This window comes from Bacillus sp. ISL-18, from assembly GCF_018613415.1.
In the GTDB taxonomy this organism is placed as follows: Bacteria; Bacillota; Bacilli; order Bacillales; family Cytobacillaceae; genus Neobacillus.
The window spans coordinates 173,015-261,142 of record NZ_JAGGQG010000019.1 but is presented as its reverse complement, the minus strand read 5'-3'; the positions used below and the strand labels follow the sequence as shown (position 1 = coordinate 261,142).

The following is an 88,128-nucleotide window of genomic DNA, read 5'->3' as shown; positions in this document are numbered from 1 at the left end:
TGAGCCTTTGAAAAAGGCTCACAACTCCAACAGGTCAGCAAGCGAAGCGCGGTAGGGTTTTTAATAAAAAAAGTTTCAATTTATTTTGTCCGTTTTCTTGACGTAGTACCAAGGAGTTCCAAGTTCGGACAAGAAGACCATGGAATTCATTAAAGCTGCCCGAATGAGGACCAGGTTCGAGTAAAAAGCCATGAAATCCACCAATAGTGTGCGATTAAGCATCAGATTCTTACAGTAAGGCTATTAAACCATTCGAAATTTGTCCCAATGGCGACTAAGTGAGTGAAATAGGTATAAAAATGAACAAATATTACGAGAAGCCAATAATAAAATAAGTTGGAGTGATTTAAAAATGTCAAAACAGTTAATAAATCCAATTTTACCAGGATTCTATCCAGACCCATCCATCTGTCGGGTGGATGATGATTTTTATATGATTACCTCAAGCTTTTCTCTATTTCCAGGCGTCCCAATCTTTCACTCTACCGATTTAATTAATTGGGAGCAGATTGGTCATATCCTTGACAGAAAATCTCAACTGCATGTGACGGCTGATCATATGACAGCAGGAATCATGGCACCGACATTAAGATTTCACAACGGTACCTACTACATGATTACGACAAATGTTAGCGATAAGTGGAATTTTATTGTGACGGCTAAAGACCCTCGTGGACCGTGGTCTGATCCCTACTGGCTCGAGGGTTGTCCTGGGATTGATTCATCTTTATTTTTCGATGATGATGGGAAAGCATATCTTACAGGTACAAGAGAGGATAAGAATCCAGATGGTACAAGGTCTCAGGGGATCTGGGTTAGTGAAATTGATTTAGAACGGATGTGTCTTGTTGGAGAGGCAAAGACAATTTGGGGAGGAGCCTTAAAAAATTGCGCTTCACCAGAAGCTCCGCATCTATACAAAAAGGATGACTATTATTATTTAGTGATAGCTGAGGGAGGTACTGAGCATTTCCATGCCGTAACGGTAGCCCGCAGTAGAACGATTTTTAATGAATTTGAGGGCTATGCGGGCAATCCCATTTTAACCCATCGTCATCTAGGGAAACATTACCCGATTTGCAATGTGGGCCATGCAGATTTGGTTGAACTGAAAAATGGTGAGTGGTATACCGTCATACTCGGCTCTCGCCTAATTGAAGGCTATCATAAGAACCTTGGACGAGAAACCTTTATTGCACCAGTCGTTTGGGAAGAAGGCTGGCCCGTTATCAGTCCTGGAACAGGGAAAGTCGAATGGAGTTATCCAGCGCCAGATCTGCCTGCAGCTATCGAAAGAGTACTAGCAACGAGGGATGACTTCGATAAAGAGAAACTTGGAATGGATTGGGTATTTTTGGGGACCCCTTATGAGAATTTTTACTCACTTTCAGACAGTAAGCTGACAATGAATCTACTTCCTCGTTCCATCAGCCAGGAGGTACGCAAAATCGACATAACCGCGACAGAAGTGGATAAAAATGTCCCAACCCTTGGGTTTATTGGCCGCAGACAACTTCATGCAAATTTCAGTATGGCAACAAAGATAAACTTCCTAGCTTTCGAGGAGAATGAGACTGCTGGACTAGCAATCATGCAGGCTTGTAATCATCAGTTCAGGTTGGAGCGATCGATGGAAAAAGGAAAGCAAATATTGAGGCTTATCCAGTCTACAAGCGAGATAAACGGATATCCTCATCAGCCGCACTTTCAATGTATGACTACAGAAAAGGAGATTGCTAAAACGGAAATAGAAGGTGAAGAAATCATCCTCAAGGTTTCAGCAGAGGGTCAATCGTATAACTTCTATTTTGGTAAAGAGGAAGAAAATCTCCATCTGCTTTTTGAGAACGCAGATGGCAGGGAATTAAATCCCGAATCAGTGGGTGGTATGGTTGGAACCATGCTTTGCATGTTTGCCAGTTCCAATGGAAAGGGAAGTAAAAATAGGGCAGAGTTCGAGTGGTTTGATTATACTGAAACTGAATTAAGTCTGAAGGGTAAAACAGTTCTTCATGTCTGAAATGATTGATCATAAATTATAGTAATTTAAGAGATTAAAAATCAGCATAAGATTTTTAATCTCTTTATTTATTTTTGAAATCATTAATAAGTTAGGTTAAAAATTGCTTCTCTAATAGATTAAATAAATGAAATTAAATAAGTGATCAGGAGGTGTAAAATTAAATTACAAGGTTTTAATTTTTAGAATAGGAGAAATTTGATGCAACGGTTTACGTTTTTTAGAAAGATCAATGTGCCATTATTTATTCTAATGGTGAATATTTTTATCGCCCTGCTTGGGGTAGGGTTAGCTATTCCTGTTCTTCCGAAGTTTATTCTAGAATTCGGTGCGACGGGGAAGGATCAAGGATACCTTGTAGCTGCAACAGGCCTGACCCAATTTCTATTTTCCCCTTTAGGTGGGAAGCTATCAGATAAATACGGAAGAAAAATCATTACCATCGCTGGTTTAGGAATTATCATGCTGTCACAATTTATGTTTAGTATCGGCTCTGATTTATGGCTTCTTTATTTATCCCGCTTAATTGGGGGGATCGGAATTGGAATACTAGTACCTGCGAATATGGCGTACGTAGCGGATGTTACAACAATTGAAAATCGTGGAAAAGGGATGGGGTTACTTGGGGCAGCCATTTCACTCGGCTTTGTTATTGGCCCAGGGATTGGCGGATTTTTAGCAGAGTTTGGGTTGCGCGTACCATTTTATGCATCAGCAATTGCAGCAGGGATTGCTATGATCGTTTCCATCTTGTTCTTACCAGAGTCGTTATCAAAAGAACAGCAACAAGTCTATAGAAATTCAACATCGGAAAAAGATGGTATGATTCATGAAATCAAACGATCATTTAAAGTGCCTTATTTTGTCTTGCTATTACTCGTTTTTACGATGACATTTGGATTAGCCAATTTTGAAGCCATCTATGGGTTATATGTAAGTGAAAAGTACGAATATACCCCTAAAGATATCTCTATTATTCTAACTGTTGGTGCACTTGTTGGGGTTATCATTCAGGCTGTGATGGTAGATTGGCTGCTTCGCCGCTTCGATGAAATTAAAGTGATCAATACTTGTTTCTTTCTTTCGGCCGTTTCAATGATTTTCGTGTTGTTCTCTGGGAATTTTATTTATATGTTAATCATGAATATATTATTTTTCTTGCTAACTTCGATTCTACGTCCAGCGATTAATACCATGTTATCGAAAATGGCAGGAAATGAACAAGGTTTTGCGGCAGGTATGAATAATGCTTATAGCAGTTTGGGTAATATTATTGGGCCTTCATTAGCAGGAATATTCTATGATGTTTCCTACAATATTCCGTTTATCTTTGGAGCATTCATTTTAATAGGAAGCCTTTTTATGTGTACAGCTTGGAACCAAAGGGCTAGAAGGAATAATGATTTGGTGGCCGTTATAAGCGAACCCAAATAATTTTCCTGATAATAAATAAAAATTAATAAAAGGAGCAGTAAAAAAATCAGCCGCTGGGCTGATTTTTTTACCTTCAATCATGCTATCTCCACAGTTCTAACCTTTCTTCCCGCTAATGGTACTGGAATATAGGCCGTACGGACGATTACATCTAAAGCCACTTCATGTGTCCCCTTGGATAAACCGCCATCCTGTCGAACTCGAACCGATAATGGCTCGCCATATTCCCATTTATAGCTTGTTACGGTTTCCATTTCATCTAACGTAAACCAGTCCACCTCGTCTACTGAACATAAAAGATTCTCACGTGGAACCTTTTCGCCGTCCACCTCCACACGAATATCATTTACCATGGACAGTGGAATGCCTCGATAGTAGGTAATGTTGGTTTTTAATTCAAATCCAGTGATTTTACTTGCTTCTTCAATATTTTTACAAGTATTTTCTAGGAACACATTATTATCAAACATCTTAATAGACCTCCTGTCCTTCTAACTCTTTTATAACATTGCGAATCAGTGCCTGATGAGCTAAGACTTGTTCTTTTTCCACCATTGGATGTCCAGGAAGGACCCAGCGGTTTCCTTCAAATTCTGTAGAAACATAACCGTCATATCCTTTTTCGTGCAAGTACTGGAGAATCCCTGTGTAATCCATAGAATACTCTTCGCCTGTTTCGGTCATTTCAAATAATTTAAAGTGGAAATGTTTAATATATGGTATATATTCATCTAAAATATTGTAGGCTTCATTTTCATATCCATCTGCGAAATGGGCAAAAAAGTGATCCGCTTCGGATTTTAATAGTTTTTTTAGTTCATCTGGAAAGCCGCCATTTTCCAAATATACTTTCCTAGGGTCTTTACCTTGGGCAAATATGTTGTTGATATAATCAATCACTTCTTGGTTTGTACCTAAATGTTGTTTACAATAATCAGCCATTACTCTTGGCAGCCTGCGGCAGAAAATCCCGGTATCAATGACTAGTCCTACATAAGGAGAATTTAATCGTTTCATTTCTTTAATAAATTCTTGGGTTTTTGGAACATCAAAGCTTAAGCCTGCATGTATTTCGAGAGCCAAGGTAACATTATATTTTTCAGCATATGGCAATAATGGCTCGATAACAAAAGCCGGTACCATCGATACTAACCGGATTAAATTAATTCCTAACCGGTTGGCAAGCTTAATCTCTTCAATTAATAAATCAACACATTCTTTTTTGGTTAATTCTCTATTCTTGTATAAGTTTGTATTCAAGAAAACATCGGCAATGACTGGTTTCATCTTATAGGTGCTTACTAATTTATCCCATTCTACTAATGTTTCCTCTGAGGGATGGGGGGTGTTATGCAGCATCTGATCGGGAATGATTTCAATTCCTTCTACTTTATTCTCAGCCAAAAATTTAAAAATATCTTCTAAGCTCATACGTTTATTTAAATATTCATCTTGCAAACTATATAAGCTTACGCATGTTTTGATGTTGCTCATTTAACTATCTCCCTTCATCTTGTTTTTTGATTGATTTCGCCTACATAATCATCATAACCTTTAAATGTCATTGTTCCTTTTTATTAATTATCTTAAGAGTGATAGATTTTCATCTTATTTTTTACTTCCTTATTTATAAAATAAAAGAGGTTAAAAATGACATTGTCATTTTTAACCTCAAAAAATCTTATAGACAGTGATTGACATTAAGGCTCTCCTATTTTAAAGTATAATTTTCACATAATGTAATTAATAAATTAGTACTTGTTTGCTATATGTTTTTGATAATAATAGGATTAAAGACTCAATTAGGAAGAGGGGATTTTATGCAGTTCAGGGTATCAGCGGTTCAATATCATCTCCATACGATTCATTCCTTTGAAGAATTTGCCAATCAAGTGGAACACTATATAAAAACAGCTGAGGAATTTGGATCGGATTTTATTATATTTCCTGAATTCTTCACTACTCAGCTACTATCTATTGGGAAAGCTTATGGGAAAGCGTTAACTATTCAAGACTTACCTGATTTTACCGAACAATATCGTTCATTATTTATTCTGTTAGCCCAACAGTACAAAATGCATATTATTGGCGGAACTCATGTTATACGCAAGGATGACCGGCTATACAATGTAGCACATTTGTTTTACCCAGATGGCCGGGTTGCTGAGCAAGCCAAACTTCATATTACCCCAACGGAAGTAAACGAGTGGAATATGAGTGCCGGAGATTCATTTGAGGTCTTTGAAACCGATAAAGGTACAATCGCTATGTTAACCTGCTATGACATTGAATTTCCAGAAATTGTGCGAATGGCAAAAGCGAAGGGAGCGGATGTCATTTTTTGCCCATCTTGTACAGACGACCGCCATGGGTTCCACCGAGTTCGATTTACTAGCCATGCAAGAGCAATCGAAAATCAAGTATATGTTGTAACGACAGGTACAGTCGGTTCGCTGCCAACTGTTGATTTCATGCGGGCCAATTTTGGGCAGGCGGCTGTTATTACACCAAATGACATTCCCTTCCCTCCACAAGGTATCATGGTAGAAGGGGAATTTAACCAGGATATGATTGTGACGGCAGATCTCAATTTAGAATTACTTTACAAAGTTCGTGAAAAAGGATCTGTTACAACTTGGCGGGACCGTCGTACTGATCTCTATCCCGATTGGGAAACAGAAAGACAGCTCGTTCACAGTTAACTATTGGAGGTTCAACATGTATCGAAAGGAATTTTATGTTTTCGACGGAGAAAGAACCGTTCCAGCAGTGATCCGTAACTATGGGGAAAGGGACTTTCCAGATTTGATTCGTATTCAGCAGGAAAGTTTTCCTCCACCATTTCCATCTGAATTATGGTGGAATAAGGAGCAACTAATAAGTCACGTAACACTTTTTCCACATGGTGCATTGTGTATAGAAGTAAATGGAGAAGTCGCAGGTTCGATGACTTGGGATGCTTGTTGTTTTTGATCCACAACATCCAGAACACTCTTGGGAAAAATGACAGATAATGGATATATCCGAAACCACGATTCTGATGGGAACACCTTGTACGTTGTTGATATTGGTGTGCGGCCAGCCTATCGAAAATGGGGATTGGGTAAGTGGTTAATGTTTTCGATGTACGATGTCGTGGTTCATTTACGCTTGGAAAGATTACTTGGCGGGGGCAGGATGCCAGGATATCATAAATATAAGAATAATATGTCACCGGAACAATATATTGATGCATGTGTCAAAGGAGAAATAAACGATCCAGTGATTTCTTTTCTCCTTCATTGCGGTCGCTCTCCTGTAAAGGTAGTCATGAATTATTTGGATGATGAAGAATCATGCAACTACGGTACGCTCATGGAGTGGAAGAATCCATTTAATAAACTAGTTAAATAAAGACTATAAGCTTTGGACATAAAAAAAGCTTGTCGTTTGGAATCTTACCTAAACAACAAGCTTTTTTATTTAGCTAGTTACATACCTAATTAAGGAAGAACTCTTCCAAAAGTTGTTCGAGCTTATCCATTTCTTGCTTAAAGGTGGCACTTGGTGATAAATCATTTAAGGATGCCAGTGCACTTTTAATAAGAAATCTTCGCGGTGTTTTTGAATGGAGCATTTCTTCTTGGATGAAGTCCAATAGTTCATTGTTTTTGAATTGAACTTCTCCTACACCCACACACTTTTTTAATCGCAAAATGGTATGGAGTAACTTTTTCTCCATTTCATGTGAAGATGGATTACAATTAGGCAGCCATTTTTCTAATATTTCGGGTTCTAATAATTGCTCACCGCTATTTTCTACCTCTTCTACCATTTTTTCGATCCGATTTACCGAATACCGAATGACTTGTTTAATATTGGCATCAGATTCTTTTGCTAAAAAATGAAAATGAATATTATGATGCATCAATCCCATAAACATAATGGCACAATCCAATAAGAAAGGGTGCTTATTTTTTCCGAATATATCTACAAAACGATTAAAAATCCAATCAAGATACATTATTTGCATCCGTTTTAAAAATTCCTTTAAGGTAGGATCATTGGAAACAAATACCTCTTCAAAAAGAGTAAAAAGTTTATTCCTCCGATTAAACGCCATTTGGAGTTCAATTTGACGGGTAAATATTTCAATATCAGAAATATCCTGTCCAATTAAAAGCTCATTTCGTTCATGCTCGATCCTCTGACTCAAGTAAGTAAAGATTGCCATAAGTAATTCATTTTTTGAGGAAAAATAATTGTAGAAAGTACCCTTCGAAATCCCGCTATAATCAATAATTTCTTGAATCGAGGTAGCTTGAAAACCTTTATCGATAAACAATTGATGTGCTTTATTGATAACATGTTGTTTTCTTTCGTTCATTGTATTCACCTTGAATTCCATTAGACTGCTAGTATAAAAATAATTGTACCTTAATTATTGGTAGAAGACAAATCAGTAATTTATTTGAGATTTTTTGATTGCAAAAAATGAACTATCGGTATATGATATTGTCTATGCGAAACAAGGGTACAAAAAAATGAACTATTAGTTTACTAGGGGGAATTAAGGTGGAAAGTACCATTAAATATGATCGCCCGCCATATGGAATTATCGCTATATTGATGATCGGGGCATTTATTTCAATGTTAAATGAAACACTACTAAACGTGGCATTGCCATCCATCATGAAGGATTTAGATGTAAATGCATCTACCGTACAGTGGCTGGCAACTGCGTATATGCTTGTAAATGGGGTCATGATACCAGCTACCGCGTTTTTAATTCAAAAGTATACAGTAAGAAGATTATTCCTAACAGCCATGGCTTTATTTACGGCTGGGACGATTATTGCTGGCTTCGCGCATGCTTTTCCACTTTTATTAGCAGCTAGGATGATTCAAGCTGCAGGTTCAGCGATTATGATGCCGTTATTAATGAATGTGATGCTAACAAGCTTCCCGCCTGAAAAAAGGGGAGGAGCAATGGGACTATTTGGATTGGTGTTTATTTTTGCACCAGCAGTGGGACCAACACTATCAGGTTACTTAATAGAACATAATAGCTGGAGAATTTTGTTCCATATTGTATCGCCAATTGCCGCTTTGATTCTTATTATTGCTATTTTCCTATTAAAGGATAAAAAAGGCAAAGTGGATCTTCGTCTTGATAAGTTATCATTATTATTATCTAGTGTCGGATTTGGTGGATTACTCTATGGCTTCAGTTCTGCCGGTGATAAGGGCTGGGACAGCCCGGAAGTCTATGCAACGATTATCATTGGGGCAATAAGCTTGGTGTCGTTTGTACTTCGTCAAAACAAACTTGAAAAGCCAATGTTAAATTTCAAAGTTTATAAATATCCGATGTTCGCTCTATCCTCTGTCATTTCCATCGTAATTGCCATGGCGATGTTTTCAGCAATGCTGCTTTTACCTATCTATGTACAAAGCATTCGTGGCATTACACCGTTAAAATCAGGATTATTGATGCTTCCTGGTTCGATCTTAATGGGAATTATGAGTCCAATTACAGGGAAATTATTTGATAAATTCGGCGGCAGAGTTCTTGCTGTTATCGGATTAACGATTACCATCTTTACAAGCTATATGTTTAGTACATTAACATTAGATACTACCTATACGGAATTAATGCTTATTTACTCAGCACGTATGTTTGGTATGTCGATGGTCATGATGCCGGTCATGACAAACGGATTGAATCAGCTTCCTGCCCGTTATTATCCGCATGGTACCGCGATGAATAACACGTTACAACAGGTATCTGGTGCGATTGGTTCGGCTCTTTTGATTACGATCATGTCGAACCGCACGAAAACACATGCTACTGAACTGGCTGATTCGGCGATGAAACATGTTACAGGAAAACCGACGGCGGAAATGGTAGCCCAAATGAAGCAGCAAATAGGCATGAAGGCTATGTTAGAAGGAATTAACGATGCATTCCTTGTTTCTGTTGGAATTGCTCTTATCGCTCTAGTACTTGCTTTCTTTATTAAGCGGGCAAAGCAAGCTGAAGATCCTGAAGAATTTAAGGCTCCAGACAAAAAAGTTGTCAATAAGCTTGCAGAGAATTAACAAAATGAAGGGTGTCCCTTAGCGGATATCCTCTTTTCTTGCTTTAATGTATTGTGAATATTCTGTGAACAAAAATTTCCAAGTACTCTCACCTGCTTCTGTTACAAGCATATGATGTAGCAAGGTGGTGATGAAAAAATGATACTAGCAGATTGGATGCTTTATACAATGTGGGCTGTTTTTGGACTAATGATTCTTGATCTTTTATTAGGATTCTTAAAGTCATTCTGGAAAGGCACACTTACTTCAGATTTTATATTAGGATATTTGAAGGATTTATTATATTACGTTATTCCATTAAACTTCCTCATTTCTATGTTCCCAATCGACCCTTCTGGGTGGATTTTAATTGCATTCTTTTTCGTTGGCGGTTTAGCAGTTGCCATTAAGTATTTATTAGACATTATAAAAAAATTTAAATAATCCCGTTAGAAACCCTCCCATCCTTTTTGGAGGGTTTTTTAAATAATTCAGTCGGTCGGCAGAATTTGAAAATCAACGGATAAATTTACCTTTTTCGATAGGTATGACTAGCCGGAAATAAGAATAAATATCAGTATTCTAGATTAAATAATTTGGAGGCCTAACAGTTTTACGGTCTATTATCACAGAAAATATTCTAAATATTCAGAAAGGATTGTGGGGCCATGAGGAAATATCGATGGGTAAAATGGCGTAAAATCATCCTCTGGGTTGCCGCTGTGGTCATTTTAAGTATTTATCTGCTTAATAGTGGGCCGACAGTTTGGGGTGTCGTGATAAGTATTGTTAGTTTGTTACTACAGCTGCTCTTTGCCATGCTATTCATGATAATCCAGTTTGTTGCCCTTTTTTGGTTCCTTGCCCGCGGCAGAACCTATTGGATCCTGCCAGGGGAAACAGGCTCCACTTGGGACGATTATCGGGGTAACCCCGAGATTGTCGAAAATGCCAAGCGGATTGTAACCCTCCTAAAGGGGGTAAAAGAATTTAAGGAGATGGGTGGGGAGGCCATTCGCGGCTTACTGTTATGTGGACCGCCAGGAACTGGGAAATCCTATCTTGCCCAGGTTATTGCAAATGAAGCCCAAGTACCTTTTGCTTATGCCTCGGCCCCAAGCTTTCAAAATATGTTTTTTGGTGTGGGGAATCTTAAAGTAATGGGGCTATATAAGAAAGCCCGAAAGCTTGCCAAAGTGTATGGTGCATGTATTATATTTATAGATGAAATTGATGCGATTGGTATGAGCCGACAGGCAGGAGGCGGCGCTGGGGGAATGCTCGGTGGAATGATGGGGATGGGTGGTTCTGGTTTGCTAAATGAACTGCTCTTGCAAATGGACCCGCCAAACATTGATAATGGCTGGTTCTCTAAGCTGCTGCGAATGGTTGGACTTCGAAAGAAAAGGGCAGACCGTCCTGCTGTTTTAACGGTTGCTGCAACCAACCTTCCCGATGTACTTGACCAAGCACTGCTTCGTCCTGGCCGTTTTGATCGGAAACTCTGGGTTGATTCTCCCGATTATGATGGCCGTATTGATGTTTTCCAATACTACCTAGAAAAAGTGAAACGAGACTCTTCGATTACTCCTGAGCGTGCGGCACTTGATACAATTGGATACTCTCCGGCACAAATCAAGCATATTGTAAATGAAGCGGTCGTTATCGCTCATCAACGCGGAGCCCAAGTTGCAAGTTATGAGGATTTCCGCGCCGCAATGGAGACCTATGAATGGGGGCTTAAACAGCCGTTAAGGTCGATGAGTGAGGACGAAAAAAGAAATGTTGCTTATCATGAAGCTGGCCATGCGGTCGCCCAGTTCCTGCTTAAACCCCATGAACGAGTATGGAAAGTAACCATTATCCGCAGGGGCGGGGCGCTTGGTCTCGCAGCTACGAAGCCAACCCATGAACGATATAATCGGACCGACAAAGAAATATTAGCGGAAATCCAAGTATGTTTGGCAGCACGGGCGGTGGAGGAGGAGTTTTTAAATAAAAAATTAAACGGAGTTACTTCCGACTTAAATCAGGCAACACAGCTGGCTGGTGCCTATCTAGGGATTGTCGGAATGGGTGAAGAGTTATTCAGCTGGCTCGCTGTCGGTTCGCGCACAGATGGTCTTAGAGCGCTGCGTGGCAAAATCAATGAATTGCTAAAGAGTGAAATGACGAAAGTAAAGAAACTTGTAAATGATAACGCTGATTTTGTTCACAAAATTGCGGAGGAGCTTCTAAAGCGAGGAGATCTAACAGGCGAGGAGATCGAGCAAATCTATGTCGGTCTATATGGTCAAAGCCGAGCTGAAGTTCTAGAATCCCAGAATCAAAATTTGGTAGATGCCCCCGCTGAGGACAAAAATGAGTAGAGGCTAGAATTAACCAAGACGATCGTAGAAAGGATCGACAATCAGAAGAATAGCGAAAATAGGTGGTGTCATTCACCATCTATTTTTGTGTGCAAAGTTGGTCCACTTAGTCAGAGTTGATCAGCTGATCATTTTATATGTTGACAATTAGATAAGATACTACTATAATTATAAATTATTCAGCGATAGTTTGAAATTGATGTATATTTCAAACTTACTAATTAAATATTTAGCAAGCTATGATTGCTATGGATCACACTATAGCAGGAGCAGCTTCTGGAGAGACCGCAAATACTTGCGGCGCCGAAGGGTTCACAATCTCAGGCAAAAGGACAGAAGAGTACGAAGACTATTTATTATTCTACTACAAATAGAGTAATAGATATTATTTGTTATTCTTTCGCCCTTAAGAGATTGGAGATATTCCAGTCTCTTTTTTATTGGTTGCTTCTTGTTCATTGTTTCACAAGTCCAAGAAGAAATATTACTACCATTAGGGGGAGTTTTAAGTGGCACAACAAGAATTAAAAAGGGATTTAAAAAACAGGCACGTACAATTGATTGCGATTGGCGGAACGATTGGAACAGGGTTATTTTTGGGTTCAGGCAGAGCCATACAGTTAGCAGGCCCATCAATTATGTTTGCCTATGTCATTGTCGGCATCGCCTGTTTCTTTGTCATGAGGGCTTTAGGAGAACTTCTTTTATCAAAAGCAGGTTATAAATCTTTTACAGATATTGCAGAAGACTACATCGGACCTTGGGCAGGATTTGTAACTGGATGGACGTATTGGTTTTGTTGGATTATGACTGCCATGGCTGATATTATTGCCGTTGGTGTATATGTACAATATTGGTTTAATATACCGCAATGGGTTCCAGCCATTGTCTGCCTCGTACTATTATTAGGTCTGAATTTATTAACTGTGAAACTATTTGGCGAATTAGAATTTTGGTTTGCTTTAATCAAAGTCATCACGATACTTGCTTTAATCGGAATAGGAGTTATTTTATTAGTAATTGGATTCAAAACAGATGTGGCAACCGTTTCAGTTAAAAATATTTGGGAGTATGGCGGATTATTTCCACATGGTGTGTCAGGTTTCTTATTATCTTTTCAGATGGTAGTCTTTGCCTATGTGGGTGTTGAATTAGTGGGTGTATCAGCAGCAGAAACAGCTAATCCCCAAAAAAATATCCCATCAGCGATTAATAAAATTCCGTTAAGAATTCTATTTTTCTATGTGGGAGCCTTGTTTATCCTATTATGTATCAATCCATGGACCCAGTTGAATGCCGAAAACAGCCCTTTTGTAAAAACATTTAGTTTAGTCGGTATTCCGATTGCGGCCGGAATTATTAATTTTGTTGTTTTAACCTCTGCAGCATCGGCCTGCAACAGTGGTTTGTTTTCAACCAGCCGAATCTTATTTAATTTAAGCTCTAATAAGCAGGGTCCATCCCAATTTGGAAAATTAAATAAAAATCATGTACCAAGTAATGCTTTATTAATTTCAGCACTTGTTCTTTCTGGCGGAGCCCTTTTAAGTAAGTTAATTCCAGGACAAGCCTTTGGTATCGTGACAACGATTAGTGCGATTTGTTTTATTTGGGTCTGGGGGATTATCTTAGTTTGCCATATAAGATATCGGAAATTACGCCCGGATCTCCGGAAAAAATCGACCTTTAAAGCTCCATTTACACCGTTTATTAATTATGCGGTCTTAACGTTATTTGCTTTCATTCTCATTGTCATGTTATTTGCTGAGGCAACTCGTACTGCTTTATTATTGACACCAATATGGTTTATTCTTTTATTTATCTTGTATTCGTTTAACATAAAAAAGGATAACAATATTAGAGCTTCGGCATAACGATTATGAAATAACCTGAAAAAACTAATCCATACATAGTGGGTTAGTTTTTTTGTGGTTATCTTTCTAAATTAGGCTATTTTTATTTTTGTTCGTTATAAAGGAAAAAGGAAATATATGTAGAAATATTAATATTATGGAAATGCTAGCGTAACACAGAATACTAGATTGTTATATTGCTAACAAATTTGTAATGTGGATATGCTAGCAAACATAAAATACACGGATTAGTCAATTTAATGGGTGTTGGGGGGATCTATTTGCAAAGAAAATGGTTAATCTTTATTAGTTTGGCTTTTCTTTTGTTGTTTAGCTTATGTTTCGATGTACCTTCTAGTTCGGCGGCTACTGTTAACAAATTTATTATCATTAACAAAGCAAACAACCGCCTCGCTTACTATGAAAACGGCGTCTTGAAAAAACAATTCAAAGTAGGAACAGGGAGAAGTAGTTCACTAACTCCGGAAGGAAAATTCAAAATTGTTAATAAAATTGTTAACCGTCCATACTACAAAGGGCATATTCCAGGAGGTGACCCACGTAATCCGCTAGGTAACCGCTGGATGGGTTTAAATGCCCGCGGAACTTGGGGAACAACCTACGGGATTCATGGGAACAATAACCCTAGTTCGATTGGAGGGTATGTGAGCAGCGGCTGTGTTCGAATGTATGATAATGAAGTAGAATGGTTATTCAATCAAGTGCCAGTGAATACACCGGTTGTTATTACAACGTCCAAAAATACCTTCGACGCAATTGCAGTGGCCAACGGATTGAAAAGTGGAAAAGGTTCGCCTTCTGTTCCTGTAAGCACGAGCAATGAAATCCTTAAAAAAGGAAGTCGTGGGCCAGCTGTTGTAACGCTTCAAAAAAAGCTTACAGCTTTAGGCTACAACACCAAAGGGTATGATGGCATCTTTGGAACAAATACAGATACAGCTGTTCGTAATTTCCAGAGAGCCCATCACCTGCAAGTGGATGGTGTAGTGGGACCTTTAACGAAAAAAGCACTAGGAATTTGATAGTAAAGTGTAAAAAGAGGCATTCCTAAAAGTTTAGCTTTTGGGAATGCCTCTTTCGATCTAACCTGTTATTAATTTTTTATCTGTGCCCGTTTTACAAAGAATACTAAAACCAAGGCTACAAAAGCAATCAGGGTTGCCACAATAAATGCGTCATTAATCCCGTCTATGGTCGTTTGTTTCATTACTTGACCATAAAGTAAATAGGTGGTAAGTGGTTTACCCGCAGCCGGCATGTGTGTTAAAGCTCCAAGACTTTGAGTAAGTTGTGAAAATTGACCCGCAATGAAAGGATTTGCGCTCGTCATGGTACTGATATATTCACCATAATGTACCCCTGACCTAGTTGTCATAACGGTAACAAGGAATGCCGTACCAATACTTCCAGCAACTTGTCTTGCCGTATTAGAAGCTGCCGTACCGTGTGCCCCGAGGTGACGAGGCAATTGGTTTAGACCTTCCGTCATGATTGTCATCATAATGAAGGACATTCCAAACATCCTAAATACATATAGGAGGAGGAGATGAGTATAGCTGGTTGTCATACTTAATTTAGTAAATTGCCAGGTTGTAATAACCGTTATGGTTAACCCGATAACACCAAGCCATCTTGCACCGATTTTATCAAAAAGGGCACCGGAAATCGGCGACATAATCCCCATCACAATCGCACCTGGGAGCATCAATAAACCAGAGTCTAATGCAGAGAACCCTCGAATATTTTGCAAATAAATTGGCAGTAAGATCATGGCACCAAACATAGCCATATTAACAATCATACTAATAATCGTGGTTAAGGCGAAAATATCATATTTAAAAACCCGCAAATCCAGCATTGGCTTGTCAGTCGTTAACTCACGCAAGATAAAGGCCAGTAAAAACAAAACTCCAATCGTTAATGAAAGGACAACCGTTGCACTGCTCCAGCCGTCGCTTCCAGCTTCACTAAACCCATATAACAAGAAACCAAACCCTAAGGTTGAAAATAATAATCCTGGGAAATCAAATTTAGGATTCGTCGTTTTCGTTACGTCTTTCATCCACATGAAGCTTAAAATTAAATCTAATACTCCAATAGGAATGACAATATCAAACAATAATCTCCATGAATAATGTCCAATCAGCCAACCGGATAATGTCGGGCCAATAGCAGGAGCAAAGATCATGACAACCCCCATGAGACCCATGGCTTTCCCTCGTTTTTCCGGAGGGAAAAGGGCAAAAAAGACTGTCATCAAGAGTGGCATAATAATTCCTGCACCACTAGCTTGGATAACACGCCCAATCATTAACATAGAAAAGTTAAATGAGAGGGAACAAACCAGTGAACCGATCGTGAAGAGAAAGATGGCAGCAAGGAAAAGCTTTCTCGTTCCAAACTTTTCAATCAAATAGGCTGTAACCGGAATGAGAATACCATTCACTAGCATATAACCAGTTGATAGCCATTGCACCGTACTTGCTGAAACACCTAAATCATTCATAATATGTGGAATCGCAACATTCAATAAAGTTTGATTTAAAATGGCGACAAATGCACCAAGCATTAAGGCAGTAAGAATTTTTCCAGTTCCTGAAGATTTTTCGGATTCCTTTTCTGCTTGTTTGGATAGTGTTATCATTTCTTCTTTCGGCTGGACTTCCGCTTGAACATACTCTAAAGCGGGCTCGGCTATCGCGTTATCTTCCAGCATTTCTTCTACTTGACTTGTTAGATCTGGATCTTGCTGAAGATCCTTCTTATCAAGGATTGGCGATTGAGGAATAGCTTCTACCTCTTGATTTTTAACTTCACTTTGATCGATTTTCGATTTTTTTTGTTTTAACACACCAAAATTGATCAAAAGTAGTACCAAAATACATATTATGGCATAAACCGTGATATATATTGACATTTTATCACCTACTTATGAATTCGCACGGTCACGTTCATACCAGGAACAATTCCTACACCTTTATTATCATCAATGGATACTTTCACAGGAACCACTTGCGTCACTTTCGTGTAGTTAGCTGTGTTATTTGAACTAGGTAACAATGAAAAGGTACCTGCAGTTGCTAAACCAATTTGTTGAATTTTTCCTTTTAATGTTGAATTAGGGAAAGCATCCACATAAATGTCAACATCCTGGCCAACGGCAATTTCGTCAATCTTTGTTTCATCAATATTAGCTGTTACCCATAAATTGTTTAAATCATAAACTTGTGCAAGCGGAGTTCCTGCTGCTACAAATGAATTTGGGACTGCATTAGTTTGGACAACTGTTCCGTCAGTTGGCAGAGTTACTTTCATTTCAGTTGGCTCGCCATTTGCTCCAGTGGTAAGTATGGTTCCAATTGGATTATTTTTTGAAAAATGATCTCCTACTTTACCAGCCCAATCTGTTAACTTTCCGTTTGCAGGGGCAGCAATTGTTACTTGTTGTCCTGCGACTTGCGCGTTATCTGTTGTTAAATAATTGACGGTTTTATTGTAGTAGGCATATCCTGCAAAACCTCCACCTACTAAGACAATTAAAATAATAATGTTGACCAAAAGTAAACGTTTCGTACTCATTCAATTATTCCTCCTCAATTGTTAGCCTTTTTAAAACGAGTTGGTGAAGTCGCAACAGATGAGAGATTTCCTCCTCCGGCAGTTCAAGGACTTCTTGGACCTTCTTCATTAGCATCGATTCAGACGAATTAAATTTTGCTAATGTTTTTTTTCCATTGCTTGTTAAATGTATAGAAATGGTCCTTCTATTGCCAGGAGGTACTACTCTTTCGACGAGTCCGCTATGAACAAGGCGATCAATCACGCCACTAACGGTACTGTTCGTTAGTCTTAATTTTTCAGCGAGTTCTCCCAAACTAATATCAGGGTTGTTGTTAATCTTAAATAGTGCTTTTAATTGGACAGGGGTTATCCCTAATTTTTCTGCATCAAATTTAACAAGCCTATTGTAGGCTTTATTTATTTCCAAAAAGCTTACCAAAACTTCATTATTTAATATGTCCAGTTTTAATTCCTCCTTTCTTTCTAAAATCTAAAATTACCTATAAGAACATTTCGTGTGCGAAATAAATTATAAACAGGGACATGAAGTAATGTCAACCATAAAACACTAAAGTGTCAGATGATCGAAAGAAATCATACAATTTTCCTAGAGGAAGCATTTTAACAAATTAGGGGGCTGGGGATATGAAGTTTGAAAGGCAAAAAGCCATTATGTTAGCAGAAACGATCCATGAATTTATAAAATATGTCCGAAAAAACCATGAGAATAAAAATAGCTTTAGATTTAATATTGATAAATTGTATCAAGTCAAACTCCTCGTTGAAGAATATAAGTTCGAGATGATTGCAGACGAATTATTGCGAATCAACCAGTACTCATGGGATGGAAAGTATACTTATTATTTAGTTGATGGTTTTAAAAAGGGAATCGATGTTATCGATGATTACGTAAAAAACAACTACGAAGAACTTTATCTTTTAACAGCTAGACTTTATCCATTAAAGGACCTACTTCAACTATTTAACAGAATCGAAACGGAAACTTATGCTTAGGATATTCAGAAAGCCTGCTTCAATATAGATGGAACAGGTTTTTTGGGGTACCGCCTATCTTTAAGGATTAATTCAAATCTTATTTGTTCTTGTAGATAATTTAATCGAATAAAATAAGATACCTGCCACCATTAATTATTTGTGAAAAAAATTAAACCTTTTTATACTTTAAGGTATACATGTATTGATTGTTTAATAAAATCTGTTTGGCAGGTAGAACAAGGAACTTGGGGCAGGGGATAACTATTTATGAATGAAAAATTAGTACAAAATGCGGATAAAATATATCAGTTAGCTGAGCAAAAGGCTGCCCAGTATTTTCAATCACTTTATCTCCAAGTCATCGAAAAGTCTTATGTCCCTGCTTTAACAAAAGATATTAACGTATGGAAACAAAACCATATTCATCATCATCCTCCATTATTATCCATTTTTTCGAGAAGAAAGAATAAAACGGAGCTAAAAGGATATTCAAATCATATCCGTTGGCTCAATTATACAGGAAAACTGGATAACTACCTCGATCGCAGCATTTCCTACCTATTTATGCGTGATCTGGGCAAAGCGTTGGATGCTTCTGATACCCAGATGAAAATTCGCCAGGTCGTTGATCATTTAAAAAATAGCCTGACAAAGGGTAGAGAAGAGGAAAAAGAATCGTTTAGCATGGCCGCTTTATTCCGATGGGCTCAGCGTGAAGGAATTGAAACCACGATGATCTGGGTCTTGGACAAATTAAAGACAGTGACCCGAAATATTCCAGATGGTATGGATGCAGAACATGCCCAGCGAAAACTGATCAAAATTATTGCAGGTGTGATCATGCACGTGGTTGTAGAGATGGAAGAAGGAATTTCGCCTCTTGATCGTAGACAGAGATTAGAAAAAGCCATTAGGCTTGGTTACTCCTATGGTCTGACCTATCCCTTCATAGATGATCTGCTCGATTCCCATGTTTTATCAGATGTGGAGAAAAACCGTTACACCCAGTTAATTCGGACGACACTTATTACAGGAACTGTCCCCGAGTTGGGGGGATGGGATGGAAAGAACTGTTCACTCATTCACTATATCCATTCTGAGCTTCGTGAGGCCTATGAATACATTAAGGCTAATCAGCAGGCTGAGACATTAAAGGCCTTTTTTGATCAATCCTACGTGTTTTTTAACTCCCAGGAAGTAGACCGGAAAAAAGATCTTTCAAATAGCAACTACACCAATGAAGAGATTTATGTACCGGTTATTTTAAAATCGGCTTCATCGAGACTAATTGTCCGTTCTGTCATCAGTGCACCTGAAGATGAAGGTTTTGATAACAGGACCTTCTATTATGGCATTTACAATCAGCTGGCGGATGATTTTGCTGATATGTTTGATGATCGGAAGGAGGGGGCTGTTACTCCCTATACGTATTATTTAACCTATCATGATAAGCGGCCCGATCTGATCAATCCCTTTGAATTATACTGGGCGGTTATCGCCCATTTAATTCATCAAGTCTATCAATCTGATCTAAAAACCTGTGAGGTTATTCTCGACCGTGCCATCAATGGTCTGAAACGGTTCAAGGAGCGCATGGGAACTCCAAAATACAATGAAGTGATGGAGCTGTTTGCTTCAGGAAACCCACTTTTTAATCGACTGATCCAAAAAATGGTTGATAAAGCAGATGATGTAGATTTCTTCGATAAACTGCTTCGTGATCATATCATGACGATTTTAAAAACGGAACGACAAGAGCAAGATGACTTTTTACAAGAAATCGACACGATCCGCAATCAACTCAATAACAGTCTTAAAATCTACCCGGGAGAAAATGTTCCTCTAATCGATGACTTGATCACGGACGCCTCCAACTATAGTCTTTTTGGTGATGGAAAAAGATTAAGACCAATTGTTGCTTGGCAAATAGCAGTAAAGGGATATGGATTAAACCCAACTGCCATTATGCCGCTGTTAAAATCGTTGGAATATATGCATACTGCCTCCCTTATATTCGATGATCTTCCGTCACAGGATAATGCCCCCATCCGCAGGGGCCGTCCGACTCTGCATACGGTATATAACGCAGCAATTGCGGAATTAGCTGGCTTGTTTCTAACCCAGAAAGCAATGGAAGAGCAAGCATCCCTCCATGAATTTAATGCGAAAACAGTCCTGAACATGATCCAGTACTCAGCCCGGATGACCGAGAAAATGTGTAAGGGGCAAGCAATGGATCTGGGCTCAAAAGGAAAGGCATTAACATTGGAACAATTAATCATCATGAGTTTTTATAAAACTGGAATTGCTTTCGAAGCGTCCATTCTTATGCCTGCTATCCTTGCCCAAGCAAAGGAGTCCGAATTGGAGGCATTGAAAAAATTTGCCCGCCATGCCGGCATTGCTTTTCAAATCAAGGATGACCTGCTGGATGTCGAAGGGAATCAAAATAAGCTTGGTAAACCAGTGGGAATAGATAAAGAAAATAATAACTCCACATTTGTATCCATCCTAGGTCCTGAAAGGGCAAGAATAGAGATGTGGGAACATTACTGTCTTGCCGTGGAAGCACTTCATGAAGTTCCTCGTAATATCACTTTCTTAAAGCAATTATTAAATTATATGGTAAATCGTGATCATTAAATGGACAGATGAGAAACTATCAAAATGATAGTTTTTTTTCGTTTTTCAAAAGAAATTTATAGCAACTAAAGTTATAATAAAATCATGTTTTACGGCGGAGGTTCAAAAAGGAGGAATGTGGCCTGAAAACTAAACATCTATCGTTGCAGACAAAAATCTTTGGGCTGGCCCTATTATTGGGATTATTATTAATCCTGCTGATGACCGCATTTTATAGCTATATGGAAAGTAAGCAAATAGAGGAAAACAAGGGGAAATTGGCACTCGAAATTTCAAAAACAGTCTCCTTTATGCCAACAATTATTGAAAGTTTCGAATCTAGTAATCCATCAAAAACCATTCAGCCCTTAGCAGAAAAAATCCGAAAAGAAACGGGTGCTGAATTTGTGGTAGTAGGAAACCTGGATGGGACAAGGTATTCACACCCATTAAAATCGATGATCGGAAAAAAAATGAAGGGCGGAGACAATGATAAGGCGATTAAAAAAGGGGAGTATTATGTTTCCAAAGCAAAGGGTTCACTAGGTCCTTCGATTAGAGGGAAATCACCGATCCTAAATAAAAGTGGGGAAGTGATAGGGGTCGTATCAGTGGGATTTCTATTAGAAGATGTAAACCAGCAAATCACCAAAAATATCAAAAAAGTACTCTTAGTCTCGATTGTTGCTCTATTCATTTCTTTTTTCGGAAGTATGCTGCTAGGCAGGGATATTCGTAAAGATACACTAGGTCTCGAACCATATGAAATCGCCGCACTCTATAAAGAAAAAAACGCAGTTCTCCACGGTGTAAAAGAAGGAATATTAGCCATTAATAAAGATGGATTCATTACCATGATGAATCAGCCTGCAAAAAAACTATTACATATTAAAGGCTCGGTCCGCCATATAAAGGTCGAGGGTCTCTTTCCTTCAGACTATTTATATGAAGTGTTAAATGCGGGAAATCCGGTCGTTGATAAAGAATTAATTTGGAAAGATAAAACGGTCATCGTCAATTGCACGCCTCTTTTTGATGAAAACGGAATCAGCGGGGTGGTGGCTTCTTTTCGTGATAAAACGGAAATTGAGCAAATGGTCAACACGATATCAGAAGTAAAGAGCTATTCGGAGGATCTTCGTGCTCAAACCCACGAGTATACGAACAAATTGTATGTGTTATCAGGCTTGCTTCAACTCGGTGAATTTGAACAGGCGATTGCGATGATCCAAGCGGAAACACAGATTTTACAAGTTCAAAATACGATTTTATTTAACCAGATTAAAGATTCTAAAGTCCAAGCAATTTTATTGGGGAAATTAGGAAAAGCTTCAGAAAAAAAGATAAAGTTTGAGATTGTTACTGAAAGTTATTTAGACCATTTGCCAACCCATATGAAGCTATCTAATTTGATTGTGATCTTGGGTAATTTAATTGATAATGCCTTTGAGGCTGTCACTGAGAGTAATCCTCCTATTGTTAAATTTTTTGCCACAGATATTGGCAGTGATATCATTTTTGAAGTTTCAGATAATGGGAGAGGGATTAGTGAAAATGATATTCCCCAATTATTTGAGCGGGGATTTACTTTGAAAAATGGGGATAAGCCGAGGGGCTTTGGACTATCCAATGCGGAAGAAGCAGTGGTCGAGATGAATGGAATGATTGAGGTCCAAACTAACCCGGACAGTGGAACGATCTTTACCGTGTATCTTCCTAAGCAAGATGAGAGGAGTCAAGGACGTGCATAAGATAAAAGCAGCGATAGCCGAAGATGATTTTCGAGTTGCCGAGATCCATGAAAAATTTTTAAAAAAGTTTAAGGATATTGAAGTAATTGGAAAAGCATTAAACGGGGTTGAGACATTGAAATTGCTGACAGAGGAATCCCTAGATTTATTGCTTCTAGATGTGTATATGCCTGATATGCTTGGAACAGAGCTGCTTCCGATTATAAGAGAACGGTTTCCCAAAGTAAGTATTATTATGATAACCGCTGCAACTGATAAGCTTTTTGTTGAAAAAGCATTAAGCTATGGGGTAGAGAATTATTTAATTAAGCCAGTGAACAGGGAACGATTTGATGAAGTTATTTTAGAATATGTAAAAAAATACACACTATTAATTTCTGAACAGGAAATAAATCAGCACTATGTTGACCTATTGTTTGGCAAAAAAGAGACCGAAAATGTGGGAAAAGGGAATGGTTTACCTAAAGGGATTGATGAGATTACCTTAAGTAAGGTGGAAAACGTCCTTCTGAATAAAAACCATGGACTATCCGCTGAAGAAGTGGGGAAGGAAATTGGTGCCTCCCGGATTACTGCTCGCCGTTATTTAGAGTATCTGTCCTCGATTAATGAAGCTAAAGCGGAAGTGGTCTATGGAATTGTAGGAAGACCAGAAAGAAAGTATTATCCAAAGTAGTGAAGGTGCCAAAGGGCATCTTCTTATTTTTTGTTCAAATGCAGGGGAACCGTGAACAATATGTACAAAATACACTTTAAATTACTTAAAAAACTTAATTTTGTAATCGTTTTCAACCTCCAATAATTAGACTATTATAAATTTACAAACAAAAGGGGTGGGAAAATGTTAGCAATTCTGGGTTTTTTAATGATACTTATTTTTATGATTTTGATTATGACCAAACGTCTATCTGCCATGATTGCATTAATGGTAGTGCCTGTTGTCTTTGCCTTAATTGGGGGATTCGGCAAAGAACTGGGACCAATGGCACTTGAAGGAATCAAAAGTGTCGCACCAACGGGAATCATGATTTTATTTGCAATACTCTTTTTCGGAATTATGATTGATGCTGGGGTTTTTGATCCAATTATTTCAACAATCTTAAAACTTGTAAAAGGGGACCCTGTAAAAATAGCCATCGGAACAGCCGTCCTTGCCTTATTAATCTCTCTTGATGGAGATGGAACTACTACCTATATGATTACGATTTCAGCCATGCTTCCATTGTATAAACGGATTGGTATGAAACCCTTAGTCCTTGCTGGAATAGCGGTCTCTGCTTCTGGTGTAATGAATCTCCTTCCATGGGGAGGACCTACTGCTAGAGCCATGACAGCACTTCATCTGGAAATGGGTGATATCTTTACCCCAGTTATTCCGAGTATGGCAGGCGGTGTGCTGTTTGTATTGTTCATGGCGTTTTGTCTAGGAAGAAAAGAACGACAGCGCATTGGTGTTTTAGAAATCGATTATAGTACTCTTTCGATGATGGCAGCAACAACAGAGGATGCTTACCTTAAACGTCCAAAGCTAATTATTGTAAACTACCTTCTTACCATCCTCCTGTTAGTGGCGCTTATTGAGGAATTACTTCCGAGTACCGTCTTATTTATGATTGGATTCGCGATTGCTATTACGATTAATTATCCAAATATCCATGAACAAAAAGAACGGATCATGCACTATGCAGATAATGCTTTGTCGGTAGTATCAATGGTTTTTGCAGCTGGTATCTTTACAGGAATTCTTGCTGGAACCAAAATGGTGGATGCGATGGCGAATTCGATGATTACGCATATTCCAGCAGACTTGGGCTCTCATTTTGCTCTGATTACAGCGATTATTAGTGCCCCCTTTACATTCTTTATGTCAAATGATGCTTTTTACTACGGGGTGCTACCACTACTTGCAAAAGCGGCTAATGGCTATGGTATTGATCCGGCCATGATTGGCCGGGCGTCATTATTAGGATTACCAGTCCATTTATTAAGTCCGTTAGTCCCTTCTACTTATCTACTCGTCGGTATGGTTGGAGCAGATTTCGGAGATTTGCAGCGCTCCTTTTTAAAATGGGCTTGCGGTTCGACAGCAGTGATGATTCTAGTCGCACTGGTACTATCTATCATACCAATCTAAACATCTAGTTAAAATCCAGAAGCTCCTTGATGGGGGCTTTTGGATTTTGTCTTAATAAATAGGAGAGTCATATGGAAGTCTTTTTTCTCATTTTATTAAATGTGGTTTTACCAGTATTTCTTTTAATTGCAGCAGGTGTAATGCTGCATCGGAAATTTAAGTTTGATATGAGCACATTATCCAAATTAAATACGTATTTTCTAATGCCTTCCGTTGGTTTTGTAAATATTTATCAAAATAATGTTGGCGGAAAAACGCTTGTACATATTATTGGTTTTTTAGTTATCCAATGTACATGTTTAATGATCATAAGTGCAGTGATATCAAAGGCAGCCAAGTTTGAAAACGGACTAGCCGCTACCTTTAAAAATAGTATCGTTCTAAATAATGCCGGTAACTTTGGCTTGCCAGTAAGTCAGTTGGTTTTTCAACATAACCCATTAGGGGCCTCCATTCAGATTGTCGTGATGATTTTCCAAAATTTATTAACTTATACCTATGGGTTGTTTAATTCGGTTTCAGTTGATCAAAGAGGATTTGGTGCATTAAAGGAATTTCTAAAGAATCCTGTTATTTATGCATTTCTATTAGGTTTGATTCTTCATTCCTGCCATGTTAAAATTCCGAATTTTATTTGGACACCGATCCATAATACGTCCAATGCGTTCTTAGCAGTGGCGTTAGTTACTCTTGGTGCACAAAGTGCTTATATAAAGATAAGGCGATTGTCTTTACCGCTATTTTTAAGTCTGTTGGGCCGTTTAATTCTCTCGCCGTTGATCGCGATGGCTATTATTACAACATTGAAATTGGAGGGAACCACGGCACAGGCGTTGTTTATTGCAAGCTCTTTTCCTACCTCGAGGAATAGTGCTCTATTTGCATTGGAGTATGGAAATCATCCTGAATTTGCAGCTCAAGTCGTTTTGATGTCCACTATACTTAGCATGATTACGGTGACAACTACTGTGTATTTGTCAGGAATCTTATTTTAAAACTTGTTAGTTGTCTCTGGGGTAGAACCTTTGGGGACAACCATTCGAATAAGCGGTTGCCACTTATAGACGCAAAAAAAGACCAAAAAAAGAGACTGCCCAAAGCAAGTTGCTGGACAACTTCTTTGAGGCAGCTTTTTTTGGATAAATGTGAGGAATGACTTGCTATAGAATATTGCATGGTTAAACCGTCGCCTTTTGTACGGTTCTCGATTCTTTTAAGAAAATAAAGATAAATACCAAAAAGGTAAGGAAAGCAACCATTGCATTGTATAAAAATACTTCCCGCATCCCGATATATTCACTGGCAATCCCGCCTGCCATGCTGCCTATAATTCTAGCCAAACCTAAACTTAGCAAACCGTTCAGCGTTTGCCCAGAGGCCTTTAGTTCTTTGGGAACTTCTTGATTGATGTAGATCGCAAGGGTTACGGATAATACGATAAAAATTAATCCATGCAGCATTTGAATCGGCAGGACCAGATACGGATTGTGAACAAAATAAAAGAACAGCCAGCGCAGTCCAGCGAAAAAAGCAGTTGCAACCAAGACAACAGGAATACCAAATCTCTCGATGATTTTATGGCCATAAAGTAAGAAAGGCAGTTCGCTTATCGATGAAAAAAGCATCGACCAGCCAAGCAAACGATTATCTGCTCCTAGCTGATTAAAATAAATAGGGAAAAAAGAGTAATAATACCCAAGGGTAATTTGAACGATAAAATTTAATAAGGTAAACAACATAAGTTTTCTGTTTTTTAATAAAACTGAGAGAGAAACCTTGTTTTTACTAGACTGATGACCTTTTATTTTAGGCAATTGCGTACAGATGATCAGCGTAAATAGCATCACTAGTGAATAAACGATCGAGATACTATTAATATTCTTTTTTGCGACGATCCCAAAAGCAACAGACATAATAGCAAAACCGATGGTACCAGCCAATCGGATCGGTCCGAAGTTCCATTTTGTCCGGGCTAGATGTTCTAATGTAATGGCGTCACTTAAGGGATTGATCGACGTTTGAAAAAAGGTGACCACACAAATAATCGTCAATAAATAAAGGTACTGATTAGATATCGGGAGGAACAGGATGGAAACCGAACTTCCTAATGACAAGACCTGAAGAACACGGTTTTTGCTTTCTGCCCGGTCGCCGATACTTCCCCAAAGTGGCTGCGCCAGAACCGCAATCAATGGGCCGAAGCTTAATAGGGTAGCAATGGATGTCTGACTTAAGCCAATACTTTTTAAGTAGACAGGCATAAATGTACCGTAAACGGCATTACCCATATAGGAGACGGCGTATAAACAAAGAAATAATAGATAGATTCGAGTGGATTTTTCCCCCAAGAAGTTCACCTCAAAAATTCATATATCTAATTTGGCTCATTAAACAGCAACTAAGTAGCTGAATAAGGTAATCTTAAGCATGTTCGGTATGAATTTTCTCCAGTAAGGCCATGCATCCTTCGGAAACTAATTGGTAGGTTTCTTCAAAATCGCCAGTGTAATAGGGATCTGGCACATCCTTTTTATGCTCCGTTAAATCAAGCAAGCGAAGAATTTTGGGATGCTTAGGCTTTCCGGTAATTTCGAAGATGTTCATTACATTACTCTCATCCATTCCAACAATATAATCGAACTTTTCAAAATCCTTTTTTGTTAATTGTCGTCCAACCAGACCATTGGCGGAGATGTTATATTTCTTTAAAATTGCAAGGGTTCCTTTATGGGGTGCTGATCCAATGTGCCAAGAACTGGTAGCAGCGGAATCGACTTTTATTTGGTCAGATAAATCTTCTTTTTTTACTAAGTCACGAAATAAGGCTTCCGCCATTGGTGAACGGCAAATGTTCCCCAGGCAGACAAATAAAACATTAATCATATTCACTAGCTCCTTTTTAATTCTTCGATGCTCTATAACCTATTATAATAGTAGATAAAATAAAAGGAAAAGAGTTGCTTTTCAGATTAATTATTGTCACTATTTATAATGTAATAAAATTATTATTAAAGGAAGTTACGATGGATACAAAACATAGAGTACCATGGATCGTTTTTGAATTTGCTAATAGAGACGGTAAAATTGAACCCCTTATATTTAAAGAGCCAAAAAAAGTGATAGCCGCATTAACCATAGAGGAAGTATTACCTTGTTTTCAGCTTGTTCAGGAAGAAGTAAATAATGGCTACTACGCCGCAGGATTTTTATCATACGAAAGCGCGGCGGCATTTGACGCTGCATTTAGTACAAATTCAGACAGCAAAATGCCGTTATTATGGTTTGGAATCTTTACGGAACCCGGCGGCGAAATCATTAGCAGTCAAGGATCTTATACACTAACAGAGTGGGAGCCATCCGTTAGTTTAGAAGAATATACTCAATCCATTCATGCGATAAAGCATGGGATTGAGAGAGGGGATACCTATCAAACAAACTATACAATCCGGCTGCATAGTCAATTTCAAGGGGATGATTATGCCTTTTTTGAGAGATTGAAAAAAGCACAGACTTCGGATTATTGTGCGTATATTAATACGGGGGTGCATAGTATTTTATCGGCATCACCTGAATTGTTTTTTCGTTTGGAGGGTAACAAGATTACTACTCGGCCAATGAAAGGGACCATTAAACGAGGGAAGTCCTTTGAAGAGGACGAGGCGAATGCCCGAGGACTCTACCTTTCCGAAAAAGACCGAGCTGAAAATGTCATGATTGTCGATATGCTGCGAAATGATTTATCTGTTATCGCGGAATTAGGGACCGTTAAAGTCTCAAAACTGTATGACATCGAACCCTATCCAACTGTATATCAAATGACTTCGACTATAACAGCAACCGTTGCTGAAAAGACGGAGTTTGTTGATATTTTTAAGGCACTCTTTCCATGTGCATCGATAACCGGTGCACCTAAGGTCAGCACGATGAAAATAATTGCGGACTTGGAACCGGAGCCGCGTGAGGTGTATTGTGGAGCCATCGGTTATCTATCTCCAAATAAAGAAGCAGTATTTAATGTTCCAATTAGAACCGTCTTGATTGATCAGCAATCCGGTCGAGCAGCTTATGGGGTAGGAGGAGGGATTACTTGGGATTCTACATCTGAAGGGGAATATGAAGAAGTTCTTGCAAAAGCGAGTTTACTGGAGGAAGATAGACCTGAGTTTGACCTATTAGAAAGCTTACTCCTAGATAACGGTCAGTATTTCTTATTAAATGAACATATGGAGCGGTTGAAAAAGTCAGCCAAATACTTTGGGTTTTCTATTCAAATGGAGGAAATCCAGAGGGAATTGGATGTATTCTCCCGGTTAAACTGTATCGGTAAGTTAAAAGTGCGGCTCTTGGTAAATAAGGAAAGTGAAGTAACACTAGATGGACAACCGGTCTTACCTATGCCAGCCCCAATAAAGGTTATACTTGCCGATAAATCAATTGATATGGATAATCCGTTTTACTATCACAAAACAACCAATCGATCGGTTTATACTAATTTTCAGGTAACGAAGCCTGCGGACGTTTTTGATGTATTACTTAGGAATAGAAATGAGGAGTTAACGGAGTTTACGAATGGAAACCTTGTCTTGGAGATAGAGGGGGAATTATGGACACCGCCTGTGAACTGCGGCTTGCTGGCCGGTACCTTCCGAGAGAAATTAATCAAAGATGGAAAGATCCATGAGAAAGTCTTAACAATGGAGGACTTGCGGCAAAGCTCAAAGATTTGGTTTATTAACAGTGTACGGAAATGGCTAGAGGTGGAATTAGTGGACTAGAGTGAACTATAATTTACTTCGGCCAGTTCCGCGTGATTACAGGGGTGAGTTGTCCGAACATAGCTAATCTCCGGACAACTCCGGGGGATAAGTGGCTAGAGGTGTCCGAACATGGCAAGACTTTGGACAGCTCCGCATGATTAGTGGTCAGAGGTGTCCAACATGGCAAGACTTCGGACAGCACGGCGGGATTAGAGGCTAGAGTTGTCCGAACTTGGTGTGACTTCGGACAGCCCCGAGAGATTACTGGGTTGAGTTGTCCGAACTTGGTGTGACTTCGGACAGCTCCGAGAGATTACTGGCTAGAGTTGTCCGAACATGGCAAGACTTTGGACAGCTCCGCATGAATAGTGGCTTGAGTTGTCCGAACATGGCAAGACTTCGGACAGCTCCGCGTGTTTAGTGGCTAGAGATGTCCGAACATGGCTAAAACTTCTGCCAGTCCCGCGTGATTACTGCCTTGAGCTGTCCAAACATGGCATGAAAAAACCAATTGGATTGTCAATCAAGGGTATAGACGCCCTAAGTGTCAGCTTTAAAAGAAAAAAGGACCATGTAGAACCTTGTTTGTCTACATGGCCTTTATATTCATCATAAATAGCGCCAGCCGCCAGTATATGAAATATCCTCGGCATTTTCGGCAGCAATGGCTTCACATACAAATCCGAGTACTTCAGTCCCATCTTCCAGTTCAACCCTTCCAAGTCCTAGAGGCGAAGGGATTAGAGCAGCAAAGGATCCAAGCTCTGACAAAGGCATTTCCCATAACTCCACTTCAATCGAAGCCCCTGGATCATTTGTACGGATTAATCCTGGTTTTGGAGGAAGAGTGGCTAATTTAACCATTTTGTATTTAAGAGCGGTTTTAGCTGCTCGAACAAATAACGCCCCATGATCCTTCATTTGTTTTTCAAGCGCAAATCCTCTCATATGAAGGCCGCAAACTGCTACTAGTGTAGTAGTTTTATTAACTGTGGAACCTACACCATTTAAAAATAAATCCGATAGGCCAGCAATCAAGTGTTCATTCATATGACTAGAAAACATCGAGACTCCAAAAGGAAGATTTTCCGCAGCATCATCACAAGGTACAGCAATCGCACACAGGTCCAATAAATTACAATGATTCGTATAAAGTCCCATTTTACTGTTTGTTTCAATTGGATTTTCCCGTACTTGTTCACGTGTCCAGGTACCACCGGAAGTAGGCATAATCAAAACGGCATTTTTAAGATGTTGATGTGCTTTTTGTTTAAATGCTTGCAGTTTGTGAATGGCTTTAAAAACAGAGGCGGCATCATAATCGGGATTGGCTCCATTACGTAGCACCTTTTCTGTTACTGGAAATACAGCTCCTTCATTCGACTGAATGAAGGATCCTAAATCGGACCAGCGCTCCGCCACCCATGGTCCATCATAAAGGATCGCAGCCGCCTCAGCAAAAAAGCTTCCATCGATGAATTCAATTGGGATAGAAAGACTCTTAATCCGGTTAACAGTCTGCTCCCAAGCTTGCCGATACTCGTCTGCAAACGGGCCAAAGAATTCAGGTTCTTCTTTTAAAAGCAGAACTTTTTCCGGCAATGCATTTGTGCTGCGTTTTAGCTCACGAGACCAAGGGTCAGTTTCCTCAAACCCGCGGACTACTTCATCAACAAGGAATGCATCCGCGAGGCTATTAGCAAAGACGGTTACGCAATCAAGGCTTGCGCAAGCAGGAACCACTCCCTTCACCGGCCAAGCGCCAAGACTTGGCTTAAAGCCTACAAGCCTATTTAATGCTGCAGGTACACGGCCCGAACCTGCGGTATCTGTACCCAGGGAAAAAGCCGCAAGTCCCCGAGCAACGGAAACCGAAGAACCAGAGCTTGAGCCGCCGCTGATTAGGTCGGGGGAGAGGGCGTTTTTCGTTTCTCCAAAAGGGCTGCGTGTACCTACAAGTCCTGTTGCAAATTGGTCGAGATTTGTTTTGCCGATGGGAATTGCTCCTGCTTCAATCAAGCGTTTCACTGCGGTCGCATGCTCAGTAGGGGTGTGAGAATAGTCAGGGCAGCCAGCAGTGGTAGGTACATCTGCCAAATCAATATTATCTTTAATCGCAAAAGGGATTCCCCAGAGCGGTGTTTGCTCTGGGTCCATGTGTTTCAAACCATCAAGATAGGGCTGGATCATCTCCATCGAAGGAGGAGTAATCCAAATATTAAACGCTTTGTCTGCTTCAGCACGTTTAACAATTTCCTTGCAAACAGCCTCAGGGGTAAGTTTTTTAGAATAATAGTTTTTCTTCAAATCATGAAAGAACAGTGTTTGTAACATGTTGATGGTTTGCATCGTGCGCACCTCGCTTTTCTTTAGTTATAGAGACAATCAACTGACCTGAATGAACTTCATCTCCAGGTGAGACATGGACAGAATGAACATATCCGTCACATGGGGCCAGCTGTGGAAACTCCATTTTCATACTTTCTTCTATTATTAATGTGTCACCTTTTTTCACTTCATCACCTGGAACAATTAGAACTTTCCAAATGCTTCCTGGCAGGGCGGTGCGAACCCCTTCAGCACCCTCAGGCAGAACTTCTTCGACCGTCTCTACTACTTCATGTTCGGAAACAAATTCAGCAACACCGTTTTTCCGCCAGCTTTCACGCTCCGCACGGAAGGCAGCTTGCTGGGTTTCGCGGAAGCCGTCAGTACTTTCTTTAATGGAATCAAGGAAGGTTAAATAGTCGCCTAGTTTAAAGAATGTTTCCGTAATATCCACTTCGAAACGGCCACGTAAAAAGTCCTCGCGCATTTCAAGCAATTCCTCGGCACTGACTGGATAAAATTGAATTTGGTCAAAGAAGCGAAGCAGCCATGGTTTGTCAGCCTGAAAGCTCTTTGTTTCACGAAGTCGATTCCATACTTGGACCGTACGGCCAACAAATTGATAACCTCCTGGCCCTTCCATTCCGTATACGCACATATAGGCGCCGCCAATTCCTACGGCATTTTCCGGTGTCCATGTCCGCGCCGGATTGTACTTCGTTGTCACTAAACGGTGACGGGGATCAATTGGTGTAGCAACAGGAGCCCCTAAATAAACGTCACCAAGACCGAGCACAAGGTAGTTGGCATCAAAAACTATTCTCTTCACATCTTCAATATCATCGAGACCATTCACACGGCGGATAAATTCTAGATTGCTAGGGCACCATGGAGCATCTGGGCGAACATTTTGTTGATAGCGATCAATTGCCAGTCTTGTAGCCGGATCATCCCATGATAGGGGCAGACGAACAATCCGCGAAGGAACTTCCATTTCCTCTAAGCGAGGCAGTTTTTCATTAATAGATTCGATCATTTCACAGACTGATAGGATTGACATTTTGTTTGAATCTAAATGAACCTGTAGTGAACGAATGCCCGGTGTCAAATCAAGAACTGGAATTTCTGTTTGCGCCTTGATGGCTTCCATTAAAGCGTGAACCTGAAACCGAAGGAGAAGATCAAGCTCTAAATCTCCATATTCAATCAGAATGTTTGCATCACCAGCTGCGCGAATAGACATTGGGAAGTTACCTTTTGCTGTTCTTTTTAAAATTGGGTAATCAGGTGTAAACTGTCTAATTTCTTTAGGCAAGGAAGGAACTGCAGAAACACTTGGATTATCTATACAAATTTCTTCCAGGAACTCCTCCTGTTGTTTACGTAATTCATCTGCTTCTTCAAGAGTTAGTAACTGGAACTGGATATGGTCGCCCGCATGAAGCTGACCGATCTTCCAGAATTCAGCTGATGCGGTCGTGACAGGACATACAAACCCACCCAAACTAGGGCCATCGGGTCCAAGTAAAATTGGCATATCACCCGTTAAATCCAGTGTTCCAATCGCATAGGCATTATCGTGTATATTCGATGGATGGAGACCTGCTTCGCCGCCATCTTCTCGTGCCCAAAGCGGGGCAGGGCCAATTAAGCGGACACCAGTCCGCGAACTATTAAAATGAACTTCCCAGCTTGTATTCGTTAACTGATCTAGGTAATCAGGCAGTAAGAATTCCTCCGTACAATGTGGACCGGGAATTACCCCAATGGTCCAGTTTCGTTTAATAGGAGGCTGTTTTATGGAAGGAAGCACACTTACTGTAAAAGTCTTACTGTTATTTACACGTAATACATCTCCGGTGCGAAGGGCCCGGCCGCCATGACCACCAAACCCGCCGAGTGTGAATGTTGATGCACTGCCGAGATGAAGCGGGATATCCAATCCGCCTGCTACTAATATATAGGTTCGCATACCGGATGCCGCTTCACCAAAGGACAACACTTGGCCGCGTTTAACAGATAGCACCTGATACATGGGAACATCCTTTTCATCGAGCTTGGCATTCATATCAGCACCTGTAAGAGCGATCCTCATATCACTGCGGAAGCTATAGGAACCGCCGCGAAGTGTTAATTCAAGGCCTGCAGCATGATCCTCATTCCCAAGTAATTTATTCCCTATCCTAAAAGAAAAGGGATCCATAGGTCCGCAAGGGGGTACACCTACATCCCAGTGACCGATCCGGCCCGGCCAATCCTGGACAGTTGATTGGATGCCGCCATCTAGTACTTCTATCGCACGTTCATCCGGGAAGAATTCCTTTAACATTTGCGTATGGACATTACCAGTTCGGCAATCTTCTTCTTCTAAAAGCGCCTGTATATATTGAAGATTTGTAGTCACACCATAAAGTCGGGTTTGCCCGAGGGCTAAACTTAATTGATTCAGCGCTTCTTCACGTGTCTCTGCATGGACAATGATTTTCGCAAGCATGGGATCATAAAGAGGAGTGACAACCAAACCATCTCGAACCCATGTTTCAATACGGGCAGTATCTGAAAATTGAACCTTATCAAGTTGACCGCCGCTCGGCCGGAAATCATTTAAGCAATCTTCAGCATAAATGCGAGCTTGGATACTGTGACCTGTTGGTGTTGAATACAGTGAATCTAAAGAACGTAAGTCACCGGCTGCTTCACGGACCATCCATTCAACTAAATCAATCTTCAAAACTTCTTCTGTCACACCGTGCTCCACTTGAAGACGTGTATTCACTTCGAGGAAGTAGAAGCGCTCTTCATCTGGATTATATAAAAATTCGACCGTGCCGGCACTCCGATAGCCGACTTCCGCGGCTAATCGTTTCGCAGAAGCCAGCATATCATTTCTTACGGAAGCAGGGAGGCACGGGGCTGGACTTTCTTCAACGACTTTTTGATTGCGGCGTTGAATTGAGCAATCACGTTCACCGAGAGCAGCCACTTCACCAAACTCGTTTCCAAAAATTTGAACCTCAACATGACGTGCCTTTTGGATATATTTTTCTAAGAATACACCACCATTATTAAAGTTGGCCTCTGCCAGCCTCGAGACGGATTCGAACGCATCACGAAGGGAATTTTGATCTAGACATACACGCATTCCAATCCCGCCGCCGCCGGCAGTACTTTTTAACATCACTGGATAGCCAATCCGCTCTGCCTCTACTAAGGCAGTGCTTAACTCAGTAATAAGTGATGTTCCAGGAAGGAGCGGAACATTAGCCTTTACAGCAATTTCACGTGCGGAATGCTTTAAACCAAACACTTCCATCTGTTCGGGAGTAGGCCCAATAAAGGTAATCCCTTTTTCACGACAAGCACGGGCGAAATCAGCATTTTCGCTTAAAAAACCATACCCTGGATGAATGGCATCTACATTATGGTCTAAAGCAGTCTTTAAGATTAATTCCATATTTAAGTAGCTGTCTTTAGCAGCTCCATCTCCGATTAAAATGGCGTGATCGGCGAGTTCGACATGCAGAGAGTCTTGATCTGCTTTCGTATAGACTGCGAAAGACTGGATGCCCATCTTTCGCAATGTTCTTTCAATTCGAACGGCGATTGCACCGCGGTTAGCAATTAATACATTCTTAAACATGGATGAGCACTCCTTTTGTTGTGGTTATTTATCCCAAAGCAAAACTTGAATAGGTGTAGGGTTATAGGCGTTACAAGGGTTATTAAGCTGCGGGCAGTTACTGATTAAGACAAGCGTTCTGCTAATGGCCTGCAGTTCAACATATTTGCCTGGTGCTGAGACACCATCTTCAAATGTCAATCCTCCTTCTGGCGTAACAGGGACGTTCATAAAGAAATTAACATTTGGAGCCAAATCGCGTTTTGAAAACCGGCTGTCATACTTGGCTAACTGGAGCATGAAGGTATCGCGGCAATTATGCATTGACAGGGTATCATGCGAATACCTAACGGTGTTACTTTGCGCTGAACAGGCACCCCCAAGTGTATCGTGACGGCCGCATGTATCTGCGACAATTTTTACTAGCTCTTTACCGGATTCGGAGACAAGCACGGATCCTGTTGATAAATAAACGTTACCTTGCCTTTGAATGGTATTGACGGCACTGTAATGATCAGAAGGTTGATCAGCGTCATAAAAAAGTGTATCTGCCGCTTGATTTCCTTCTAGGTCGACGATTCGAAGAACCTGACCTGGCTCAAGGGTGTAGATCCAACCTTCCCCAGCAGGGATGGTTTTGTGAAAAAATACATTTTCAATTTTTTTGTCACTAACTGCATGATTTAAAACGGCCATTATTGAATTCCTCCTTTGGAAAGTGAAAGGTATTCCCATGTATTTTCAAATGCACGCTGGTTTTCTGGACGATGGTTGAAACAACAATCATTCTCTTGAATGGGTTCAGCTTCGGTAATGATCACTTGAACAGGTACGGATGGGTAAGTGGCCGCTGGATTTAGCGGGTTCGGTGTATTGGAAAAAACTAAAATAACGTCCATCTCTATTCTCAGCGTGATGGTGTCACCTTTTTTGCTGTGATCTGAAACATAATGCAAATTTCCATCATTATCACAATAAACTTTAGAAAATAAATTAACGACTGGCATAAGATCTCGAGGAGTTAAACCATTTCGGAATAGCTCCACTGCAAAGTTTTCTTCGCCGCTTCTGTAATAATCATTCCGTTCGTTTTGATAAGTTGATATTCCATATTTTTGATTGGTAAATACCCGTGAAGTGTAGCCTGAAAGGGGATCATGCCAGCCGAGTGAATCTTCAATGATGCTCGCAAGGACCCTGCCGTTGTCGCTCATGAGGACATGTCCTTTTGTTAAATGGGCAGTGTGCTGGGCTTTCAGGGTATCCGGCATATTGTAACGTTCGGACAGATCATTTGCGTTATATAGCAGCAGGGAAATATTCGCACCCTCCTCGAGAGCAGTAAAGGTGATTTGCTTTCCACGTCTGATCAGATTAGACCATTTTCCGCCCGCTGGAATCATTTTTGGAATTTTTGATGGTGCTAGAGTCTTCATGTTTTTTTCCTCCTATTCAGTAATAAAAAAAGGATAAAAACCATGGGGAGATGAATCTCCCAGGCTTTTATCCTTCCGTGTATACAGCTTAACTGTACGCTCTCTCTCGGACCAGTCTTTAAAGTTAACTTTAAACGGAACCCTAGACAGCTTTTTGTTTCCAACTTTTTGTGGAAACCTTTATTTAAGATGAATTTAGTATATCGTTTGGCTGTGGGATTCAACAACATTCATGTTACATTTTCTAACATGGTTTTTTATTAGTCAGCTATTTGTTTAACCTTTGAAATGGAGTATTTTCTTTCCTTAGCCACTTCCCATTTTGATTTAACAATTAGGTAAACAAACCCAACAGCTACCCAAATCAATCCAATCATAAGGGTGGTTTTATCAAGCAACGTAAGCAGCCAACCGATAAAACCAGCACCAATGAGAGGGAAGACTAAGTACAAAAATGTTTCTTTTGGTGACCTTCTTTTCTGCTTGATATAGTAATGAAAGATAACTGAGAGATTAACGAAGGTAAACGCAGTTAGTGCGCCAAAACTTACAAATAACACAGCTGAATCAAGGTTAATAAACACAGCTGAAAGGGAAATGATCGAAACAAACACTATGTTGGAAACAGGTGTTTTATATTTTGGATGAATCGTCGTAAATAATTTTTTTGGTAAAATCGATTCACGGCCTAGAGCAAAAAGGAAGCGGCTGACACTTGTTACGGAAGAGACACCCTGTGTAAAAGTCGCTACGATTAGTACCATGATAAAGAGCGAGCTTAACAAGTTGCCGCCAACGAGCTGAACAAGGCTGTATGCGGCATTATCTGGATTGGTAAACGTGAAATTTGGAAAGGCAATTTGTGATAAATAAGATATGGCTAGATACATAATGACGGCAATGACGACAATCAGGTAAATCGCTTTAGGTATCGTTTTCTTTGCATTAATTGTCTCTTCTGCCATTGTTGTCACAGCGTCAAAGCCGAGGAAACAAAAACAGATGAGCGCAGCGCCCGATAGAACTCCGCCAACAGAAATATGATCGTTAAAAAATGGGGCTAAAGAGAGGATAGAGTTAGAATCAGTCTGGCCAGTAAGAATATCTTTCGCTACTAAAATACAAAAGAGAATGATAAAGGCAATTTGGAAAAGGACCGACAAGCCGCTAACACGTGCAGCTGATTTAATACCAACAATGTTAACAATGGCTAGGACAACGTTCATCACGATAATCCATACAAAAACAGGAATAGAAGGGAATTCCGTATTCATAAAAATCCCGAAAGTCAGAATCGCAATAATTGGTGAGAAAATATAATCTAATAAAAGGGCCCATCCAACCAAATATCCAGCAATGGGGTGGACTGCTTTTTTCGTATAGATATAAGCAGAACCAGAAATGGGATAGGCCTTGACCATTTGACTATAGCTATAGGCAGTAAAGAAAATTGCAATAAATGCTGTTACATAGGCAGCAGCGAGCATTCCTCCGGCAGCCTCGAAGGCAACTCCATAGACAGTGAAATAGATCATTGGTGTCATCCAGGCCAGCCCCATAAAGACAACTTGGTGAAGTTTCAGCGATTTTACAAGTGTTGGTTTTCCATTCATTTTCATCCATCCTTTTCCGTTGTGGTTGGAAAAGAAAAAGCCCGGGAGAATTTTATAAATAAAATTCTCCCGGGCTTTTATCCCTCCGTGTATACAGATAACTGTACGCTCCCTCTCGGACCAGTCCTTAAAGGAGTCTTTCAAGACCTCTTTAAACGGAACCCTAGAGAGCAATTTTTGTTCCTCTTTTAAAAGTAGAGAAACCTTTATTTGGTTGTACGTTGAAGTATATAGGAGAAAAATAAGGATTTCATTGAATGTGTTAGGTTTCCTTACACAAAAAGTAAAAAACTTTGGGGGTGATAAGATATTCCTCCCGTTCTCGAAATGGAGAGTCATCAATAGGTTTTTAAAAAAGTAAAAGGGATGAGCTTAAAAAAGCCCATCCCTTGTATCATTATTTTTATTTATTCCCGCCTGCGTTTACTGGCAATGAATAATCTGGGATTGCATCATAAACTGCCGGATCTACGTTCTCAATTGAACCATCTGCTAAACTATTAAGAACAGCCATAACCGGTACTTTTGCTGTTTCCTTTAACATCCCATTTTGCTTTTGACCCAATGTTTGGGTTTGTCCCTTTATTTCAATCAACATGGTGGCAGTTCCATTTAATTGAATGGCGCCTAATCCTGATCCTGGATAGTTAACCTGAGGATATTTTTGAATCGCCCCGTAAGAGGAATTTCCCCGCTGTAAGGATTCATAGGCAACTGCATTTACCTTTTTGCTAAATGTTTCTACATCTCTATCCACTTTATACGTCCTTCCACTGAAAGGATCTACGTATGGTTTAGTTGTAAATAGAGCTAAAAGCTGAATAGAGACGGAACGATTGTCTTCTTCTGATAATTGGTTAAAACCGCGGTGGTGAAGGTCAATCGCCACATCCGGATTAAATTGTTTTACTAATGATGTTAAGGCACGTGTTTCAGGCGAAAAGACAAATGATGCTTGTGAACCATTGTTCGTGCTAGTGCTATTTAAGAGATTGGCAACTTTTTGTGGATCCTTTTTAATTTCGTCGTTTATATTAAAGTCGTAATTTGGATTGAAATCACGATTCAGGTCAAAACCAGGGATTCCGTATACGACTTTTCCCTCATTATTTTGCGCCCGTTCACTGCCTTCAGCATTGTAATACCAAGGAGCGGTAGTGCCGGCTGGCAGTCCTAATTCTTCTGGATTCCAAGTTTGGTGCGAGTATCTAACAGGGAATGGCTTGCCTTCGTATTGATTTGCTGTACCGTCCGGATTGACTCGAGGGACGAACCAAACATTTACCTTGTCCAATATATTAGCAGCCTCTTTGCCTCCAGCTGATAGTTTTTGGATTAACTCGACAGCAGCTTCAGTACCAAGCGGTTCGTTGCCATGAATTTGCGTATACACTAGTACACGTTTTTTGTTTGGATTATTATCGCCTAGTTTCGCAACATAAAGGGGATAGCCATCATTGGATGTGCCAAATTGTTCCAACTTCATTTTTCCATTAGAGGCTTGTTCCAATTGTTTCAATTTTGCTTCTAATTGTTCATTCGACATAAAACTTTCAAAGGAAAGGTTCTGTTGGTCCTGTACCCATGGTCCATTTGGCGTTGTGGATGGCTCTGCAAAAACTGCCGTGGTGCCACATCCAAGTGTAGCAGCTAGAATGCCGGTTGATAGTATGTATCCGAATACTTTTTTCTTTTTCATCACTTATTCCCTCCAAGTGTTATTTAATCAAAGAAATACTAACATACTTCGTTTACCTAATAAACTATCAATTAAAAAAATTTCGAAAATTAGTAATATACTACTAATGTTAAGTAAAATAATTGATTTAACTAGAACCAAATAACTAGATGAAATATTTGTAGAATTTTCAAATAAATTGGTGATGAAAAGAAGGTTAGACTCATTGGAGATACGGGAAGAACATAAATATGAATAATTGTTATATCAAACCATTGGATTGATTAAATAAATGTTGAACTATTATCTGAAGGGGGAGTTTCAGTTGAAAATTAATAAACCTGAATGGCTTTCACTTAGTAAGGATATAAAGGTGAAACTTATCCGCTTAGCAATCTTAGAAAATACATCTAAATATCTCTTAAAACAGGGACGATAGAATATAGCAAGATTGACAAAAAGTAAACAATAAAAAGAGGACCACTAGAGACAAAACTAGTGGTATTCTTTTTGGTTTCATGAAGTTTATGAACAAAATGGTGATTAAGTTTTTAATGTGACTTAAATATACAATATTTAAAACACTCGTAAATTTTGTAAAATTAAGAAAACGTTTACAAGGGGGAAGTAAAATGTTTTCTTTTAAAAAAATCTCAACAGTGATGTGTGCAGGTGCTTTGGCATTAAGTTTGGGGGCTTGCAGCAGTAGTAAGGAATCAGCAGGAACGAATTCAGGTAAAAAAGAGGAAAGTACAGGCTATCCTACAAAAGCGATTACCGTAGTGGCTCCATCTGGGGCAGGGGGAGGATGGGATTTAACGGCCCGTTCATTTACAAAGGTTTTAGGTGAGACAAAACTAGTCAACCAGCCAATGACGGTAGAGAATAAGCCAGGCGGCGGAGGCGCTGTCTTTATGGCCGAATACGCAACAGAGCAAGCTGAAAATAATGACATGCTGTTTGTGAGTTCACCTCCCATTATTATCAACAATCTAAAAAAGGAAGGGAACAGTCCATATGGTTACAAAAATACAACTCCACTCGCACAGCTAACCAAAGATTATGGGGCAATCGTGGTCAAAAAGGATTCCAAATTTAAGGATTTAAAATCAGTGTTAGAAGAAGTAAAGAAAAATCCAACAAAATTAACGTTTGCTGGCGGTTCTGCTCCAGGTTCGATGGACCATTTAATTTCTATCCTTCCTGCTTATAAATTTGGAGTAGATCCAACCAAAATAAAGTATGTCTCTTACGATGGCGGCGGGGAAGCGATTACGGCCCTGCTTGGTGGTAATGCCGATGTTATTGGTACCGATGCGTCGAGTGTAAAGGAGTTTTTAAAAGCAGGAAAAGTAAGGGTTCTGGCCATTACAGCTTCAGAACGATTAGCTGGCGATTTTAAGGATGTTCCAACCGCAAAAGAACAAGGAGTTGATGCCGAGTTTACCATTTGGCGCGGGATTTTTGGTCCTGAAAAAATGTCTAAGGAAGCTTTCGGCTATTGGGAAAAAACCATTGATAAATTAGTTCAATCTCCTGAATGGAAAAAAGAAGTTGAGACACAGGGCTGGGAATTAGAATACAAAAACGGTTCAGACTTCAAAAAATTCTTAGGAGAACAAGATCAGCAGGTCCAACAATTATTAACTGCCTTGGGGATGCAGAAGTAAGCAGAAAGGGGAGGGGGTAAATCTCCTCCTTATTTTTATAGGGGGTGACTCATGTGGAGATAAAATTTGATCGCTTTGCATCTATCTTATTTTTAACTGTCGGTGTTCTGTTTATAATTGGGAGCAAACATATTTCGAGCTCTTCCTATGGAAGTGTCGTCGGCCCTGATATTTTTCCATTTGTCCTCGGAATTATTCTAGTTTTACTTAGTATCCGATTATTCTATGAAACATTCATTAACAAGTATGGCCATAGCAAGAAAGAGGAATTGCAGTACAAGCCTTTCGTCATTATTATTATTGCTACGTTGGTTTATATCTTAACCCTTGAATCGGTCGGATATGTCATTACCACCTTTCTCTTTCTAGTGGTTTGTTTCCAAGCCATGGAGAGAAAAAAACTACTTTCTTCTATTATAATTGCGGCTGCTTTCTCAGGAATCGTCTATTTCTTATTTGTAGATGTTTTAAAGGGAACGCTTCCAGGCTGGCCAATTTGGTTTTAGATAAGACTTGAATCATTAGAAGGGGTGCAAAGATGAGTACACTCGATTATTTATTGCAAGGATTTGGAACAGCACTTGTTTGGTATAATATCCTATTTGCTTTTGTTGGTGTGTTAATTGGTACCGCTGTTGGGGTGCTCCCAGGAATTGGACCGATGAGCGGGGTAGCATTACTTATTCCCGTCACAGCCTCCATCACAGGTGGTCTCCCGCCGGAACAGGCAGCTACCAGTGCAATTATTCTATTAGCAGGCGTCTATTATGGGGCGATGTATGGCGGTTCAACCACTTCTATTCTCTTAAATACCCCCGGTGAGTCTTCCTCAGTGGTTACTACTCTCGATGGGTATCAAATGGCTAAGAAAGGAAGAGCAGGAAGCGCCCTATCGATTGCAGCTATCGGCTCGTTTGTGGCAGGGATAGTTACATTAGTTGCTTTGATTGCGTTGGCAAAACCGTTATCCGCAGTGGCCCTCAAATTCGGTCCTGCCGAATATTTTTCATTAATGCTCTTGGGCCTTGGCGCAGTAAGCGGTCTTGCTGGAAAATCAGTTACCAAGGCATTAATCATGACAGTATGCGGCTTATTGCTTGGGACAATCGGAATTGATACAGTTTCTGGAATTTCCCGATTTACCTTTGACATTCCCTGGCTCTTTCAAGGGATTGAATTCCTAACCATTGCCGTAGGATTGTTTGCACTTGGCGAGGTATTTAAGACCATTTTAGAAAAAGAAGACGAAGATGGCGAGGTTGCTAGAATAACTAATTTACTTCCATCCAAAGAAGAATTTAAGGAGTCAGCAGGTCCGATTGCCCGCGGTTCAATCTTAGGTTTCTTTGTTGGTATTTTACCAGGCGCCGGTGCAACACTTGCCTCGTTTTTCTCTTATTTACTAGAGAAAAAAATTTCGAAAAACCCTTCCAAATTTGGTACGGGTGCGATTGCCGGGGTAGCTGCACCGGAATCAGCCAATAACGCAGCCTCTGGCGGTGCAATGATTCCGTTACTGACGCTTGGGATCCCTGGTTCCGGTACAACAGCCATTTTAATGGGTGCATTAATGATGTATAATGTTCAGCCAGGTCCATTATTATTTGAAGACCATCCACAGGTAGCTTGGGGATTAATTGCCAGTATGTTTATTGGAAATATCATGCTCCTCATCCTCAATTTGCCGCTTGTGAAAGTATTTGCGAAAATCATTGAAACACCTAAGAAATATTTAATTCCAATGATTATCGCCGTGTCTATTTTTGGTGTGTATGCAGTTCAAGTTTCAACCAATGATCTGTTGCTTTTACTCGGGTGCGGGATTTTTGGATATTTCCTCAGTAAACATGATTACCCGATTGCACCGCTTGTTCTTGGTCTCGTCTTGGGACCAATGGTGGAGAATAATTTACGAAGAGCCTTAACGATCTCAAACGGGGATTATGGTGTCTTCTTTACTCGTCCAATTTCGCTTGTCTTTCTACTAATTACCGCTCTTTGGTTAGTAATACCGTTTATAATGAAGCGGAGAGGAAAGGAAGTTATTATTAATGTGGAAGGGTAAATTTTTTAAATAGTTTAAAAACTCCTTTTAATAAGGAGTTTTTTTTATATAATGGAGTTAGAGGTGTATGCATGCGTTTACATACGAAATTAATGCTTGGAATATCTATATTAATTATTATCATGGGGACGATTATCGAATTTTCCTTTAAAAATATTATGGAGTCCAATCTTAAGCATGAGATTGGCACGAAGGCCTTATCCGTTGCGCAAACCATCGCAAATATGCCGGATATCCAGACTGCATTTCAAACGAATGATCCTTCGGCACTCATCCAGCCGATCGCTGAAAAAATTCGAAAACAGGTTGGAGCCGAGTTTATCGTGGTTGGGAACCGCAACGAAATCCGGTATTCCCACCCCAATCCAAACAGAATCGGCCAAAAAATGGTTGGCGGTGATAATGGCCGTGTCTTTAAAGGGAAATCGGTAATCTCAGAATCGACCGGTACACTGGGACCTTCACTAAGAGGCAAAGCGCCTATTATTAGTGGAGGAACGGTAATTGGAGTAGTTTCAGTTGGATATCTTCAGACAGAAATTCAAAAAGAAGTAGCAAAAATACAGCGAAAAATCTTTGTTACCACCTTAATCATCTTAATTGGGAGTCTGATTGCAGCCATACTAATCTCGTTAAATATCAAAAGGGCGATTTTTGGGTTAGAACCGAGAGAGATTGCCTGGATGTACCAGGAAAAACATGCCATCCTCGAGTCTATTCATGAAGGAATCATTGCCATCGATACGGTTGGGCGAATTACGGTGGTAAATGAAACGGCTCATACCATTTTAGGTGTACCGAATGAAGTCCTTTTACGTGGCAAACGAATTGAAACAGTCCTTGAAAATACCCAACTGTATGAAGTGGTTCAATCTGGACAGGCGGAATATGACCAAGAAATTCTCATTAACGGTGATGTATATTTCGCCAACCGCATTCCCATTTTTGATAAAAAACGAGAGGTAATCGGTGCGGTTGCAAGCTTCCGTAATAAGTCAGAGCTGGCTAATTTATTAAAGGAATTATCTCATATTAAAGCATATGCAGAGGGATTGCGGGCCCAAACGCATGAATACTCGAACAGACTTTACACATTGCTGGGCCTCATTCAGCTTGGCTCTTATAAAGAAGCAATTGATTTTATCTCAAAAGAAGTAGATGTAGCGCAAGGTTTTATCCAATTTTTAATGAAAGAGATACCTGATCCGATTATCGCGGGATTTATTTTAGGGAAGGTTAGTCTCGCCAGCGAATTGAAAATTGGCCTTTCCATTGATCGCGGCAGCAGTTTTAAAGATGTACCTGTTGAAATTAGTCGAGATAGGTTAGTAACGATTATCGGCAATTTAATCAACAATGCTTTTGAGGCAGTAAGGGAGAGCCAAAAAGATCAAAAAAAAGTCACACTCTTTTTAACGGATCTTGGCAAGGAATTAATTATTGAGGTGGAAGATAATGGAGTTGGCATAGACCCTAAAGTTCAGGATTACATCTTTAAACCGGGTTTTTCTACCAAAAAGACAAACAGTAATTCCGGTATCGGTCTCAGCTTGGCACAAACGGCCATTCATGACTTAGGCGGCTATCTGACATTTTCATCAACGAAAGGGGAAGGGACCATTTTCACGGCAGCCATACCAAAGTGCAGGGGGATGTTACATGAAGGGGAACAAAGATATCGAAGTGTTAATAGTTGAAGATGACTTGAGAATTGCAGAAATCCAGAAACGATTTCTTGATCTGATAGAGGGCTTTCAACCCGTTGGAATTGCGGTTAGCTATGAAGAGGCTAAAACGTTAATAGAAGTTCTGCAGCCAGATTTAATCCTCCTTGATGTGTATTTTCCTGATATGAACGGATTAGACTTATTAAAAGAAACAAAGCTCCAAATGAAACAAATGGATGTTATCATGATTACAGCGGCTAAAGAGATTGATAAGGTCCAATCGGCCATTCGGTTAGGTGTGTTTGATTACATTATTAAACCGGTGATTTTTGAACGATTTAAACAGTCTTTGCAACGATATCAGGAATATCACGCCAAATTTTTAAAACTAACCAAGGAGAATTCCTATATCTCACAGCAGGAGGTTGACAAACTGTTTTGGAAAGAGAATGATAACACCACAAATGAAAGGGCTTACCTTCCTAAGGGAATCGATCCTCTAACACTTGAAAAAGTTATCGAAGTCCTTGGAAAAGTAACCACCGGACTTACAGCAGAAACTGTTGCAAAAGAGGTAGGCGTTAGTCGAACTACCGCAAGAAGGTATCTCGAACATTTAGTATCAATTGAAAAAATTGAAGCTGATTTGTCCTATGGAACAGTTGGCAGACCCGAACGGGTTTATTTATTACAATAAAACGCATGAGTTTTTGGTGTAATTTCATAGGTAAAACGTTCATTCCGACACTGGGATGGACTTTTTATTTTACCTATACCATCCAGAAGGAATAAATCTACAAATAGTTAGAAAAGTTAAAGTTAATTAAAAATAATGATTACCTATATCTTAATATTTTGTTAGTATATTATTATTATTATTATTTATTATGGACGATTCATAACTTCTAATGATGAAAGCACTAAAGTAGATGGAGAGAGGACCAATCCAGTATGAGCAAGGATAAAATTTATATCATCATCTTATTTTTAGTATCACTGTTAGGCTCATTACTCCCAAAGAGTCACTTCTTCGGTGAAACGTTTTTTTTCAAAGCACTACTCATCTACTGGTTCTTTACGGTCCTTTCTTTCCATTTACGAACAATTAGTAAAAAAGGGAATGTTACGATTGATTATGGGCTCAATTACAGTCTATCGTTTATTTTAATATTCGGTCCAGCAGGTTTATTAGTATATGAATCCCTTTTTCGGATTGCAGCCTATTTTTATAAAAAAGTAACAAAAACGGATGACCCTGAGGAGTTTCTCCACATCTTTTATAACATCGGTTCTTTTGTCCTGCAAAATACGATCACCTTTTTTGATAATTTTAAAAGAATAAATGATAACTTTAATCATGCCGTTGGGGACCAAGTCATTATCCATTTTGCCAAAAAACTTCAAACCTATCTTGGGAAGAATGATTTCTTATTTAGGAGTGGCGGCGAAGAGTTCACTATGTTTATTCGAAATAAAGATTATGAGGAAACAACCTTATTGTTAGACCAAATTCTTACGCACATTGAAAATTGCACTTTAAACTTAGAGTACAAAGGTGAAACGATACAGGTTCAATATACTTCTTCTATGGGTCTTTATTTTTTTAAATTAAATGAGAGACTATCAATAGAAAAAGGATATATCCAGGCTGACCAATTAATGCTTGAATCTAAAATGACTGGCCGAAATAGATTAACAGCACAGAAAGCACCAATCTAAACATAAAGGGACAGTAACATAATACTGTCCTTTTATGTTTAATAAAGGCTCTTTCTTGTAAACTTTGTTGCTTTTGATTACATATTTGTATTGTCGGTTTGATTTTTTAATTCGTCTTTAGCGATTTGCTCCATACTGTTTCCACCATAATCTGGAACATTCCCTGCGTGCTCACGGTGATATTCAGAACCAGATCCTTGGGGACTTTCTATTGCATTATTATTTGGCTGCTTAGAGTCCTGTGTAGACATTAAAATCCCTCCAATGTGGATGATGAAAAGAGCTTGAAATGCGCTCTCTTAACAGTCGTGATGTTTAGTAAGATGAAGCGGTGGTGGGATCAGCCAGCCTTTTTCTTTATTTAGGCGTAAAATCTTTGCACCTAGTACTGCTTTTTGAGTATGGAATTGTCCATACATCATGGCAACATCTTCCCTTATGGACATTCCAATGACTTGACTGCAAGCGACTAAACCGGCAGCCGTGTCTGCTGCAAGGGTAGCTGCAATCGCTGGATCCGGAATTCTGGCACCAATTGGAATGTCTTCTAAACAAGCCTCCGGCGGGTCAGGCATAACTGGTGGCAAACCAACTCCATTTTCTTTCAAAAGTTCTTCAATCTGTTTCTTTTGCTGTTCGCCTGTTTCGATTGCTTCAAGAAGTACCTTTTTTAAATCCTCATCACCAGCATGATTTAACATTGTTTTATAACCAGAAATCATATTGTTTCCAGCTAATTGTGAAGCCCAAATATCAAAAACCTCGCCATAATGTAAGGGCTCGTCTTTTGGATTCCCACTTAATATTCCCATCGTTACCCTCCTTAAAGTGTTAGAAAAGTTGTTCAGGACTAGTGCCTCCTTCCTTGAAGTGCACAGAGATAGTTTTCCTACGCACTTCCGAATTCATTCTCTTACCCAGTAGTTTCTTCTGTCCATACCGAAACATTTTTAACTTTTGTTCATGAATTGTTCATATTTACCTGTTAAGATATATGTTAGTGAATTTGGGTACAAACTTCTATTTTATTGTCCAATCTTTTTTGTCATAATATTGCACTATGAGGTGATGTGAAACATGAATAAGTTACTAATTAAGGGTCAAAGTATTTTAAATAAATATGTTGGCTTTTTATTTTTGTCTGTTCTTTTACTATGGTTGAAAACTTATTTAGTCCAGTTAACACAATTTCAATTGGGCATAGAAAATACATTGCAAAAATTTCTTTTGTTTTTTAATCCATTAGGTTCTTCCTTGATTTTTTTAGGAATATCCGCCTTTTTTAAAGGAAGAAAGAAATATATTTCGATGATGGTTATTTATTTCTTATTATCTTTTCTATTATTTGCGAATGTGGTTTTTTACCGATTCTTTAACGACTTTATCACACTGCCTACCCTGACACAGACTCAAAACTTTGGGGACGTGAGTGGAAGTGTGCTTACCTTATTAAAACCATATGACATACTATTCTTTCTGGACTTTATCGTTTTAGTTGCTTTACTTGCATTCAGGCTTGTTAAGATAGAGATGATCGATATTAAGCGTAAAAAGATTTCTGTATTATACTCTTTAGCGCTGATGGTTTCCTGCGTAAACTTATCGCTGGCGGAAATGGATCGCCCACAGTTATTAACTAGAGGATTTGACCGAAATTATATTGTCAAATATCTAGGAATGTATAATTACACGATCTATGATGCAGTGAAGAGCACACATGCATCCGCACAAAGAGTAATGGCTAGCAGTGATGATATTACCGACGTTATTAACTACACAAAGTCTAACTATGCCGAACCAAACCCGGCTTACTTTGCTAAAGGTAAGGGTATGAATGTGATTTACTTACACCTCGAGTCCTTCCAAAACTTTTTGATCAATTATAAGTTAAATGGGGAAGAGGTTACACCGTTTTTAAACTCATTGATCAAAGAGCAAAATACCATGTATTTTGATAACTTTTTTCATCAAACAGGGCAGGGAAAAACATCTGATGCAGAATTTATGCTCGAGAATTCTTTGTTTGGCTTACCAGAGGGATCTGTTTTTACAACAAAAGGGTTAAACACATTCCAAGCTGCACCTGCTATTTTAGGGCAGAATGGCTATACTTCCGCTGTTTTTCATGGTAATTCCGGAAGTTTCTGGAATCGCAATGAAATCTATAAATCGTTTGGTTTTGACAAGTTTTATGATGCCAACTATTATCAGATTAATTCATCCGATGAGGCAGAATATGGTTTAATGGATAAACCATTCTATCAGCAATCCATCCCGTTATTGGAATCATTGCCACAGCCGTTTTATACTAAATTTATTACGGTTGCCAATCACTATCCGTATGCGATGAATCAAAAAGATGCAACGATCGCACCGGGCACAACAGGTGATAAGTCTGTGGATGGATATTTCCAAACGGCTCGATACGCTGACGAGGCATTAAGGCAATTTTTTGATTATCTTAAGAAGTCTGGGCTATATAACAAGTCCATTATTATTATGTATGGTGACCATTATGGAATTTCTGAAAATCATAATAAAGCGATGGCACAAGTACTTGGCAAAGAAGAAATTACACCTTTTGATAGTGCTGGATTACAGCGTGTACCGTTGTTTATCCGTGTTCCTGGCGTGCAGGGCGGGGTAAACCATGAGTATGGCGGTCAAGTTGACCTTCTGCCAACTGTTCTTCATCTTTTAGGTATCGATACAAAAGATAATGTTCAATTTGGTACGGACTTACTGTCTAAACAGCATGATAGTTTAGTGGCATTCCGAAACGGTGATTATGTGAGCCCAACAATATCATCGATTGATGGTAAATATTTTGATTCAGCGACTGGGCTTAAGTTAGAATCGGACAAACTGGTTGAAGCAAAAAAATACAAAGAGATGGTCCAGGAAAAACTTACTTTTTCAGATAAAGTAGTAAATGGCGATTTATTACGTTTCTATACGCCAAAAAACTTTACACCTGTTGACCGTTCAAAATATAATTATAATCTTTCACAAAATGAGGAAACGACTAAATAATAAAAGGCTGCCGATGGGCAGCCTTTTTTGTTTTTGTTTAAACCGTTTAATTAAAGAACATCTAATTTTGCAACAATCGCAACTAGAACTTGAAGTAACGCTTGGATATTCACAGAGACTTGAGTATCTGTTGTCGTCACTTCTACACATTTACTTCCATGAATGATCGTTTTTTGAGAATTACGTTGTTTGGATTTGAAGAATTGTTTGAAATCTTGTGCAACTGCACTGCCTTTTTCTGAATCTCCAATCGTGATACTAATGACAACGGCAATGGCAACCTGAATGGCAGCTTGTAGGGAAACTGCTGCTTGAGTATCGGTTGTGTGAACAGTGACGCCTTCAGAATCTTTTACCACAATCCATTCAAAGGATTCTTGTGTTGTTGAAGTCACTTGGTCTCCTTCTTGTGAAACGTTTGCTTCATTTTCTTTACAATTATCATCGCAGTGATCCAATGCTTTCCATTTATTTTCGCTCATGTTATTTTTTCACCTCTTATTGTTTTTTTATAGAACGTCTAACTTAACCACTAATGAAACAAGTACTTGTAATAGGGCTTGAATATTGACAGATAAGTCTGTATCAGTAGTTGTAATACAGATATCTTTTGAATTTTCGACAATAACTTTTTGCTTGTTTGTCTGTTCTGAATCAAAAACCTGCATTAGATCTTGCAAAACACTTTGCCCTGTTGGAGAATCTCCAATTGTAATTCTAACGACAATCGCAATAGCTAGCTGCAGTCCTACTTGTAAGGAAACAGCTGCTTGTGTATCAGTTGAGTGAACCTTGACGTTGCAAGAATCTTTAATAAAGATTAGCTCATCAGATTCTTGGTCGACAAAAGAGAATTGGCCTGCTTCCTGTGTTACTTCTGCATTACGATGTTTCCTTTCTTGGTCGTCATGCTTGGAGCTGGATTTATACTCTTTTTTCTCGTAGTCACGAGAGCTCTTCTCGCTACGGCTGCTTTTGTGTCTATCCCTGCTGGATGATCCCATTTATAAAACACTCCTTTTGTTAGTTTCGATTTAATATATGAGGTTGTCTCCTGTTATGATTGGACGAGTCCCTAAAAACAGCCTATTTTAAAAAATGGCCTAAAAAAAACGCCATACAGGCGTCTTAATTGGTTCGCTTATTCATCTATTTTCTTTTCGTTTGAGGGGTTTTTAACAAACGAATCCACTTGCTGAGATAAATCTTTGATTAAATCTTTTAACATTTGTTTTTGTTCCTCAGATAAGTTTCCTTTCGCTTTGTCTAAACTGATCCCATTTTTTCGAAAAATATCACTTACAAGTAAATCAATCACCGAATTAGGTATGATTGAATTGTCCGATGAATTACTCACAGAAATGCCCCTTTCATCAAGTATTTTATATCAGCATATGCAGTCACACTCTTTATCACCTGAACGAAATGCCTAAATAGCTCACACAAAAAATATGATTATTCATTTCCCTGAATCTAGTTAAGTAATTAGTGGAAAGCTAAGTGGAGAAAATCTTACTAAAGGCGGGGGACTATGGGGAAAATATGGAGCATCTATAGGACTGATTGGAAAAATATAAGCAAAGTGCCTATTGCGATCCTGTTATTGGGGGCACTTACAATACTGCCTTCCGCCTATGCTTGGATTAATATTAAAGCAATGTGGGACCCATACAGCAATACCTCTGGAATTAAGGTGGCTGTTGCCAATGAAGATGAAGGAGCGGAAATCCAAGGAAAGAAGATTAATGTAGGAAAAGAAATTGTCGAAAATCTAAAAGACAACAAGAAACTTGGCTGGGTATTTGTTCATTACACTACCGCCAAAAAAGGAGTCGAAAAAGGGGATTATTATGCTTATCTCTATATCCCAACCGATTTTTCAAAAAAAATGACCAGCATTCTTGAAATAAATCCGAAAAAGCCACAGATCTTGTTTGGGGTAAATGAAAAAATTAATGCCGTTGCTCCAAAAATTGCGAGTTCTGGAGCATCAAGTATAACCAACCAAATTAGTCAGGCCTTTGTCAAAACAGTAGGGGATGCCATTTTTTCCGGTTTTTATAAAGCAGGAATTGAGTTAGAGAAGGCCTTGCCATCGATTCACAACATGGAGGACCAAATCTTCAAACTAGAACAGGCATTACCGGAAATCGATGCAATGGGAAAGAAAGCGATTGAGTTAGAAGGAAAATTGCCTGAAATTAGAGAAAAAGGGCAAAAAATCATCGAACTGGAGCAAAGAATCCCTGAAATTACCCAAGCAGGCAACAGTATTCTAAAAGTTGAAGCAAATCTTCCGCTCGTCAATGAAGCAAGCGATAAAATATTGGCACTTCAAGACAAATTGACTGATTTGAATCGTGTAAATGGAATTATAACTCAAGTCGAAGCCAATTTATCCGAAATCGAGACAAATATTAATCAAGCAATTGAGCGTACTGCACAAGCTGCCACACAGGCTGAAACTAGTGCTAATACGTCAAAGTTAGCAACTCTTCATGATGATTTAGTAAGCCTTCACACTACCGTGATGCAAGCTCGTGTTGATCTCCAGCAGAAAGTTTCAGAAGGGGAACAAATAATAAACAGCTCCGCCAATTTCATGAAAAATGATCTTCCCACTATTGAAAAAAGGATTCATCAAGCGGCTGATTTTGTACGAAATGATCTGCCTGCTGTGATAAGCGATATTCGGAAGGCCGCAAATCTGATTCGAACAAAGCTCCCGGGGTTGGAAGCGGCTGTCCATAAAGCTGCCGACCTTGCAAGAAATGATTTACCAGGTTTTGAAGCACAGATAAGAAGTACAGCTGATAAACTGCGAAGATTAAAGGGCAGTGTTAATGTGAATGATTTAATTCAATTTTTGAAACATGACCCACATGCAGAAAGTAGCTTTTTGTCGAGCCCTGTTCTGTTAAAAACAAAAAGAATTTTTCCTATTCCAAATTATGGATCGGCGATGACCCCTTTTTATACGATGCTGGCCCTTTGGGTGGGGGCTACCTTTCTCATTGCCTCACTTCGAGTAGATGTAGAAGATGTTCAAAAGTATAAAAGTTATCAGGTTTACTTTGGAAGGCTGCTTACCTTTCAAACAATCGGAATCCTACAAGCTGTTATTGTTTCACTCGGTGATTTATATTTCATTCATACGTATGCAGTTGATAAAGTTTGGTTTGTTCTTCTTAGTGTCTTGATTGGGATTGTGTTTGTTATTATCACGTTTACGTTATGCTCTGTCTTTGGCACGATTGGAAAAGGGTTAGCTATTATCCTTTTGGTGCTGCAAATTTCAAGTTCCGGGGCGACCTTTCCTGTTAGTACCACCTCTGCTTTTTTCCAAATGATTTATCCCTTTATGCCGTTTACGTATGCAGTAAGTATGCTCCGCGAAACAGTCGGAGGAATGGTAGTGGATGTAGTAATAAGGGATATTTCTTATTTGCTTGTCTTTGTCGCAGTCAGTTTTCTGTTAGCATTAGTCTTGAAAAAACCTTTGAGCCAGCGCATTGAAAAGACAGCAGCACGGGCCAGGAGTTCAAAAATTATTCAATAACGGATGTTGAAGTTTAATTTCTTTCCTTTAATTTCGGTTCGACCCAGCATCCATTAGGATGCTATTTTTTATCTTGACAACAAAATAGAAAATATGTTATTAAAATAATGGTTAGCACTCACGAGTTAAGAGTGCTAAAATAGACTATAGATTGTTGATAAAGGAGAGGTCTTGATGGAAACGAAGCAGTTTAAAGCAGAGTCCAAACGATTATTAGACATGATGATCAATTCTATCTACACACACAGGGAGATTTTCTTAAGAGAGTTATTGTCTAATGCAAGCGATGCAATTGATAAAATCTACTATAAGGCCTTAACAGATGATACGTTGACGTTTGACCAAGATAGCTATTACATAAAAGTCACTGCTGATAAGGACAATAGATTATTGAAAATTACTGATACCGGGATAGGGATGACTAAGGAGGAATTCGAAAATAACCTTGGTACAATTGCTAAAAGCGGTTCGTTAGCTTTCAAAAAGGAAAATGAAATTAAAGACGGTTACGATATCATTGGCCAGTTCGGGGTTGGTTTTTATTCAGCTTTTATGGTGGCAGATGAAGTATCAGTGCTAAGTAAGGCATTAGGCAGTGATGAAGCGTACAAGTGGGAATCCAAAGGAGCAGACGGATATACCATCGCACCATGTGAGAAGGATTCAATTGGTACCGAGATTACGTTGAAAATTAAAGAAAATACCGAAGATGAGAATTATGATGAGTATCTTGAAGAGTACCGGTTAAAGTCAATCATCAAAAAGTACTCGGATTTTATCCGCTACCCAATCAAAATGGATGTAACAGAACGCAAGCTTAAAGAGGGCAGTGAAAATGAATTTGAAGAAGTAGTGGAAGAACAAACGATTAACAGCATGGTTCCTATTTGGAAAAAGAATAAGAAGGATTTAACAACAGAAGACTATGAACTTTTTTACACGGAGAAACGATACGGTTTTGATAAGCCGCTTAAACATATTCATATCAGCGTTGATGGTGCGGTAAGATATAACGCTATTTTATATATCCCGGAAAACATTCCATTTGATTATTACACACAGGAATTTGAGAAAGGGTTAGAGTTATATTCCAATGGTGTGTTAATCATGAATAAATGTGCTGATTTACTTCCAGACTATTTTAGTTTCGTGAAGGGTATGGTGGACTCTGAAGATCTATCTTTAAATATCTCCAGAGAAATGCTTCAACATGACCGTCAATTAAAGCTAATTGCCAAAAATATTAATAAGAAAATCAAAAGCGAATTATTGTCGATCTTAAAAAATGAACGTGAAAAGTACGAAGCATTCTTTAAATCATTTGGCAGACAACTAAAATATGGTGTTTACAGTGATTATGGAAGCCATAAAGAAGAACTCCAGGATTTATTAATGTTCTATTCCTCTAAGGAGAAAAAATTGGTCACTATTGACGAATACCTATCTAGAATGCCAGAGGACCAAAAATATATCTATTATGCAACCGGTGAATCGAATGAGCGTATTGATAAACTGCCACAAACGGAATTAGTTGCGGATAAGGGCTATGAAATTCTTTATTTCACGGATGAGATTGATGAGTTTGCGATACGAATGATAATGTCCTATAAAGAAAAAGAGTTTAAATCAGTTTCCAGCGGTGATTTAGGCTTTGAAGCAGATGAAAATCAAGATACGTCTGCAGAGGAACAAGACAACAAAGAGCTATTTGATTTTATGAAAAATGTTCTACATGATAAGGTTAAAGATGTAAAAGTATCGAAACGACTTAAAACTCATCCAGTATGTTTAGCTACTGATGGGGAAGTTTCGATTGAAATGGAAAAAATCTTAAATGCAATGCCTAACAGCCAAAATATTAAAGCAGATAAGATTTTGGAAATTAATGTCCATCACGAGGTGTTTGCATCATTAAAGGATGCCTATGAACAGGATAAGGATAAGGTTACCTTATTTACAAACTTACTATATAATCAAGCATTGCTTATTGAAGGCTTACCGATTGAAGATCCAGTCGAATTTACAAATAATATATGTAAGGTAATGGTATAAGAAAAGGGGGTTGCAGAGGCTGCAATCCCTTTTTCTTTTATGAAAAATATGAACTACGGTTCAAATTTTGTTGAAAATATGATATAATCATATAAAGAACATATTATGGGTTTTCCTACTAGATAAGATGTTCATATGGAAAATTACAATGATTAAGGAGAGGTTTAATGACAGAATTGATAAAGGAAAATTTTCAGCATCGTAAGCTGCCTCTGAGCAGGGTTATTTTTCGAATCATCGCTATTACCATTGGAGCAATTTTAATGGCAACAGGACTAGAAATATTTTTAGTGCCGAACCACGTAATTGATGGGGGGATCACCGGTATCTCCATCATGCTAGCACATCTAACCGGATGGAAATTAGGAATCTTTCTATTTATTTTGAACCTGCCTTTTGTATATCTAGGTTACAAACAAATGGGAAAAACCTTTGCATTTTCAACTGTTTATGGAATTATCGTATTATCCATTTTCACTTCGTTTTTTCATCCCATTCCCCCTTTTACAGAAGATATCCTCTTGGCCACCCTTTTTGGCGGAATGATTTTAGGAATAGGAGTGGGACTTGTCATTCGTAATGGCGGGGCATTAGATGGCACAGAAATCCTAGCTCTTGTTATTAGCAAAAAGGTTCCTTTTTCAGTTGGTCAAATCATCATGTTTATGAATATTTTTATCTTAGGCGCAGCAGGTTTTGTCTTTACCTGGGATCGTGCCATGTATTCGTTATTAGCGTATGTTATTGCTTCGAAAGCAATCGATACGGTTGTACAAGGGCTCGAAGAAACTAAATCGGTCTGGATTATTAGTGACAATGCCGATGAAATCGGAAATGCCGTGAATGACCGGTTAGGACGTGGAGTAACCTACTTAAATGGTGAAGGTGCCTATACAGGAGATGATAAGAAAGTTATTTTCAGTATCATTTCTCGTTTAGAAGAATCAAAACTTACGACCATTGTTGAAGATATTGATCCAACCGCATTTTTAGCGATTGCTGACATTGCGGAAGTTCGCGGGGGCCGTTTTAAGAAGCGGGATATTCATTGACTAATGACAGATTGGAAAAAGAAAAAGGGACTGTCAGAAAGACAGATCCCTTTACGCACGTTTAATGACCTAATTCAACATCATCAACATGGTTAATGTGCTTTTTGTTTAGTAATATGAACAGCACAGAGATGATGACAAAACCTCCGCCAACAATAAAAGGAACAGACGGATTATAAATTTCTGCAAGCTTACCTGCCATAAAGGGGGCAATTGCACCGCCGATAAAGCGGAGGAAGCTGTACGCGGCTGACGCTGTTGAGCGTTGTACAGGAGCGGCATTCATTACTGCAGTAGTAATGAGTGTATTATTATTACCTAATAATGCACCAGCGGCAATAACACAAGTAATTATAACTGCTTGTGAAGATGTCCATGTACCCATCACAAAAAGTAGAATACCGAACATCACTAACATCGCACACATTGATTTAATGGTTCCAAACCTGGCTTGTAATTCGGGAGCCATAAAAACAGAGGTAATCGCAAGTAAGATCCCCCATCCTAGGAATACAAAGCCCAGTCCATGTTCATCCAATCCCATGACAAACGGAGCATAGGCGAGCAGCGTGAAAAAGCCAAAATTATAAAGGGCTGCCGCAATTCCAAAGACTAGTAATGAACGGTGTTTGAGGGCGCGGAATGGGTCAAGAATAGATGTTTTTGCCTGGTTAGATTGTTGATTTTGTTGTGACTTTGGCATTAATATGATTAATCCAATAAATGCTACGACCATTAGGACGGCAACACCGAGAAACGGTCCTCTCCAGGACATTGCCCCTAACCAGCCGCCAAGCAGCGGCCCTACAGAAATACCCAGACCAATTGCCGCTTCATACAAAATAATGGCCTTGGCTGTTCCGCTATTGGATAGCGAGACAATGGCTGCAAGTGCAGTTGCAACGAACAAAGCATTTCCTAATCCCCAACCGCCGCGAAGACTTACGAGGGACCATATTCCGTTTGAAAATCCTCCAAGTGCGGAAAAGACAGCAATGATGACAATGCCGGAAAGCAGGGTCCACTTAATGCCGAGCCTTGAAGAAATCATCCCGGTGATGAGCATAGCGACTGCCATAACCGCATTGTAGCTAGTGAACAGTAAGGTCACTTGACTATGTGTGGCGTGCAATTGTTCTGCAATAGCAGGTAAGATGGGATCGACTAAGCCTAAACCCATGAAAGCAATGATACAGGCGAAAAACACGGCCCATACTGATTTTGGCTGTGTTAATAATGATGGTTGTACCTCTTGTTTTGACGTTGACGCAATCGAGTGCGGTGTGGATGACATTCACATCTCTCCTTTTTAATTGTTTGATATAGTTGTATGATGAAAGTATATGATTGTATTATACAACTATTTTCCTCTACGTCAATGATGTTTTCTGTTGCTGACGAGAAAATAAAATTGAATTATGATTATGATATGATAATGTGTAGGAATATTGAATATTGTGAGGTTATAAAATGAATGAAAATGCCCTAGAAATGATCGAACTTGAATTAGCGATCTTGCTCCGACGAACGACTTCTGATAATAACCATAAGAAAGTTGGGAGTCTTGACCGATCTGCTTACCTGTTACTTCGTCGTATCGTCATGAAAGGGGCAGTCGGCGTAAAGGTGTTATCGGGTGAATTTCAACTGGATATATCAACGGTAAGCAGACAAGCCGCTGCTTTAGAGCAGAAAGGTTATTTATATAAGATACCTGACCCGTTAGATGGAAGAGCATATACGTTTGAAATTACTGAGTTAGGAAAAAAAGTACTTAATGAACATATGCAGGCACGTTTCGAACGCATCACAGAGTTACTTCAAGATTGGCCGGAAGAGGAGTGCCGGGTTTTTGGAGAGCTGCTAAGAAAATTTAACTATTCTTTTTTAGAACGGTAAATTTGTCACCACTGATAGAAAAAGAGGCAACCGATGAGTTGGTTACCTCTTTTTAATTGTGATCGTCGTTAGCTGGAATTCGCCAGTAAGCGTGTGCTATGCGCCAGAGAAATGAGTGAATCGCCAGTAACCGTGTGCTATGCGCCAGAGAAATGAGTGAATCGCCAGTAACCGTGTGCTATGCGCCAGAGAAATGAGTGAACCGCCAATAACCAGGTGCCAAACGCCAGTAAATTGGAGTGATTCGCCAACAACCGGAGAAGCGTCAGTAATTTACCCTTTTAAAGGTGACAACATTTGGATAAACCGTTCAAAAGGAAGTTCGCAGGCCGGGTACTTCTCTAGTAAATCCAGCATGGTCATCCCTTTTTGAGCAATCATTTCTTCACTTTTTTCAAGCTGCTCCAATTCTTTTTTGTGAGGAGGGCAGACTGTCCATTCAATCAATTCGCGAAGCTGGAGCTGCGTAACTCTTTCTTCCAGATTCACACTATATGTTAAGAGATCCCAAGTCCGTATAGGGAAATCAAGTGGAAGATGGAACATTTTTTCCTTGTCTCCGGATAGGATTAGTTGTTCGTTGCTCTCCAAAGCATATCGTTTCAATACACGTTCAACTAGTTCAGATGAATTCTGAGGCAGTGGAGCGGTTTGAAGAGTGTCCATAGGCGCAGCCATTTGCTGAAAATCTTGGTTCTTCTGCAAGCTGATAAATTGAATCGAAAGTGAGTTCTCTGCTCTTTTTTCGCTATCCTCGATTTCCAACGCATTAAAAACAGCGGGCCACAATTGCTCGTGCCATGTTTCGAATTGGTTTTCAAAATCCGCATTCGCATCTCCCTGACCTTTCTGAACGATACGGCTCGCTCCTTTTTCAGCAAGCTTTTCATCAATGAGGGTAGGAATACTTTGATAAGTACTTGCCCAATTTGTATCACCGCAGCCAAACACGGCAAACCTGATGGATGATAGTGATTCACTCTCCGCTTCTTTTAACCATTTCACAAATTTACGAGCATTTTTTGGCGGGTTACCATTATAAGAAGAACAGATAATGAAAACTGTCCCTTGTCTTGGAAGTTTGCCAACAAACTCATCGAGAGGGGCAACCTCACTTTGGAATCCTTTGAAACGCGCTGTTACAGATAAATCATGGGCAAGCCCTTCCGCCGTTCCCATATTTGATCCATACAACACTAACAGTGGTGTAGCATGGGAGAAAGCAGGCAGTTGACTATTCTTCTCTGTTTGAAATCTGTTTTCTACCCCCATAATAGGTGAACGTGGTGTTTCCTGCAAAAAAGGAACAGGGGACTCATAATTACGCGGTTGAACTTTTATGTATAATTCATCCGGTTTAAATGTTAACGTCTCTTTAATTTTCAATTGATAGTTCGTATGATCAATTAACTCAAACTGTTTTAAAATCATCCCGATTAACAGGGTAGCCTCATGTAAGGCAAATTGCTGTCCGATACAAGCGCGTTGTCCATTACCAAATGGTTTGAAAGCGTGGTGTGGTATCTTTTTAGGATCGGCAAACCGTTCGGGAATAAATTTTTCAGCATCATCACCCCAGGCTTTGGGGTCGCGATGCAGTACTGGCAATAAAATATTGACTACATCTCTTCGCTTAAGCGGATAGGTTCCTGCTAACAATGTATCCTCCTTGGCGTACAAAGAGAAAAGCGGAGCGGTTGGCCAGAGTCTTAAAGATTCATTTAAAATCATTCGAATATACTTTAATTGGCGGATTTGCTGATAGGTTGGGATCGGGCTTGTCAGAACATGGTCCACTTCTTCATAAGCTTTGGCCAGAACTTCTGGGTGTTTCATTAAGAAATAAAGGGCAAAGGATAGCAACCCGCTTGTGGTTTCGTGTCCTGCAATTAAAAACGTAATAATTTGATAACGAATATTTTCATCGCTTAGTTTTTCACCTGTGACCGAGTCTGCACAATCTAGCATACGGGATAGTAAATCTTCTGCATCATGGCTTTCACTTTGTTTTCTCTCTTCGATAATTCGATCCACTAGAGAAAACATGTACTCGATATCACGGTTAAACTGGCGCTTTTTTTTGATTAGCAGCTTGTCTTGAACGCCGAGACGGTTACTTTGATTCATTGCTTCGTCTAGGGCACGTCCCATACTTTTAATAAAGCGGTGTGGCTTTTCACGATAGAAACTATTAAAGCGATAATTGAAACCGCATAAGCCAATGGTATCTAGTGTAAGCCTTGTCATATCTTCAGGAACATTAATACTCTCATCCGAATTAAGCCGCGACCATTTTTGTACGAGCTGCAAGGCAATGTCAACCATCATGGAATGATAACCCTTCATGGCACTTTGGCTAAAGCTGGGAAGAAGAATGTTATGGGCCTTGCGCCAATTATCCTCTTTGGTCCAGCTTGTAAACAAGCCATCCCCAGAAAATGCCCGTACCTTCTGTAATGGGGCATTGACCAGCTTATCAAAACGGGACTCATCGGATGCATCTTCCACTAAGTCAGCAGAGGATATAAAAATACCTGTGCCGGTAGGGAATTTCAGTTTAAAAATGGGACCATATTCATAGGAAACTTTCATAATGGATTGAGATGGCTGATGTAAATCTAGTTGTGGGAGATTGCCAAGCGGGCCGTACGTTTTGGGTTGTGGAATAATTCCAAGAGTAGTTGTTACCATTTCAACTAGTAAACCTCACTTTCGAATTGCCTTCATATTTTTAAATTTTACAATATTGAAATAATATTGTGATGATTATAACATGAATAACTTAGTAATATAAGATATTAGTAAAACAAAGATTATGACAAAATTCTACATTGTTATTAAAAACCGACATGAAACCTTCATTCCTTCTGTTAGATTTTATGACAAAATGATGGATTATTTGGCAAGATTAAATTTAAGTTTATAACGTATCTCGAAATGTTATTATTTTAACAGAACAATTTTGGATTTGTCCGAGAATTATGACCAAAAGTAGAGACAGAGTCAATTTTTATTGTTATTATTTTTTTGTGAGGATAGTTGGTTTATAAAAAGGAGATAGAAAGCTATGATTACAAACAGAACCGAACAAGACTTCTTAGGGAAAAAAGAAATCCCACTGGACGCTTATTATGGAATCCAAACACTTAGGGCGGTTGAGAATTTCCCGATTACTGGGTACTCCATTCACGAAGAATTAATCAAAGCATTGGCAATGGTAAAAAAAGCGGCTGCAAAAGCCAATATGAATACCAAAAGGTTATATTCAGGGCTTGGTGAGGTTATTTGTCAAGCAGCTGATGAGGTGATTGCTGGTAAGTGGAATGACCAATTTATTGTCGATCCGATTCAAGGTGGCGCGGGGACATCGATGAACATGAACGCAAATGAAGTGATCGCCAATCGTGCACTTGAATTACTGGGTCATGCCAAAGGTGCTTATATTCACTTAAGTCCAAATACGCATGTCAATATGTCACAATCTACGAATGATGTATTCCCGACAGCCATTCATATCTCTTCTCTAATATTACTGGAGAAATTACTTGATACGATGAATGATATGCTTACGGTTTTTAGGGAGAAGGCGAAACAATTTGAAAACGTTATCAAAATGGGACGAACCCACCTGCAGGATGCCGTTCCGATCCGCCTTGGACAAGAATTTGAAGCATACTCACGTGTTGTTGAACGAGATATAAAGCGGATTTCAAATTCGAAAAAACATTTATATGAGGTCAATATGGGTGCTACAGCAGTTGGGACAGGTTTAAATGCCGATCCCCAATATATTAAAGATGTGGTAAAAGAGTTAGCCGATATAAGCGGACTCCCATTAGTCAATGCTGAACATCTCGTCGATGCGACTCAAAATACGGATGCCTATACCGAGGTTTCGGCTGCATTAAAAGTTTGTATGATGAATATGTCGAAAATAGCCAATGACCTGCGTTTAATGGCTTCTGGTCCGCGAGCTGGACTTGGGGAAATTCATTTGCCAGCGCGCCAGCCAGGTTCATCCATCATGCCAGGAAAAGTAAACCCGGTCATGCCGGAACTGATTAACCAAATTGCCTTCCAGGTAATCGGAAACGACCATACCATCTGTCTGGCTTCAGAAGCTGGTCAACTGGAATTGAATGTGATGGAGCCTGTATTGGTGTTTAATTTACTTCAGTCAATCAGTATTATGAATAATGGCTTCCGTTCCTTTACTGATTTTTGCCTAAAGGGAATTGAAGCAAATGAAGCGCGTTTAAAAGAATATGTAGAAAAAAGTGTCGGAATTATTACTGCAGTCAATCCGCATTTGGGTTATGAAGTGGCTGCTAGAATTGCCAGAGAAGCGATTGTCAGTGGAAAATCGGTTCGCGAATTATGTTTGCAGCATGATGTGCTGACGGAAGAAGAATTAGACCTTATCTTAAATATATTTGAAATGACAAAACCAGGAATAGCTGGTGCTGTGCTTTTAGATCGAGATTAATTAAATGAGCCCTTATCCTTAAATTTTTTCGGATGAAGGCTTTTTTATTTCAACGTTTCCTATTTAATAAAAACCGAATTTTAATAGTACAAATGTTTACAATAAGAGTGATAGACAACAACAAGATCGATGAGATGGTGTTTGTATGGATAGTTTTTTATTACTGATGACGCTCGTGTCAATTGTCATCGTTGTTCTTGGAGTATCATGGTTTAAATGGCACGCTTTTATTAGCTTGCTAGTGGCCAGTTTATTTTTAGCATTAGTATCAGGGTTATCACTTGATAAAATTGTGGCTGCCTATGAAACGGGGGTAGGCGGGGTTCTTGGACATTTAATCGGCATTTTGGCTTTAGGAACCATTCTAGGTAAAATGATGTCAGACTTTGGAGCGGGCATGCAGATAGCCGAATACTTTATACGCGTTTTTGGAGTTAACAAATTACCATGGGCCATGATGCTATCAGGTTTTATTATTGGGATTCCTGTATTTTTTGAAGTGGGAATTTTAATTCTTTTACCTTTAGTCATCTCGATTCATAAATCATCTAAACAAAATATTTTGCTTATTGCCTTGCCCTGTATCGCCGGATTATCGATCGTCCATGGCCTGGTTCCGCCACATCCAGGGGCATTAGCAGCTATTAGTATTTACAAAGCTAATTTAGGAAAAGTTCTGTTATATTCATTAATTATTGCGATTCCTGCACTAATAATCGCTGGACCACTGTTTGCCATGTGGATTAATAAAAGAGTTGTGCCAAAAGGTGAACCTGAGTTAATCAGAATTAGCAATAAAGCTAAATCTCTGCCAGGCACAGGTGTTTCTTTTTTTATCATTCTGTTGCCGGTAATATTGATGATCCTCTCAGCGATTGCCCCTTACTTAAAATTAACAGCAGGAATCACTAAATTTCTCATTTTCATTGGAAGTCCAATCATTGCCCTGCTAATTTCTGTTTTTGTAGCCTATTATTTCCTTGGAATGCGTAGAGGGATGAATAAAGAAGCGGTAAAAAAATTGACAGAGGAATGTTTATTACCCGTTGGTTCGATCGCTTTAATCATTGGAGCTGGGGGTGGATTTAAACAAATTTTAATTGAAAGCGGGGTGGGGGATACCATTGCACGGATGGCTGATAATTTATCTCTATCACCACTAGTCTTGGCCTTTTTAATTGCAGGATTAATTCGGATTGCAACTGGATCTGCTACGGTAGCCTTAACCACGGCCGCCGGGATTGTTTCGCCAGTGGTTGCTGGGATGACAGATGTGAATCTAGAATTACTCGTCATAGCGACGGGAGCAGGTTCGTTAATGTTCTCACATGTTAATGATGCAGGTTTCTGGATGGTAAAAGAATATTTAGGATTAAGTGTTCCGGAAACGTTTAAAACATGGACAGTCTTGGAAACCATCCTCTCGTTTGTTGCGTTTGGTGGAGCATTGCTCATAAATATGCTGTTGTAAAACAAAGCAAAAAGGGCTAACAGCCCTTTTTGCTTTTTGAGGTTCTATTAATCCTTTTCTTTTTCCTTTTTCTTATCCGGCTTTTTTTCACTTAAGGAACGATAAATTTGTGTATACATACTTCCTTGTTCAATATTTTCAAGAAAGAAGGGACCGATTAGCTCTATGTATTCATCGTCTTCAAACATTTTTTTATTTTGCAATTCCATTTCTGCTAATCCCTCATAAATAGAGAGGAGGGCGTAAGTATGATCCTCTCCTGATATAGGGGTCAGGATTTCTACCTTGTGAGCATAATTTTCGGTTCTAAACTTCTTAATTTCCCTTAAATTATCTATTCCTTCTTTAAACTTATCTTGTTTAATGACAAACGTCTGATGAACATATACAGACATTAAAGCACCTCCTAGAAATGAACAAACCTAGGTATTACTATTTACCTTTCTCGGGTATTTATTCAACGTTTATAGTGCAAAAAATTTATTTTTCTTTCCTGACATCAGAAAAGTCATTTTATTACTGGGAAAAAGTGATAGAATGAACCCATGTCAAATGTAGGAAAGCGGAAATAAAAATGGAATAAATAGGATTATGCATGAAACCAAATTAGGGGATATTCGTCAAATCATATAGTAATAGGTTAAGAGGAGCATTCAAACGAAATAACGAGTAAAGTTGGGGGAAAATGAAAAAGATTACTAGAATCATCACCATTTTATTGGCAGGCTGTTTAGTAGGGTTAGCTGGTTGTTCAGACCAGACCACAAAAGAAAAAGAAGCGATGGCGGCAGGTCCGCAAAAAAGCACTCAAGAGAAACAAGTGAAGGCAGAGCAGAAAAAGAAAGTGGAAAAACCGGTTTTTGTAAATCTGATCGATCCGAATACCAAAAGTGTCATTAAATCATTACAACCAAAAGAAATGGGCTATGGATCAGATGATGAAAAATATAAGGACCAATTAGCCGAAGTAACGAGGGAATTGGCGCGGGGTACAAATGATACGCCTGGATATGACAAAAGAATGGTCCTCGACAAACTTGATGAAAATGGACAAGTAAAAAAAGGTTCGCCACAAACGATCCTAGAAGAGGAAGAACTGATTGATAAAATCATTCAAGCCTCTTTAAAAGGCGGTAACGTTGAAATCCCATTGTATGTGACAGCAAGCGGCTACAAGCCTGAGGAAGCAGCTCAGTTAGGAGAGGTAGTTGTTGCATCTTATACAACCCGCTTTAATAACAGCGTGGCTGGCAGGTCGAAAAATATTGCATTATCGGCGGAGGCGATTGATCATGTTATCCTTGGCGCCGGAGATTCCTTTTCCTTTAACACCACTGTAGGTCCAAGTGATGCTGCGCATGGCTATCAACCAGCACCTGAAGCTCTTGATGGAAAGTTAGTGGACGGAATTGGCGGCGGAATATGTCAAACCTCATCCACCTTGTATAACGCTATAGATAAATTAGCTGTTAGTTATATTGAAAAACATCATCACTCTCTGCATGTGGGCTATGTCCCAACTGGAAGGGATGCAACCGTTTCTTATGGCGGTTACGATTTTCGATTTAAAAATACGACTGGTGTGCCTCTTATGATAAAGTCAACTGTCAGGAGAGGATCCCTCTCGGTCGAAATTAGAACCGCGAGGGTTTATCAAAATAAAGTTAAAAAGAGTTAAAATAGAAAAAATCCCAGCCTAGTATGCTGGGATTTTTTTCTTTTACCTTTTCTAACCAACTACCTCATTTCTTCCCAATCAACATATTGACCACTGCCTTGGCATCCAGGGCATTCAAATGAATTAAAGTAGGCAAACTCATTATAAGGATACACAGTATACCCTCTACCCTCACAATCAGGGCATTTGCCTTGGTCTTTCATCGTAGAGACATGATTTTGATACCTTGCCTCTTTCCATTGATTAAATGAGTTGAGTAGTCCCATTTTCTTCACCTCATTGTTTTTTCTTAGTATGGGGGAAAAATGGAATATTTATGCTTGTATGTTTTTTTACTAAAAAGGGGAATTTTACAAAAATGTTGATAGATCTCATTTTGCTCCTGCTATATTATATGAAATAGCTTCCCAGAAAGTGAGTCTTGTGTTGTTAAGCTTGTACAAAATTTTTAAAAAAATAACGAACTTTGGCCATTAAAGTCCAAAGTTCGTTCTCCTCAACCCGCTTTTGGATGCCACTATTAATTATTTAATCTAGATTTAATTTCTTTAATCGATACTGTAAACTCTGACGGCTTAACCCCAGCAATTTAGCCGTTTTGGAAATATTACCCTCATTTTTCTTGAGAACATGCTCAATATAGGTCTTTTCAAATAACTCCATTTGCTCTTTTAAAGGAACCGTAGCATCCCCCGTTTCTTTCATAAATGTATCAACTGTTGAAATGGGCATCATTCGTTCTTTCATCTGCATTTTGTTTCGATACTGGTATGGCAAATGACGGTACATGATAAATTCTTCACCATCCATCATGATATTCATGGCTGCTTCAATAATATGCTCGAGTTCACGTACATTTCCAAGCCAATCATAATCAAAGAACGAGTGTTTGACCTCCTCCGATAAGCCTTTTACTTGCATTTGAAATCGGTCATTATATTTTTCTATAAAATGCTCTACTAATAACGGAATGTCTTCTTTACGATCTTTTAAAGGTGGAACAAAGATTGTTACAACTCCAAGGCGATAATATAAATCTTTTCGCATCCGATTATTAGCAACCGCATCAATTGGATCCTCATTCATATTAGCGATGACCCTGACATCTACAGGTGTGTCCTTTGTATCCCCGATCCGTCTAATCGTTTTTTCTTGAAGGACTCGAAGCAGTTTTGCTTGCAGGTTCATATTTAAGGAGTTAATTTCATCCAGCAATAAAGTGCCGCCATTCGCCTGTTCAAACAACCCTGGAGTATCCATAGCCCCTGTGAATGCCCCGCGTTTTGTCCCGAACAGAAGACTCTCAATTAAATTATCTGGTAAAGCCGCGCAATTCTGTGAAATAAAAGGCCCGGTTAAGCGTTCACTTGCGTTGTGAATACTTTGGGCGAAGAGTTCTTTACCCGTTCCGGTATCACCAACAATCAATACATAGGAAGAAGTTCTTGTCGCACGTTTAGCCGATTCTATTACTTCTCTTATCGCAGGGCTGGTCCCGATTATATGATCAAACGTGTATTTAGTATTTCCTTTCGTCATGTTGCCTTTTATTAAACGTTCTAGTTTTGTTACATCATTAGCAATTTCCACTGCACCCTGTAGTTCTTTATTAGAAAAAATCGGGATTGTGTTGTTAATTGTGGTAATTTCTCTTCCTTTATTATTAAAATAGGTCTGTTTTACGTTACTCGTTTCTTTTCCCTCTTGGAGCGCTTTTACTAGTGTACTAGATTGGTCGTCTTTAAACATAAACACGTCCAGAAGGTTTTTATCGATAACATCCTGGAGATCCATCGATTCCATTTGCATCATTTTTTTATTATAAATAATGGTTTTACCAGAATCATCGACGGCATGGACTCCCACATCGATTTCGTCCAAAATCCTCTTATACATCCTTGTTAAATAGAGCAAATCAATCTTTGATGTTTCCATTTTATCTATTCCCCTTGTTTTTCTTATATGTATCTATTTAAGCAAAGAAAATCTCTTAATGCAAAATAATTTTGCTATTTTATTAAAAAAATTAAAATATACGCAAAAATTATTTGCTGTTAATACCATAGAAAAGCTATTAAACTGCAAAATACAAGTTGGCACGGAACTTGCAATATACTTTTAACGAACAACAAAAGGGGGAAAAACAATGTATCCATACTCACATGAACCATTCACTAATTTTACGGAAGAAAAAAATATACAGGCTTTTAAAGAAGCACTTGCCCTAGTAGAAAGCGAGTTAGGAAAACACTATCCAGTTATCATTGACGGCGAGCCTATCATAACAGAAGAAAAAATTCAATCAATCAATCCAGCCAATAAAGAAGAGGTGATTGGCAGCGTTTCAATGGCAAGTCAAGAACTAGCTGAAAAAGCGATGCAAGCAGCCTTGGCAGCATTTGAAAACTGGAAAACATGGAGCCCAGAAAATCGTGCCAATATTCTATTCCGTGCAGCCGCAATGCTTCGCCGCCGTAAACATGAATTCTCAAGCTATCTAGTAAAAGAAGCAGGGAAGCCATGGAACGAAGCAGACGCAGATACTGCTGAAGCAATCGATTTTATCGAGTTTTATGCCAGACAAATGGTAAGCATTAAAGAAGGTGTACCTGTAAAAAGCCGTGCAGGAGAATATAATCAATACAACTACATTCCGCTTGGAGTGGGAATCATCATTTCACCATTTAACTTCCCGCTTGCGATTATGGCTGGAACTACGGTTGCAGCAATTGTTTCTGGAAACACGGTTCTATTAAAACCGGCTAATTCCACACCAATCGTGGCTGCAAAATTTGTAGAGCTGATGCATGAAGCTGGACTGCCAAAAGGAGTTCTAAACTTTGTACCTGGAAGCGGTGCTCAAATTGGTGATTACTTAGTAGATCATCCGAAAACTCGATTTGTATCGTTTACAGGTTCGCGCGAAGTAGGCTGCCGTATTTATGAACGCGCTGCGAAAGTAAATCCAGGACAAATTTGGTTAAAACGTGTGATTGCCGAGATGGGTGGGAAAGACACCGTTGTGGTCGATAGCGAAGCGGATTTGGATCTTGCTGCAGCCTCAATCGTCTACTCAGCATTTGGCTACTCCGGTCAAAAATGTTCAGCTGGATCCCGCGCGGTTGTTCATCAAGATGTATATGATGTTGTGCTTGAAAAGGCGGTTGCGCTGACAAAAACACTTACCCTTGGTAATCCAGAATTACGAGAAACTTACATGGGACCAGTTATTGACGAGAGATCATTCAAAAAAATCATGAGCTATATTGAAATTGGAAAAGAAGAAGGCAGATTAATGACAGGCGGCGAAGGGGATGACTCCAAGGGTTATTTTATTCAACCAACTATATTCGCTGACTTGGATGAGGATGCCCGCCTTATGAAGGAAGAAATTTTTGGACCAGTGGTAACCTTCTGTAAGGCGCGTGACTTTGATCATTTGATGAAAATTGCCAACAACACGGATTATGGTTTAACAGGAGCACTTATTTCAAATAACCGCGAGCACATTGAAAGAGCAAGACAAGAATTCCACGTAGGAAATCTTTATTTTAATCGTGTATGTACGGGTGCGATTGTAGGCTATCAGCCATTTGGCGGATTCAATATGTCTGGAACCGATTCAAAAGCAGGGGGACCGGATTATTTACTGCTTCATATGCAGGCGAAAACAACATCAGAAATGCTTTAAGATAGTAAGGGGTGGGGGGCATACTATGGTGCTCCCTAAGAATAAAGGGGGAAACGAACATGACGGTTACAACGAAAACGACGGAAATTATTGAACAAACAAATAAATTTGGTGCAAATAATTATCATCCACTGCCAATCGTGATTGCGAAGGCGGAAGGTGTTTGGGTGGAAAGTCCAGAAGGCAATCGCTATATGGATATGCTGAGCGCCTATTCTGCTGTAAACCAGGGGCACCGCCATCCGAAAATTATTCAGGCGTTGAAAGATCAAGCAGATAAAGTAACGCTGACATCACGTGCCTTTCATAATGACCAGCTCGGTCCATGGTATGAAAAAATTTGTAAACTAACAAATAAAGATATGGCACTTCCAATGAACACAGGTGCTGAAGCAGTAGAAACCGCTCTTAAAGCGGCACGACGCTGGGGTTATGATGTAAAAGGTATTGCTGAAAATCAGGCTGAAATCATTGCCTGCGACGGAAATTTCCATGGCCGGACAATGGGGGCTGTCTCATTATCCTCTGATCCAGAGTACAAACGCGGATTTGGCCCAATGCTCCCAGGCATCAAATTAATTCCATATGGGGATTTAGAGGCATTAAAGGAAGCCATCACACCGAATACAGCGGCATTCTTAATGGAGCCTATTCAAGGGGAAGCAGGAATCCTATTACCTCCTGAAGGATTCTTAAAACAAGCTTCTGAATTGTGTAAACAAAATAATGTATTATTTATCGCTGATGAAATTCAAGTTGGTTTGGCTCGTACAGGAAAAATGTTTGCCTGTGATTGGGAAGATGTTGAGCCAGATATGCTGATATTAGGAAAAGCACTTGGAGGAGGAGTATTCCCAATCTCATGTGTTGTTGCCAACTCAGACGTATTAAGTGTATTTAATCCAGGTTCTCACGGTTCCACATTTGGAGGAAATCCGCTTGCCTGTGCCGTTTCACTTGCTGCTCTAGAGGTTATTGAGGAAGAACATCTAGCAGAACGTTCGCTTGATTTAGGAAAGTATTTCCTTGATCAATTAAAAGCGATTAGCAATCCAATCATTAAAGAAATCCGCGGAAAAGGCTTGTTTATTGGAGTGGAATTAACTGAAGAAGCAAGACCTTATTGCGAACAATTAAAAGAAGCAGGGTTATTATGTAAAGAAACCCATGATACTGTTATTCGCTTTGCACCTCCACTCATTATTACGAAACAGGAAATTGATTGGGCTATTGAAAAAATTCAAACCGTTTTATCATAAAAATATAACTCTAGCATAATAAGGGGTGGCATAGATGCCTGCGAATCAATTGGTTGATGAAATGTCAAAGGAACAACAGAAGGAACAAGAGTCGTTAAATTTATTTTATTCCACACAAACAGTGATCCGAAAAGCATTAAATAAGTTAGGGTATACAAACGAAATGTATGAGCTCTTAAAGGATCCGCTTCGTTTATTAACGGTTCGAATTCCTGTCAGAATGGATGATGGTACGGTTAAAGTTTTTACAGGCTACCGTTCACAACATAATGATGCTGTAGGGCCAACAAAGGGCGGCGTCCGCTTTCATCCAGAGGTGGATGAAGAAGAGGTTAAGGCATTATCGATTTGGATGAGTCTAAAGTGTGGTATTACTGATCTTCCATATGGCGGTGGTAAAGGTGGAATTATTTGCGATCCAAGGCAAATGTCTTTTAGAGAGCTAGAGAGACTCAGCCGTGGCTATGTACGAGCGGTCAGCCAAATTGTTGGCCCTTCGAAAGATATTCCTGCACCGGACGTCTATACTAATTCGCAAATCATGGCGTGGATGATGGATGAATACAGCCGTTTACGCGAGTTTGATTCACCAGGTTTTATTACCGGAAAACCCTTAGTCCTTGGAGGTTCAAAAGGCCGTGAAACAGCCACAGCAGCTGGCGTAACGATCTGTATTGAAGAAGCTTTAAAGAAAAAGGGTAAGGAATTAAAAGGTGCCCGTGTGGTCATTCAAGGCTTTGGGAATGCTGGTAGTTATCTAGCTAAATTTATGCATGATGCAGGTGCAAAGGTGATAGCTGTTTCTGACGTATATGGCGGTATTTACGATCCAAATGGTCTTGACATTGATTACTTGCTAGATAGGAGAGACAGCTTTGGGACATTCTCGCAATTATTTACCGAAACCATAACCAATCAAGAACTTTTGGAGATAGATTGTGACATTCTTGTTCCTGCGGCTATTTCCAACCAGATTACAGCGCAAAATGCTGCCAATATTAAGGCTTCGATTGTGGTAGAAGCTGCGAATGGGCCAACTACGCTGGAGGCTACAACGATCTTAACGGAACGCGGTGTATTGCTTGTTCCGGATATTTTGGCAAGTGCTGGCGGTGTAACGGTTTCCTATTTTGAATGGGTTCAAAACAATCAAGGCTATTACTGGTCGGAGGAAGAAGTGGCTGAGAAGCTAGTAAAGGTAATGACGAAATCCTTCGAAACGATTTATGAAACGGCGAAGGCACATCAAGTAGATATGCGCCTAGCAGCCTATATGGTCGGGATCAGAAAAGTAGCAGAGGCCTCTAGCTTCCGTGGCTGGGTATAGTAGTATGATTTCGTTTTGTCGATACGAAATTCAAGATTTGAGGAGTGAACAACTTGTTAAAGATTGAAGAAACTGTTTACAGTCCATGTTCTGGTACCGTTGAAAAAGTATTAACAGAAAAAGACAGCCATGTATATGAATGGGAGAGGCTGTTTTTAATTAAAGCTCACAACGGTAAGATTGAAGAGATTTCGGTTGGCATAAGCGGACATATCACTTCGTTAAATGTGAAGGATGGCCAAAAAGTGGATGCTGAAACTGCCTTGGCAGTGATAGAGGACGACTTAATTATTACGGGTAGTGATTGAGCAAGGAACCCCCTTTCCTTAAGCTGGAAAGGGGGTTTTTGCATCAATATGCAAAATTTTTATCAAGGATGCCAAAAAAATTGGCGGTTTAGGTCAAAAAATGTTCATATATAAGCGTTTTTATGTTTGGCACAAAAATTGCAATATAATGATTGGAAAAGTGAAAAAATTAAAAAGATTTAGTCGTTCGTAAAGGTTAGGTCGGCTAAGATCTTTTTATCAATTGGAAGTGTTCCTGTTGAATGTTCACTTTCCTAGTTGGACTGGGATGGGAAATGTTGTAAGCGTATTCTTAGTTAGAAAAAGGGGGAAACTTAATGAATTTACAAGAAAACAACACCACACATGAATTAAAACGAACGATGAAATCGCGGCATTTATTCATGATTTCTTTAGGAGGGGTTATTGGTTCTGGACTTTTCTTGGGTTCTGGCTATACGATTAGTCAGGCCGGTCCAATGGGGGCGATTCTTTCCTACGTTATCGGCGGCTTTATTATGTTCTTAACGATGCTGTGCTTAGGGGAATTATCAGTCGCAATGCCGGTTTCCGGATCATTTCAAACCTACACCACAAAGTTTATTGGTCCTGGCACAGGATTTGCACTAGGCTGGCTGTATTGGCTAGGCTGGTCCGTTACCGTTGCATTGGAGCTGCTATCTGCCGGCCAGCTCATGCAAAGATGGTTCCCTGATTCACCTGTTTGGATATGGTGTGCTATTTTTGCCATCGTTCTTTTTTCCCTTAACGCACTATCTGCCCGTGCATTTGGCGAAACAGAATTTTGGTTTTCGAGCATTAAAATTTTCGCAATCTTAGCATTCATTGTTCTGGGCGGCGCTGCGATGTTTGGGTTGATCAGCTTGAAGGGTGGACAATCCGCGCCATTTTTATCCAACTTCACTGCCCATGGTTTGTTGCCACATGGAATTACCGCCCTTTTAATTACAATGATAACCGTTAACTTTTCGTTTCAAGGAACGGAACTTATTGGGATTGCCGCAGGAGAAAGCGAAGAGCCCGAAAAAACGATTCCAAGATCGATTAAACAAACCGTTTGGCGTACATTATTTTTCTTTGTCTTAGCCATTTTTGTTTTAGCTAGCTTAATCCCAATGAAACAAGCAGGGGTTGTCGAAAGCCCATTTGTTGTCGTATTTGACAGTATTGGTATTCCATATGCAGCCGATATTATGAACTTTGTTATCTTAACTGCATTACTTTCTGTTGCTAACTCAGGCCTTTATGCCGCAACACGGATGTTGTATGCGATGTCAAAAGAGAAGATGGCAAGTGAAGGGTTGGCAAAAGTTAATAAACAAGGAGTTCCGTTTAACGCGCTTGTTTTAACCATTGGAATTGCACTTCTATCATTATTATCAGGCTTTTTTGCCGAAGAAACGGTTTTTGTTTGGCTTTTATCGGTGGCTGGACTGGGTGCACAGGTTGGCTGGATTTCGATTACGGCTTCCCAAATCGCCTTCCGCAGGAAATTTATTCGTGAAGGCGGAAAAGTTGAGGACTTAAAGTTTAGAACACCACTATTCCCAATCTTGCCAATTATTGGTTTAACCTTAAACTGTCTGGTTTTGGCAAGTTTAGCGTTTGATTCTGAACAGCGTCTGGCCCTATATTTAGGCGTTCCTTTTGTTGTATCCTGTTATTTAATTTACCATTTTAAAATCAAAAAGAACCGCGAAATGGAACGGGGTGCTGTACAGGAATTAAATCTAAATGAAAATAAAAAAATGATTATCTAAATCAAAACAAAAGCGTTTGGATCCGTCCATGCGCTTTTGTTTTGGGATAAAGTAACTGAAACAAAGAATACTATGATAGAGGTGATTGTTATGAAAGATTGGAATGAACAGGCCGCCCCCAATAATAATTTAGCACCGAAGACGTTAAAAACAGGCGAATTTGTCGGGAAAGTACCTGATCACGAATTTTCCGAGGAATTATCTGATGGCGGCGAACGAGATCAATTCATTCAAAGACAGAAAAAGAATTTAAAAATGAAATAACGATTGGACAAGTGGCGAACATTTCGTCACTTTTATTTTTGAAAAAGTGGTAAAACCTACTTTACAAAGAAACAAAATAGCTATAGAATTTCTATGTACCTAAAAATTCTAGGTAGGTGAAAAAATGTTTAATCGTGAATTAGTAAAAGGGAGCACTTCCCTAATCCTTCTGCAATTATTAAATGAGCGCGATATGTACGGCTATGAATTAGTAAAAGAGTTAGAACAGCGCAGTGACAATGGTCTAAGCGTAAAGGAAGGCACTTTATATCCGGCGCTTCATAAACTTGAAAAACAGGAATACATTGAATGCTACTGGGTGGAACAGGAAAAGGGACCAGCACGTAAGTACTATCGGATCACCGATGGGGGAAGAGACTTGTTAGGCGAAAAAACGCGTGAATGGCAGGATTTCGTTAAAGTAATGAACAAGGTAATAGGGAGATCAACACATGGAACGGCCGAAGAATGATTTTCTTAGACAATTAGATAAAGGGCTTGGCGGCCATCAAGAGAGGCAGAGTATCCTCTTGGAATATGAATCCCACATTGATGAAATTCTGCTGGAGTCTTTTGATTGTTCAACAGAAGAGCAAGTGATGGACCGACTTGTTTCAAGGCTCGGAAGCCCTGCGGAGATTGCCGCGATGTGGCAGGAAGAGTTATCGGTTACTCCAAGTAATATGAAGTGGCTCTTTATATTACTAAACATTGTTTTTTTTGGCGGCGGAAGTATAATAACACTCGCACATAATCTTTATGAATGGAGCTGGTTAACGGCCCTTTGGAGTCAATTAACATCCGTTCGAACCCTAATTGCTTTTTTGTACCTGTTTTTCTGGGCCTTACTTGGGTATGAAATTGGCAAGGGCTTTGGACATGGAGGACGGACCCTTTTAAGAAAAACTTTCTTATTATCTTTGATTCCAAATATCATACTGATGATTTTGACAGTATTTGATATTATTCCGCATTCCTGGTTCGCACCGCTTCTAACAAAAACCTTTATTATTGCTTGTATCATTTTTACGATTATTCTTTATCCGGTAAGTTGGCTGGGGTACCGATGGGGAAGGAAAGCTTCGATATAAGCAGTTTTTTTTTGCTTATATACCCAGTAAAACTATATATATAGAATTTCTATACAAAGGTGAGTGATAGACAATGGAAATAAACGTAAACAAAAAAGATTGGCTGTTTTTATTTTTATGCTTGCTGCTTGGAGTTTTAGCGGAAGAATCTTTTTTCCGAGATTTAATTGGAATTTCTTATCTTATCTTTATCGTGGCGTTTTATGGGGTGTTTTTTTGGAGATACAGACGTTTTTCCTTTTCCCACCAACGCTTAGGCTATCTGGTTTTAATCTGCATCTGGTTATTATCCGCGGGTTATGTATTGAATGAAAACATCCTTTTTTACATTTTGAATATCGTGGGGATACCAGTATTGGTTATCTTTCATCTTGTGTTAGTAACCAGCCCAAAACATTTCCGTTGGAACCAGCCGACATTTATTCTCTATATCTGTAAAAAGCTTATTGGCGCTATAAAATATAATGTGGCTTTTACGGCTTCATTGGGAAAATCCGCAAAGAACGGTGTTGACGACCATAAGCTCTTAATTTGGAAAAAGATCTTGATTGGGGTTGTCATTTCTATACCTGTTCTAGCCGTCGTATTGCAGCTGTTGATGACAGCCGATAGCCAGTTTGCGCTGATGGTGGGGGGGATACCTGATCTGTTTCGAGTGGTAGATGCAGAAGGGGTCATGAGACTAGTCGTTATTCTTATTTGTATGGGTGCTTTCTTCGGGTTGATGCAGGTGGTAGTAAAAAAACAAATGGAAGTTATGAACCAGCAGGTTTGGCAGGCACCGGTAAAGCTTGACACGATTATTTCTGTAACGGTCCTGGTCTTAATTAACCTAGTTTATATCCTATTTACAATCGTTCAATTTAGATATTTCTTCAGCGGCAGCCTGCAAGGGGATTATACTTACGCAGAATATGCAAGAAAAGGTTTTTTTGAACTGCTTTTTGTGACGCTAATCAATTTATCAATCACCATCGTGGTGTTATCGTTTGGGGAAAGCGGGAAAAATGGAATCAGAAGAATGAGGCAGGTGTTGCTGACCATTCTTGTTCTTTCGAGCGCAGTTATGCTTAGCTCCGCCTTCTTACGATTAGGAATGTATGAGGAAGCCTATGGGTTTACCTTCACAAGAGTTTTAGTTCATTCCTTTATGATCTTTCTGGTTGTCATCTTTACCTATACACTGGTCAAGATCTGGGTGGAAAAACTGTCCCTGTTTCACTTTTATTTTATTACGGCATTGATTTACTACACGACTATAAACGTTATGGATTTGGACCGAATTGTGGTAAAGGAAAATATCAACCGGCTTGAAGAAACCGGTAAAATTGATGCGTACTACCTAAGTAGATTATCGGCAACTGGGGTGCTCGGATTAGTAGAACTATATGAACGCGGTGAACCGATCCCTCAATTAGAAAAGATATTACATGATAAAAAACTCGAATCCCAAGCGGAAAGTCATACTTGGCAATCTTATAATCTAAAAAGAGAACAAGTTTCGGAAAAATTAAACGAACTTCCAATTAAGTAGTTTTTGGTTTCGTGGCATGCATAAACTATGCATGCTTTTTTCATTCACTCATTTAGCTTTATGAACGAATGGAAAACAAAAAAGCAGGGTACCATTTCGACCCTGCCAGAGAAATTAATCTCCATTAAACATATCAAAAATTCCTCGTGCAAGACTGCCTTCATCTTTAGCACCGCCGCGTGATGGTGCAGCAGCAAATACTCTGCTTGCCAGTCTGCTGAATGGCAGTGATTGAATCCAAACAGAACCAGGTCCTCGTAACGTTGCAAAGAACAAACCTTCACCGCCGAACAAGGCCGTCTTAACCCCTTTTACAAACTGGATATCATATTGGACATTGCTAGTCATCGCGACTAAACAACCGGTATCTACTTTAAGAGACTGGCCTGGGAGGAGCTCTTTACGAACGATTGTTCCACCAGCGTGAACAAAGCACATGCCGTCGCCTTCGAGTTTTTGCATGATGAAGCCTTCTCCGCCGAAAAAGCCGACACCCATTTTTCGTTGGAACTCAATCCCTACTTGAACCCCTTTAGCGGCTGCTAGAAAGGCATCCTTTTGACAAATGATTTTGCCGCCTAGTTCACTTAAATCCATTGGAATGATTTTACCAGGGTAGGGAGATGCAAAGGAAACATGCTTTTTACCAACGCCTGTATTGGTAAAGGTGGTCATAAACAGACTCTCGCCCGTAATAATCCGTTTACCGGCACTAAATAATTTGCCCATTAGCCCGCTGCTGCCGCCAGACCCGTCCCCAAATATTGTCTCCATATGTATGTCATCTTCCATCATCATAAAGCTTCCCGCTTCCGCCACAACCGTCTCTTGCGGATCAAGTTCGACCTCAACAAACTGCATATCATCGCCATATATCTTAAAATCGATTTGGTGGTTATTCATTCGGATCCCTCCACATTTAAATAAAATATAAGCCTAACTTTATTATAAAAAAATTAGGGAAAAAGTGCTAATTTTAATTAAAGCAAAATAGAAAATTGTAATTTGAACAGTGTCTAGCTCCAGTTCATAGTACACTAGGAGACTTCGTTAACCGTGCGTGGGCTACCGCTTTACAAATAAAAAAGACGCCTGAATAATCAGGCGTCTCCTGCGTATTGAGGCGAAAAACCACACTCCACATAGTGTGCTCCAGAAAGGAATGTTTCTCGGCTTACACAACTCAGCTCATCGCTTAATCATTATAACACGATAATAACTCAGTTAACAAGTAAAACTTTTTTAAGTAAACTACTTGAATATTACTTTGTATTCCTATATATTCAAATAATCAGATATACTAAAATAATGTGATAAGAAGGATTACTATGTTTATTGACAAGAGCTTCCAACATTATTCAGTAGGAAGTTTTCAAAAGGATTTGCTTTCAGGTTTAATTGTTGGTGTGATTGCAATTCCTTTGGGATTTGTTCACTTAGACTCCATGGGCTGGACCATTTTTTTGAACATACAGGGGATGCCATTCAATATGGATTATCACAGATAAATGAAAATAAATGCCTTGGCTGCAAGCATTTTGCTTTTAGAGAATGTAAACAACTGTCAGCAAAAGAGGTTGTGGAAAATCGGGCAAAATTAACAGCCACCTTTTAGATTAGAGGAAGTGATGATTTGAATTTAGAAATGCAGCAATTTAAAGCAGAATTTTTTAAGGCACTTGCCCATCCATTAAGAATCCGTATTTTGGAGCTGTTGGCAGAAGGGGATAAGAATGTTAATGAAATTCAAACCCTTGTTGGCAGCGAAGGTTCTGCTGTCTCACAGCAGCTGACCATTTTACGAGCGAAAAATATTGTTTCAGGTACAAAGGAAGGAAATAAGGTCATTTATACATTGAAGGATCCGATGATTATTGAACTGCTGGCCGTTGCCCGCCAAATTTTTAATAATCATTTAGTCGATACGATTACGATCCTCGATAAGTTTAAGGAAGAGGAAGAAGAAGTCCTGCCACAGCCGAAGATTTAATGTCTTCGGCTATTTTTATGGAAGGAGACAGAAATTCATTATGACCGCCTAACTATTTTTCTTCAAAATACGACAAAACTTGTTTGCTGCGACTTATTGGAAGGTAGAATGAAATAGATAGATATAGAGATTTGCAGAACCGTGTAGAACTGTGTCATAAAGCCCTTTCTTGACATATTTTAATAGAAATGATAAATTTTAGACAGCCGTTGAACACGAGATTAGATTTATGTTACAGCTTGTTCAAAGTTTTAACTGATGTTTGGATGAGGAAATGAAAGTAAAGCTATCACGTTGTACTTTGGTGAATTTTACACATGGCTTAATTGGTAGCCAATAGGAGGATTTTTTTACATGAAAAACGGTAAAGTAAAATGGTTTAACTCAGAAAAAGGTTTTGGATTCATCGAAGCAGAAGATGGAAACGACGTATTCGTTCACTATTCTGCCATTCAAACAGAAGGTTTCAAAACATTAGAAGAAGGTCAAGAAGTATCTTTCGAAGTTGTTGAAGGAGCTCGTGGACCACAAGCTGCTAACGTAACAAAGAAGTAATCCTACCAAAAACTACAATCTCAACAGTCTGAGACAAACGTCCAGGCTGTTTTTTATTGTCCAAATACAAGTGATTTCCAAGCTCATTCCAATTGGTATTTTGCTATAATAGAAGTATTCAAATATGCAAGAGGTGACCAAAATGAAATTTATTCACACCGCTGATTGGCATCTAGGTAAATTAGTCCACGGTGTCTATATGACGGAAAATCAACGTGCTGCACTTGAACAATTTGTATCGATCGTGGAAGAAGAGAAGCCGGATGCGGTTGTAATTGCGGGTGACCTTTATGACCGGTCTGTGCCGCCGACTGATGCGGTTGAGTTATTAGATGAAATTCTTTTTAAAATAAATGTTGAGCTAAAAACACCTGTTGTCGCAATTGCTGGGAACCATGACAGTGCAGAGCGGCTTTCCTTCGGCAGTTCATGGTATAAACATAGTCAATTCTATCTGACCGGTAAACTTTCAACTAACTTCAAGCCCTTTCAGATTAATGGAGTTAATTTTTACCTTGTTCCTTATGCAGAGCCGGGCGTTGTTCGACAGCTGCTTGACAATGATTCCATTCATTCCCATCAAGAGGCGATGAAGGCCCTTATTGGAAAAATAGAAGAGACCTTGAACCCGAATGAACCAAACGTTTTAGTAGGACATGCCTTTGTTCTAGGCGGCCAAACTTCAGATTCTGAACGGATCTTATCTGTTGGCGGTTCAGGCTGTGTCGGAGCCGAATTATTCGCCCCTTTTTCTTATACAGCTCTTGGACATCTCCATAGTCCGGATGCTATTAACCACGAGAACGTAAAGTATTCAGGGTCTCTCTTAAAGTATTCGTTTTCCGAATCAAAGCAAAGAAAATCGATATCAATCATTGAAATGGACGAAAAAGGAGATTTCACTCACCGTTACCGCTCACTTACACCAAAACATGACATGCGGGAAATTGAAGGGCATATCGAGGAATTACTTGACCCTAATTTTTATGCTAATGAACGAGTGGATGATTATTTAAAAATTACCCTGTTGGATCAAGGGGCCTTGCTCGATCCGATTAATAAATTGCGTCAGGTTTATCCGAATGTTCTTCATCTGGAAAAAAAGATTGAGCTGACAGACAGCAAGAAAAAACAATCCTACATGGCTCTAAAAAGTGAGAAAAAGTCTGAGCTTGAATTGTTCGAACAATTTTATACAGATATGACAACCTCTGAATTCACAACGAAAAAAAGAGCCGTAATGACCGAGATCATTGAAAAGGTATTACGAGAGGAGGGAAATAGATGAAACCTTTGAAATTGACCATGCAGGCATTTGGTCCATATGCAGGCAAAGAGGAAATTGATTTTAACCAGCTTGGAAACCGCACCATGTTTGTCATCTCCGGAAAAACGGGTGCGGGAAAAACCACCATTTTTGACGCGATTAGTTATGCCATTTATGGAAAAGCCAGCGGGGAAGACCGAAATGGGCCCGAACTCCGCAGCCAATTTGCAACGGAAGAGATGTTAACAGAGGTTTCTCTGGACTTTTCCCTTCGTAACAAAGTCTATTCGATTACCCGTTCACCACAGCAGCTAAAAAAGAAAGACAGAGGCGATGGCTTTACCACGATTGGCGCGAAAGCGGAATTATATACGTGGGATGCTGATGGAGAAAGAAAATTGCTTGCCTCGAAAACAAGTGATGTCGAGGAGAAAATTAAAGAAATCATGCTGATTGATGCCAATCAATTCCGGCAAATCTTAATGATTCCACAGGGAGAATTCCGCAAGCTGTTAACGTCAGACAGTAAGGATAAAGAAATGATCCTGCAGCGTCTATTCCACACTCAGCTTTATAAACTAATAGAAGAAAAGCTGAAAGAGGAAGCAAGTGAATTGAAAAAGACGGTGGAAGAAACTGAGAAATCACGAAATGAAGCCCTACGCCGAATCCATGCATTTACAAATGATGAGCTCGGTCAAGCGCTAGAAACGGACCCAGAAAATCACACCATCATCATGCCGCTTTTACAAGCTGAAATTGCCGGCATGTTCGAGAAACTCCAGCAATTAGCTAATCAATTAACAGACAAGGAACAAGCCCAAGACAAACTAAAGGAACAACTATTTGAAGCAGAAGCAATCCTAAAACAGCTGCAAACAAAAGCGGAGTTAAAAGGGAAAATGACGCGTTTGCTCGCTCAAGAAGACGAGTACACAGAGAAAGAAATCCAAGTTCAGCGGGCGCAAAAGGCCGCACTTTTAGCGAAACAAGAGGAGTTATGCCACCGGTTAAAACGGGAGGCAGACCAGCTTCAGGAGAATAGTAACGTGATTGCTACCCAGATTGACAAACTAAATGGACTCTCTAAGCAATCTGAACAGCAGCTGCAAAAGGAGCGTGAGCGTGAGGGTGAGCGTCAGTCTGTGCTCGATGAAGTGAATCGATTGGTAAGCATGAAGGAAGATGTCTACTCGTTTTCGGCATTGCTCAAAGAGACAAAACAAAAGGATGCCGAGCTGAAGGAAGCAAAGGAAAAGCAAGTCAATCATGAACAGAGACTTCACCAATTAGATGAACGAATTAGTACGTTAAAGGCCCATAAAGAAGAAATCGAAAGAGGAAAGTTAATCTTTTTAGAAAATGAAAGCAAGCTTGAAAAACTGAAAGTGGATCTTGCTCGGCTCGAAAAGCTAGAAACATTGCTACTACGTCATCAAAAGGCAGAACAAAACCTAGTTACAACTACAGGCCCATTCGAAAATACACTGGCTCGTTATCATGATGCTAAAGCGATTGTCGAAGAGTTGGAGAAAAAATGGATCCATGGCCAAGCAGCCATTCTAGCTGCTAACCTCCATACTGGTGAAGCATGTCCTGTCTGCGGTTCATTGGATCATCCTGGACCGGCGATTGAACAAGAAAATCAGATTCCAACGGAAGAAGATTTGAAGTCTGCTAAGAAACAAGCTTTAAAATGGGAAAATGAAAAATCAAAAGTAGAAGCGAATTTTTATCAGTGTCGCTCGGAAGAAAGTGCACAGAAAGCAGCAGTTCAGGACCTGATTAACGAAATATGCCTGCATCGTCCGGATTTTTCTGTTGAAGAGTTGCCAAATGTAAAAATGGAGGCATCTGCTGCTAAAACTCAACTTGTTCAACTTCAAGACAAGCTGGAAGAACAAATGAAGCTCCTTGATCGGGTCAAGTCAGAAATGGAGACAAAAGAGTCAGAAAGAGTAGCTTTACAGTCCGGAATTCAGCAGCTGTCCGTATTGGTGAATGATTTAACGGTTCAGTTTACTGAAAAGAAAACCGATCTTACGAGAATGACGAAGGTGATTCCGGAAAATCTTCGTTCAGAAGTAGAATATGAGAAGATGCTTGCATCCATGCGAAATCGTCATGACATGTTAGTGAAACAGCTGGAAGAAGCGCAGAAACGCCTCCAAGAAGTGAATGAAAAGCTATCGAGTGAAACGGCTAGATTACAAGATGCAAAGAAGCATCATGCTGCCAAACAGCAGGAGCTGGAGACGGAACGCGGAATCTTTGTTGCCAAATTATCAGATCAGGGCTTCGAAAAATATGGACTTTATGCTGCTTCTAAAAAATCAGAAGGAGAAATTCAGTACCTTCAAGATGAGATTAGGAGCTATCGTGAAGAATTACGGTCTGTATCTGACCGCTTGAAAGAACTGACTGAGCTCCTTGCTGATGTGAAAACACCGGATGTTGAGGGGATCAAGCTGGAGTTATCGAAGTTTACTGCCGAGATTGAAAGGCTTACTCAAGAGAGAACCGATTTGTATGTTAAAAAGCGGGATAATGAGGAAATTTATCAGCGTGTTGAGCGCCTGAATAACGAGGTGAAGGCGCTGGAGGAACGGTTTAGTATTATTGGCGACCTTTCTGATATTTCCAGGGGGCAGAATCATTTACGGATAACGTTTGAACGATATGTTCTGGCTGCTTTCTTGGATGATATTTTACATGAAGCCAATATCCGGTTGCGAAAGATGACCTCTGGACGCTATCTGTTACAGCGGAAGACAGATCGGTCGAAAGGGAATGCTCAGAGCGGTTTGGAATTGCTTGTGTTTGACCAATATACCGGTCAGGAGCGTCATGTTAAAACGTTGTCGGGAGGAGAAAGTTTTAAGGCATCGTTGTCGTTGGCCTTAGGACTTGCTGATGTAGTGCAAAATTATGCCGGCGGAGTTTCGTTGGAGACGATGTTTATTGATGAAGGATTTGGTACACTTGATCCTGAATCACTTGACCAAGCAATTGAAGCCTTAATGGATATCCAAAGCAGTGGCCGCTTGGTTGGAATCATCTCGCACGTACCCGAATTAAAAGAGCGAATCGATGTTAGACTTGAAGTAATTGCCGGTCAGACGGGCAGCCGGACGGAGTTTATGTTTACGAATTAATTTGAAAAAGCAGTGGGTTTCCTTTGAAAGGGGAATTCACTGCTTTATTGTTGTCGACATCTAATTGTGCCCGTGAATCGTAAGCAGGGGGACGGTTCTTATGCTTCCGAAGCATAAGAACCGTCCCTTTGCTTTACCCATTTAATTCTTGTACAAGTGCCCGCCCCGCTTGCCGGCCTGTGAAAAGACAGCCCCCGACGAATGTTCCTTCAAGTGAGCGGTACCCATGAATCCCTCCGCCCCCAAAGCCTGATACCTCGCCGGCGGCATATAATCCAGGCACTGGGCTTCCTGAAGTATCAAGCACTCTTCCGGATAAATCGGTTTGCAGCCCGCCCAGCGTTTTACGACTGACAATATTTAAGCGTACAGCAATGAGCGGGCCCATTTTTGGATCAAGTATCTTATGCGGTGTGGCTACGCGAATTAGTTTATCCCCTAAATAATTTCGAGCCCCGCGCATAGCAGTAATTTGCAGATCTTTTGTAAATTTATGATCAATTTCCCTGTCGCGCGCTTCAATTTGCCGTCTTACTACATCTACATGGAGGAGCTGATCACCGGAGAGCTTATTCATCCCCATAACCAATTGATCCAACGTTTTCGCAATAACAAAATCCTCCCCCTTATCCATAAACGCTTTCACTGGTGCCGTAGGACCTGGAAGGACGCGGGCCAATACCTTTTTAATACTCTTTTCTGTCAAATCTGGATTCTGTTCCGATCCGGAAAGGGCAAACTCTTTTTCAATAATTTTCTGAGTTAAAATAAACCATGAATAATCGTAGCCTGATTTCATTATCGCTTCCAGAGTGCCCAGCGTATCAAAGCCTGGGAAATTTGGTGCGGGAAAGCGGTTTCCTTTGGCGTCAAGCCAGAGGGAGGAGGGACCAGGGAGTATACGTATTCCATGATTAGGCCAAACCGGATTCCAATTCTTTATGCCTTCTGTATAGTGCCACATTCGGTCACGATTCACAATTCGGCCGCCGGCTTTTTCGGTAATAGCTAGCATCCTGCCATCAACATGTTCAGGCACGCCGGAAATCATCTGTTTTGGGGCCTCACCTAACCGGGAGGGCCAGTTTTTTCGAATCAGCTCATGGTTTCCGCCGATGCCGCCGCTTGTTACCACAACTGCTTGGGCATGGAACTCAAAATCCCCAACAACCTCCCGGGAACTTGCTTCCCCGCGAGAAGCGGAACTAGCGATAAGAACATCACCTCGGACCCCAGTGACCGTTCCAGCATTTTTTATTAATTCATTCACACGGTATCGCGGACGATAGTCAACAAGACCGTTCGCTATTGCTTGACGGAATCGTTCCTCAAACGGCTTGACAATTCCGGGGCCAGTCCCCCAAACGATATGGAAACGGGGAACAGAGTTACCATGACCTTCTGCTGTATACCCTCCACGCTCAGCCCAGCCAACCACTGGAAAGAAACGAACCCCCATATCATAGAGCCATTGACGTTTTTCGCCAGCAGCAAAATCAACATAGGCCTTTGCCCACTTTTTGCCCCAATAATCTTCATCGTCCGCACGGTCAAAGCCGGCCGATCCTAACCAGTCCTGCCAGGCTAGTTCCCGCGAATCCTTTATCCCCAACCTTCTCTGTTCAGGTGAGTTTACTAAAAATAGACCGCCGAATGACCACCATGCTTGGCCGCCAAGAGAGGCTTCCGGTTCTTGATCTAAAAGTAATACTTTTTTACCGGCATCAGCAAGTTCGGCAACGGTTACCAAGCCGGCCAGACCAGCCCCAACTACGATAACATCGTATCGCAATTTCATCCCTCATTTCACCGACTTATTAATTTCTGAATAGTCAATATTTTTTATTATAGCATGTATATACCATTAAAGCTGTCACTTTGTTAGCTGAAAAAAGGGTGTTTTTTCCTCTAATTGAATAAATTTTCTAGACTTACCGAATAATAAGATCAAACATGGTTAGGGGGTTTTTAGATGAAAAAAATGACAATCGTCTTGTGGAGTCTATTCTTAACTCTCTGTCCACTCAATACACGTGCCGAAGATCTTCCTAGGTTGTCTTCCGATTGCATGGAAGACATGAAAAATCGTGATGTATTATATAATAAAGCGATCATGAGGGATATTATAACCGAGCTTGGATTGGATATTGATTCGCAAAATTATTTAGAGGTTTCGGACAAGGATTTAGATGCTGCCCATCTTATCTACGGCGGAAAAGAAGTCGATGAGAATTATCAGTCCTTACATGAACAATTTATTGTCGCATCTCGTGGAAAACCGACTCTTTTTGTGAAACCATCTGAAGCCTATTTACTTTATAAACAGCCCGATAATACAAACGTAGCGGTTCATTTAAAGCTTACAGACCTTAAGTGGGTAGTTGTTGGGAAGAAAAAGCAAGAAGGGAATATCGTTCATTACAAGCTCCTAAAGTGTGAAAAAGAATACTTGAAGAAAAAGCGAGAGTTTTCTAACCATTAAGGCTTATTATTAGCGGTAAAACAAAAATTCTCCTGAGAAAATAATCCTGATTAAAATTGAACTTGACCATGGGTAACATTAATGCGAGGAAGCAAGCCATAGGAGGGATAAGCATTGACTGACTTTTGTCCAATATTATGGCCGGAAGAGCCAGCTCCGGAAGCATATATAAATTGTGGTGAATGCGGACTTGATCAGCATGGATCAAGACTAATCTGGGGAGAAGGAAATCCGAATGCACCGATCATGATTCTTCTTGATAATCCGGGGGCCCGTGAAGACCGCGAAGGGAATCCCTTTGTATGCGGGACAAGACAAACACTTCAAAAGGCCGCACAAGAGGCAGGTCTAGCAGAAGAGGATTTGTATGTAACCTATATCTTAAAAAGAAAACCAGTCAGGGCTTATGATAAAGCTGAGGTCCGAAAAACATGTATGATGCATCTAAATCAACAGCTCTCGGTCAAAATGCCTGAGTTAATTCTTTGTCTTGGAAATGTAGCGGTTCAGTCCTTTTTTCAGGATGCTGAAGTGAATGTGAAACAATTGCATGGAAAATTACATAAAGTCCATGGTTATCATACTACGGCTAGTTACCATCCTTTAGCAGTAAGACGACGGCCCAACCTTTGGCCGACTTTTATCAAGGATTGGAGGTATTTGGCAGATACCTACAGAAGTTCATTTAAATAGACACTATTTTCCCGCAATTAACCAATCATAAACCCTTACCTTAAAACCCACAATAAGATAGTTCACTCATACAAAACAAAGGGGTTGTTGGGGTTGAGATGGCATAAAACAATACTTTCTATGATTCAGCAGAGACAGGATAAAAGGGT

72 protein-coding genes, 1 pseudogene and 3 riboswitches (1 of these 76 running past the window's edge) are annotated in these 88,128 nt (G+C 39.7%); of the genes and pseudogenes, 47 read left to right on the top strand and 26 right to left on the bottom strand.

Features of this window, described 5'->3' with window-relative positions; all coding sequences use genetic code 11:
• The first annotated feature begins 352 nt into the window (after positions 1-352).
• A complete protein-coding gene (locus J7E81_RS24390; protein ID WP_215046381.1) occupies positions 353-2,020 on the top strand; it encodes a glycoside hydrolase family 43 protein in 1,668 nt (555 codons plus the stop codon).
• Between the two features lie 201 nt (positions 2,021-2,221).
• Positions 2,222-3,454: an MFS transporter gene (locus J7E81_RS24385; RefSeq protein WP_251028844.1), complete on the top strand. Its 1,233-nt coding sequence runs from the start codon at positions 2,222-2,224 to the stop codon at positions 3,452-3,454.
• Between the two features lie 77 nt (positions 3,455-3,531).
• Here the strand turns inward: J7E81_RS24385 and J7E81_RS24380 are convergent, their stop codons facing one another.
• Both J7E81_RS24380 and J7E81_RS24375 read right to left on the bottom strand, forming a co-directional pair.
• Positions 3,532-3,924 carry a C-glycoside deglycosidase beta subunit domain-containing protein gene (locus tag J7E81_RS24380; protein WP_215046380.1) on the bottom strand — a complete coding sequence of 131 codons (393 nt, stop codon included), beginning with the start codon at positions 3,922-3,924 and terminating at the stop codon, positions 3,532-3,534.
• Position 3,925: 1 nt separating this feature from the next.
• Positions 3,926-4,948, bottom strand: coding sequence for a sugar phosphate isomerase/epimerase family protein (locus J7E81_RS24375; protein ID WP_215046378.1), 1,023 nt, complete (start codon positions 4,946-4,948; stop codon positions 3,926-3,928).
• Between the two features lie 326 nt (positions 4,949-5,274).
• On the opposite strand from J7E81_RS24375, the gene J7E81_RS24370 reads away from it, so the two are divergent.
• On the top strand, positions 5,275-6,156 hold the full coding sequence (locus J7E81_RS24370) for a carbon-nitrogen hydrolase family protein (protein ID WP_215046376.1): 882 nt from the start codon (positions 5,275-5,277) through the stop codon (positions 6,154-6,156).
• 16 nt (positions 6,157-6,172) lie between these two features.
• Positions 6,173-6,847 (top strand): annotated as a pseudogene (locus J7E81_RS24365) (GNAT family N-acetyltransferase).
• Positions 6,848-6,932: 85 nt separating this feature from the next.
• Here the strand turns inward: J7E81_RS24365 and J7E81_RS24360 are convergent.
• Positions 6,933-7,820 (bottom strand): TetR/AcrR family transcriptional regulator, encoded by an 888-nt coding sequence (locus tag J7E81_RS24360; RefSeq protein ID WP_215046375.1) that lies wholly within the window; start codon positions 7,818-7,820, stop codon positions 6,933-6,935.
• Positions 7,821-8,062: 242 nt separating this feature from the next.
• Here J7E81_RS24360 and J7E81_RS24355 point away from each other — a divergent pair, with 242 nt between their 5' ends.
• From J7E81_RS24355 to J7E81_RS24335, 5 genes are all read left to right on the top strand, one after another.
• Positions 8,063-9,535, top strand: coding sequence for an MDR family MFS transporter (locus tag J7E81_RS24355; RefSeq protein ID WP_215046417.1), 1,473 nt, complete (start codon positions 8,063-8,065; stop codon positions 9,533-9,535).
• Between the two features lie 138 nt (positions 9,536-9,673).
• A complete protein-coding gene (locus J7E81_RS24350; protein WP_215046373.1) occupies positions 9,674-9,958 on the top strand; it encodes a hypothetical protein in 285 nt (94 codons plus the stop codon).
• A 224-nt stretch (positions 9,959-10,182) separates the two neighbouring features.
• Positions 10,183-11,883 (top strand): AAA family ATPase, encoded by a 1,701-nt coding sequence (locus tag J7E81_RS24345; RefSeq protein ID WP_215046371.1) that lies wholly within the window; start codon positions 10,183-10,185, stop codon positions 11,881-11,883.
• Positions 11,884-12,149: 266 nt separating this feature from the next.
• Positions 12,150-12,229, top strand: a riboswitch (glycine riboswitch).
• Positions 12,230-12,392: 163 nt separating this feature from the next.
• Positions 12,393-13,757, top strand: a complete 1,365-nt coding sequence (locus tag J7E81_RS24340; RefSeq protein ID WP_215046369.1) for an amino acid permease — start codon at positions 12,393-12,395, stop codon at positions 13,755-13,757.
• A gap of 260 nt (positions 13,758-14,017) precedes the next feature.
• A complete protein-coding gene (locus J7E81_RS24335) occupies positions 14,018-14,779 on the top strand; it encodes a L,D-transpeptidase family protein (RefSeq protein WP_251028843.1) in 762 nt (253 codons plus the stop codon).
• 71 nt (positions 14,780-14,850) lie between these two features.
• Here the strand turns inward: J7E81_RS24335 and J7E81_RS24330 are convergent, their stop codons facing one another.
• The 3 genes from J7E81_RS24330 to J7E81_RS24320 all read right to left on the bottom strand — a co-directional run bounded on the left by J7E81_RS24330 (position 14,851) and on the right by J7E81_RS24320 (position 17,745).
• Positions 14,851-16,401 (bottom strand): DHA2 family efflux MFS transporter permease subunit, encoded by a 1,551-nt coding sequence (locus tag J7E81_RS24330; RefSeq protein WP_251028854.1) that lies wholly within the window; start codon positions 16,399-16,401, stop codon positions 14,851-14,853.
• Positions 16,402-16,682: 281 nt separating this feature from the next.
• Positions 16,683-17,336, bottom strand: coding sequence for an HlyD family efflux transporter periplasmic adaptor subunit (locus tag J7E81_RS24325; protein WP_215046358.1), 654 nt, complete (start codon positions 17,334-17,336; stop codon positions 16,683-16,685).
• A gap of 4 nt (positions 17,337-17,340) precedes the next feature.
• Positions 17,341-17,745: a MarR family winged helix-turn-helix transcriptional regulator gene (locus J7E81_RS24320; RefSeq protein WP_215046357.1), complete on the bottom strand. Its 405-nt coding sequence runs from the start codon at positions 17,743-17,745 to the stop codon at positions 17,341-17,343.
• Between the two features lie 218 nt (positions 17,746-17,963).
• Here J7E81_RS24320 and J7E81_RS24315 point away from each other — a divergent pair, with 218 nt between their 5' ends.
• From J7E81_RS24315 to J7E81_RS24290, 6 genes are all read left to right on the top strand, one after another.
• Positions 17,964-18,332, top strand: coding sequence for a hypothetical protein (locus J7E81_RS24315; RefSeq protein ID WP_215046355.1), 369 nt, complete (start codon positions 17,964-17,966; stop codon positions 18,330-18,332).
• 249 nt (positions 18,333-18,581) lie between these two features.
• Positions 18,582-20,957 (top strand): polyprenyl synthetase family protein, encoded by a 2,376-nt coding sequence (locus J7E81_RS24310; RefSeq protein WP_215046353.1) that lies wholly within the window; start codon positions 18,582-18,584, stop codon positions 20,955-20,957.
• A 176-nt stretch (positions 20,958-21,133) separates the two neighbouring features.
• Complete coding sequence (locus J7E81_RS24305) at positions 21,134-22,687, top strand: sensor histidine kinase (RefSeq protein WP_308162273.1); 1,554 nt, start codon at positions 21,134-21,136, stop codon at positions 22,685-22,687.
• Positions 22,680-23,363 carry a response regulator gene (locus J7E81_RS24300; RefSeq protein ID WP_308162272.1) on the top strand — a complete coding sequence of 228 codons (684 nt, stop codon included), beginning with the start codon at positions 22,680-22,682 and terminating at the stop codon, positions 23,361-23,363. The genes J7E81_RS24305 and J7E81_RS24300 overlap by 8 nt, the downstream gene beginning before the upstream one ends.
• A 165-nt stretch (positions 23,364-23,528) precedes the next feature.
• On the top strand, positions 23,529-24,821 hold the full coding sequence (locus tag J7E81_RS24295; protein ID WP_215046349.1) for a CitMHS family transporter: 1,293 nt from the start codon (positions 23,529-23,531) through the stop codon (positions 24,819-24,821).
• Between the two features lie 71 nt (positions 24,822-24,892).
• A complete protein-coding gene (locus tag J7E81_RS24290; RefSeq protein WP_215046347.1) occupies positions 24,893-25,816 on the top strand; it encodes an AEC family transporter in 924 nt (307 codons plus the stop codon).
• 183 nt (positions 25,817-25,999) lie between these two features.
• Here J7E81_RS24290 and J7E81_RS24285 read toward each other — a convergent pair whose 3' ends face one another.
• Both J7E81_RS24285 and J7E81_RS24280 read right to left on the bottom strand, forming a co-directional pair.
• Positions 26,000-27,169, bottom strand: coding sequence for an MFS transporter (locus tag J7E81_RS24285; protein WP_215046345.1), 1,170 nt, complete (start codon positions 27,167-27,169; stop codon positions 26,000-26,002).
• A 73-nt stretch (positions 27,170-27,242) separates the two neighbouring features.
• Positions 27,243-27,704, bottom strand: coding sequence for a low molecular weight protein-tyrosine-phosphatase (locus J7E81_RS24280; protein ID WP_215046343.1), 462 nt, complete (start codon positions 27,702-27,704; stop codon positions 27,243-27,245).
• Between the two features lie 140 nt (positions 27,705-27,844).
• Between J7E81_RS24280 and pabB the strand changes: the two genes are divergently transcribed.
• Entirely contained in the window at positions 27,845-29,596 is a 1,752-nt protein-coding gene (gene pabB / locus J7E81_RS24275) for an aminodeoxychorismate synthase component I (RefSeq protein ID WP_215046341.1), read from the top strand.
• Positions 29,597-30,187: 591 nt separating this feature from the next.
• Here pabB and atzF read toward each other — a convergent pair.
• From atzF to J7E81_RS24245, 6 genes are all read right to left on the bottom strand, one after another.
• The gene (gene atzF, locus J7E81_RS24270) at positions 30,188-31,927 is read right to left on the bottom strand and encodes an allophanate hydrolase (RefSeq protein WP_215046339.1); all 1,740 of its coding nucleotides are present in this window, start codon (positions 31,925-31,927) and stop codon (positions 30,188-30,190) included.
• Positions 31,887-35,546: an urea carboxylase gene (gene uca / locus J7E81_RS24265; protein ID WP_215046337.1), complete on the bottom strand. Its 3,660-nt coding sequence runs from the start codon at positions 35,544-35,546 to the stop codon at positions 31,887-31,889. Before uca ends, atzF begins: the two co-directional genes overlap by 41 nt.
• A gap of 24 nt (positions 35,547-35,570) precedes the next feature.
• A complete protein-coding gene (locus J7E81_RS24260; protein ID WP_215046335.1) occupies positions 35,571-36,221 on the bottom strand; it encodes an urea amidolyase associated protein UAAP2 in 651 nt (216 codons plus the stop codon).
• Positions 36,221-36,961, bottom strand: a complete 741-nt coding sequence (locus J7E81_RS24255; RefSeq protein ID WP_251028842.1) for an urea amidolyase associated protein UAAP1 — start codon at positions 36,959-36,961, stop codon at positions 36,221-36,223. The genes J7E81_RS24260 and J7E81_RS24255 overlap by 1 nt, the downstream gene beginning before the upstream one ends.
• A 54-nt stretch (positions 36,962-37,015) precedes the next feature.
• A riboswitch (guanidine-I (ykkC/yxkD leader) is annotated at positions 37,016-37,118 on the bottom strand.
• Between the two features lie 103 nt (positions 37,119-37,221).
• The gene (locus J7E81_RS24250; RefSeq protein WP_215046333.1) at positions 37,222-38,574 is read right to left on the bottom strand and encodes an APC family permease; all 1,353 of its coding nucleotides are present in this window, start codon (positions 38,572-38,574) and stop codon (positions 37,222-37,224) included.
• 64 nt (positions 38,575-38,638) lie between these two features.
• Positions 38,639-38,752, bottom strand: a riboswitch (guanidine-I (ykkC/yxkD leader).
• 225 nt (positions 38,753-38,977) lie between these two features.
• Positions 38,978-40,273, bottom strand: a complete 1,296-nt coding sequence (locus tag J7E81_RS24245) for a M14 family zinc carboxypeptidase (RefSeq protein WP_215046331.1) — start codon at positions 40,271-40,273, stop codon at positions 38,978-38,980.
• Positions 40,274-40,884: 611 nt separating this feature from the next.
• Between J7E81_RS24245 and J7E81_RS24240 the strand changes: the two genes are divergently transcribed.
• From J7E81_RS24240 to J7E81_RS24215, 6 genes are all read left to right on the top strand, one after another.
• Positions 40,885-41,922, top strand: a complete 1,038-nt coding sequence (locus J7E81_RS24240) for a Bug family tripartite tricarboxylate transporter substrate binding protein (RefSeq protein WP_215046329.1) — start codon at positions 40,885-40,887, stop codon at positions 41,920-41,922.
• Between the two features lie 53 nt (positions 41,923-41,975).
• Positions 41,976-42,428: a tripartite tricarboxylate transporter TctB family protein gene (locus J7E81_RS24235; protein ID WP_215046327.1), complete on the top strand. Its 453-nt coding sequence runs from the start codon at positions 41,976-41,978 to the stop codon at positions 42,426-42,428.
• Between the two features lie 32 nt (positions 42,429-42,460).
• Positions 42,461-43,987 carry a tripartite tricarboxylate transporter permease gene (locus J7E81_RS24230; protein ID WP_215046325.1) on the top strand — a complete coding sequence of 509 codons (1,527 nt, stop codon included), beginning with the start codon at positions 42,461-42,463 and terminating at the stop codon, positions 43,985-43,987.
• A gap of 71 nt (positions 43,988-44,058) precedes the next feature.
• Positions 44,059-45,684 (top strand): ATP-binding protein, encoded by a 1,626-nt coding sequence (locus tag J7E81_RS24225; RefSeq protein ID WP_215046323.1) that lies wholly within the window; start codon positions 44,059-44,061, stop codon positions 45,682-45,684.
• A complete protein-coding gene (locus J7E81_RS24220; protein ID WP_215046322.1) occupies positions 45,647-46,351 on the top strand; it encodes a response regulator in 705 nt (234 codons plus the stop codon). Before J7E81_RS24225 ends, J7E81_RS24220 begins: the two co-directional genes overlap by 38 nt.
• Before the next feature lie 254 nt (positions 46,352-46,605).
• Positions 46,606-47,373, top strand: a complete 768-nt coding sequence (locus J7E81_RS24215; protein WP_215046320.1) for a GGDEF domain-containing protein — start codon at positions 46,606-46,608, stop codon at positions 47,371-47,373.
• 77 nt (positions 47,374-47,450) lie between these two features.
• On the opposite strand, the gene J7E81_RS24210 is transcribed toward J7E81_RS24215, so the two are convergent.
• Together J7E81_RS24210 and J7E81_RS24205 are read right to left on the bottom strand one after the other, a co-directional pair.
• The gene (locus J7E81_RS24210) at positions 47,451-47,624 is read right to left on the bottom strand and encodes a hypothetical protein (protein WP_215046318.1); all 174 of its coding nucleotides are present in this window, start codon (positions 47,622-47,624) and stop codon (positions 47,451-47,453) included.
• Between the two features lie 48 nt (positions 47,625-47,672).
• Positions 47,673-48,185 (bottom strand): DUF3231 family protein, encoded by a 513-nt coding sequence (locus J7E81_RS24205; protein WP_215046316.1) that lies wholly within the window; start codon positions 48,183-48,185, stop codon positions 47,673-47,675.
• A gap of 265 nt (positions 48,186-48,450) precedes the next feature.
• Here J7E81_RS24205 and ltaS point away from each other — a divergent pair, with 265 nt between their 5' ends.
• Complete coding sequence (gene ltaS, locus J7E81_RS24200; RefSeq protein WP_215046314.1) at positions 48,451-50,406, top strand: lipoteichoic acid synthase; 1,956 nt, start codon at positions 48,451-48,453, stop codon at positions 50,404-50,406.
• Between the two features lie 50 nt (positions 50,407-50,456).
• Here ltaS and J7E81_RS24195 read toward each other — a convergent pair whose 3' ends face one another.
• The 3 genes from J7E81_RS24195 to J7E81_RS24185 all read right to left on the bottom strand — a co-directional run bounded on the left by J7E81_RS24195 (position 50,457) and on the right by J7E81_RS24185 (position 51,763).
• Complete coding sequence (locus J7E81_RS24195; RefSeq protein ID WP_215046313.1) at positions 50,457-50,888, bottom strand: spore coat protein; 432 nt, start codon at positions 50,886-50,888, stop codon at positions 50,457-50,459.
• Between the two features lie 27 nt (positions 50,889-50,915).
• Positions 50,916-51,410: a spore coat protein gene (locus J7E81_RS24190; protein WP_215046311.1), complete on the bottom strand. Its 495-nt coding sequence runs from the start codon at positions 51,408-51,410 to the stop codon at positions 50,916-50,918.
• A 137-nt stretch (positions 51,411-51,547) separates the two neighbouring features.
• Complete coding sequence (locus J7E81_RS24185) at positions 51,548-51,763, bottom strand: spore coat protein (protein ID WP_215046309.1); 216 nt, start codon at positions 51,761-51,763, stop codon at positions 51,548-51,550.
• A gap of 174 nt (positions 51,764-51,937) precedes the next feature.
• Here J7E81_RS24185 and J7E81_RS24180 point away from each other — a divergent pair, with 174 nt between their 5' ends.
• The 3 genes from J7E81_RS24180 to J7E81_RS24170 all read left to right on the top strand — a co-directional run bounded on the left by J7E81_RS24180 (position 51,938) and on the right by J7E81_RS24170 (position 57,069).
• The gene (locus J7E81_RS24180; RefSeq protein ID WP_215046307.1) at positions 51,938-53,965 is read left to right on the top strand and encodes a YhgE/Pip domain-containing protein; all 2,028 of its coding nucleotides are present in this window, start codon (positions 51,938-51,940) and stop codon (positions 53,963-53,965) included.
• Positions 53,966-54,139: 174 nt separating this feature from the next.
• Positions 54,140-56,017: a molecular chaperone HtpG gene (htpG, locus tag J7E81_RS24175; protein WP_215046305.1), complete on the top strand. Its 1,878-nt coding sequence runs from the start codon at positions 54,140-54,142 to the stop codon at positions 56,015-56,017.
• Between the two features lie 167 nt (positions 56,018-56,184).
• The gene (locus J7E81_RS24170; RefSeq protein WP_215046303.1) at positions 56,185-57,069 is read left to right on the top strand and encodes a YitT family protein; all 885 of its coding nucleotides are present in this window, start codon (positions 56,185-56,187) and stop codon (positions 57,067-57,069) included.
• Between the two features lie 61 nt (positions 57,070-57,130).
• Here the strand turns inward: J7E81_RS24170 and J7E81_RS24165 are convergent, their stop codons facing one another.
• Positions 57,131-58,363, bottom strand: coding sequence for an MFS transporter (locus J7E81_RS24165; RefSeq protein WP_215046301.1), 1,233 nt, complete (start codon positions 58,361-58,363; stop codon positions 57,131-57,133).
• Positions 58,364-58,539: 176 nt separating this feature from the next.
• Here J7E81_RS24165 and J7E81_RS24160 point away from each other — a divergent pair, with 176 nt between their 5' ends.
• The gene (locus J7E81_RS24160) at positions 58,540-58,968 is read left to right on the top strand and encodes a MarR family winged helix-turn-helix transcriptional regulator (RefSeq protein ID WP_215046300.1); all 429 of its coding nucleotides are present in this window, start codon (positions 58,540-58,542) and stop codon (positions 58,966-58,968) included.
• Between the two features lie 273 nt (positions 58,969-59,241).
• Here the strand turns inward: J7E81_RS24160 and J7E81_RS24155 are convergent, their stop codons facing one another.
• Positions 59,242-61,659 (bottom strand): cytochrome P450, encoded by a 2,418-nt coding sequence (locus tag J7E81_RS24155; RefSeq protein ID WP_215046298.1) that lies wholly within the window; start codon positions 61,657-61,659, stop codon positions 59,242-59,244.
• Between the two features lie 376 nt (positions 61,660-62,035).
• Here J7E81_RS24155 and aspA point away from each other — a divergent pair, with 376 nt between their 5' ends.
• Both aspA and J7E81_RS24145 read left to right on the top strand, forming a co-directional pair.
• Complete coding sequence (aspA, locus tag J7E81_RS24150; protein WP_215046296.1) at positions 62,036-63,454, top strand: aspartate ammonia-lyase; 1,419 nt, start codon at positions 62,036-62,038, stop codon at positions 63,452-63,454.
• Positions 63,455-63,599: 145 nt separating this feature from the next.
• The gene (locus tag J7E81_RS24145; RefSeq protein WP_215046294.1) at positions 63,600-64,925 is read left to right on the top strand and encodes a GntT/GntP/DsdX family permease; all 1,326 of its coding nucleotides are present in this window, start codon (positions 63,600-63,602) and stop codon (positions 64,923-64,925) included.
• A gap of 47 nt (positions 64,926-64,972) precedes the next feature.
• Here J7E81_RS24145 and J7E81_RS24140 read toward each other — a convergent pair whose 3' ends face one another.
• On the bottom strand, positions 64,973-65,320 hold the full coding sequence (locus tag J7E81_RS24140) for a hypothetical protein (protein WP_215046292.1): 348 nt from the start codon (positions 65,318-65,320) through the stop codon (positions 64,973-64,975).
• Positions 65,321-65,610: 290 nt separating this feature from the next.
• Here J7E81_RS24140 and J7E81_RS24135 point away from each other — a divergent pair, with 290 nt between their 5' ends.
• Entirely contained in the window at positions 65,611-66,603 is a 993-nt protein-coding gene (locus J7E81_RS24135; protein WP_215046290.1) for a VanW family protein, read from the top strand.
• A gap of 59 nt (positions 66,604-66,662) precedes the next feature.
• Here J7E81_RS24135 and J7E81_RS24130 read toward each other — a convergent pair whose 3' ends face one another.
• Together J7E81_RS24130 and J7E81_RS24125 are read right to left on the bottom strand one after the other, a co-directional pair.
• Entirely contained in the window at positions 66,663-66,869 is a 207-nt protein-coding gene (locus tag J7E81_RS24130; protein ID WP_215046289.1) for a DnaJ-like cysteine-rich domain-containing protein, read from the bottom strand.
• Positions 66,870-67,131: 262 nt separating this feature from the next.
• Complete coding sequence (locus tag J7E81_RS24125) at positions 67,132-68,499, bottom strand: sigma-54 interaction domain-containing protein (protein WP_374104088.1); 1,368 nt, start codon at positions 68,497-68,499, stop codon at positions 67,132-67,134.
• Positions 68,500-68,749: 250 nt separating this feature from the next.
• On the opposite strand from J7E81_RS24125, the gene pruA reads away from it, so the two are divergent.
• The 9 genes from pruA (at position 68,750) to J7E81_RS24080 (ending at position 77,837) form a co-directional block, all read left to right on the top strand.
• Entirely contained in the window at positions 68,750-70,294 is a 1,545-nt protein-coding gene (gene pruA, locus J7E81_RS24120) for an L-glutamate gamma-semialdehyde dehydrogenase (protein WP_215046285.1), read from the top strand.
• Positions 70,295-70,353: 59 nt separating this feature from the next.
• Entirely contained in the window at positions 70,354-71,553 is a 1,200-nt protein-coding gene (locus tag J7E81_RS24115; RefSeq protein WP_215046283.1) for an ornithine--oxo-acid transaminase, read from the top strand.
• Positions 71,554-71,614: 61 nt separating this feature from the next.
• Positions 71,615-72,880 (top strand): Glu/Leu/Phe/Val family dehydrogenase, encoded by a 1,266-nt coding sequence (locus J7E81_RS24110; RefSeq protein WP_215046411.1) that lies wholly within the window; start codon positions 71,615-71,617, stop codon positions 72,878-72,880.
• Positions 72,881-72,933: 53 nt separating this feature from the next.
• The gene (locus tag J7E81_RS24105) at positions 72,934-73,188 is read left to right on the top strand and encodes a biotin/lipoyl attachment domain-containing protein (RefSeq protein ID WP_215046281.1); all 255 of its coding nucleotides are present in this window, start codon (positions 72,934-72,936) and stop codon (positions 73,186-73,188) included.
• A gap of 317 nt (positions 73,189-73,505) precedes the next feature.
• Positions 73,506-74,948, top strand: coding sequence for an amino acid permease (locus J7E81_RS24100; protein ID WP_215046279.1), 1,443 nt, complete (start codon positions 73,506-73,508; stop codon positions 74,946-74,948).
• A 90-nt stretch (positions 74,949-75,038) separates the two neighbouring features.
• Entirely contained in the window at positions 75,039-75,212 is a 174-nt protein-coding gene (locus J7E81_RS24095) for a hypothetical protein (protein WP_215046277.1), read from the top strand.
• A gap of 124 nt (positions 75,213-75,336) precedes the next feature.
• A complete protein-coding gene (locus J7E81_RS24090) occupies positions 75,337-75,684 on the top strand; it encodes a PadR family transcriptional regulator (protein ID WP_215046275.1) in 348 nt (115 codons plus the stop codon).
• The gene (locus J7E81_RS24085; RefSeq protein ID WP_215046273.1) at positions 75,665-76,303 is read left to right on the top strand and encodes a DUF1700 domain-containing protein; all 639 of its coding nucleotides are present in this window, start codon (positions 75,665-75,667) and stop codon (positions 76,301-76,303) included. The genes J7E81_RS24090 and J7E81_RS24085 overlap by 20 nt, the downstream gene beginning before the upstream one ends.
• A gap of 73 nt (positions 76,304-76,376) precedes the next feature.
• Positions 76,377-77,837: a DUF4153 domain-containing protein gene (locus J7E81_RS24080; RefSeq protein WP_215046271.1), complete on the top strand. Its 1,461-nt coding sequence runs from the start codon at positions 76,377-76,379 to the stop codon at positions 77,835-77,837.
• A gap of 114 nt (positions 77,838-77,951) precedes the next feature.
• Here the strand turns inward: J7E81_RS24080 and J7E81_RS24075 are convergent, their stop codons facing one another.
• Positions 77,952-78,740, bottom strand: coding sequence for a TIGR00266 family protein (locus tag J7E81_RS24075; RefSeq protein ID WP_215046269.1), 789 nt, complete (start codon positions 78,738-78,740; stop codon positions 77,952-77,954).
• Positions 78,741-79,165: 425 nt separating this feature from the next.
• Between J7E81_RS24075 and J7E81_RS24070 the strand changes: the two genes are divergently transcribed.
• From J7E81_RS24070 to J7E81_RS24050, 5 genes are all read left to right on the top strand, one after another.
• Complete coding sequence (locus J7E81_RS24070) at positions 79,166-79,345, top strand: hypothetical protein (protein ID WP_215046267.1); 180 nt, start codon at positions 79,166-79,168, stop codon at positions 79,343-79,345.
• 125 nt (positions 79,346-79,470) lie between these two features.
• Positions 79,471-79,827, top strand: a complete 357-nt coding sequence (locus J7E81_RS24065) for an ArsR/SmtB family transcription factor (protein ID WP_215046265.1) — start codon at positions 79,471-79,473, stop codon at positions 79,825-79,827.
• 354 nt (positions 79,828-80,181) lie between these two features.
• Positions 80,182-80,382 (top strand): cold-shock protein, encoded by a 201-nt coding sequence (locus J7E81_RS24060; RefSeq protein WP_007083969.1) that lies wholly within the window; start codon positions 80,182-80,184, stop codon positions 80,380-80,382.
• A gap of 142 nt (positions 80,383-80,524) precedes the next feature.
• Positions 80,525-81,670 (top strand): exonuclease SbcCD subunit D, encoded by a 1,146-nt coding sequence (locus tag J7E81_RS24055; protein WP_215046263.1) that lies wholly within the window; start codon positions 80,525-80,527, stop codon positions 81,668-81,670.
• A complete protein-coding gene (locus tag J7E81_RS24050) occupies positions 81,667-84,804 on the top strand; it encodes an AAA family ATPase (protein ID WP_215046261.1) in 3,138 nt (1,045 codons plus the stop codon). The genes J7E81_RS24055 and J7E81_RS24050 overlap by 4 nt, the downstream gene beginning before the upstream one ends.
• 133 nt (positions 84,805-84,937) lie before the next feature.
• Here the strand turns inward: J7E81_RS24050 and J7E81_RS24045 are convergent, their stop codons facing one another.
• Complete coding sequence (locus J7E81_RS24045; RefSeq protein ID WP_215046259.1) at positions 84,938-86,596, bottom strand: FAD-binding dehydrogenase; 1,659 nt, start codon at positions 86,594-86,596, stop codon at positions 84,938-84,940.
• A 180-nt stretch (positions 86,597-86,776) separates the two neighbouring features.
• On the opposite strand from J7E81_RS24045, the gene J7E81_RS24040 reads away from it, so the two are divergent.
• The 3 genes from J7E81_RS24040 to J7E81_RS24030 all read left to right on the top strand — a co-directional run.
• Entirely contained in the window at positions 86,777-87,286 is a 510-nt protein-coding gene (locus J7E81_RS24040; protein ID WP_215046257.1) for a hypothetical protein, read from the top strand.
• Between the two features lie 114 nt (positions 87,287-87,400).
• Positions 87,401-87,979 (top strand): uracil-DNA glycosylase, encoded by a 579-nt coding sequence (locus J7E81_RS24035; RefSeq protein ID WP_215046255.1) that lies wholly within the window; start codon positions 87,401-87,403, stop codon positions 87,977-87,979.
• Positions 87,980-88,072: 93 nt separating this feature from the next.
• On the top strand, positions 88,073-88,128 hold the 5' end (the start) of the coding sequence (locus J7E81_RS24030; protein WP_215046254.1) for a vWA domain-containing protein. 355 nt of this gene lie beyond the right edge of the window; only the first 56 of its 411 coding nucleotides appear in the window; the start codon lies at positions 88,073-88,075; its stop codon lies off the right edge, out of view.

Bases quoted from the DNA above. Each gene is read 5' to 3' on its own strand.
- J7E81_RS24390 (WP_215046381.1), top strand. From the start codon at position 353: ATGTCAAAACAGTTAATAAATCCAATTTTACCAGGATTCTATCCAGAC.
- J7E81_RS24385 (WP_251028844.1), top strand. From the start codon at position 2,222: ATGCAACGGTTTACGTTTTTTAGAAAGATCAATGTGCCATTATTTATT.
- J7E81_RS24380 (WP_215046380.1), bottom strand. From the start codon at position 3,924: ATGTTTGATAATAATGTGTTCCTAGAAAATACTTGTAAAAATATTGAA.
- J7E81_RS24375 (WP_215046378.1), bottom strand. From the start codon at position 4,948: ATGAGCAACATCAAAACATGCGTAAGCTTATATAGTTTGCAAGATGAA.
- J7E81_RS24370 (WP_215046376.1), top strand. From the start codon at position 5,275: ATGCAGTTCAGGGTATCAGCGGTTCAATATCATCTCCATACGATTCAT.
- J7E81_RS24360 (WP_215046375.1), bottom strand. From the start codon at position 7,820: ATGAACGAAAGAAAACAACATGTTATCAATAAAGCACATCAATTGTTT.
- J7E81_RS24355 (WP_215046417.1), top strand. From the start codon at position 8,063: ATGATCGGGGCATTTATTTCAATGTTAAATGAAACACTACTAAACGTG.
- J7E81_RS24350 (WP_215046373.1), top strand. From the start codon at position 9,674: ATGATACTAGCAGATTGGATGCTTTATACAATGTGGGCTGTTTTTGGA.
- J7E81_RS24345 (WP_215046371.1), top strand. From the start codon at position 10,183: ATGAGGAAATATCGATGGGTAAAATGGCGTAAAATCATCCTCTGGGTT.
- J7E81_RS24330 (WP_251028854.1), bottom strand. From the start codon at position 16,401: ATGATAACACTATCCAAACAAGCAGAAAAGGAATCCGAAAAATCTTCA.
- J7E81_RS24325 (WP_215046358.1), bottom strand. From the start codon at position 17,336: ATGAGTACGAAACGTTTACTTTTGGTCAACATTATTATTTTAATTGTC.
- J7E81_RS24315 (WP_215046355.1), top strand. From the start codon at position 17,964: ATGAAGTTTGAAAGGCAAAAAGCCATTATGTTAGCAGAAACGATCCAT.
- J7E81_RS24310 (WP_215046353.1), top strand. From the start codon at position 18,582: ATGAATGAAAAATTAGTACAAAATGCGGATAAAATATATCAGTTAGCT.
- J7E81_RS24295 (WP_215046349.1), top strand. From the start codon at position 23,529: ATGTTAGCAATTCTGGGTTTTTTAATGATACTTATTTTTATGATTTTG.
- J7E81_RS24290 (WP_215046347.1), top strand. From the start codon at position 24,893: ATGGAAGTCTTTTTTCTCATTTTATTAAATGTGGTTTTACCAGTATTT.
- J7E81_RS24280 (WP_215046343.1), bottom strand. From the start codon at position 27,704: ATGATTAATGTTTTATTTGTCTGCCTGGGGAACATTTGCCGTTCACCA.
- pabB (WP_215046341.1), top strand. From the start codon at position 27,845: ATGGATACAAAACATAGAGTACCATGGATCGTTTTTGAATTTGCTAAT.
- atzF (WP_215046339.1), bottom strand. From the start codon at position 31,927: ATGCAAACCATCAACATGTTACAAACACTGTTCTTTCATGATTTGAAG.
- uca (WP_215046337.1), bottom strand. From the start codon at position 35,546: ATGTTTAAGAATGTATTAATTGCTAACCGCGGTGCAATCGCCGTTCGA.
- J7E81_RS24260 (WP_215046335.1), bottom strand. From the start codon at position 36,221: ATGGCCGTTTTAAATCATGCAGTTAGTGACAAAAAAATTGAAAATGTA.
- J7E81_RS24255 (WP_251028842.1), bottom strand. From the start codon at position 36,961: ATGAAGACTCTAGCACCATCAAAAATTCCAAAAATGATTCCAGCGGGC.
- J7E81_RS24250 (WP_215046333.1), bottom strand. From the start codon at position 38,574: ATGAATGGAAAACCAACACTTGTAAAATCGCTGAAACTTCACCAAGTT.
- J7E81_RS24245 (WP_215046331.1), bottom strand. From the start codon at position 40,273: ATGAAAAAGAAAAAAGTATTCGGATACATACTATCAACCGGCATTCTA.
- J7E81_RS24240 (WP_215046329.1), top strand. From the start codon at position 40,885: ATGTTTTCTTTTAAAAAAATCTCAACAGTGATGTGTGCAGGTGCTTTG.
- J7E81_RS24230 (WP_215046325.1), top strand. From the start codon at position 42,461: ATGAGTACACTCGATTATTTATTGCAAGGATTTGGAACAGCACTTGTT.
- J7E81_RS24225 (WP_215046323.1), top strand. From the start codon at position 44,059: ATGCGTTTACATACGAAATTAATGCTTGGAATATCTATATTAATTATT.
- J7E81_RS24220 (WP_215046322.1), top strand. From the start codon at position 45,647: ATGAAGGGGAACAAAGATATCGAAGTGTTAATAGTTGAAGATGACTTG.
- J7E81_RS24215 (WP_215046320.1), top strand. From the start codon at position 46,606: ATGAGCAAGGATAAAATTTATATCATCATCTTATTTTTAGTATCACTG.
- J7E81_RS24210 (WP_215046318.1), bottom strand. From the start codon at position 47,624: ATGTCTACACAGGACTCTAAGCAGCCAAATAATAATGCAATAGAAAGT.
- J7E81_RS24205 (WP_215046316.1), bottom strand. From the start codon at position 48,185: ATGGGAATATTAAGTGGGAATCCAAAAGACGAGCCCTTACATTATGGC.
- ltaS (WP_215046314.1), top strand. From the start codon at position 48,451: ATGAATAAGTTACTAATTAAGGGTCAAAGTATTTTAAATAAATATGTT.
- J7E81_RS24195 (WP_215046313.1), bottom strand. From the start codon at position 50,888: ATGAGCGAAAATAAATGGAAAGCATTGGATCACTGCGATGATAATTGT.
- J7E81_RS24190 (WP_215046311.1), bottom strand. From the start codon at position 51,410: ATGGGATCATCCAGCAGGGATAGACACAAAAGCAGCCGTAGCGAGAAG.
- J7E81_RS24180 (WP_215046307.1), top strand. From the start codon at position 51,938: ATGGGGAAAATATGGAGCATCTATAGGACTGATTGGAAAAATATAAGC.
- htpG (WP_215046305.1), top strand. From the start codon at position 54,140: ATGGAAACGAAGCAGTTTAAAGCAGAGTCCAAACGATTATTAGACATG.
- J7E81_RS24170 (WP_215046303.1), top strand. From the start codon at position 56,185: ATGACAGAATTGATAAAGGAAAATTTTCAGCATCGTAAGCTGCCTCTG.
- J7E81_RS24165 (WP_215046301.1), bottom strand. From the start codon at position 58,363: ATGTCATCCACACCGCACTCGATTGCGTCAACGTCAAAACAAGAGGTA.
- J7E81_RS24160 (WP_215046300.1), top strand. From the start codon at position 58,540: ATGAATGAAAATGCCCTAGAAATGATCGAACTTGAATTAGCGATCTTG.
- J7E81_RS24155 (WP_215046298.1), bottom strand. From the start codon at position 61,659: ATGGTAACAACTACTCTTGGAATTATTCCACAACCCAAAACGTACGGC.
- aspA (WP_215046296.1), top strand. From the start codon at position 62,036: ATGATTACAAACAGAACCGAACAAGACTTCTTAGGGAAAAAAGAAATC.
- J7E81_RS24145 (WP_215046294.1), top strand. From the start codon at position 63,600: ATGGATAGTTTTTTATTACTGATGACGCTCGTGTCAATTGTCATCGTT.
- J7E81_RS24140 (WP_215046292.1), bottom strand. From the start codon at position 65,320: ATGTCTGTATATGTTCATCAGACGTTTGTCATTAAACAAGATAAGTTT.
- J7E81_RS24135 (WP_215046290.1), top strand. From the start codon at position 65,611: ATGAAAAAGATTACTAGAATCATCACCATTTTATTGGCAGGCTGTTTA.
- J7E81_RS24130 (WP_215046289.1), bottom strand. From the start codon at position 66,869: ATGGGACTACTCAACTCATTTAATCAATGGAAAGAGGCAAGGTATCAA.
- J7E81_RS24125 (WP_374104088.1), bottom strand. From the start codon at position 68,499: ATGTATAAGAGGATTTTGGACGAAATCGATGTGGGAGTCCATGCCGTC.
- pruA (WP_215046285.1), top strand. From the start codon at position 68,750: ATGTATCCATACTCACATGAACCATTCACTAATTTTACGGAAGAAAAA.
- J7E81_RS24115 (WP_215046283.1), top strand. From the start codon at position 70,354: ATGACGGTTACAACGAAAACGACGGAAATTATTGAACAAACAAATAAA.
- J7E81_RS24110 (WP_215046411.1), top strand. From the start codon at position 71,615: ATGTCAAAGGAACAACAGAAGGAACAAGAGTCGTTAAATTTATTTTAT.
- J7E81_RS24100 (WP_215046279.1), top strand. From the start codon at position 73,506: ATGAATTTACAAGAAAACAACACCACACATGAATTAAAACGAACGATG.
- J7E81_RS24095 (WP_215046277.1), top strand. From the start codon at position 75,039: ATGAAAGATTGGAATGAACAGGCCGCCCCCAATAATAATTTAGCACCG.
- J7E81_RS24090 (WP_215046275.1), top strand. From the start codon at position 75,337: ATGTTTAATCGTGAATTAGTAAAAGGGAGCACTTCCCTAATCCTTCTG.
- J7E81_RS24085 (WP_215046273.1), top strand. From the start codon at position 75,665: ATGGAACGGCCGAAGAATGATTTTCTTAGACAATTAGATAAAGGGCTT.
- J7E81_RS24080 (WP_215046271.1), top strand. From the start codon at position 76,377: ATGGAAATAAACGTAAACAAAAAAGATTGGCTGTTTTTATTTTTATGC.
- J7E81_RS24075 (WP_215046269.1), bottom strand. From the start codon at position 78,740: ATGAATAACCACCAAATCGATTTTAAGATATATGGCGATGATATGCAG.
- J7E81_RS24070 (WP_215046267.1), top strand. From the start codon at position 79,166: ATGTTTATTGACAAGAGCTTCCAACATTATTCAGTAGGAAGTTTTCAA.
- J7E81_RS24060 (WP_007083969.1), top strand. From the start codon at position 80,182: ATGAAAAACGGTAAAGTAAAATGGTTTAACTCAGAAAAAGGTTTTGGA.
- J7E81_RS24055 (WP_215046263.1), top strand. From the start codon at position 80,525: ATGAAATTTATTCACACCGCTGATTGGCATCTAGGTAAATTAGTCCAC.
- J7E81_RS24050 (WP_215046261.1), top strand. From the start codon at position 81,667: ATGAAACCTTTGAAATTGACCATGCAGGCATTTGGTCCATATGCAGGC.
- J7E81_RS24040 (WP_215046257.1), top strand. From the start codon at position 86,777: ATGAAAAAAATGACAATCGTCTTGTGGAGTCTATTCTTAACTCTCTGT.